At 44.9% G+C, this 115,343-nt stretch carries 109 protein-coding genes, 1 tRNA gene and 2 pseudogenes (1 of these 112 running past the window's edge); 37 read left to right on the forward strand and 75 right to left on the reverse strand.

Features of this window, described 5'->3' with window-relative positions; all coding sequences use genetic code 11:
* Nucleotides 1-328 precede the first annotated feature (328 nt).
* Nucleotides 329-562: a hypothetical protein gene (locus AC07NA_RS06840; RefSeq protein WP_494896780.1), complete on the reverse strand. Its 234-nt coding sequence runs from the start codon at nucleotides 560-562 to the stop codon at nucleotides 329-331.
* A gap of 384 nt (nucleotides 563-946) precedes the next feature.
* Here AC07NA_RS06840 and AC07NA_RS06845 point away from each other — a divergent pair, with 384 nt between their 5' ends.
* Both AC07NA_RS06845 and AC07NA_RS06850 read left to right on the forward strand, forming a co-directional pair.
* Nucleotides 947-1,246 carry a hypothetical protein gene (locus tag AC07NA_RS06845; RefSeq protein WP_345209997.1) on the forward strand — a complete coding sequence of 100 codons (300 nt, stop codon included), beginning with the start codon at nucleotides 947-949 and terminating at the stop codon, nucleotides 1,244-1,246.
* Nucleotides 1,247-1,255: 9 nt separating this feature from the next.
* A complete protein-coding gene (locus AC07NA_RS06850) occupies nucleotides 1,256-1,675 on the forward strand; it encodes a hypothetical protein (protein WP_494896782.1) in 420 nt (139 codons plus the stop codon).
* Between the two features lie 10 nt (nucleotides 1,676-1,685).
* Here AC07NA_RS06850 and AC07NA_RS06855 read toward each other — a convergent pair whose 3' ends face one another.
* The 3 genes from AC07NA_RS06855 to AC07NA_RS06865 all read right to left on the reverse strand — a co-directional run bounded on the left by AC07NA_RS06855 (nucleotide 1,686) and on the right by AC07NA_RS06865 (nucleotide 2,988).
* On the reverse strand, nucleotides 1,686-1,982 hold the full coding sequence (locus AC07NA_RS06855) for a hypothetical protein (RefSeq protein WP_345209995.1): 297 nt from the start codon (nucleotides 1,980-1,982) through the stop codon (nucleotides 1,686-1,688).
* A 111-nt stretch (nucleotides 1,983-2,093) separates the two neighbouring features.
* Nucleotides 2,094-2,384: a putative quinol monooxygenase gene (locus AC07NA_RS06860; RefSeq protein ID WP_494896783.1), complete on the reverse strand. Its 291-nt coding sequence runs from the start codon at nucleotides 2,382-2,384 to the stop codon at nucleotides 2,094-2,096.
* Complete coding sequence (locus tag AC07NA_RS06865) at nucleotides 2,350-2,988, reverse strand: NAD(P)H-dependent oxidoreductase (protein WP_494896784.1); 639 nt, start codon at nucleotides 2,986-2,988, stop codon at nucleotides 2,350-2,352. Before AC07NA_RS06865 ends, AC07NA_RS06860 begins: the two co-directional genes overlap by 35 nt.
* A 101-nt stretch (nucleotides 2,989-3,089) precedes the next feature.
* Here AC07NA_RS06865 and AC07NA_RS06870 point away from each other — a divergent pair, with 101 nt between their 5' ends.
* Complete coding sequence (locus AC07NA_RS06870) at nucleotides 3,090-3,986, forward strand: LysR family transcriptional regulator (protein WP_494896786.1); 897 nt, start codon at nucleotides 3,090-3,092, stop codon at nucleotides 3,984-3,986.
* Here the strand turns inward: AC07NA_RS06870 and AC07NA_RS06875 are convergent.
* Nucleotides 3,983-4,543 carry a GNAT family N-acetyltransferase gene (locus tag AC07NA_RS06875; RefSeq protein WP_494896787.1) on the reverse strand — a complete coding sequence of 187 codons (561 nt, stop codon included), beginning with the start codon at nucleotides 4,541-4,543 and terminating at the stop codon, nucleotides 3,983-3,985. The genes AC07NA_RS06870 and AC07NA_RS06875 overlap by 4 nt on opposite strands.
* 208 nt (nucleotides 4,544-4,751) lie before the next feature.
* On the opposite strand from AC07NA_RS06875, the gene AC07NA_RS06880 reads away from it, so the two are divergent.
* On the forward strand, nucleotides 4,752-7,214 hold the full coding sequence (locus AC07NA_RS06880; protein WP_494896788.1) for a glutaminase family protein: 2,463 nt from the start codon (nucleotides 4,752-4,754) through the stop codon (nucleotides 7,212-7,214).
* Between the two features lie 55 nt (nucleotides 7,215-7,269).
* Here AC07NA_RS06880 and treF read toward each other — a convergent pair.
* The 4 genes and pseudogenes from treF to AC07NA_RS06900 form a co-directional block, all read right to left on the reverse strand.
* Nucleotides 7,270-8,874: pseudogene (gene treF, locus AC07NA_RS06885) on the reverse strand (alpha,alpha-trehalase TreF); the annotation flags it as partial.
* 408 nt (nucleotides 8,875-9,282) lie between these two features.
* The gene (locus tag AC07NA_RS06890; RefSeq protein WP_494896790.1) at nucleotides 9,283-9,939 is read right to left on the reverse strand and encodes a hypothetical protein; all 657 of its coding nucleotides are present in this window, start codon (nucleotides 9,937-9,939) and stop codon (nucleotides 9,283-9,285) included.
* 4 nt (nucleotides 9,940-9,943) lie between these two features.
* A complete protein-coding gene (locus AC07NA_RS06895; protein ID WP_494896792.1) occupies nucleotides 9,944-10,456 on the reverse strand; it encodes an RNA polymerase sigma factor in 513 nt (170 codons plus the stop codon).
* A gap of 231 nt (nucleotides 10,457-10,687) precedes the next feature.
* On the reverse strand, nucleotides 10,688-11,485 hold the full coding sequence (locus AC07NA_RS06900; protein WP_494896794.1) for a type 1 glutamine amidotransferase domain-containing protein: 798 nt from the start codon (nucleotides 11,483-11,485) through the stop codon (nucleotides 10,688-10,690).
* A 150-nt stretch (nucleotides 11,486-11,635) separates the two neighbouring features.
* Here AC07NA_RS06900 and AC07NA_RS06905 point away from each other — a divergent pair, with 150 nt between their 5' ends.
* Nucleotides 11,636-12,199, forward strand: coding sequence for a Crp/Fnr family transcriptional regulator (locus tag AC07NA_RS06905; RefSeq protein ID WP_494896796.1), 564 nt, complete (start codon nucleotides 11,636-11,638; stop codon nucleotides 12,197-12,199).
* Here the strand turns inward: AC07NA_RS06905 and AC07NA_RS06910 are convergent.
* Nucleotides 12,196-12,816, reverse strand: a complete 621-nt coding sequence (locus tag AC07NA_RS06910; RefSeq protein WP_494896798.1) for a hypothetical protein — start codon at nucleotides 12,814-12,816, stop codon at nucleotides 12,196-12,198. The genes AC07NA_RS06905 and AC07NA_RS06910 overlap by 4 nt on opposite strands.
* A 157-nt stretch (nucleotides 12,817-12,973) precedes the next feature.
* Here AC07NA_RS06910 and AC07NA_RS06915 point away from each other — a divergent pair, with 157 nt between their 5' ends.
* The gene (locus AC07NA_RS06915; protein ID WP_494896799.1) at nucleotides 12,974-14,131 is read left to right on the forward strand and encodes a DUF3095 domain-containing protein; all 1,158 of its coding nucleotides are present in this window, start codon (nucleotides 12,974-12,976) and stop codon (nucleotides 14,129-14,131) included.
* Nucleotides 14,132-14,139: 8 nt separating this feature from the next.
* Here AC07NA_RS06915 and AC07NA_RS06920 read toward each other — a convergent pair whose 3' ends face one another.
* The 3 genes from AC07NA_RS06920 to AC07NA_RS06930 form a co-directional block, all read right to left on the reverse strand.
* The gene (locus tag AC07NA_RS06920; RefSeq protein ID WP_494896800.1) at nucleotides 14,140-15,147 is read right to left on the reverse strand and encodes a tetratricopeptide repeat protein; all 1,008 of its coding nucleotides are present in this window, start codon (nucleotides 15,145-15,147) and stop codon (nucleotides 14,140-14,142) included.
* A 68-nt stretch (nucleotides 15,148-15,215) separates the two neighbouring features.
* On the reverse strand, nucleotides 15,216-15,566 hold the full coding sequence (locus AC07NA_RS06925; RefSeq protein WP_494896801.1) for a hypothetical protein: 351 nt from the start codon (nucleotides 15,564-15,566) through the stop codon (nucleotides 15,216-15,218).
* Between the two features lie 136 nt (nucleotides 15,567-15,702).
* A tRNA-Gly gene (locus tag AC07NA_RS06930) sits at nucleotides 15,703-15,775 on the reverse strand.
* A 596-nt stretch (nucleotides 15,776-16,371) separates the two neighbouring features.
* Here AC07NA_RS06930 and AC07NA_RS06935 point away from each other — a divergent pair.
* The 8 genes from AC07NA_RS06935 to AC07NA_RS06970 all read left to right on the forward strand — a co-directional run bounded on the left by AC07NA_RS06935 (nucleotide 16,372) and on the right by AC07NA_RS06970 (nucleotide 29,694).
* Nucleotides 16,372-17,172, forward strand: a complete 801-nt coding sequence (locus AC07NA_RS06935) for an SDR family oxidoreductase (RefSeq protein WP_494896802.1) — start codon at nucleotides 16,372-16,374, stop codon at nucleotides 17,170-17,172.
* Nucleotides 17,173-17,241: 69 nt separating this feature from the next.
* Nucleotides 17,242-18,156 carry a helix-turn-helix domain-containing protein gene (locus AC07NA_RS06940; protein ID WP_494896804.1) on the forward strand — a complete coding sequence of 305 codons (915 nt, stop codon included), beginning with the start codon at nucleotides 17,242-17,244 and terminating at the stop codon, nucleotides 18,154-18,156.
* Nucleotides 18,157-18,314: 158 nt separating this feature from the next.
* Nucleotides 18,315-20,387, forward strand: a complete 2,073-nt coding sequence (locus tag AC07NA_RS06945) for a six-hairpin glycosidase-like protein (protein ID WP_494896805.1) — start codon at nucleotides 18,315-18,317, stop codon at nucleotides 20,385-20,387.
* Nucleotides 20,388-20,534: 147 nt separating this feature from the next.
* Complete coding sequence (locus AC07NA_RS06950; RefSeq protein WP_494896806.1) at nucleotides 20,535-21,107, forward strand: RNA polymerase sigma factor; 573 nt, start codon at nucleotides 20,535-20,537, stop codon at nucleotides 21,105-21,107.
* 80 nt (nucleotides 21,108-21,187) lie between these two features.
* Complete coding sequence (locus tag AC07NA_RS06955) at nucleotides 21,188-22,270, forward strand: FecR family protein (protein WP_494896808.1); 1,083 nt, start codon at nucleotides 21,188-21,190, stop codon at nucleotides 22,268-22,270.
* 208 nt (nucleotides 22,271-22,478) lie between these two features.
* A complete protein-coding gene (locus AC07NA_RS06960; RefSeq protein ID WP_494896810.1) occupies nucleotides 22,479-25,745 on the forward strand; it encodes a SusC/RagA family TonB-linked outer membrane protein in 3,267 nt (1,088 codons plus the stop codon).
* 19 nt (nucleotides 25,746-25,764) lie between these two features.
* Complete coding sequence (locus tag AC07NA_RS06965) at nucleotides 25,765-27,459, forward strand: RagB/SusD family nutrient uptake outer membrane protein (protein WP_494896812.1); 1,695 nt, start codon at nucleotides 25,765-25,767, stop codon at nucleotides 27,457-27,459.
* A 105-nt stretch (nucleotides 27,460-27,564) separates the two neighbouring features.
* Nucleotides 27,565-29,694, forward strand: a complete 2,130-nt coding sequence (locus AC07NA_RS06970) for a GH92 family glycosyl hydrolase (RefSeq protein WP_494896814.1) — start codon at nucleotides 27,565-27,567, stop codon at nucleotides 29,692-29,694.
* A 213-nt stretch (nucleotides 29,695-29,907) separates the two neighbouring features.
* Here the strand turns inward: AC07NA_RS06970 and AC07NA_RS06975 are convergent, their stop codons facing one another.
* From AC07NA_RS06975 to AC07NA_RS07010, 8 genes are all read right to left on the reverse strand, one after another.
* Nucleotides 29,908-30,837: a rhodanese-like domain-containing protein gene (locus AC07NA_RS06975; protein WP_494896816.1), complete on the reverse strand. Its 930-nt coding sequence runs from the start codon at nucleotides 30,835-30,837 to the stop codon at nucleotides 29,908-29,910.
* A 254-nt stretch (nucleotides 30,838-31,091) separates the two neighbouring features.
* Entirely contained in the window at nucleotides 31,092-33,188 is a 2,097-nt protein-coding gene (locus AC07NA_RS06980; protein ID WP_494896818.1) for an LruC domain-containing protein, read from the reverse strand.
* Nucleotides 33,189-33,506: 318 nt separating this feature from the next.
* On the reverse strand, nucleotides 33,507-34,913 hold the full coding sequence (locus AC07NA_RS06985; RefSeq protein WP_494896820.1) for a calcineurin-like phosphoesterase C-terminal domain-containing protein: 1,407 nt from the start codon (nucleotides 34,911-34,913) through the stop codon (nucleotides 33,507-33,509).
* Between the two features lie 105 nt (nucleotides 34,914-35,018).
* The gene (locus tag AC07NA_RS06990; protein ID WP_494896822.1) at nucleotides 35,019-36,518 is read right to left on the reverse strand and encodes a DUF5689 domain-containing protein; all 1,500 of its coding nucleotides are present in this window, start codon (nucleotides 36,516-36,518) and stop codon (nucleotides 35,019-35,021) included.
* Nucleotides 36,519-36,553: 35 nt separating this feature from the next.
* Nucleotides 36,554-38,047 carry a SusD/RagB family nutrient-binding outer membrane lipoprotein gene (locus tag AC07NA_RS06995; RefSeq protein WP_494896824.1) on the reverse strand — a complete coding sequence of 498 codons (1,494 nt, stop codon included), beginning with the start codon at nucleotides 38,045-38,047 and terminating at the stop codon, nucleotides 36,554-36,556.
* Between the two features lie 13 nt (nucleotides 38,048-38,060).
* A complete protein-coding gene (locus AC07NA_RS07000) occupies nucleotides 38,061-41,504 on the reverse strand; it encodes a SusC/RagA family TonB-linked outer membrane protein (protein ID WP_494896826.1) in 3,444 nt (1,147 codons plus the stop codon).
* A gap of 110 nt (nucleotides 41,505-41,614) precedes the next feature.
* Nucleotides 41,615-42,637 (reverse strand): FecR family protein, encoded by a 1,023-nt coding sequence (locus AC07NA_RS07005; RefSeq protein WP_494896828.1) that lies wholly within the window; start codon nucleotides 42,635-42,637, stop codon nucleotides 41,615-41,617.
* Nucleotides 42,638-42,717: 80 nt separating this feature from the next.
* Complete coding sequence (locus AC07NA_RS07010; RefSeq protein ID WP_494896830.1) at nucleotides 42,718-43,287, reverse strand: RNA polymerase sigma factor; 570 nt, start codon at nucleotides 43,285-43,287, stop codon at nucleotides 42,718-42,720.
* A 114-nt stretch (nucleotides 43,288-43,401) separates the two neighbouring features.
* Between AC07NA_RS07010 and AC07NA_RS07015 the strand changes: the two genes are divergently transcribed.
* A complete protein-coding gene (locus AC07NA_RS07015) occupies nucleotides 43,402-43,806 on the forward strand; it encodes a DUF6805 domain-containing protein (protein ID WP_494896832.1) in 405 nt (134 codons plus the stop codon).
* Nucleotides 43,807-43,818: 12 nt separating this feature from the next.
* Here AC07NA_RS07015 and AC07NA_RS07020 read toward each other — a convergent pair whose 3' ends face one another.
* Nucleotides 43,819-44,721 (reverse strand): AraC family transcriptional regulator, encoded by a 903-nt coding sequence (locus AC07NA_RS07020; protein WP_494896834.1) that lies wholly within the window; start codon nucleotides 44,719-44,721, stop codon nucleotides 43,819-43,821.
* Between the two features lie 133 nt (nucleotides 44,722-44,854).
* Here AC07NA_RS07020 and AC07NA_RS07025 point away from each other — a divergent pair, with 133 nt between their 5' ends.
* The 8 genes from AC07NA_RS07025 (at nucleotide 44,855) to AC07NA_RS07060 (ending at nucleotide 54,304) form a co-directional block, all read left to right on the forward strand.
* The gene (locus AC07NA_RS07025) at nucleotides 44,855-47,884 is read left to right on the forward strand and encodes a PVC-type heme-binding CxxCH protein (protein ID WP_494896836.1); all 3,030 of its coding nucleotides are present in this window, start codon (nucleotides 44,855-44,857) and stop codon (nucleotides 47,882-47,884) included.
* A gap of 20 nt (nucleotides 47,885-47,904) precedes the next feature.
* A complete protein-coding gene (locus AC07NA_RS07030; RefSeq protein WP_494896838.1) occupies nucleotides 47,905-48,762 on the forward strand; it encodes a sugar phosphate isomerase/epimerase family protein in 858 nt (285 codons plus the stop codon).
* Between the two features lie 15 nt (nucleotides 48,763-48,777).
* Nucleotides 48,778-49,896, forward strand: coding sequence for a Gfo/Idh/MocA family protein (locus tag AC07NA_RS07035; RefSeq protein ID WP_494896840.1), 1,119 nt, complete (start codon nucleotides 48,778-48,780; stop codon nucleotides 49,894-49,896).
* Between the two features lie 375 nt (nucleotides 49,897-50,271).
* Nucleotides 50,272-51,594, forward strand: a complete 1,323-nt coding sequence (locus AC07NA_RS07040; protein ID WP_494896842.1) for a cytochrome ubiquinol oxidase subunit I — start codon at nucleotides 50,272-50,274, stop codon at nucleotides 51,592-51,594.
* A gap of 9 nt (nucleotides 51,595-51,603) precedes the next feature.
* A complete protein-coding gene (locus tag AC07NA_RS07045; RefSeq protein WP_345209915.1) occupies nucleotides 51,604-52,626 on the forward strand; it encodes a cytochrome d ubiquinol oxidase subunit II in 1,023 nt (340 codons plus the stop codon).
* A 662-nt stretch (nucleotides 52,627-53,288) separates the two neighbouring features.
* Nucleotides 53,289-53,486: a hypothetical protein gene (locus AC07NA_RS07050; RefSeq protein WP_494896844.1), complete on the forward strand. Its 198-nt coding sequence runs from the start codon at nucleotides 53,289-53,291 to the stop codon at nucleotides 53,484-53,486.
* Nucleotides 53,487-53,564: 78 nt separating this feature from the next.
* Complete coding sequence (locus AC07NA_RS07055) at nucleotides 53,565-54,017, forward strand: hypothetical protein (RefSeq protein ID WP_494896846.1); 453 nt, start codon at nucleotides 53,565-53,567, stop codon at nucleotides 54,015-54,017.
* A 50-nt stretch (nucleotides 54,018-54,067) separates the two neighbouring features.
* Complete coding sequence (locus AC07NA_RS07060) at nucleotides 54,068-54,304, forward strand: hypothetical protein (protein WP_494896848.1); 237 nt, start codon at nucleotides 54,068-54,070, stop codon at nucleotides 54,302-54,304.
* 341 nt (nucleotides 54,305-54,645) lie between these two features.
* On the opposite strand, the gene AC07NA_RS07065 is transcribed toward AC07NA_RS07060, so the two are convergent.
* The 37 genes from AC07NA_RS07065 to AC07NA_RS07245 all read right to left on the reverse strand — a co-directional run bounded on the left by AC07NA_RS07065 (nucleotide 54,646) and on the right by AC07NA_RS07245 (nucleotide 89,366).
* Entirely contained in the window at nucleotides 54,646-55,887 is a 1,242-nt protein-coding gene (locus AC07NA_RS07065; RefSeq protein WP_494896850.1) for a hypothetical protein, read from the reverse strand.
* Nucleotides 55,888-55,975: 88 nt separating this feature from the next.
* Nucleotides 55,976-56,452: a DUF4625 domain-containing protein gene (locus AC07NA_RS07070; RefSeq protein WP_494896852.1), complete on the reverse strand. Its 477-nt coding sequence runs from the start codon at nucleotides 56,450-56,452 to the stop codon at nucleotides 55,976-55,978.
* A gap of 18 nt (nucleotides 56,453-56,470) precedes the next feature.
* Nucleotides 56,471-57,400: a DUF4625 domain-containing protein gene (locus tag AC07NA_RS07075; RefSeq protein ID WP_494896854.1), complete on the reverse strand. Its 930-nt coding sequence runs from the start codon at nucleotides 57,398-57,400 to the stop codon at nucleotides 56,471-56,473.
* 13 nt (nucleotides 57,401-57,413) lie between these two features.
* Nucleotides 57,414-59,867: a TonB-dependent receptor gene (locus tag AC07NA_RS07080; protein ID WP_494896856.1), complete on the reverse strand. Its 2,454-nt coding sequence runs from the start codon at nucleotides 59,865-59,867 to the stop codon at nucleotides 57,414-57,416.
* Between the two features lie 217 nt (nucleotides 59,868-60,084).
* The gene (locus tag AC07NA_RS07085; protein WP_494896858.1) at nucleotides 60,085-60,432 is read right to left on the reverse strand and encodes a hypothetical protein; all 348 of its coding nucleotides are present in this window, start codon (nucleotides 60,430-60,432) and stop codon (nucleotides 60,085-60,087) included.
* 748 nt (nucleotides 60,433-61,180) lie between these two features.
* A complete protein-coding gene (locus tag AC07NA_RS07090) occupies nucleotides 61,181-61,456 on the reverse strand; it encodes a helix-turn-helix domain-containing protein (protein WP_494896860.1) in 276 nt (91 codons plus the stop codon).
* Nucleotides 61,457-61,545: 89 nt separating this feature from the next.
* Nucleotides 61,546-61,773, reverse strand: coding sequence for a hypothetical protein (locus AC07NA_RS07095; protein WP_494896861.1), 228 nt, complete (start codon nucleotides 61,771-61,773; stop codon nucleotides 61,546-61,548).
* Nucleotides 61,774-61,855: 82 nt separating this feature from the next.
* Nucleotides 61,856-62,455, reverse strand: coding sequence for a hypothetical protein (locus AC07NA_RS07100; RefSeq protein ID WP_494896862.1), 600 nt, complete (start codon nucleotides 62,453-62,455; stop codon nucleotides 61,856-61,858).
* Nucleotides 62,455-63,234: a DUF4099 domain-containing protein gene (locus AC07NA_RS07105; RefSeq protein ID WP_494896863.1), complete on the reverse strand. Its 780-nt coding sequence runs from the start codon at nucleotides 63,232-63,234 to the stop codon at nucleotides 62,455-62,457. The genes AC07NA_RS07100 and AC07NA_RS07105 overlap by 1 nt, the downstream gene beginning before the upstream one ends.
* 1 nt (nucleotide 63,235) lies before the next feature.
* Nucleotides 63,236-64,399: an ArdC family protein gene (locus AC07NA_RS07110; RefSeq protein ID WP_494896864.1), complete on the reverse strand. Its 1,164-nt coding sequence runs from the start codon at nucleotides 64,397-64,399 to the stop codon at nucleotides 63,236-63,238.
* Nucleotides 64,392-64,817: a M23 family metallopeptidase gene (locus AC07NA_RS07115; protein WP_494896866.1), complete on the reverse strand. Its 426-nt coding sequence runs from the start codon at nucleotides 64,815-64,817 to the stop codon at nucleotides 64,392-64,394. Before AC07NA_RS07115 ends, AC07NA_RS07110 begins: the two co-directional genes overlap by 8 nt.
* A complete protein-coding gene (locus AC07NA_RS07120) occupies nucleotides 64,814-65,221 on the reverse strand; it encodes a hypothetical protein (protein ID WP_494896867.1) in 408 nt (135 codons plus the stop codon). The genes AC07NA_RS07115 and AC07NA_RS07120 overlap by 4 nt, the downstream gene beginning before the upstream one ends.
* A 19-nt stretch (nucleotides 65,222-65,240) precedes the next feature.
* Nucleotides 65,241-65,648 carry a hypothetical protein gene (locus tag AC07NA_RS07125; RefSeq protein ID WP_494896868.1) on the reverse strand — a complete coding sequence of 136 codons (408 nt, stop codon included), beginning with the start codon at nucleotides 65,646-65,648 and terminating at the stop codon, nucleotides 65,241-65,243.
* A 64-nt stretch (nucleotides 65,649-65,712) separates the two neighbouring features.
* Nucleotides 65,713-66,126 (reverse strand): hypothetical protein, encoded by a 414-nt coding sequence (locus AC07NA_RS07130; protein ID WP_494896870.1) that lies wholly within the window; start codon nucleotides 66,124-66,126, stop codon nucleotides 65,713-65,715.
* A complete protein-coding gene (locus AC07NA_RS07135; protein ID WP_494896872.1) occupies nucleotides 66,123-68,132 on the reverse strand; it encodes a type IV secretion system DNA-binding domain-containing protein in 2,010 nt (669 codons plus the stop codon). Before AC07NA_RS07135 ends, AC07NA_RS07130 begins: the two co-directional genes overlap by 4 nt.
* A 53-nt stretch (nucleotides 68,133-68,185) precedes the next feature.
* A complete protein-coding gene (locus tag AC07NA_RS07140) occupies nucleotides 68,186-73,645 on the reverse strand; it encodes a helicase-like domain-containing protein (protein WP_494896874.1) in 5,460 nt (1,819 codons plus the stop codon).
* Nucleotide 73,646: 1 nt separating this feature from the next.
* Entirely contained in the window at nucleotides 73,647-73,862 is a 216-nt protein-coding gene (locus AC07NA_RS07145; RefSeq protein ID WP_494896876.1) for a hypothetical protein, read from the reverse strand.
* 15 nt (nucleotides 73,863-73,877) lie between these two features.
* Nucleotides 73,878-74,678 carry a DUF4138 domain-containing protein gene (locus AC07NA_RS07150; protein ID WP_494896878.1) on the reverse strand — a complete coding sequence of 267 codons (801 nt, stop codon included), beginning with the start codon at nucleotides 74,676-74,678 and terminating at the stop codon, nucleotides 73,878-73,880.
* Between the two features lie 44 nt (nucleotides 74,679-74,722).
* On the reverse strand, nucleotides 74,723-75,871 hold the full coding sequence (gene traM / locus AC07NA_RS07155; RefSeq protein WP_494896880.1) for a conjugative transposon protein TraM: 1,149 nt from the start codon (nucleotides 75,869-75,871) through the stop codon (nucleotides 74,723-74,725).
* A gap of 12 nt (nucleotides 75,872-75,883) precedes the next feature.
* Nucleotides 75,884-76,294: a hypothetical protein gene (locus AC07NA_RS07160; RefSeq protein WP_494896881.1), complete on the reverse strand. Its 411-nt coding sequence runs from the start codon at nucleotides 76,292-76,294 to the stop codon at nucleotides 75,884-75,886.
* Entirely contained in the window at nucleotides 76,272-76,886 is a 615-nt protein-coding gene (gene traK / locus AC07NA_RS07165) for a conjugative transposon protein TraK (RefSeq protein ID WP_494896883.1), read from the reverse strand. Before traK ends, AC07NA_RS07160 begins: the two co-directional genes overlap by 23 nt.
* Nucleotides 76,887-76,953: 67 nt before the next feature.
* A complete protein-coding gene (locus AC07NA_RS07170; RefSeq protein WP_494896885.1) occupies nucleotides 76,954-78,111 on the reverse strand; it encodes a TraJ family protein in 1,158 nt (385 codons plus the stop codon).
* Nucleotides 78,108-78,887 (reverse strand): hypothetical protein, encoded by a 780-nt coding sequence (locus AC07NA_RS07175; protein ID WP_494896887.1) that lies wholly within the window; start codon nucleotides 78,885-78,887, stop codon nucleotides 78,108-78,110. The genes AC07NA_RS07170 and AC07NA_RS07175 overlap by 4 nt, the downstream gene beginning before the upstream one ends.
* On the reverse strand, nucleotides 78,884-79,546 hold the full coding sequence (locus AC07NA_RS07180; protein WP_494896889.1) for a hypothetical protein: 663 nt from the start codon (nucleotides 79,544-79,546) through the stop codon (nucleotides 78,884-78,886). Before AC07NA_RS07180 ends, AC07NA_RS07175 begins: the two co-directional genes overlap by 4 nt.
* Nucleotides 79,543-80,205, reverse strand: a complete 663-nt coding sequence (locus AC07NA_RS07185; protein ID WP_494896891.1) for a hypothetical protein — start codon at nucleotides 80,203-80,205, stop codon at nucleotides 79,543-79,545. Before AC07NA_RS07185 ends, AC07NA_RS07180 begins: the two co-directional genes overlap by 4 nt.
* Before the next feature lie 33 nt (nucleotides 80,206-80,238).
* The gene (locus tag AC07NA_RS07190; RefSeq protein WP_494896893.1) at nucleotides 80,239-80,916 is read right to left on the reverse strand and encodes a hypothetical protein; all 678 of its coding nucleotides are present in this window, start codon (nucleotides 80,914-80,916) and stop codon (nucleotides 80,239-80,241) included.
* Nucleotides 80,897-83,620 (reverse strand): TraG family conjugative transposon ATPase, encoded by a 2,724-nt coding sequence (locus AC07NA_RS07195; RefSeq protein WP_494896894.1) that lies wholly within the window; start codon nucleotides 83,618-83,620, stop codon nucleotides 80,897-80,899. Before AC07NA_RS07195 ends, AC07NA_RS07190 begins: the two co-directional genes overlap by 20 nt.
* Nucleotides 83,598-83,885: a plasmid transfer protein gene (locus AC07NA_RS07200; protein WP_494896895.1), complete on the reverse strand. Its 288-nt coding sequence runs from the start codon at nucleotides 83,883-83,885 to the stop codon at nucleotides 83,598-83,600. Before AC07NA_RS07200 ends, AC07NA_RS07195 begins: the two co-directional genes overlap by 23 nt.
* Nucleotides 83,885-84,190 (reverse strand): DUF4134 domain-containing protein, encoded by a 306-nt coding sequence (locus AC07NA_RS07205; protein ID WP_345214018.1) that lies wholly within the window; start codon nucleotides 84,188-84,190, stop codon nucleotides 83,885-83,887. Before AC07NA_RS07205 ends, AC07NA_RS07200 begins: the two co-directional genes overlap by 1 nt.
* 208 nt (nucleotides 84,191-84,398) lie before the next feature.
* On the reverse strand, nucleotides 84,399-84,692 hold the full coding sequence (locus tag AC07NA_RS07210) for a DUF4134 family protein (protein ID WP_494896896.1): 294 nt from the start codon (nucleotides 84,690-84,692) through the stop codon (nucleotides 84,399-84,401).
* Nucleotides 84,692-84,976 carry a hypothetical protein gene (locus tag AC07NA_RS07215; protein WP_494896898.1) on the reverse strand — a complete coding sequence of 95 codons (285 nt, stop codon included), beginning with the start codon at nucleotides 84,974-84,976 and terminating at the stop codon, nucleotides 84,692-84,694. Before AC07NA_RS07215 ends, AC07NA_RS07210 begins: the two co-directional genes overlap by 1 nt.
* The gene (locus AC07NA_RS07220) at nucleotides 84,973-85,323 is read right to left on the reverse strand and encodes a hypothetical protein (protein ID WP_494896899.1); all 351 of its coding nucleotides are present in this window, start codon (nucleotides 85,321-85,323) and stop codon (nucleotides 84,973-84,975) included. Before AC07NA_RS07220 ends, AC07NA_RS07215 begins: the two co-directional genes overlap by 4 nt.
* Nucleotides 85,311-85,943, reverse strand: a complete 633-nt coding sequence (locus AC07NA_RS07225; protein WP_494896900.1) for a ParA family protein — start codon at nucleotides 85,941-85,943, stop codon at nucleotides 85,311-85,313. Before AC07NA_RS07225 ends, AC07NA_RS07220 begins: the two co-directional genes overlap by 13 nt.
* Before the next feature lie 13 nt (nucleotides 85,944-85,956).
* On the reverse strand, nucleotides 85,957-86,931 hold the full coding sequence (locus AC07NA_RS07230) for a relaxase/mobilization nuclease domain-containing protein (protein WP_494896902.1): 975 nt from the start codon (nucleotides 86,929-86,931) through the stop codon (nucleotides 85,957-85,959).
* 393 nt (nucleotides 86,932-87,324) lie between these two features.
* The gene (locus tag AC07NA_RS07235; RefSeq protein ID WP_494896904.1) at nucleotides 87,325-87,819 is read right to left on the reverse strand and encodes a hypothetical protein; all 495 of its coding nucleotides are present in this window, start codon (nucleotides 87,817-87,819) and stop codon (nucleotides 87,325-87,327) included.
* Nucleotides 87,820-87,858: 39 nt separating this feature from the next.
* Nucleotides 87,859-88,269 (reverse strand): plasmid mobilization protein, encoded by a 411-nt coding sequence (locus tag AC07NA_RS07240; protein WP_494896905.1) that lies wholly within the window; start codon nucleotides 88,267-88,269, stop codon nucleotides 87,859-87,861.
* Nucleotides 88,270-88,442: 173 nt separating this feature from the next.
* Nucleotides 88,443-89,366: a DUF8464 domain-containing protein gene (locus tag AC07NA_RS07245; protein WP_494896906.1), complete on the reverse strand. Its 924-nt coding sequence runs from the start codon at nucleotides 89,364-89,366 to the stop codon at nucleotides 88,443-88,445.
* A gap of 647 nt (nucleotides 89,367-90,013) precedes the next feature.
* On the opposite strand from AC07NA_RS07245, the gene AC07NA_RS07250 reads away from it, so the two are divergent.
* Nucleotides 90,014-91,132, forward strand: a complete 1,119-nt coding sequence (locus AC07NA_RS07250; RefSeq protein ID WP_494896908.1) for a DUF4934 domain-containing protein — start codon at nucleotides 90,014-90,016, stop codon at nucleotides 91,130-91,132.
* A 77-nt stretch (nucleotides 91,133-91,209) separates the two neighbouring features.
* Here AC07NA_RS07250 and AC07NA_RS07255 read toward each other — a convergent pair whose 3' ends face one another.
* The 4 genes from AC07NA_RS07255 to AC07NA_RS07270 form a co-directional block, all read right to left on the reverse strand.
* A complete protein-coding gene (locus AC07NA_RS07255; protein WP_494896909.1) occupies nucleotides 91,210-92,166 on the reverse strand; it encodes a peptidase associated/transthyretin-like domain-containing protein in 957 nt (318 codons plus the stop codon).
* A gap of 24 nt (nucleotides 92,167-92,190) precedes the next feature.
* A complete protein-coding gene (locus AC07NA_RS07260) occupies nucleotides 92,191-93,120 on the reverse strand; it encodes a carboxypeptidase-like regulatory domain-containing protein (RefSeq protein ID WP_494896911.1) in 930 nt (309 codons plus the stop codon).
* A 335-nt stretch (nucleotides 93,121-93,455) separates the two neighbouring features.
* A complete protein-coding gene (locus AC07NA_RS07265; RefSeq protein WP_494896912.1) occupies nucleotides 93,456-94,055 on the reverse strand; it encodes a peptidase associated/transthyretin-like domain-containing protein in 600 nt (199 codons plus the stop codon).
* Between the two features lie 16 nt (nucleotides 94,056-94,071).
* A complete protein-coding gene (locus tag AC07NA_RS07270) occupies nucleotides 94,072-95,016 on the reverse strand; it encodes a carboxypeptidase-like regulatory domain-containing protein (RefSeq protein ID WP_494896914.1) in 945 nt (314 codons plus the stop codon).
* Between the two features lie 127 nt (nucleotides 95,017-95,143).
* On the opposite strand from AC07NA_RS07270, the gene AC07NA_RS07275 reads away from it, so the two are divergent.
* Both AC07NA_RS07275 and AC07NA_RS07280 read left to right on the forward strand, forming a co-directional pair.
* Nucleotides 95,144-95,428, forward strand: a complete 285-nt coding sequence (locus tag AC07NA_RS07275) for a hypothetical protein (protein WP_494896916.1) — start codon at nucleotides 95,144-95,146, stop codon at nucleotides 95,426-95,428.
* Nucleotides 95,386-96,063, forward strand: a pseudogene (locus tag AC07NA_RS07280) (6-bladed beta-propeller); the annotation flags it as partial. The gene AC07NA_RS07275 and the pseudogene AC07NA_RS07280, both read left to right, overlap by 43 nt.
* 229 nt (nucleotides 96,064-96,292) lie before the next feature.
* On the opposite strand, the gene AC07NA_RS07285 reads toward AC07NA_RS07280, so the two are convergent.
* The 7 genes from AC07NA_RS07285 to AC07NA_RS07315 form a co-directional block, all read right to left on the reverse strand.
* Entirely contained in the window at nucleotides 96,293-97,195 is a 903-nt protein-coding gene (locus tag AC07NA_RS07285; RefSeq protein WP_494896918.1) for a hypothetical protein, read from the reverse strand.
* A 284-nt stretch (nucleotides 97,196-97,479) separates the two neighbouring features.
* Nucleotides 97,480-97,833, reverse strand: a complete 354-nt coding sequence (locus AC07NA_RS07290; protein ID WP_494896920.1) for a hypothetical protein — start codon at nucleotides 97,831-97,833, stop codon at nucleotides 97,480-97,482.
* Nucleotide 97,834: 1 nt separating this feature from the next.
* Nucleotides 97,835-98,605 carry a non-homologous end joining protein Ku gene (gene ku, locus AC07NA_RS07295; protein WP_494896922.1) on the reverse strand — a complete coding sequence of 257 codons (771 nt, stop codon included), beginning with the start codon at nucleotides 98,603-98,605 and terminating at the stop codon, nucleotides 97,835-97,837.
* Nucleotides 98,602-98,874, reverse strand: coding sequence for a hypothetical protein (locus tag AC07NA_RS07300; RefSeq protein WP_494896924.1), 273 nt, complete (start codon nucleotides 98,872-98,874; stop codon nucleotides 98,602-98,604). Before AC07NA_RS07300 ends, ku begins: the two co-directional genes overlap by 4 nt.
* A 333-nt stretch (nucleotides 98,875-99,207) precedes the next feature.
* A complete protein-coding gene (locus tag AC07NA_RS07305; protein WP_494896926.1) occupies nucleotides 99,208-99,447 on the reverse strand; it encodes a hypothetical protein in 240 nt (79 codons plus the stop codon).
* Between the two features lie 4 nt (nucleotides 99,448-99,451).
* Nucleotides 99,452-100,549: a S1/P1 nuclease gene (locus tag AC07NA_RS07310; RefSeq protein ID WP_494896928.1), complete on the reverse strand. Its 1,098-nt coding sequence runs from the start codon at nucleotides 100,547-100,549 to the stop codon at nucleotides 99,452-99,454.
* Nucleotides 100,550-100,836: 287 nt separating this feature from the next.
* The gene (locus tag AC07NA_RS07315; protein WP_494896930.1) at nucleotides 100,837-101,220 is read right to left on the reverse strand and encodes a hypothetical protein; all 384 of its coding nucleotides are present in this window, start codon (nucleotides 101,218-101,220) and stop codon (nucleotides 100,837-100,839) included.
* A gap of 88 nt (nucleotides 101,221-101,308) precedes the next feature.
* Here AC07NA_RS07315 and AC07NA_RS07320 point away from each other — a divergent pair, with 88 nt between their 5' ends.
* From AC07NA_RS07320 to AC07NA_RS07330, 3 genes are all read left to right on the forward strand, one after another.
* Nucleotides 101,309-101,500, forward strand: a complete 192-nt coding sequence (locus AC07NA_RS07320; RefSeq protein ID WP_345211776.1) for a hypothetical protein — start codon at nucleotides 101,309-101,311, stop codon at nucleotides 101,498-101,500.
* A gap of 265 nt (nucleotides 101,501-101,765) precedes the next feature.
* Nucleotides 101,766-101,954: a DUF2188 domain-containing protein gene (locus AC07NA_RS07325; protein WP_494896932.1), complete on the forward strand. Its 189-nt coding sequence runs from the start codon at nucleotides 101,766-101,768 to the stop codon at nucleotides 101,952-101,954.
* Nucleotides 101,947-102,366 (forward strand): DUF1810 domain-containing protein, encoded by a 420-nt coding sequence (locus tag AC07NA_RS07330; RefSeq protein WP_345211777.1) that lies wholly within the window; start codon nucleotides 101,947-101,949, stop codon nucleotides 102,364-102,366. The genes AC07NA_RS07325 and AC07NA_RS07330 overlap by 8 nt, the downstream gene beginning before the upstream one ends.
* A 16-nt stretch (nucleotides 102,367-102,382) precedes the next feature.
* Here AC07NA_RS07330 and AC07NA_RS07335 read toward each other — a convergent pair whose 3' ends face one another.
* Together AC07NA_RS07335 and AC07NA_RS07340 are read right to left on the reverse strand one after the other, a co-directional pair.
* Entirely contained in the window at nucleotides 102,383-103,195 is an 813-nt protein-coding gene (locus AC07NA_RS07335; protein ID WP_494896934.1) for an SOS response-associated peptidase, read from the reverse strand.
* A gap of 5 nt (nucleotides 103,196-103,200) precedes the next feature.
* A complete protein-coding gene (locus AC07NA_RS07340) occupies nucleotides 103,201-103,689 on the reverse strand; it encodes a hypothetical protein (RefSeq protein WP_494896936.1) in 489 nt (162 codons plus the stop codon).
* A 250-nt stretch (nucleotides 103,690-103,939) separates the two neighbouring features.
* Between AC07NA_RS07340 and dinB the strand changes: the two genes are divergently transcribed.
* The 7 genes from dinB to AC07NA_RS07375 all read left to right on the forward strand — a co-directional run bounded on the left by dinB (nucleotide 103,940) and on the right by AC07NA_RS07375 (nucleotide 110,626).
* Nucleotides 103,940-105,100, forward strand: coding sequence for a DNA polymerase IV (dinB, locus tag AC07NA_RS07345; protein ID WP_494896938.1), 1,161 nt, complete (start codon nucleotides 103,940-103,942; stop codon nucleotides 105,098-105,100).
* Nucleotides 105,101-105,102: 2 nt separating this feature from the next.
* Nucleotides 105,103-108,045: a DNA polymerase III subunit alpha gene (locus tag AC07NA_RS07350; RefSeq protein ID WP_494896940.1), complete on the forward strand. Its 2,943-nt coding sequence runs from the start codon at nucleotides 105,103-105,105 to the stop codon at nucleotides 108,043-108,045.
* Between the two features lie 32 nt (nucleotides 108,046-108,077).
* A complete protein-coding gene (locus AC07NA_RS07355; RefSeq protein WP_494896942.1) occupies nucleotides 108,078-108,341 on the forward strand; it encodes a hypothetical protein in 264 nt (87 codons plus the stop codon).
* A 127-nt stretch (nucleotides 108,342-108,468) separates the two neighbouring features.
* Nucleotides 108,469-108,909: a response regulator gene (locus tag AC07NA_RS07360; RefSeq protein ID WP_345211783.1), complete on the forward strand. Its 441-nt coding sequence runs from the start codon at nucleotides 108,469-108,471 to the stop codon at nucleotides 108,907-108,909.
* 9 nt (nucleotides 108,910-108,918) lie between these two features.
* Entirely contained in the window at nucleotides 108,919-109,281 is a 363-nt protein-coding gene (locus AC07NA_RS07365) for a response regulator (RefSeq protein ID WP_345211784.1), read from the forward strand.
* A gap of 714 nt (nucleotides 109,282-109,995) precedes the next feature.
* On the forward strand, nucleotides 109,996-110,103 hold the full coding sequence (locus AC07NA_RS07370) for a DUF2256 domain-containing protein (protein ID WP_494896945.1): 108 nt from the start codon (nucleotides 109,996-109,998) through the stop codon (nucleotides 110,101-110,103).
* Between the two features lie 16 nt (nucleotides 110,104-110,119).
* Entirely contained in the window at nucleotides 110,120-110,626 is a 507-nt protein-coding gene (locus AC07NA_RS07375; protein WP_494896947.1) for a 2'-5' RNA ligase family protein, read from the forward strand.
* Between the two features lie 664 nt (nucleotides 110,627-111,290).
* Here the strand turns inward: AC07NA_RS07375 and AC07NA_RS07380 are convergent.
* Both AC07NA_RS07380 and AC07NA_RS07385 read right to left on the reverse strand, forming a co-directional pair.
* Nucleotides 111,291-112,064 carry a DNA-formamidopyrimidine glycosylase family protein gene (locus tag AC07NA_RS07380; RefSeq protein WP_494896949.1) on the reverse strand — a complete coding sequence of 258 codons (774 nt, stop codon included), beginning with the start codon at nucleotides 112,062-112,064 and terminating at the stop codon, nucleotides 111,291-111,293.
* Nucleotides 112,065-112,072: 8 nt separating this feature from the next.
* Nucleotides 112,073-112,228, reverse strand: coding sequence for a hypothetical protein (locus tag AC07NA_RS07385; RefSeq protein WP_494896951.1), 156 nt, complete (start codon nucleotides 112,226-112,228; stop codon nucleotides 112,073-112,075).
* A gap of 158 nt (nucleotides 112,229-112,386) precedes the next feature.
* Here AC07NA_RS07385 and AC07NA_RS07390 point away from each other — a divergent pair, with 158 nt between their 5' ends.
* Entirely contained in the window at nucleotides 112,387-113,283 is an 897-nt protein-coding gene (locus AC07NA_RS07390; protein ID WP_494896953.1) for a DUF72 domain-containing protein, read from the forward strand.
* Between the two features lie 866 nt (nucleotides 113,284-114,149).
* Here the strand turns inward: AC07NA_RS07390 and AC07NA_RS07395 are convergent.
* Nucleotides 114,150-115,343: the 3' portion of a DUF3732 domain-containing protein gene (locus AC07NA_RS07395; RefSeq protein WP_494896955.1), read on the reverse strand. It continues 792 nt past the right edge of the window; the window shows 1,194 of its 1,986 coding nt (coding positions 793-1,986); its start codon lies off the right edge, out of view; it ends in the stop codon at nucleotides 114,150-114,152.

Raw genomic sequence — 115,343 nt, forward strand, 5'->3', positions numbered from 1 at the left:
AGAAAAAGATCCGCGCCGGCAGATCTTTTCATGGGTTATATAGGGGTACAATATATCTTATGCAAACAAATAAGGGAAAGGTGTGGTAACGCATGTTATACGATAGTCATTCCCAAAATGTTACGATATAAATTGCCTATACAAGACGATCGATCTGCAAATTTCGCCACAATTATTCCCATTCATCAAGCTTATCAAGTGAGGCGTTTTGTGGTACAATTACATAAATGAGTACTAATAAGCAGCAGAACAGTACGGCGCGGGTGATTGTGTAAACTAAGATTTCCATAACGGGTGATTGTTTTTGAGGTTGATTGGGTGTTGTTAATTATCGGTAAATGATATAAAGTATTTCTATTGCATATAAGTAAGCCAGCATCAGCTTGCCTTTTATAAAGTCGGTTTGGCCTTTGGTAATAACCGGTAACCCATTGCTATTAATAGTTGATATGCTGTTGCCTGTGTTAAGTTGTGGCCTCACATTCACTATGTTACCTGTTATTATATTTAGCCAATTGCCTGTGCTATGCTTATTTGTTTTGGTTGAGATGATTGCTTTCATGATAGTTTGTTTTTACTGTTGATATGATTATGTCATCCCATAGACATAACACGTGCCAATTGATTAAATGGTTGTCTGTCAGTAAATTAAAACATTGATCGTTTTTGCAAGTATCTTTATTTCGTAGTTCTACGAAATAAATGGACGATATATCGAAACTGCTGATTATCAGCATTTACGTTATTTTTAGCTTTTAAAGTCGATTTTAACGTGTTAATAATTAGCGTGTTATGTAATTTTGTTGTATTTCGTGCAGGTTTCCGTGATCTAACGAAATACCGTTAGTGCTATAAAATGTTAATTGTGTTAACTGTTTGATATATAAATAGTTGTGATTTTGGCTTGTTGTTTGGTATGTGTGTGCTAATCAAGCACTTCACAATTATGAAAACAAAACGCGACTACATCATTAAGCTTAACAGCATTTTAACCCGGCGGGTTATCGATCTGCACGACAAAGGTTACATACACGATTTTTTACCCTTACGCGGGCAAAGCTTTTTGTGCATTCAAAACAAGGAGAAATTTGGGATGGACGAACTGAACATCATCGTTATAGATCAGGCTTACGACCAGTTTACCCGCACCTTTAAATATATACATACCATTGAAACCCCCGATGGTTCAAAAGGGCTACTGCTTGCCGACTTTATTTATACCACATCTAAAAACATGATAAACTAATACCTACCGATGGCACAATTTTACAATACCAATTTATATACAGTTAAAGGCGGGCTTTATCCGGGTTTGTGTGTTAAAGAGCGTTTACGCCGCAGGCTCACCGAATTGTTTAACCGTAACTACATTACCCAATATATTGACATGGCAGCGCAGGATTCCCTGCCTGATGCCTGCGAAATGCAGCTGACCACCAATATTTTGCCCGATGAAGACAATGGCAGCGTTGACTTTGCGCGGCTTAAACTGGCGCTCGAAATATGGAAGGGCATGAATACCGAAGACAGGTGCTCTATATTGCAGCAATTTCAAACCCTGTTTGCCAACCGCGTAAGCGAAGCAGCGGCAAGGGGCAGTATCATGACCTTTTGCAAGGTGTTCATCTGCGAATTGTCGTTTGTTTTGTTGGAGGGTGATGCAGCCCTGAATTAGTGGATTGCTATTACGCTATTACGTTGAATAATATCAAAATAGCCGTAATAAACAGCACGCACATGCCGGCCAGGAACAGGTAATCGGCAATGGCCTCGAGCCTGCCGCCGGGCTTAAGGCTGCCCCTGATGGAAAGGAATGACAGGATACAGCTCAACATGAAAAAGATGAGGGCGAAGGTTACCGTTTCGTCAATAAAGGTGCGTTGGTCAACCTTTAAAAATTTTAGTGAAGTAAGCACCACAAAGCATAATCCAAGTAAGTTTGATGACGCGTTGAGTATGTGCGACGATTTATCATTAGCCATGCCAATAGTTTGGTTTGTGTTAAGCAATTTTAACCATATAAGTTAACCAATGCAAGCTAATAACAAAGCCCGGTACTTTTGTGTAACCGGGCTTTGTTATTTTATAGTTAGTTAAGCTGCTCTGTCGGTTTTATAAACGGTTACGTTACCATCAACAATATCGGCAATTTGCTGCTTAAAGGTTTGCAAATGCGGCTGGCTGTTATGAAGATCAAGACCCGGCTGATCGGCCCATGTTTCGTGGAAAATGAATTGTGTTTCATCTTCGGTAGATTGATACAGCTCATATTGCAGGCAGGCGGCTTCTTGTGTTGAGGCGGCTACCAATTGCTGTAAATAACCTTTCATTTGGGTTGTGGTACCCGGTTTACACTTCACTAACGCTGTTAAGTAAATGCTCATTATGTATGTTGTTTGGAGTAAATATAGTATTTAAATGTGCCTTGTAACGATCCAGTTCGGCAGGTACGTTGCTGGCCTTCATCACATCGTGAAAATGGATGCTTTGCAGTGGCTGCATGCCGGTAAAAGCATTCATGCGGTGAAAACCGAACAGTATGCCATCATCAACATTGGTTTCTTTAAAAAACTCGCCCGGCAGGGTAAAGGCTTCTTTAGGCGCGTTCCACGATGAGGTTACCATGTATTTTTTGCCATGCAGTAAACCACCTGTACCGTAATTAATAGCCGGGTTGGCTGATGAACGGCCATCGCTGCGGTAAATGCCATTTTGATGGCCTTCGGTAAATACCACGTCGATATATTTCTTAAAATCGTGCGGCACCTGGAACCACCAGATGGGGGTATGGTAAATGATCACATCGGCCCATTTATAATTTTCAACTTCTTGTTTCGGGTCGTAATCGTCGTTCACGTCTGTTGCACGCACTTCAAATTCCGGCCTGTCGGCAAAAAAACTGGTGGTGATATCAAGTAAGGTTTTATTGAATTTACCACCTGAATGCCCGAACACCTGGCCGCCGTTTATTACAAATATTTTTTTCATTATATGTTTCTCTTTTATTGTGCAGCAAAATTACTTCGCTTTAATTCATTATTAAAATAATATAAATTATACATTTGTATCATAATTATAATAATAAGAAAATGGTAAATTTTGAATGGTTCCGTACGTTTAAGGCGATATATGAAACAGGCTCGCTAACCGGCGCTGCCGAAAGCTTGTTTATATCGCAGCCGGGGGTAAGCTTGCATTTAAGTTCACTGGAGGCTTATGTGGGCTATAAACTTTTCGACAGGGCTTCGCGCAAAATGGTATCAACCGAGCGGGGTAAAATATTGTATAATTACGTGCAGGAAGCTGTTTGCCGCCTCGAAGATGCCGAGAAGCATTTCCATAAAAGCACCGAGAAGGATGTACCTACTATTAGTATAGGCATGTGCTTTGAAACTTTTCAGTTCACCCTCGAATCCTATTTGCCTACACTGCCCTTCAACGTAATTATCAAATTTGGCGAATACCCCGAAATGCTTGCCGATCTGGATAATGGTATCCTCGATCTGATTATTACACCGCAAAAAGGCGATTATAAAAATTTACTATACAAGCCGTTTTTTAAAGAGAAAATAGTAGTTGTTACCGGTTCACAAACACCTACATCCGGGTTTAATAAGCTACACCAGCAGCAGGATATGGCCGGAATGCAAGCCTGGCTGAAGGAACAACGCTGGTATGGTACCGCCGGTGATATGGAACACCTGCGCAATTTTTGGTTCTCCAACTTTGGTAAACGGCCCGATTTTAAACCAAATTTCATTGTGCCAAATATGTGCTCTATCATCAGGTGCTTAAGCGCCGGTAAAGGAGTGGCCGTAGTGCCCGATTTCTTGTCCAAACGAGAACTTGATGCCGGGGCTATTAAAATATTATGGGAAGGCGATAAAAAGATAGAGAACATGCTGTACTTCGCCACTCGCAAAAAATCTATCTATACCGAACAAACCGATCTTATTGAGAATATATTCCTGAAAGAAATAGCCTAAACAGGCTGATGCTCCTGTCGATACTGCATGTGTTTATACATGCCGCCTAACAGTGGCTTTTGGCCAACTACCTTAAAGCCGATGCCACTGTATAATTTTTCGGCTAAGTGATTGTCGTTACTTACCAGTAAACCAATGGGCTGGTTTTGATTTTGGTGTACCAATTCGGCTATTAGTTGTTTGCCTATGCCTTTTCCCTGTTGGTTTGGGTCTACACTCAGGCAGTCTATATAAAATTCACCGGCTTCGGTTTCATTTTCGGGTTGGGTTGAAAAGCCGTAAACCGAACGGATATGCTCCAGGAAAGGCGCGCGTAATACTTCCAGATCGGCACCATTATAACCATTGATGATGCCGTGTACACCTGCCGCATCTCCGTAAACTAATGTATTCTCATAGCTATATTGATTGCCCGCTATCCCGGCGAAATGTTCAAACACGGGGATAGCCTCGTTTGGGTCATTGGCATTGATAAACTTAGCAGCCAGCTCGCCCATGGCCTGTACAATTAAGCGTGCTATGTGCGGCGCGTCGGTAGGTGTTGCCTGTCGTATCATATCGGTTAAAGGTATAGATAAAGGTTTTGTTTTGTAGGTTGAATTGGCTTTACATCTTCCGGCACCATCTATAATAATTGAAAATAATAAATGCTTTTAGCATTAAATTGCGTTTATTTAATGGATTATTCTGTGCAGTGTAAAACAATAGTGCATTGATGCCATAATTCGACAATACAATTAACCAAAATTTAAAATTTTCACATTCATGAGAAAAAACCTGCTATTCGGGATTGCATTATTCCTAACAAGTTTTCATTATGCCTCGGGTCAGGACCGCAAGGCACCGGCCTATCCTTTAATTACGCACAACCCGTATTTCAGTATCTGGTCAACCGCCAACAAGCTTACCGATGCTACTACTACCCACTGGACAGGCTCAAACCAATCGCTTATCGGTTTAATTAATGTTGACGGCACCATTTACCGCTTTTTAGGTAAGGAGCCCGAATATTACAAAACTATTTTGCCTGCATCCGACGAAAAATCGTACGAGGTTACTTATACCGAAACCAAACCCGAGGGCGACTGGAAAGCAGCGCAATACCCTGCCACAGGCTGGAAAAAAGGCGCATCGCCAATTGGGGATACCGAAGGGCTGGATAAGATCTTATGGAAAACAAAAGATATCTGGTTCCGCAGAACGTTTACTCTCGCCAAAACCGAAGACATCAATAAATTGCTTTTAAAGCTATCTCATGATGATGATGTGGAGGTGTTTTTAAACGGCGAAGCACTCTACTCAAAAGTAGGTGTAACTAACGATTACGGCCTGATCCCGATTGATAAAGCTAAGCTTAAAGCAGGCCAAAACGTATTGGCTATGCACGTAGCAAATACAGGCGGCGGCGCACGTGCCGATATTGGTCTGGTTGATAAAGAAAAGCCAAGTGCCGATAAGCCGATATCGGTGGCCGATCAAACCAATGTAAGCATCAACGCTACGCAAACCATTTACAGCTTTAAAGCAGGCAAGGTTGATCTGGATGTAACTTTTACTTCGCCATTGCTGATGAATGACCTGTCTTTATTGTCAAGGCCGGTTTCATACATCGCCTATAAAGTAAAGGCTAACGATGGCAAAACGCACAATGTTAAGGTATACTTAAGCGCGTCAACTGATATCGCGGTTAATAAATCATCGCAGGAGGTTACCGCTAAAAAATATGCTACCGCCAATCTTTCTATCCTAAAAGCAGGCAGCGTTGAGCAGCCCATTTTGAAAAAGAAAGGCGACGATATGCGGATAGACTGGGGTTATGTTTATGTAGCCGCGCCAAAATCGGCAGGCGCTACCCAGTTCATCACATCTGAAAAAGAAGCTATCGGCGCTTTCCGTAAAGGTAGTGTGGTATCAACTGCATCACAAGGTAAAAAGTTGGCGTTAAACACTGTTGTGCCTTTTACAAAGGTAGGGGCGGCACCGGTATCTAAATTTATTGAGTTAGGGTACGATGATATTTATTCTATCCAATACTTCAAAACCAATTTAAGGCCATGGTGGAATTTATCGGGCAAAGAAACCATTGAGAGCCAGCTTACCAAGGCTGCTACAGGTTATGCTTCGGTATTGCAAAAATGCGCGACGTTTAACAAAAGCATGTATGCCCAAGCTTTAAAATCGGGCGGTAAAGATTATGCCGAATTGTGCGTATTGGCTTACCGTCAAAGTATAGCAGCACACCAACTGGTTAAAAGTCCGCAAGGCGAAATCCTTTGGTTATCAAAAGAGAACTTTAGCGGTGGTTTCATCAATACGGTTGACGTTACCTATCCATCTGCCCCGCTGTACCTCGTTTACAATCCCGAATTGTTGCAAGGGATGCTTAATGGTATCTTCTACTTTAGCGAAAGCGGTAAGTTTGATAAGAACTTCGCGGCGCACGATTTAGGTACCTATCCGCATGCCAACGGCCAAACTTACGGCGAAGGTATGCCGGTTGAAGAATCGGGTAATATGATCATCCTGGTGGCGGCTATTGCCAAAGCGCAGGGCAATCCTGAGTATGCCCGCAAACACTGGAAAACCCTGAGCACCTGGGTAAATTACCTTACCGAAGAAGGCTTTGACCCGGCTAACCAGTTATGTACCGACGATTTTGCCGGTCACCTGGCTCGTAATGCAAACTTATCGGTTAAAGCTATTGTTGGTATTGGCTGCTACGCGCAACTGGCCGATGCCCTTGGCGAAAAACAAACCGCTGCCAAATACCGCGAAATTGCTAAAGGCATGGTTGGTAAATGGATGCAACTGGCAGGCGATGGTGACCACTATACCCTTACTTTCGAAAATAAAGGCACCTGGAGCCAAAAGTATAACCTGGTTTGGGATAAAGTTTTAGGCTTAAACCTGTTCCCGCAATCGGTATATGATACAGAAACCAAATACTACCTGAGCAAGCAAAACGAATACGGTTTGCCTTTAGATAGCCGCAAAACATACACCAAATCTGACTGGATATTGTGGACCGCTACCTTTGCACCAACTCAAAAAGAGTTTGAAGCATTGATTCAGCCTGTATACAAATACGCCTTAGAAACCAGCACCCGCGTACCACTGAGCGACTGGCACGAAACTACTAACGGTAAACAAACAGGCTTTCAGGCCCGTAGCGTTATCGGCGGTTATTTTATGAAGATGCTGTACGATAAGCAAACAGCTAAAAAGTAATTTAACGATTTAAAGAAAAGCGCCGCTGGTAATTATATTGGCGGCGCTTTCTGTTTTATGGCTTTTGTTTGAGTATGCTGATGAGCACCCCGTTCGTCCAGCCGAAGCCATCTTGTGTAGGGTATTCGCCGCCTCCAGCTATCAGCGTGGTATCAATTACATTGTATTTTTCCAGCAGTTTACCGGTTTGCTTAAACACCCTAATGTTGGTACGGCTCCAGCGAGATGCTATTTCATTAGATAAAGCCTGCTGCTGATAATTCTTCAATCCCTCAATGGCTACCCACTGCAAAGGCGCCCAACCATTTGGCGCATCCCATTGCTGATGAGTGAATGCGAGGGTGGTAACCAAGCCGCCGGGTTTCAAAAATCTTTTCTGCAACACCTTAGCCATCAATCCCGACTGCTCCTGCGATGCTATCTTGAAAAATAGCGGATAAACACCGGCCAGTGTTAATTGAGTGCTTTGCTTGGCTTGTTTCCAGTTATAATCGCGGTACCAGCCGGTTTTGGCATCCCAGCAATATTTAATAATGGCCTGTTTGCGTTTTTCGGCTTTCGCTGTAAGATCGCCGCAGGCTTTCTCATTGTTATCGAGCTGCGCGGCATAGGCCAGTAAAAGTTCGAGGTTATAAAGCAGGCAATTGAGATCTACAGGTACAATATCTGTAGTGCTGATGGTTTTAAGCGTTTCTCCATCGGCAAACCAGCGGCTGCTAAAATCCCATCCCGATTCGGCACCTGAACGTAACTGGCGGTAAACTTCGGGCTTTGCCCTGCCGCTTGCCGCAGCTGTGGCAATATCCTCGGTATAGGCTTCTTCACGAGGCCAGTCGCCGCTATCGTAAAAGCGGTTGAGTACCGCTCCGCCCGGTAAATGCACTACGTGTGCCGATACCATTACGTTGGTTTTTTTATCATCCATCCAAAAACGGTACTCTTTTTCAAGCGCGTCTTTATTGGCGGTTAAAACAGAATCGGCTTTATTAGGCTTGCTTTGCATCAGCAACTGCACCATCAGCGAAAAATAGGGTGGCTGCGAACGCGTAAGATAGTAAGTGCGGTTACCATTAGGAATGAAACCATAATTGCGAATGAGCCAGGCAAAATTGTTCACCATATCTTCGATCATGCTCACCCTGCCGCTTTGCTTAAGCCCCAGCATGGTAAAGTACGAATCCCAGTAATATACTTCCCTGAAACGCCCACCGGGTACTATGTACGGGTTTGGCAAACTAATCAGCGAGCTTGAAGCGTCATATTTGTCGGTCTTCCGGGCAAGTACATCCCACAGCTGTTCAATATGCGCTTCAACACTTTCTTTTCCGCTTTTGTATTTGTTTGCAGCGGTTGCGGGCAAACCGAAATTATGCGCCACAAAAGCCTTTAATTTAAAGCCGGGTTTATCTTTTTGGGCTCTGTAATCTTTAATTATATCGGCAGGGCTCCGTTTAGGTGTGTAATCGGTAAAAGTTTTACTATCCGGAAATATCCCCGACGATTGTACCGCCTCAAACAGTTCCGGAAAAAGCTCCCGTGGCGAACTTTTTTTAAGTGTTTCTTTGGTATTAGTAGTGCCCGTGCCGCCTTGTTTGCAGGCACTAAATAATATAACAAACGCGATGATCAATAACCTGTACTTCATAAACAATGTATTGGTTGTTGAAGTAACAGGTGTTTAGGGTAATGGTTTTTAGGAGGTTTTTTTACTTCCCTCCTCGGGGAGGGGTGCGTCGGGAACCGTGGTGGCAGGGAGGGGTTTTCTCCAGTATTACATAAACGGCTATGAAACCCCTCCCTCCACCCTCCCAAGGGAGGGAATCGCACATGCCCCGCTTTTCCCTCGCAATACTTACGCCCCAAGCCTATTGTACAGTGACAAAACGGAGCAGAAGTTAAAATGGTTTTAGGAAGGTTTTTCACTTCCCTCCTTGGGGAGGGGTGCGTTGGGAAGTGTAGTGGCAGGGAGGGGTTTTCTCCAGTATTGCATAAACGGCTATGAAACCCCTCCCTCCACCCTCACCAGGGGAGGGAATCGCACATTGCCCCCGTTTTTTCTTCGCAATAATTACACCCCCTGCTCATGGTCGGTTTTATAGTCCTTTATTTCATCTAAAAAATCAATAGCCTTACTTAACTCCGTACCGCCAAAACTTTTTATCATGTTTTTTACCCAGGTACGGCGGGCCTTGCGGTAATTGAGCAGGCGATAGGCGGCTACAGATAGTATTACAAATAAGGATACCACTATCAACTGGATCAGCCAAAAGGTGGTGCCTGCATGGGCAACCAATGTGTCGTTATACCAAAAGGTGCAATAAAATGGCGTTTGTAATATGAGTATTCGCCCCACATCAATACCTGATAGTTGTATAGCGGCCAGCTTTTCCTGTGCCTGGGTAATGTTACCATTGAGGTCGATATTATTTAGCTGACCTGCATGCTGCGCGTATTTTATCACCGCGTACAGGTTAAAGAAAATGATAAAGCTTGCCGAAATAACGAAGTATATATTCCCGAGGTGATCAAACACGGCGAGGCCTAAAATTACCAGCCAAAGTGTACCCAGTACTACCCCCAATATCAATTGGCGGTGGAACGCGTTGATCTTGCTTTCGGCCTTTTGGGTTTGCATATCCTTAATTATTTTATGATTGAGTTGCAGCGATCTTTCCAGTTTGGCATCATACGCGTGCCAAAGTTGTTTTATGTCCAGTTCTTCCATTGTGTTAAGCTTTAATTTTTGAAAATTTTTGTTTTAGTTGTTCTTTGATCCGGTTTATTTTGGTGCGGATGTTGGTTTCAGACAAACCCAGTATCTCTGCTATTTCCTTTCCGCTTTTTTCTTCGAGGTAAAGCAGCATCAACGCGCGGTCGAGTTCCTTTAATTCGCTGATGAACTGCTGTAAAAGATTGAGTTGAACGTTGGTTTGGTCGTCGTCATTACCGACATCGCTAAAAGCAATAATGTTATCGGGTAGCGGCTGTATGTGCTCGTTCTTCTTTTTCTCTTTCCGGTACGAGTCTATAGCCACATTGAGCGCCACACGATACATCCAGGTAGATATTTTGCTGCGGGCATCATAACTTTCAAAACTCCGCCATAGCTGCAGGATGATCTCCTGTATCAGATCTTTTTTATCGTCGTCGTCCTTTTTAAAGGAGTTGGCAATCTTGTAGATCAATCCCTTATGCTGTTCAATTACCGATAAAAAGAGTTCGTCCCGGTTAAGCGTATCCATTGTTGTACATGCGTTTATCAATTTATACACAATTATTCGTACGGATAACTAAAATGTCACAAAGGAATTTAATTCAAAAGTTAAAATTCAAAATTAAAAAGGAGAATCAGGAGTTAAGAATCAGGATTAAAGAGCGGGAAATATTTTTTGAATTTTGACTTTTAATTTTTGAATTAAAAAAAGCCCTCCCGAAAAATCGGAAAGGGCCAATCATCCTCTAAACAAAAATTATTATTTGGCTACGTTCAGTAGTTCAAGTATTTTATCGGCAACCAATTCTGCCGAGGCCGGGTTTTGACCGGTGATGAGCAAGCCATCGGTAGTTATAAACGGTTTCCAGTCGTCACCTTTTTGGTAAACAGCGCCGCTTTGTTTCAGCATATCTTCTAACGAAAACGGAATCACATCGGTAGTACCGCCCGCCACCTCTTCGCTATTGGTAAAGCCCGCCACCTTTTTGCCTTTAACTAAGAAGTCGCCGTTTTTAGCTTTTACATTTTTTAACGCTGCCGGGGCATGGCAAACAAGTGCTACGGGCTTACCGGTGTTGTAAAAAGTTTCTATCAGGTCGATGGATGTTTTATTCTCCGGCAGATCCCACATCGGACCATGGCCTCCCGGATAAAAGATGGCATCGTAATCCTTAGCATTAACCTCATTTAAAGTTGTTGTATGCATAAGTTTGTCCTGCGCGGTAGCATCAGCTAAAAACTTTTTAACAGAAAGTGTGCTGTATTCAGGCTGAACACTCTTTGGATCAATAGGTGCCTGATCGCCTTTTGGCGAAGCAATGGTTACTTCAACCCCGGCGGCAGTAAGCATGTAATATGGTGTGGCCAGTTCTTCCAGCCAAATGCCGGTTTTTTTACCGGGGGCTACATCGCTGAATGAGGTAACCACTATCAATACTTTTTTTGATTTTAATGTGTTCATTTCGGTTTTAGTTAGGGTGGTATTGGCTTTAGCGCTATTGCTTACAACAACAAACGATAGTACCAATGTCAATAAAATATTTGCTTTAGTTTTCATTTCTTTTTTATTCAAAATTGGCACTAATTGCAGGCTTAATACAAGGATGTAGATCAACAAATTTGTGTGAGGTACATCACATCAGTCGGGCGTTAATGCTGTTTATCGTCAATAAAAGTATTTACTTTGTACCTTGTAATTAAACCGGCTATGAGCATTGTATTAAGGCAGCATTTAGAAGAAATAATATCGTTAACCGATGCCGAGTTTGATCATGTGCTTTCCTTCTTCACTTACAAACGTTATAAAAAGCACCAGTTTGTGGTGCAGGCCGGTAATATGGTTAATAATGATCATTTTGTGATAAGCGGCTTGCTAAAATCGTCGTTCCTGAACGAGCAGGGCAAGGAGCACATCATTCAGTTTGCCATGGAAAACTGGTGGACATCAGACTACAAAGCCCTGAGTAAGCAAACACCGGCCACTTTTAATATCGACTGTATAGAAGACGCGGAACTACTGGCCATCTCCGCCGAAAGCAAACAACAGCTCTGTGTCGAATCGCATAAAATAGAGCACTTTTTGAGAGTGAAAAATAACGCCGGGTACGTTAGTTTGCAGCAGCGTATATTATCCTTGCTAAACAATGACGCTCATGCCCGTTATAAAGAATTTTTAGAACAATATCCATCGTTAGTCCAACGTATCCCCAAGGCGTTAATAGCATCGTATTTAGGTGTGACGCGCGAAACTTTGAGCCGCTTGAGCCTTTAAGGTTTATAGGGCAGTATAGTTGAACTGACAGTAACATCAGGCGTGCCCGAAATAATAATTAATATGCCGCCGTTACGGGTTGAAGAATGATCGATATATAGCTGCTGCTCACTGCCAATGCCGAACTGTGTTTTCTCCGAGCTTAGTCCCCAGTAAATGATGGGGATGCCTTGCCATTTAAGCCGGTGCTTTAACCTGAAATAACCATTTTTTAATTTGCCTTTCACCAGCCGTGTTTTAAGTAAATGATTGCCATTGTATAAAGATGCTTTGACAGTTTTAGGGTCTGCCATTTCCAGCGTAAAATGTGTCGCCTGCTTTACTTCTGTCGAATCAATATCGGGCTCTTTCAAAAAGTAATTCCAAATTACATTGTTTGATGGGAGATTTAGGGCATTTTCCTGACGCGTTACTACAGGATAGCTGCCCAATAACCGAGGGGCTTTCAAGTCAACCAGTCCATCCCGATGAGGGGCTTTTAAACTCGAACAGGCTGTCAACAGCGTAGCAAACGTAATCAGCAATACCAACCCGTGATTTTTATACCGATGCTGCCAATGATAGAGATGTGATAATGTCAGCTTATTGCTAAGCTGTGGTTTTTTAGGTGATAACATAGGTTGCTATTTACCATTAAAAACTGATAGATCACTTATCTATTTAGCGATAGTAAATCACGAACTGAATCAACATTAAAGCAAGCGTTAATTATTATTCAGTAAAACCATATTGCTATAAAAACAGTATTTTGGTGCAAAGCGTTTATACCACTATATGCCAACCCATACCGATCAGTTTTATGCCGCCTTACCGGTTAGTAAATTGCCGCTTACCGAGCTATTGGTTACGGCTGATTTATTTCACCAGGTACCTGCCGACTGGCGCATTATCATTACTGATATTAAAAGTTCAACCCTTGCCGTGCAGGATGGGTTGCACCAAAACGTGAACATGGTGGCAACCGGCAGCATTGTTACTGTGCTTAACCTTGCTTACAAGGCTGGTATGGCTGTTCCGTTCTTTTTTGGGGGCGATGGTGCCACATTTATATTACCGCCCGAACTGGTTGACAAGGCCATGCCTGCGCTGTTGCAATATAAACAGCAAACCATGGATAACTTTAGCTTGAACCTGCGTATTGGCACTGTGCGGGTCGCCGATGTATACGAGGCCGGTTATTCGCTTCAGATATGCAAGTTTTGCCTGGCCGATAGCTTTCCGATCCCCATTGTATTGGGCGATGGATTGAATTATGCCGAAAGTATAATTAAAGGCGAAGGTTACATGCTTGGGTTGGATAGTGATCTTACCGAAGAGCCCGACCTTACCGGCATGCAATGCCGCTGGGATAAAATACCTCCGCCCGAAAATAAAGATGAAGTGGTTACCCTCTTGGTTATTGCCCGCAACAGCGCGGCGCAGTCTACCGTGTTTTGCGAGGTGATGCGGCAGATAGATGATATTTACGGCAGCGCCAAAAAGCGACAGCCTATATCAGTAGGTAAGCTCAAATTTAAATCGACCTTTAACAGGCTGGGGAGCGAAATGCGGGCACGGCTGGGTAAAATAAAATTCTTCGAACTGGTTAAAACATGGGCTATTAACCTGTATAGTTACGTATGGTTCCGTACCGAAAAGGGAAAGGACTACCTGAACCGACTGGTTGAAATGTCGGACACGCTGGTGATCGATGGTAAGATCAATACCGTAATATCGGGCACCAAAGAGCAACGTGCCGAGTTACAGGCCATACTCGACGGAATGGAAAAACAGGGCGATATTTATTATGGATTGCATGTAAGCGGCGCTTCTATCATGTCGTGCTACGTGCGCGATCTGGAGGACGGCCATATCCATTTTGTAGATGGTGCTGAGGGTGGCTATACCAAGGCTGCCACTGTTTTGAAAGCCAAGATCAAGGCTATACAATAATCGACTTTTTATAAATCCCCTTGCTCTTTAACCCAAGTATCAAGCGCAGTGATGGAGGCGGATTTCGTTTTAACAAAGGCCGCGGCACCTTTATCATTAGCCTGGCTGATGTAATTGGCAAACGCGGGCATATTGCCTGTTTGCGCCAGTTTGTAATAGCGGTTCATCAGTTTGGTATATAAGATGCTGCCCCCTGTTTGTTTTTTAGCCAAATTGCCTGCCGCTGTAAATATTGCCTTCAACTGCTCACTTAATAATGTGGCAGGCGTGGGGTATTTCTTATTATTTGCACCGGCTACAGCCGTGGTTATGGTCTGGTTAAGTTCGCGTGTATCGGCACTTACAGTGCCCGATGTTTGGCCTGCTTTTAACTCACCTCCCTTTAATATGCTTTGCAGGTTGGTATAAGCCTCATCGCTTTTTGCACCCGTAGGTTCGAGCCATAAAAAGTGGCACAGTGCCAGTAAGGCCGGCATCCTTTTGTTTTGATGAAAGGTAACCAAAGCGTATAAGCGTATGCTGGCTGCGTGATCGGGCTTTAGGCCGATGGCCGCGATAGCGCTTTGCTCAGCTTCAGTATACTGGCGATTACGGAAATAGGCCAACCCGAGGTTGTAATACGTGGAATGATCGGTTGAATCGGTTTTAATGGCCAGTTTATAGCTGTCAACAGATTTTTGCGCCTGCGATAATTTGTCGTAAATGCTGCCCATTAAACCGTAGGATGCCGCCATGATATTGGCCGATGCATTGCCCTCTACAACCTTTTGCAGGTAGGGCAGGGCGTCGCTGCCTTTTCCTGATGCATTCAGGCTAAAAGCCATCTGGTAATTAGCGTTGATATTGGCAGGTTCCAGCGCAAGTGCTGCCTTATATTTCTCGATAGCGCCTGTATAATTACGTGCATTATTAAGCTCAATACCTTCTTTTAACAGGGAATTTACATCCTGTGCCAAAGCGCCCCGTGAAAGGGCAAAAAATAAAATAGTTGATACGATCTTGAAAATAGATTTCATAAAATATGATGATGCACTAAGGTAATCACTACAGTTTAATACGCACTAACAAATTTGCTATACCCATATTAATGCTCACTCTTTTTAAATTGAACGCTTATAACCTTACCCTGCGTGTGGTAGTTTGCTTTTATTATTGCCGGGAGGTTTTCAAGAGACTCCTGCAAGCCATCTGCAATAAAATATTCTGAAGGTAAAGACGCTTGTGTAAACTTTAGTTTGCCGCCCTCATCCGGCACGGCGTTTTCAGGTAAAAAGACAATAGCCTTCTGCATTTTCCCCTTGCTGATCGTGATTTTCGAGGCTGCCAAATAACCATCCGCTAAGATGAATTTTACCGTTTTGCCTTTTAGAGTTGCTCTGTAAGCAACGGCATCATAAGCTTTTTGAGCCTTTACCGATGCCGGTATAATCAGCAACAAAAAAATAGACAGCTGAAAGAGTAACTTCATTTTCTATTAACGCTCTTGGTTTGAAAATGTTCGGCCGCACGGAAGGGGGGATGGAATGGCTACAAAACAAAAAAACCCTTCTCCGTAGAGAAAGGGATTTAAGAGCGAAAGACGAGATTCGAACTCGCGACCCCGACCTTGGCAAGGTCGTGCTCTACCAACTGAGCTACTTTCGCTTGGTGAAAACAGATCCTATAATTTAGCAAACTTTTTGCTCTGTACTTAGAGCGGGAATTGAAGTTTTTGCTGTAATGGCTTGATGTTCAATTCTTTATTCCTGATTAAAAATCAGATGCACTTATTTTAGTGCTATTTGCTATCCTTATTTAGGAGCGTTTTTTTAACGATGCAAAGATAGGATTATCTTTTTGTTTTGCAATTGTTAAGTTAGATTAATTAGGCAAAATCAATTGTTTTTGGAGGTTATTTCCCCAAAGTAACTGATTGCCAAGGAAATTAATTTGCACCTGTAATGAGATTTTTTTGAACTTTTTCAGAAAGATTTAAGCGCTCTGCTAATTGAGATACTATTTTTAATACAAATGGGATTCTTGAATACATAAAACCATCGCAATTTCTTCGAAATGTTGTCAAGCACATTTACCATGTTTTTGTCGAAAATAAACATTCTGACAATCCGAAGTTCGATTTGCCTCCCAACTGGTTTATCATTGATCCTACTTATCATTTTGGCTACAAGTTGCTCCGCTTTCGGCACATGGGAGCGGCAACGTTCGCGCAAATTTGCATTTCATAATATCACAAAAAGGAAATGACAAAAACAATTTTTATTACCGGCGCCTCATCAGGTATTGGTAAAGCTACTGCTAAACTATTTGCAGATAAAGGATGGAAGGTAATTGCCACTATGCGCAAGCCGGAGAATGAACAGGAACTCAACCTGCTGGAAAATGTGACTTTACTGCCGTTGGATGTAACTAACCTGGCGCAGATCAGGGAAACTACTCAGAAGGCGCTTGAACTGGGTGATATAGATGTGGTGTTTAACAATGCGGGTTACGTGTTACTTGGCCCTTTGGAAGCTAATACGGATGAACAGATAGTGGCGCAGATGGAAACCAACTTCCTGGGAGTGATCCGCGTTACGCAGGCATTTATTCCTTATTTCCGCGAGAAAAAGTCCGGGCTGTTCATCACCAATGGCTCTTCTGCGGGCTTAATGGGTTTCCCGGTTAGTTCAATGTATGATGCCAGTAAATGGGCAATAGAGGGCTGGAGCGAGAGCTTATCCTACGAATTGAATGAGCAGGGGATAGGCATTAAAACCATAGAACCCGGTATGGTAGCTACTGATATTGGCAGCCGTGCGGTATTTGTAGGGCACCCGGCATACGAAACCCTCATGAACAAGTTTACAAAAATAATGACAGGGGCAGAGTATATTTCAACTCCGGAGCAAATTGCCGAAGTGGTTTACGAGGCGGCTACCGATGGCAAAAATACCCTGCGCTATGTTTGCGGCGACGATGCCAAAAACCTTTACGCGCAACGTTTGGCAGAAGGCGATGAGGCATTCCGTGTAAGGATAAAACAAATGTTTGATGCCTTGTAGGCAACCAAATTTTACATTGCCGGTAAATATCTTTAACCATATTTACCGGCAGTTATTTACGTGAGTATTATGGAATTGAAAAATAAAGTAAGGGTGTTTAACACGATCAGCGAGCTGCAACGTGTATTTGGCCTGCCGCAACCTTTACATCCGCTGATCAGCCTGCTCGACTTTTCTAAAGTAGAAGTTACTGCCGAAATGCTGGCCGATCCCTTTGTGATGAATTTTTATTGCATTACTTATAACGAGGTTTCGGGCTGCCGGATGAAATACGGGCAAACCATTTACGATTTTAAGGAGGGCGGTATGTTCTTTACCGCGCCGGGCCAACCGTTAAAACCTGTAGAATCGGCCGCCGCGGGTCCGGGCTTTACACTTCTTATTCATCCTGATTTTCTGCGCCACTACCCGCTGGATGCTAAAATTAAAACTTACGGCTTTTTTGCCTACTCGGTGAACGAAACCCTGCACCTTTCGGGAAAGGAAAGGGCCGTTATCAGCGCTATTGGTAAAAACATCGGCGACGAACTGGAAACAGCCATTGATGATATTACCCAGGATGTGCTGATCTCTCAGATCGAGTTACTGTTGAATTATAGCCAGCGATTTTATAAGCGTCAGTTTATCACCCGGAAACCCATCAACAATATTTTACTGGAAAGGCTCGATACGCTGCTGGATAATTACTTTAGGGATAAAACCGCGCTCATGAAAGGTTTGCCATCGGTACAATACCTCGCCGGCGAATTGAACATTTCACCCAAATATCTCGGCGATATGCTGAGGGCGCTAACCGGGCATAATACACAGCAGCATATCCATCTTAAAATTATCGAGAAAGCCAAAGAGATCCTCACCATCAGCAATCTCACTGTTGGCGAGATCGCTTTTCAGCTGGGCTTTGAACATCCGCAATCGTTCAGCAAGTTGTTCAAGTCTAAAACCAACCTTTCGCCACTGGAGTTCCGGGCAAGCTATAATTAGGTATGGTGATATAATCATGTTGTATCAACATGGCAAGTATAAAGCCGGTACCTTGGAAAGGCAACCTGCTGTTCTATCGAATATTGCTCTGCTATAAGGGTGAATAGATTTTGGATAGATTTACTAATTTAGGGCACCTCTTATATGATCTGCCAAAAATGACACTATTCCATTTTAACTTTAACCTGATTAAATCTTCGCCAATCAAAATTTCAGCATGCCTGGTAATTGGTGTATTGCTTTGTTTTGTTAACCCGGCGAAAAGCCAGGATCTTGGCCAGCAAAATGAAATTTTTTGGCACACCAATGCCGGTAACGGAATAACCTGGAACATCTTAAATGAGAAGCGATTACCCCATGACGATAATATGGAGATGTCGGGTTTGTTGGTATCGGGAATTGTGAAATATAAAGTCGATCAGGCTAAACAAGTACAAATTATAAGAGATGTGATCTTTCCGCAGCTGCGGAAATACAGCAAATCCAATGAGTCGATGTACAGGGCTTATTTGCGGTCCGAATACAGCGACGATATATTGCCGGTGATCACCCTTGCAAAAAAGAAATTGGAAACCGGTGTATTAGATTCGGTATGTATTAATGGTAAAATAGCGTTTTATTTTAAAGCAAGGGATGGGATTAGGGTAGTAAGATCTTTCTTCCCGTCTATGGATAAGCGGTGTTTTGTAGAGAAATGGACGCTGATCAATACCGGTTCAGACTCACAAACGCTGGACATTGGCGCTACAGAACTGAACCAGGATGAAGCAGGCTGGCATGGCCGTTATTACAGAAAGGTAACTACCGATGCACAGCGCGAGGTAAACATTGCGCCCGGCAAAAAATACGAATTCGGCATTTACTTCACAGCTACGCTAAACGATGAGCCGGAGCCGGCAAGGTCTTTCACCGACATAGAGCATAACCGGAATTTATTTTTGGACAGTGTTTCCAATAACCTCGTTTTAAAATCACCGGATGATGTAATAAATACCTTGTTTTATTTTTCAAAGATCAGGGCGGCAGAGAGTATTTTCAAGTCGCGGCTTGGCTTGGTACATTCACCGGGCGGTGGTAATTACTACGTAGGCATCTGGGCTAATGATCAGGCTGAGTATAGCGGCCCGTTTTTTCCTTATCTCGGTTATCAGAAAGGTACACAGGCAGCCATGAATGCCTACCGGATATTCCAACAAAATATTCCTAAAGACGGTGGTAAAATATGGGCCTCATTTGAATTAGATGTAACCTTCCCCTTTGGAGCAAATGACCGTGGCGACGCGGCGATGATTGCTTATGGGGCAACCCATTATTTACTGGCGCAGGGTGACAGGGCAAAAGCTGAGGAAATATGGCCTCTTATTAACTGGTGTTTGGAGTATACTAAAAAACGGGTTACTCCCGATGGAATTGTAGCCTCAGAAAGTGATGAACTGGAGGGGCGGTTTCCAACAGGCTCGGCTAACCTGTCAACATCATCACTGTATTACGGTGCCTTAGTTCAGGCCGGGCGGTTAGCCAAAGCAATGGGTAAGCCGGCTTCTTTAATTGCCGATTACGAAGCTCGTGCAAAAAAACTATCTCAAGCTATCGAAAAATACTTCGGGGCAAAAATGGATGGGCTCGATACCTACAAATATTATAAGGAAAATACTACGTTAAGAAGCTGGATATGCCTCCCTTTGGTAGTGGGTTTAAATGAGCGAAAAAATGGCACCCTGGATGCCTTGTTTAATAAATTATGGTCGGCAAATGGTGTGCTTACCGAATTAAACCCCAATGAAAGTGACGCGAAGGTGTTTTGGGACCGGGGAACGCTTTACGCGTTTAGAGGTGCTTTTAAGGCGGGTGCGGCTGACAGAGCTTTGGAAAGGCTTGCCTCGTATTCAACTACCCGTTTAACCGGCTTCCGTGTACCTTATGTGGTGGAAGCATGGCCCGAGAACGGGATGGCTCATCTCTCTGCCGAAAGCGCCTTGTATTGCCGCGTGTTTACGGAAGGATTGTTAGGTATTGAACCTACAAGTTTCAATACTTTTCTTTTGCGCCCCAATTTGCCAGCGAAGTGGACTCATTTGGAATTAAATAACATCCGCGCCTTTAATGCTAACGTAAGCATAAGCTTACAGCGTCAGAAAGATAAACTTAGATTGAGGGTTCTTCAGGATGGAAAAAGTATTGTTGACCAATTAATTAAGAACGATACCCAGATAGCGGTAAAGATTAGATAGGTATAGACCATTCGGGCGGTAATTTAGTAGGGCATTGTTTCGTTGAAATTTTGGTTTATAAAAGTTTTGCAACAAAAAAATTACAAAAAGTTTCAGATTACATTTTAATTTTTTAGATTGCTAAACCAATTTAATAACCAACAATCCATGACTTCCAAGGATTATCAGTTGAACGATCTGTTGCGTAATGTTGCCGTTTTTAAAAACGAGCAGGATTACCGGAGGTTATTTAATGCGCTTTTTCCGTGCCTTAAGGGATTTGCATTTACCTTGCTGAAATCGGAAGATCTGGCCGAAGAAGTAGCGAGCGATGTGATGATCACCATTTGGCGTAAAAAGGAGTTGTTAACCGAGGTACAAAATATAAAGGTATACGCCTTTGTTATCGCCAAAAACCTGTCTCTAAATGTATTAAAACAGCAGGCCCGCCATAAATTGATCAGTCTGGATGATATTGACGTTAACTTAGCGATGTTTGAGCGCTCGCCCGAACAAATTTTGATGTATACCGAGCTTAAAGAAAAAATAAAGGAGGTAACCGAAGGCTTGCCTGCCAAGTGCAAGCTGGTTTTTAAACTGGTGCGCGAGGATGGCTTTTCGTATAAGGAGGCCGGCGAGATCCTGAATATCTCTGTAAAAACGGTAGACGCGCATTTGGTAGCCGCTGTACGCAAAATAACGGCCGCTTTAAAACAGGAATTTAACCTGTCAAAATATTAATCAAATTTATTTTCAGGCGGAATAGGGAATAGGGCGATATTTTTTGTCCTTGTTGTAGTTACCCAATTATAACAGCCTGTATGTACGAAGAACGAATCACTTTATTACTCACCCGTAAAATTGCCGGCGAAGCCACTGCCGACGAATTAAGGGAATTAAATGATCTTCTTCATAAGCATCATGACGCTGTTTACTACGAAGAATTTTTAAAGGAACTATGGCATCCATCGGCCGATACTGCACAACAAGCCGATAAAACTAACTCGCAATACGAAAAGCATGTTGCCCGCTTTAAAGACGAATTAGACTTTACCCCGCCCGAAAATGATGGTTTACTATCTCCGCCGGATAGGGGCAGCTTAAGGCTCAAATTAGTGTTGCTTATTTTGCCGCTTTTGTTAGTAATAGGTTTAATGCTGCAAAAGGTTTACCGGGCACCATCAAATAAAGCCTTTACAACCATTATGGCAGGCAAAGGCATGCGCAAGCAATTTCAGCTGCCCGACGGTACTAAGGTTTGGCTGAATTCCGAAAGCCAGTTATCGTACGAAGGGGATATGCTGAATAAAGAAACCCGTACCGTTAAACTTGTCGGCGAAGCCTTTTTTGATGTTACCCATAATAAACAGCATCCCTTTATTGTAAATACCGACAAAATATCTATTAAGGTATTAGGTACGGCGTTTAACGTGGAAGCTTACCCTAATGCCGAAAAATCAACAACAACGCTTATTCGTGGTTCTATCGAACTTTCGGTAAACAATGTAAACTACTCCAAAATAAAATTAAAGCCTTCAGAGAAATTTGACCTTATTGAACAGAAGGTTCCGGCCAAGCAAGCCGCGGCCGATCCTGATCCTGTGCGTAACCTCACCATCAGACTGGGCAATATTACGCCCTTACAGGTAGGCGATGAACAATATACCACCGAAACATCGTGGAAAGAGAACAGGCTGATCATCCAGGATGAAACTTTTGAAGAACTGGTGCCAAGGCTTGAAAAATGGTATGGTATTCAAATTAAGGTAAGCGATAGCAAAGTGCTTGCCTACAGGTTTACCGGTGTATTTACCAATGAAAAGCTTGGCGAAGCCTTAAAAGCAATGCAAACAATCAAACAGTTTAACTTTAAAATAGATAACAATGACGTAACCATTTACTGAAAAAAGAAAAGACAGGAATGCTTCCAACATCCCTGCCTTTCATCTTCATGAGCAGTATAACTGCTAAATCCAATTTTTAACCGTAAAATCCAAAATTATGAAAAAAACGGAACTATTAAAAAAAGTTCTATTTGCTGTCCTATGCCCCAATAAATTCGTCTTAATGTTGAAGTGGACCCTATTCTTAACCTTTGCAATTTGCATTAAGGTGTCAGCAAACAGTTACTCTCAAAAACTGAAAATCAGTGTAGATTTAAAGAACGCGTCGCTTAAAGAGGTGTTTTCTGTATTGGAGAAAAAGGGGAGTATCCGCATTTTATACAGTGAACAGGATATTCCTAAAAAGCAGATCACGCTAAAAGCCGATAGCATAGCGGTAATTGAGGTGCTTGAAAAAGCGATAGCAAATTCAAACCTTAAAATTAACGTTCAGGAAAACGGCCTTATAACCGTTGCTCCTTTACTTGTTGCCGCTCCCATAGTGGTAAAAGGGGTAATATCCGACTCGCAGGGCCCGCTGCCCGGGGTGAGTATCACCGTAAAAGGAACCAAGGAGGCAACAGTGAGTGATATTAACGGTAAGTTTTCTATCACTGTAGAAAGCAATGCCGTGCTGGTGTTCACCAGTGTAGGGTATGATACGCAGGAAATACCGGTAGATGGAAAAACCGCGCTAACCGTAACCCTGCTGTCATCCAACAAAAACCTGAACGAAGTAGTGGTGATTGGTTATGGTACAGCCAGAAAGGTATCGTTAACCGGTGCTGTAGATCGTGTATCGGGCTCGCAGGCTGTTGATGGCCGCCCTGTTACAGGTGCTATACAGGCGCTTCAGGGCGAATCACCTAACTTAACCATTCAGCAAAAAGGCTGGAATCCCGGCGGCGGCTCGTTCAATATCAATATACGTGGTACGGGTACTACCGGTAACAACGATCCGCTGATTGTAATAGACGGTATCATAGGCGGTGATATCAATACCCTCAACCCAAGCGATATTGATAATATATCTGTACTGAAAGATGCCGGTTCGGCAGCCATATATGGTTCACGTTCGGCCAATGGCGTTATATTGGTTACCACTAAAAAAGGTAAGCTGGGCACTAAACCTACCGTTACTTATAATGGTATTTATGGTACGCAGGTACCTCATTTTACCTTTCACCCGGTAAGCGCTTATGATAATGCACTTGATAAGAACTTATCACTGGCTAACTCTGGCAAGCCGGCTCAGTATTCAGATGATCAGCTTGCCGCGATAAAAGCCAAAGGCGACGGTGACTGGCGACTGGAAACCATTATGCACAACGCGCCGCAAAATAACCAGAATGTGAGTATCAGCGGTGGTTCGCCAACCAGTACCTACTTAATGTCGTTCGGTTATTTTGATCAGCGCAGTTATTTTGAAAAAAGCGAGCTGAACGGCACCTATGGTTTGCGCCGCTTTAACTTCCGCCTGAATCAAACGGCAACACTGGGTAAATTCAGTACCGGGTGGAACCTTACCTACGCCAAAATACAATTTAACGAACCGTTTAATGATGTAGTTGGCGATGTGATACGTGCGCCTTTAACTGATAGCTTTCAGGATGCGCAGGGGCGTTATGTTACAGGTTTCGTAACATCAAACCCGCTTGCGTTGCTGCGCCAGGGTGGGTACAGGTATACTAATAATGATGAAATAAACGGAGCCTTTAACGTGGGTTATTCCATAACGCCTGATTTAAAGATCCGCGCGGTATTTGGTGGTACGGTAAAGGCCGGTTCGCAATTGCAGCGCCAGGTAGATCTGAAGTATTTCCCTACCGGCGAATCAAACTCAAGCAGGCAAACAGCCAATTACAATGCTAAATCCCTTGCTACCAATACCAACCTCATAGCCGAGTATACTAAAACCATAGGTAACCATTATATCAACGTTTTGGCTGGTGTGGCTAATGAGTCTTTTACATCTGAAGGTAATGGTGTGCGCAAATCACTGACCGATTCACTTTTAGGCGTGCCTACAAGCGGTACCATCATCGATCCGGGTAACCCGAACGATGGTTCGTACAACTCGTTAAGCAATACCAACGAAAGCAGCCTTAACTCGTATTTTGGCCGTGTTTCCTACTCGTTCTCCAATAAATATTTTATCGACGGAACGTTCAGGGCCGATGCTTCATCAAACTTCCCGAAAAATAAACGCTGGGGATATTTTCCATCAATTGGAGGTTCGTGGCGCTTAACCGAGGAAAACTTTATGCGCCATTTTAAAGATAAGGTTGGCGATATCCGTATACGTGCAAACTATGGTATACTGGGCAGCCAAAACGTTAACCCATACCAGTTTGTATCTTCATATAATACCAATGCCAACGTTTATACCTTTAACAATGTAGCAACAGCCGGTTCCACTCAAAATTTGGCCAACCGAGATCTTACATGGGAGAAAGCCGCGACCTTTGATATTGGTGCTGATGGTATTTTCTTTAACGGAAAGCTAACTGTTGGGCTCGATTACTTTAACAAGGTAACACGCGATATATTGGCATCAAGGCAGGATGTGCCTACCATTTTTGGTTCGGGCTTCCCGTCTTACAATGTTTCAAAGGTGCAAAACCGCGGTTGGGAGGCTAAAATTACCTATTCAACCCGTGGCGCTTATTCGCAAAACATTACGTTTAGTATTGCCGATGCGAAAAGCAAGTTGCTGGCTTTCAGTTTTGGCCAAACCGAAAACGTGTTTCAACGTGAAGAGTTTGAGTTTGTGCGCAGGGTAGGCTACCCGATCACTGTTTACCAGGGTTACAAAACCAATGGCTTATACCAAACACAGGCCGAGGTTGACAGCTACCCGAGGTTTGCAAATTACACAACAGGCCTTGGCCCCGGCGACTGGAAATTTGTTGACAAGAACGGTGACGGTAAAATTGACGCGCAGGATAAATTTGTGCTTGGCGACCCGTTCCCCCGATACAACTTTGGCTTTAATTACAACGCGAACTATAAAGGATTTGACATTACCATATTTATACAAGGTGTGCTTAAGCGTGATGCCTTTATACGTGGCGAGCTGATTGAACCATATCACTTCAGCAATTACGGCGGAACGATATATGACAGTTCAAGCGATTTCTGGACACCGCAGAACACCGATGCCAAATATCCGCGCCTGGCCGAAAACGGAACGGTTTCAAACAATAATAACTACCGTACCGGTTCAGATATGTACCTGTTTAATGCCGCTTATGGCAGGCTTAAAAATTTGCAGATAGGCTATAGCTTCCCTAAAAAGTGGCTGTCAAAAGCAGGTTTACAACGGGCACGCGTATATTTCACAGCGCAAAACATAATTACTGTTTCACCATTAAAGTTTACCGATCCGGAAGGGACCGAATTTGGCAACAACCTGGATAATACCGTGGGTGCCAATAGCCCAAGGGGATATCCTGTGCCGGTTTTTTACGGTATGGGCTTAGACTTAACTTTTTAACAATTAATTATCAATCATTATGCGTTTAAGATATTTAAATAAAACAACCATCATCATATTAGTTACAGCCGCGTTGTTTGGCTGTAAAAAATTAGACGTGAGCAGGAAAGATGTGTACACCGATGATAACTTTTGGCAGGTAAATGCCAATGCTTTTAATGCCCTGTCTACCTGCTACAGTCAGCAGATCAGCGGTGGCTTTGGAGGCTCAAGCAGCGCCTCGCAGGCGTATTTTTATAATGAAGCGCTTTCAGATAACGCGTTTTGCCCGCTGGATGTGAACGTAGGTACGCCTACACAAATATCAAGCGGCAGCGATGCCAACTTTAACCCCGGCATTAACCGCGTTAAGTATGAGTGGGCAAGCTATTATACCAATATCAGGTCGTGTAACTTGTTTTTAGAGAATGTAGACAAGAACACTACCCTTGGTGCCGCGCTGATAACCCGCATGAAAGCCGAGGCCCGTTACCTGCGTGCCCACGCATATTTCAGGCTGACCAACTTTTTTGGAGACGTACCTTTGATTACCAAAGTGCAAACACCCGAAGAAGCAAAAGTAACGCCCAAAACACCAAAGGCTGAGGTAGTAACCTTTATACTTACTGAACTGGACGCAGCCGCTGCCGATCTGCCAAAAAAGGAAGATTTTGCTGCCGCGGATAAAGGCCGTATCACCAAAGGGGCTGCCAAGGCTATGAAGGCAAGGGTATTATTATACAATGCCCGCTGGGCCGAGTGCTCGGCAGTTTGCGAGGATTTAATGAACAACCAATCGGTGAACGGTAATTATTCGTTACAAGCCTCTTTTCCTGATATATTTTCGGCAACTAATAAATATAATTCGGAGATCATATCAGATCTTGGTTACCAGCCGAAAGATCGCAGGTGGACAGACTGGGCCGATTTTGGACCATTTTATACCGGGCCAAACGCTACCGCTGCTACAAATAATAACCTGGTGCCAACGCAAGACCTGGTAGAGAGCTTTCTTACTTTAGACGGCAAGAACATATTTGAAGCCGGTTCGGGGTATGATGTTGATAATGCCCCGTATGCCAACAGAGATCCGCGTTTGGGTTATACCGTTGTGTATGATAAATATGTTTGGGTAAACAACCTGGGCAACTCACAGATCATTTATATTAAACCGGGCACAGCGCCCGATGCTTCTAATAAAAAGAATGAAGCAGGCCCTACAGCTACCACTTCGGGTTATTACTGGCGCAAATATTTTGACCCTACAGCCGATAACGGCACCTTCAACTACGGCGAAAACATCATTATACAAAGATGGGCCGAAGTATTATTGATGGAGGCTGAAGCGAAAGCCATGCAGGGCCAAATGGATGCGACCGTTTGGAATAATACCATTAAAAAATTGCGTGAGCGCGCAGGGTTTACCAAAAGTGTTGCCTTAAATTATCCGGGTAATACCACCATGACTATGATTGACCAGGTGAGAAACGAAAGAAGGAGCGAGCTGGCATTCGAATCATTACGTTACGACGATATTAAACGTTGGAAAATTGCCGAAACCGTGCTTAACCACCCGCCGGGTAACGAGGTACGCGGCGCTAAGTTCGCTGCCGGTAATACCGCGTTTTTGAAACTTGTAGTGCGCACTTTTAATCCTGCCAAGCATTACTTGTGGCCTATACCAACAGAGAGTTTACAAACCGACCCAAATCTTACCCAAAACCCCGGCTGGTAATAAAGCGTAACCGTTGAAGGTTACTTATTATCCGCTTGAAGATAAAGTGAGCTAAACAGCTCACTTTATCTTACTTTATCAAATCATCTTCTGAAATTACCTACTATGAAAAAAGGCGCAATATTTACTGTTTTGTTTTTATTGGCATTAACTGTGCATGCACAAAAGCCGTTGGTTGATTATGTAAATCCGCTATTGGGCACGGCCACGTTATGGGATGCTAAGGATGCAGGGTTTACACCTACACGCCGGGTTTGGGGAGCCGAAGTTTTTCCGGGTTCGTCAGTACCGAACGCTATGGTGCAATTGAGCCCGATAACTAAATTTCACAGCGGCTCGGGCTATCAGTATGAAGATACCGTTATCTATGGGTTTATCCATACCAGCAAAGGGCACTGGAACTTATGTAATGTGCCCTTAATGCCTGCCAATGGCGCGTTCACTGCCGATGATTATAAATCGGCCTATAGCCACAAAAATGAATCGGCCCACCCCGGTTATTACCAGGTTTATCTTGAACGTTATCATATTAATGCCGAGTTAACCTCAACACTGCGTTGTGCCTTTCATAAGTATACATTTAAACAGAACAAGGGTAAAAAGCTTATCGCCGATTTGGCAATGGCCAACGAGCGTGTAAGGGCATGGGATATTAAACAGGAAGGGGCAAATGTGTTTACAGGTTTTCAGCAAGGTGGCGAGAAGATCTATTTTTATGCTGTTGCCAATCATCAGATAAAAAATATCGACTCGCTTAAGCAGGAGACGAAAGTTGTACCGGTGCTTAGTTTTGTTGATGCCGACAAGCCGCTCGAACTTCAAATTGGCTTCTCCTACGTAAGTGTAAAAAATGCGAAGGCTAATCTCGAAAAAGAGATGTTGGGTAAAAACTTTGCCCAGGTGCGTAAAGAAGCGACCGCGACATGGACTGATCTGCTCAGTAAGATCACTATAAGCGGCGGTACCGAAAGACAAAAAGGTATATTTTACTCGTGCCTGTACCGCTCGTTTTTATGGCCCGCCTTACGTAGCGATGCCAACTGCGATTTTACCGACATGAGCGGCAAGGTGGTTAACAAAGGTTTTAATTATTATACCGAGCCATCTTTATGGGATGATTACCGTAATAAATTAGTCCTTTTAGGTTTGCTTTCACCAAAAGTGACCAATGACGTAATAAAATCGCTGATTGATAAGGGCGAGAAAAAAGGTTTTATGCCCACCTTTTTCCATGGTGATCACGCGTCGGCTTTTATTGCCGGGTCGTATTTAAGGGGCTTGAAAGACTATGACGTAAAAAGCGCCTATAATTTATTGTTAAGAAACGCCACTGTAGAAGGAGGAACCAGGCCCTTTATCACCGAATTTAATACCAAAGGCTACATCGCCGAGCTTGATGTGCCCAACCCGGTTACCAACACCGTAACTAAGGCCGCGGTGACCAAAACTTTAGAATATGCTTATGATGATTACGCGGTAGCCCTTTTGGCCAAAGCGCTGAACGATACGGCCAATTATACAATGCTGATGAGCAAAACCGGCAATTATAAAAACGTGTTCGACCCATTAACAGGTTTTATGCGTGGCCGTTTGGCAAATGGTGATTGGGTAAAGAACTTTAAACCCGATTATCCTTATTTTGAATACATGTACCGGGAAGCGAACGCCTGGCAATCATCGTTCTTCGCTCCGCATGACCCCAATGGTTTGATAAGCCTTTACCCCAATAAAGTTGCCTTTGAACAAAAGCTCGATTCATTGTTCTCGGTACCATGGAAAGGTTACGAAGCCGAAAATATATCAGGCTTTATTGGCCAGTACTGCCACGGTAACCAGCCCGACCATAGCTTTCCGTTCATGTATTATTTTGTGAATAAACAGCAGAAATCGCAGGTGGTGCTGGATAGCATTATGAACCATTTTTACGATATGGGTAAAGAAAAGCTGGCCTATGCCGGTATGGATGACGCGGGTGAAATGTCGTCGTGGTATGTTTTTAATGCCATGGGTTTTTATCCTTTCTCACCCGCCGACCCAAAATACATTGTTTCGGTACCCCTTTTTAACCGGATAGATATTAAGCTGCCGTCAACCAATACCACCTTTTCTATAATTAAAAAAGGAACAGGGAACAACATCAGCAGCGTTACGAGCAGCGGTAAAAGTATAAAGGACTACTTTGTTGCCGATGAAGATCTGAAAAAAGGGAAACAGTTAATAATAGAAACTAATTAGTGGTTTTTGATATCGAATATTAATGGTAAATGTGGGTTTTACTGGCTGGCAACCGGGATGCCGGTCTGCAAAAAATTGTCAAGGTGCCAATTTTCTGATAAATGATAAAGGAACATGAAGTGAAATTCAGAACGCTCACCTGTTCCTTTTTCACTTAACTGAACCTTCTTGTTTCCTGATTAGAAATTTACGGACGATTAGTTGTTACTATTACTAAGGGAAAGTTACCTCTCCGCCGGATTTTGCCCATTCGTCAAGACCACCGAGTAGCGGCCTGATACGTTTAAACCCTATCTTTCGCAGTTTCTCAGCATATCTTGCAGCGGTAATCTCATTTGGACAGGAGCAGTAAATGACCACCTCGTTATGGTGGGCATAACGGTCGGCTATGTCATTCAGGTTGCTTTCATCAACAATAACCGAACCCGGAATAAATCCGTTTTTGGTACGCTGATCTACAGGGCGCGCGTCAAGTATCACCGTGCCGGATGTTCGTTCTATCAGCTCGATCAGGTCACTTACGGTTACGCGATCGGTTTCAAATTGCCTGATGAGACGGTAACGCTGGAACCATTTTGAGAGTAGGTATAAACCGAATAATACAACCAGAAACAGGCCACCAATGTTGCCATAATGAGACAGTGCCGTTATTACGCTGCCAATCTCATGGCGGAAAAATGTGCCAAGGGAAACCGCAGCCCCAAGGTAAATGAGTGCTGCAATGGAAGAGAATAATCCAAATAAAGTAAGCGACATTGCGTAAACACCTGCAACTACAGGAGCCAAAGTAGACAGGCCGGGAATGAATTTTACAACCGTAAGGGCAGGGGCGCCATAACGGTCAAAAATATCACCGGTACTTCGAACACATGAATCCGGTGATATGGAAATTCTGCATAGTTTTCCGAGGATGCTGGTTCCGTATCTCTTACCCGCGGCATAAAGCACAAAGTCTCCTATTAAAGTTCCCAATGATCCCGTCAGTATCAATACGGCGATATTCACAGCGGTAGGCGGTGTAACAGCGGCTGTAACTATCAGCACTGCAAATGCAGGAAGCGGCAGGCCAACGCTCTGCAACAGCGTGATCAGGAAAACCACCCATAACCCATGTGCCTGTACTAATTCAACTAACGTGTTCATATTTCATCAGCTAATATAAAGCTAATCATTTTAACACCGGTGTCGGTTTTTGCAGCCAAAGTTTATTTTGACCTGACATTTGTGCTGTTGGCAACATAGTGCCCAATAATTGCATCTTCTGCCATACGTTACCCGATGCGGCAAGCCAGACCAAGAAATTCAGCAATTGTATATCTGCCGAATTTTTGCGGATTTGGAACTCACCTTAAACAAAAATAAGCTGTCCTTTTAACGACAGCTTATTTTTTTGCATGCTATTTCAAATATAAATTAGCGTTATTACGATAGCCGGGTATGGAATTGCTGTACCAATCAGAATAACTTAAACCACCTGTACCGGCCCAGTCCAGAAAATGCGTATAGGCATCGCTTATTTTAACGCCTTCAACCGGGTAGGTAAACTGGCTTGAAAAATTTATTGCCCAGGGCCAGTTTTCTTTTGATACATAGTATTTACCGGCAGTTGGTACTGAGGAATCATCAGCTGCGCCAAACAGTTTTAGATTAGCCTTATCCGTTGGTGGAAAGCCTGGTAAATGCACTTCATGATCGCGCCTTCCGTTACTGAACAGGAAAGGGTTAATTTTGTCAGGAGCTACCAAAGCATAGTCGGGTGCTATGTAAAAATAAGTAGATATTCTCCTGCTATCATTATTGGGTGTTTTGTATTTGTCAGTTTTTGTATTGATAAAATAGGATTTATCCGGGTTGGTAATGATGTCATCCGTATTATCAAACGGAATAACTACCGCTTTACTTTGGCCCGATTCAACCCCGGTGCCTGTTACTTGATAATATTTGCTATTATTTTTAAATCCGGCAACTTCTCCAACATTTTCTGCCGGAACGTTAAATTGTATGCCAAACCCATTTTTAAACGAGGCACCTACAGCAACAATTGAATAAATACAATCTATCATACTTGCACGGTTTTTTGAGCTCATTGTGTAATGATACCTGTAATTTAAAACCAGGTCGTTCATATCATAATCACCTTTTTCGGGCCAGTTATCCTCAAATGCCAGTGTACACCAGGTGTTTGCTGAAGGATAGTCCATTGTATAAGCCCATTCAGGATTATAAGGATATTCGTCTATTGAATCAGGAACGCCGTCGCCATCATAATCATTACCTCTGTCAATTTCAGGCATACCGGTAGTAGCTATGCCGGCTGCCGGGTTTGATCTGGCATAGAAAACCAGGTCATTAAAATCATTATCACCGGTTTGCCTGCTTACATCCTCAAAGCCAACCATGGTAAGATTATGTATACCATCATATAAAACAACGCTGTGCCTTTTCTTATTGTCATCAGTTTCCGGATTTAAACTCGTTTCCGAGTAATATTTTGTAACCTCGGTATTTATCCCGCTACCCGTCCACGAGTTACTTAACAAAATAAATCCGATGGATGTACCGGCATCAAAAGTTCCTATTTTAACTCTGTCGCCCGGCTTTAACCCACCGCCGCCGCCAAGTGAGGATGCATTGGGGAATATTAAGGTGGCGTTTTTAATATCCAGCTCGCTTTTTGGTGCCTTGCCGGTTTCGTAAGTATAAAAGGCAAGGCTGTTATAATTAGCCGCCCCGTCAGATACAAAGGTGATCCATATATCTGATTTCGTAGTGATCCGTAGCGTAGAAGGCGCGCTGTTTGATAGATATTTCGGGTGATTTTCTGGCACAGTTTTTCCTTCAGGCACCGATGCGTTTACAAAAGTTAGTAATGATGGGTCAATTTCATCTGGCGTAGGTTCAAGATATTTTGGAACACCATAATATAAGGGGTTTGAAGTAGTATTTAACACCGCGTCAGCAGTTGATGAATACGGAGATGGGTAAGTGAATATAGTACCGGTTGATGCCATATTTAAAACCGAGCGACCACTTGTCGTGCCATTTGCAACAGCGTCAGGTACAATATCGCCACCAAACACGGTAGGGCCGCCCAAAAGGGCTGTTACGCTATTGCTGTTAATATTGGCATGGGCATAACGCAATAAACCCACGTATGCCGGATCAATTATTATTTTATTAACTGAACTGGCAACGCTTATCCTGGCTGAGAGTTTACCTTCAACATCTGTTACTCCTTTAAATATAGCCGCGTTTGCCGCTGTATTTGAAGGGTTGTAAACGCTCACTATAATACCTTTTAATGGGGCGCCGTTTGTAGCTTTGAGTGTTAAATTAAAACTTACCTCACGCGAAGTAGCAAAATTAAATCCTTCAGGCGCGATTTTGTTAGATGATATTTCGGGAGTGCTATTGCCGGGATCAGTTATGTTTTTCTTACAGGCAACCAATACAGTAAGGCCGACCAGGAATAGGCCACAAGTAATTTTTTTCATCAGATGTGATAGCGATTTATGTTCGCCCCATCACAACAAAACCAATGCCCTTTTTTAAAAAGGCTTTTTCAGGCTTTGTATAGGCAATTAAAAAGATAGGGTATTTTATGAAAGTGGAATAATATCTCACAAACGGGAATTTATTCCACAAAAAAGCATCTCGTTGCTGAATCGGATCACAAAGCTTGATTCCTGGTTTATCTGTAATATTGAGAGGGTATGTAAGTGAATTTGTTACCATATAACATAAATGCCCGGACATTCTTTGCCGGGCATTTATGTTAATAAAGTAAGTACAATACTATTTAAGTGTGTATGCTATATCTCCTTTTCGTTCGTATACCTATTTCCGAACCTGTCAGTAGCTACCACCTTTACTTTTTTTACCGATGGCCCGAAATGGGCTACAAATAAATGATCTGTTTCATTTGGTTCAACAAAGTGACGTGGTTCGGGTAGGGTATCTCCCTTGTACAGGGTTACCGCTAATGGATCGAAACCTGTTTCCCTTGATAAAGTGCCCATCGCTTTGCCATCTAAAAAGTATTCTACCTTCCATGCCGGGTCGTAATTCCATACGTTGGCGATGAGACGTGTCTGGTCGGTTAGTTTTTCTGTATTGATACTGATCTGATTCTCTTTTGGCAAACCGGTTGATTTATAATACCATTTCAAATCGGTTCCATTTACCTCGTATACGGCATACCCGCGCGGCGTACCGTCAATGCAGATAGGCCCTGTCCACCAGGCACCGCAAACCGTACCGTGGTTATGCTCAAAAATGCCATTGGTAATGTTATTTGCATGGTAATGTGTATGGCCCGACATGATGTGCACATTCTTGAAGCCTGCTAATACCGCGTAAAAATCCTTGTTGTTTTTAACCTGGTTATATACCGGGATATGCAGGTTAATAATGAGTAACTGGTCTTTGGTTACATATTCAAGATCCTTTTTCAGCCAGGCCAGCTGATCTTCGGTGATATAACCATCGTACTCGCGCTCGGTGCCCAGGTAGCGCACGTCATCAAGTACCACGTAGTGTGCCTTTCCCCTGTTAAATGAGTAATAGGTAGGGCCATATACTTTTTTAAAGGTAACGTCCGAAGTTTCATCGCCGCCCATGCGGTAGTCCATATCATGATTGCCTATAGCTTGGAAGAAGGGGATCCCCATTTTAGCTACGGCAGCATTATAATCTGGGAAAAGATTGTGCGCGTCCCATACGATATCGCCTACGCAAATACCGTGTACAATGGCATCTTTCCCTAATGATCTGATGGTTTCAATAGTATCAGGTACAGATGTTTCCATCATCTGCTTTACATCTTTCTTATTCTTCACCTGCGGATCAGCCCAGATAATAAAATGGTGCTTAGCATCATTCCCTTTCAATGCCTGTAACTTAAAACCGAATTGAGCGTTGCTGCCCAGGTCCTGGTAATGGCGGGCAATATTATAGTCGGTTTTAAACTCGTAACCGGCAGGCGTGCTCATAAATATGCTTTTCGCGTTAGCATTAGGTGTTATGCGATAATCGCCGTTGGCATCGGTAACTACTACCGAAAACCCATCGGATATAACAACACCTTTTATGCCCTTTTTGCCATCGGTAACCCTGCCTTTTACGCCCTCTTCTGCAAATGCGAAGGCCTTGCTGTTAAGCGCTATAAAAGCGCCGCCTGTAAGCAAACCGGCGTTTTGTAAAAATGATCTTCTATTCATCCTCTCGTTTGTTTTTCAATATCCTGTTCTTCTCCTTACGGAAATAACAGAATAGTAATCAGTATAAAAATAGTATGGCCGGCAGTTTTAACCGGCCATAGTTTATTAGTTATTCAATCTGGTAAAGCTTAAGCCTGTTTCAATGCTACTCAATAGCGACTTATCTGTTAACGGCACACTGGTAACCGTACGGCCGGCCACCCATCTGCCGGTAGCGGCATCGTACACACCGCCCAGCTGCACAAAATTACCATCGGCAGGTAAAGGCAGTTTAGAGGTATTGGTACCGCCGCCATAAAAGCCCTGCGTTAAGCGTGTAACCGGGTTAATGGTGCTATAGTAATCGGTATTATTGATGCGGTAGCCTATCTCCGGCGGACCTGGCGAATAAACAATACCGTTACCGCCATACATAATTACATCTAAAGGCACGGTTGACGCGTTAACGGTTGTACCTGCAAATACGGCTATACCGGCAACGTTACCGCTGTTGGCCAATAAGTTTGTGGTTAAATTACCAAAATCGGCACCGGGCTCATTGCTGTACATTTTGCTCACTATCCAATTGGCGTTGCTGATGTCGGTTGAGCCTGCGCCATAAATGTTTTTGTTAGCGCCAACGTAAAAGAATTGGCCTTTGGTAACCTTGCCTGCTGTAATATTGAACTTGTAGGTACGTGCCAGTCCTTCGGCCCAGCCGTTTGCCGGTGCCGGGTTGGTACCCGCGTTATTACAAGTTACAATTGAAAAGTTAGTTGCCGCGAAATCAACATCGGCTGTAGCCATCAACTGTATGTACTCGTAATTGGCATCAGAACCGGCCGGATTGGTAAGATACCCCGTAATAATTACCGGCGATGGCTTAATCAGCGGCAGTGGGAAAGCGTCGTCAAGCACACGTGGCCATATCTGCACTTTGCTTGCACCGCCTGTATTTGAAATAAAGGGAATACCTGTAAAGTTGGCGCTTGCAGGCAGCTCTGCCGATGCAAAGACAGCCGTCGCTTCGGTATGTAAAGTAAGGTCGCCAAAGCCATCGTTAATAAGTTTATCACCCGCATAAGTTTCGCCAGCGGTTGGTTCCGGAACAGTGATGGCTTTACTGATGGTAACCAGTGTGCTCTCGTAATTATCAGGGAATGCCAGCAATGTATTGGCAGGTACGGCCTGCACCCTTATGGTTTTACCTGTATCAACCTTTGTAACCGCGGCCGCGGTTATGCCGGTTAGGCGCATGCTTCCGTTCACGCGGGTTAAAGTAGCACCGTCAACCTGTATAATAACCGAATCGCCGGGATTGTATGCCGACGCGCTTTCGCCCAGGGCAATAGCAATACCACGGATGGCGTTACGGCGGTTGTTTTGCACCACCAGTAAGCCCGCAGGCACGTTACCTCCTGCCGGGTTAGCTATAACAACGCCCACTATCTCTTTTGCGCCGCCCATATTGCCGGGGGTTAAAACCACATCGCCGCCTTTGTAAATATCTTTAAGGTCGACAATGGCTATAATGGGGCTCAGCGTGCCCGACGCGTATTCATCTTTTTTACAAGCCGAAAAAAAGATGACTGTAACTAACAGCAGATATAAATATTTTATTTTCATTTTAATGAATATCTAAATTTTGTGATCAGCCTTGTTTATGGTTTTTGCCACCATACATTGGTGCTTATTTCATCCGCGCCTTGTTGTGCTACCGCTTTTTTGTAGTTATCGGCATTGGCAGATTGTACATAAACCGGGTAGGTTAAACGTGCCGGCATTACACCGCCATTGGTTAAGCCGTTGCCTTTTGGCAATACCGGGTGCCCTGTACGGCGATACTCAAACCATTGCTGAAAATCTGTCCAAAACATGGAATAGTACTTCTGTACGTGTATCATTTCCATTTTTTCATCCAAAGGGGCGTTGTTATCCCATACAATATCGGCACCGGCCAAATAGGTATCTATCGGTGTACTGTACAATGGTATCCAAAAGGTGATACCGCTTTGCACACCATTTTTGTAATAGGTTTCGGCAGGCGTGGCGGTAAGCCAGCCTTTAGCGGCCGCCTCTGCCAAAATGAACTGCAACTCCGAATAATTCATGATGTTACCCATCAACGGCTCGCTCATTAAGGTGGTTGCTGATGTGGTTGACAGGAAGTATGATTTCTTTTCGGGAGCCTGGCCCGGCGCGTAACCGCTTGGTATGCCCGCGAAACCGCCCTGGTAAGTACCAATAGACCAGCGATTGGTGGTCAAACGCGGATCGGCCCATTGGCTCAGGTTATTGATAAAGAACTCCGCTATGCCCGGCTGTCTCCAATCCTGCTCGCGCACACCGCCAATAAACGGCGACGAAAGCGGCGCCACACCCGTCCAGCGTAGTACCGCGGCATCAGTATTATTGGCCATTATTGGGTAGTCAGCTGGATTGGTTTCTATAATCTCCTTTATTTTGGCGATGCAAGCTGCTGATAGTTCTGCCTTGCCCGAAACACGCATTAATAAACGCAGGTACAATGAGTTACCAAATTTGCGCCATTTCAAAGCGTCGCCCCTAAATATAGGGTCGCTGCCGCCGGGTACATTTGCCGACGCGTTCAACAGCGTATCCGCAGCCTCCAGCTTGCTGAAAATATCGGTGTAAATATCCTGCTGCTTATCAAACGGCGGCGTAAAGTTTTTATCCCTGCCCTGGTTCGATTGAAAATAAGGCACATCGCCATAAGTATCGGTAAGCATCGAATAGATCCACGACTGGCATATCAGCGAGATACCCATGTACGTTTTGTTGTAATTAAGCGGCTGACTGGCTACGGTATAGATATCCTTAAAATTGGTTAACTGCGTATACCAGGCATTCCACGTATAATCGGCCCAGCTGCGTTTTACATCATACCTGAACACCTTGCCTTCCGAATCGCCCGGATCTACAGTTACCTGCATCAGCTCGTTATTGAATGTACGGCTGCGCAGCATATTGGTACTTACCGTATTCACCAGGGCCGGCGCCAGCAATTGCTGCGGCAAAGCGTACGGGGTTCCGTTAGGATCGGTATTTGTTTCGATAAAATCTTTTTTACACGATACCATGACGGTGCTTAACAGCGAGATCATGGCAAGTATTACATATATCTTCTTTTTCATTTTTGCAGAATTATTAAAGGCCGATCACTAAGTTGAAACCAAATGTGCGGGTAGATGGAAATTGCGCCACTTCAAAGCCCTGCACAATATCAGTACCTGCCAGCGTACCAAACTCAGGATCAAATGCCGGCCATTTCGACCAGATGAACAGATCGCGCCCGTATACACCGATGGTAGCACGTTGTATACCCAGTTTTTTGGTAAAGCCCGAATTAATGGTATAATCAAACCTCGCTTCGCGGAACTTGATGAAGTTGGTAGAGAAGGTATTGCCCTCAGCATTATCAATACCATAGTGCGAGCGGTAGTACCCGTCAATATCTGATGCTATTACATCATTAGGGCGATAGGTACCATCAGCATTTCGAATCACACCATCGCCAATTATACCGTTATACCTGCCCGGTAAGGTGATTTTGGTTTTACCCTGTTCGGCCAGTTTATAGTTTGATAGCGAATAGGATACAGCGCCAAACTGGGCATCAAATAATACACTTAAATGGAACTGTTTGTACCTGAAATCGTGGCCCATGCTGGTTTTAAATTTAGGCATGGTGTTACCCAGATAAACCAGGTCATCGGCAAGTTTGGCAAAACCTGTGGCGGCATCGTAAACGATCTGTCCGTCAGGCGAACGCTGATAGCCCCGGCCATACATATCGCCCATGCTGCCGCCAACTCTCGCTACAATTTGGCCGCCCCCTGTTGGGCCGGTGCGCAACACTACCGAGCTATCGGCCAGTTCTTTAATGGTGTTGCGGTTGGCCGCGAAAGTACCGTTGATCGTCCACTCAAAACCGCGTGGATTACGTACGGGCGAGCCGTTTACCGCTACCTCAATACCTTTATTGTTTACACGCCCTACGTTGATAACCGCCTGGCTATAACCCGACGATTGATCTACCGTACGGTTAATGATCTGATTTTTGGTATTACCTGTGTAAAGCGCCACATCAAAACCTAAGCGGTTTTTAAAGAAACGCATCTCGGTACCAACCTCCAGCGTGATGGTGCGCAAAGGTTTCAGATCGGGGTTTGACAGGATACGCGGGTTTTGCAAGCCACCTGAATAGGTGCTGCCTGCCGTAACATAGTTAAACGTGGTTTGGTATGGGGTTGTAGTACCGCTACCCACACCGGCAAATGATACCCTGAATTTTGAATAATCAATAGCCTCCGGCATTTTAAATGCTTCGGATGCCAGGAAACTCAAACTGGCCGATGGGTAAAAGAAACCTACCTGGTCTGTACGGGTGGCGGTTGCCAGTGTACTCACCCAGTCGTTACGGGCGGTAAGATCGAGGTATAAATAATCTTTAAAGCTGGTTGAGAGTAAGCCGTAAAAGCTGTTAAGTGAGTATTTTGATTTATACGGCGCGGTAACCAGCGGACCGGCATTATTAGCCATGGTGTAAACACCTGGATATAATAACGAGTCGGCACGTACCTCATCACGGTTGTAATTATTGCGCAGCATGCTACCACCTGCGGTTGCGGTAATGTTGAAGTCTTTATTGATCTTTTTATCGTACTTCAACAAGAAATCGGCACCTTTTTCTTCTGAATAGATATTTTGTGTACGGAACGATCCTTTAGGGTATTTTGTACCTGCATCGAACGGGCGTTCCTGCGCGCGCTGCTCGTAACCCATATCCAATGTTGCGCGAACTTGCAGGCTCAGCTCTTTAGTTATGGCATAATTGGCCTGTATGTTACCGGTTACCGAGTTACGGTTTGAGCGGTTAATAAACTCGTTAGATACCGCGTAAGGGTTTTCAGGGAAACTGCTGAAAGGGAAAAATATCTGACGGTCTTTTTGACCAATTCTCCAGTAATCTTTCAGCCAGTTAAGATCGGCATTGGGCTGCCAAAATATGAACCAGTACATTAACGATTGGTTACCGTAACCTGCGCCGGGTAAGTTATCGCTGTTTTTATTATTGTAGTTTACCTTTGAACTGATGGTAAGCTTATCGTTTATTTTTGAGTTTACCGATAAGGCAACGCTGTTACGGGTATAGCCGGTGTTAGGCGTTATCCAGTGATTAGTAACGTTGGTTGCCGAAAAGCGCGCGCTTGTTTTATCGGTACCACCATCAACGCTTATGGAGTTGGTATAGGTTTGCCCGGTTTCGAAAAAGTCGCGGATCTGGTTTTTATAAGGTACCCATGGCGTACGTACAGTGCTTTGTTTTTGCGTAAGCGGATCAAGCTGATAAAACATTTGCCCGTCGAACTTCGGTCCGTAGGCAGAACTGGTCGCGCTGGTGCTTGCACCATCAGGGCCTGCGCCATAGGAGTAATATCTGGAACCGGCGGTACCCTGGCCGTATTCATATTGCAGATCGGGCCAGCGGTTAACTTCCTCAAAAGACATGTTTGAGTTTAGGGTGATGCCAATGCCGTTCCGTTTTGTGCCCGATTTTGTAGTGATGATAATGGCACCATTAGCTCCGCGCTGACCGTATAATGCCGACGCGCCGGGGCCTTTCAGCACTGTTACGTTCTCAATATCCTCGGGATTTATATCATTCAGGTTGCTGCCATAATCGGCAGGCATGTTATCACTGCTGGTACCATAGGCAGATTCGCCTGAGTTTGATGTACGCCTGCCGCTGCCCTGGTTAATCACCACGCCATCCACTACTATCAGCGCTTCGTTGTCGCCGGTAAGGTTATTCTCGCCCCTTAAGATGATCTTGTTTGAACCGGCGGGGCCGCTATTCGAGCGGATCAGGTTTAAACCTGCCACCTTACCCGATAAAGCGTCTGTCCAGTTGCCTGATAATGCGCTGGTTAGCTGCTCGCCTTTTACCACAGTGGCAGCATATCCCAATGATTTTTGTTCGCGCTTTATACCCAAAGCAGTTACCACAACCTCTTTAAGGCTGCTTGATGACGGACTTAAAGCGATATTTACCGTAGTTACCGAATTAGCGTTAACCGTTACTTCCTGCTGTGTATTGGCGTATGATATAAAGCCCACTTCAAGCGTGTAAGTTCCTGCATCAACCGACATGGAAAATGTACCGTCGGCATTACTGGCTACTGTTACCCCGGCAGATACTATTTTTACCGTAGCGCCGGGCAGTAATTCACCTGTATCATCGGTTATTTTACCGGTAATGCGGCCTTTTCCCTTGGCACGGGGCACAATAACAATATCGTTACCCGACTGATTGAAGGTGAAATTTGTCCCTTTTAAAAGCAAATTCAGGGTTTCGGCCAGGGTACGGTCTGCCTTGCTGATGGTTACTTTGCGGCTGTCATCCAATACGGAGTTGTTGTAACTTATTGATACTCCGCCTAATTTTTCTATTTGCTGAAAGGCGCTCTTAAGCGTAATGCCTTCTGCCCCGAATGGGATCTTTTTGTTTACTGTTTGCGCTCTGGCTCCTGTATTGCCAAATGGCAATATTAAAAAAAACAGTATGGTTAACAACCATAACTTTTTCATAAGTTTACTTAATTTATTCTTATTAATCGTGAGTATAAATGTTTCATCTCAGGCCCCGGAGTTGTTACCAGCAACGCCGGAGCCCTTGTTTTATATTAAGCAGGTAAATGCTATTTCATAATACGGCCTCCTTTTTGATCGTTGTTTGATATAAATAAATGATTCCCTTTTTGCGTGTACGCAAGCCCCGATAGCAAGCTCAATGTTTCCATCACTTCGGTTAAAGGCTTGTTTTTAAATTTCGCGGTCAACTTTATTTTGCCCATATCAGGGTCGGTAAATTCTATTTTAATACCGTATTGATGCTCTACTGCCGTGGCTATTTCGCTGAAGCGGGTATTGTAAAATATAAGTTCGTTACGTGTCCAGGCGCTTGCGGCTCCGTCATCCTGGGTACTGCTGGTGTATAAGCCTGTTTTGATATCAATTTGTACCTGTTCGTTTTTAACGAGGTATTTTACCAGCTGCTGTTTTCCGTGTAAATTGGCCATAACGCCAACCTTGCCGCTCTCCACCATTATGGTAACTTTTTTATCGCGCGGGTAAGCGTTAACATTGAACGACGTACCTAATACCACTGTACTTATAGTACCGCTTTTTACAATAAAGGGGCGTTTAACCTGGTGCACCACATTAAAAAAAGCTTCACCTTTCAGGTCTATCCCGCGTTCGCTACCGCTAAAGTTTTTAATGTATTTGAGCGTACTGCCGCCACCCAGGTAAACTATTGAACCATCGGGCAGTTGGATCTTTTTTTGTTTACCCTCTGTGGTAGTAACTATGGTATAATCGCTTTCGGAAATCTTAAAAAATTGTGTGTAACCCAGCCAACCCAATCCGCAGAATATAAGGCATGCAGCCGCGTAAGCCAGCCACTGTAATTTGCGGGGTGCTTTCTTTTCGGGTTCATTATTACTTTGGCCAATGTGTTGCTCAATAGCGGCCCAGCTTGCCGTCATCATTTCGGGCTGCTTAAAATAAGCCTTTGATGCTTCGAGAATTTCTATCGTTTCGGTAAACTGCGCCAGGTTTTCGGCGCTAAGGTCTATCCATTCGCGCAATTGCGTTAAGCCCTCATTGCTGATGGTCTTTTCAAAATATTCAATAATTAAGCTATAGTATTTATCTTCCATTACATCTGCCTCTGTACCTAAAGACAGATTTTGCGTAAAGGATACGTAACGAAGTTTGTTACCTTTATATTAAGAAATAATTAACTACCAATACTGAAATTAGGGTGATCTTTTAAGATATCGCGAAGCCTTTTAATAGATTGGTAAAGGGTAGTTTCAACCGTACGAACGGATATGCCCATAATGCGGGCTATTTCGTATTTATCCAGGTTATCAACGCGGCTCATTAACAATACCTGTCTTTGGCTGTTGGGCAGCGTATCAATTACGGCGAGGATGCTATTGTATGATTCGCGGCCCGAAAGAATATTATAAGGCGTATCACGATCCTGGAGGATATGGTTTTTCAGTTCAATATCTTCGATAGATTGTACCGGGTCTTTCTTTTTTTGGATATGATTGAGCGAAAGGTTTTTTGCCGACACGAACAGATAGTGTTTAAGGTGCAGTATGGCTACATCGTGCTTATTATCCCAAAGTTTAATAAATAAACCGGATACGATCTCTTCGGCAACAAAATGATCTTTAGTATATACCGTACAAAACTGGCATAAAGCTTTATAGTAGCGGTTAAAAATAGTTTTAAGCGCTACGGTATCATTTTGCTTTAAAAGGCCCAGCAGGGCTTCATCTGTAAGTGACAGGTACATGCCAGTTTTTAGTTTGGCACCAAAAGTAGCTTTGCAATGTTAGCATAATGTTAACGAAGCTATTTAAACAAAATGTGTTGAATTAATAGGAATGCTTTTCACCCTTCCAGCCTGTTGTTTCGAGAAATTGCTTCCACCGAAGACCAGGTATCGCCGGGAGAACAGCAACCGGAGAACGATCATAAACTTTTCGAAAGCATGTCTGAAATGGGCAGTTTTGGAAATTTGCACTGGCGCAGATCGGCAGGGTATTTCGGTTATACGCTCAGAAATTCTCCACAGGTGAAAACACTGGCCATTACTTTTTACGCTAAAGATAAGGGTAAAGACTTTGACGTATTTGCCAACGATCAGCTTTTAGGGCGGATAACACCATCCGGAAATGATCAGGAACAATTTAGTGTAGTTGAATATGATCTGCCCGAACAGTTAAAGAACCTGAAGGAATTGACGATTAAGTTTGTCCCTTTACCGGGTAACACTACAGCAGCAATTCATGATGTACGTTTGCTGCGTTGATTTGAACAGGATTCATAAGGCGGCATGTAATTCCCTTACGAACCCGCTATTTATTTCCCTGTATTTTTTGCGGTAATCAAACGGTGTTTCGCCTTTTAACACTTTAAACTGTTTATTAAAGTTGGATAGTGTAGGGTAGCCTATTTCAAAAGCGATTTGACTGATGGGGATATTTTCATCAACCAAAAGTTTGCAGGCGTGGTCAATTCTTACGTCTTTCACAAAATCTGAAAACGATTTGTTAACGCGCGATTTAAAGAACCTGCTGAATGAGGTAGGGGTCATGCTTACAAGGTCGGCGGCAGATGCAAGGGTGATATTGCTTTTAAAATTATGCATTACAAATTCGTATATGCTGTTCATCCGGGTGCTTGTTTTATCGTTTGGCGTGGCCGAAAGAGGCGTTTGGGTGAGCAGTATGCAATCGGGCGAGTCGGCCATCAGGTTTAATATGTTCAATAATTGGATAATACTGTTGAGGCCCTTCATTTGTAAAAGGGCCTTTAGCATTTCCTTTAGTTTCGCGTTTGTTGCCCCGGTAACCTCAATGCCCATTAACGATCTGTCGAATAAGCTTTTTAATTTTTCAAATTCTTCATTTCCAATGGAATCGGCCAAAAAATGCTCATTCATATAAAGCACTATTCCGCTGGTTTGCAATGCTGTTTTCGTGTCAAAATACTCCTTATCGCTGCGCCAAAGGTGTGGTAAATTGGGTCCGGTAAATACAATGTCACCTTCGTTAAATGATTTTATATTATCGCCTATAAAGCGTGTGCCGCGCCCTTCCACCACATAAAACAACTGATATTCAGGGTGCGAGTGTATATGCGGATCGAAATAATGCGATTGCAGGTGTTGTATAACAAAAGATTTGCTTTTAGGTATAGGGCTTTTCTTTACTATGCTTCTCATATATCAAAAATAGGATAGCACAATCATCTTGCATACAACAAAATGATATAATATAGTCTTTTTTGGGCAAAAATCAGCAATGAAGCTTCATTAATAATTTGGATAATTGTTCTGCCAATAATTATAAACATTTATGAAATCAATCAACCGGCTCATTTCGGGAGTCATCTTAATAGTTGTGTGCAGTTGTTCAAGCAAAATTCATAAAAGTACAGCGCAAATATCAGATGCAGCGCCTCGCCGTGCCGAGGTACTATTTCTCGGGCACGCGTCGAAACACCACGATTCATATAAATACGCGCCAATGCTGGCTTCGGCGGTTTTTAAAAGTGGGATCAATATAACCTACACCGATGAGCTTACCGATCTGAACACCGAAAACCTGGCAAAGTACGACGCGTTGGTGATCTACGCTAATTACGACACCATTGGTAAAGCCGAAGAAAGCGCTCTCCGGGCATTTGTTGAAGGTGGGAAAGGCCTGGTGCCATTGCATTGCGCTTCATTTTGTTTCCGTAATTCAAACTGGTATGTACAGGCAGTAGGGGGGCAATTTAAAACGCATACAACCGGCAAATTCCCGGCTGTAATAGTAAATAGCAAGCACCCGGTGATGAAAGATGTACCCGCTTTTGAAACCTGGGATGAAACTTATGTTCACGATAAAATAAACCCCGATAAAACGGTACTTACCGAAAGGGTGGATGGTGATCATCATGAACCATATACCTGGGTACGTAAACAAGGCATTGGGCGCGTGTTTTACACAGCTTACGGGCACAATGATAGCACCTGGACTAATAAGGGATTTTTAACGCTGGTGAAAAACGGACTACTGTGGGCTTTGGGCGATAAGGTTAACAAACAGGTAAACGCGTTACAGGTTCCGCAGGGCACCTACACAGCGGCCGACATTCCTAATTATGAAAAAAGAGATCCGGCACCAAAGTTTCAGGCACCTTTTTCGCCTGCCGAATCGCAAAAGCTGATTCAGGTACCGGTTGACTTTAAGGTTGAGCTTTTCGCGGCCGAACCCGATATAATTAATCCTATTGCAATGGCATGGGACGAGAAAGGGCGTTTATGGGTGATTGAAACCATTGATTACCCTAACGAAGTACGAACAGATAACGGTACCGGGCAAGATCGTATAAAAATATGTGAAGATACTGATGGCGATGGAAAGGCCGATAAGTTCACCATTTTTGCCGATAAGCTGAATATACCTACCAGTATTGTATTTGCTAATGGCGGCATAATTGTAGCGCAGGCGCCTAATTTCATCTTTCTTAAAGATACCGATGGTGATGATAAGGCTGATGTGCGGGAAAGTATCATAACGGGCTGGGGCAAAAGCGATACCCATGCCGGGCCATCAAACTTAAAATACGGTTTCGATAATAAGATATGGGGGGTACTTGGTTATGCAGGTTTCGATGGCGCTATTGGCGGCAAGCAAATGAAGTTTGGACAAGGGGTTTATAATTTTACGCCCGATGGTAAACAGCTTGAATTTTTAGGACGAACCAGCAATAACACCTGGGGACTGGGTTTTTCAGAAGAGAATGATGTATTTATCTCCACTGCCAATAATACACATAGTGCCTTTTTAGGCTTGCCCGCGCGTTATGTTAGTGAAGATGCAGGCCAGAAAAGGGATTTTCAATCGGTTAAAAAGCTCGACGGGCATTATGATATGCACGTTGTATTTCCTAACCTTCGCCAGGTTGATGTTTTTGGCGGCTTTACCGCGGCGGCAGGCCATAACCTCTACACGGCACGCAATTACCCCAAAAATTACTGGAACCGAATAGCCTTTGTTTGCGAACCAACAGGGCGTGTAGTGCACCAGGCCATATTGAAACAAAATGGAGCCGGTTTTACCGAAACAGATGGCTGGAACCTTTTGGCCAGTGCCGATGAATGGGTTGGCCCCGTACAAGCCGAAGTGGGGCCCGATGGCGCCGTTTGGGTAGCCGATTGGTACGATTTTATTATTCAGCACAACCCAACACCGCGTGGCTTTGAGAACGGGAAGGGGAATGCTTATATCAACCCGCTGCGTGATCATGATAAAGGACGTATTTACCGCATCGTATATAAAAACGGCAAAAGCTACACCCCAATAAAATTATCCAAAAATGATATTCCGGGTTTAATAGCAGCGCTTGAAAGCGATAACATGTTTTGGCGGATGACGGCGCAGCGGCTACTTGTTGAAGGAAAGAATGCTGCTGCTATACCCGCGCTTATCAATATCATAAACAGTAAAAAGCAGGATGAAGTGGGCCTGTCTGGTGCTGCCGTTCACGCTTTGTGGGTGTTGAAAGGATTTGGCGCTATAGATGGCAGCAATCCGCAGGTTATGCAAGCGGTTTTCGGGGCTTTACAGCACCCGGCCGCCGCTGTACGAAAGGCGGCTGTACAGGTTTTGCCATTATCAGATGCCGCTTTGAAAGAAATTATTAAGGCGAATATTTTAAATGATACCGATGCCCGTGTGCGTGTAGCTGCCATATTGGTACTGGCCGATCATTCGGCCGATAATAATATCGGTACCATAATATATGATGAAGCTAATAATGAGAATAATAGTAAGGACGAATGGATAAGCAAAGCCTTGCAGGCAGCGGCAATAAAACATAAAGTAGGTTATTTAGCGGCATACTCCGGGAAAAGTGCTCAGGCCGGTGGTACACTTAATAAAAGCATACACGACGCTCTCGAACAAACAGGAAAATTCAACACTGGTGCAATTACCGAAAAATCAAAATCAGGACTACCGCCGGTTACTATCAATTTAAAGGTAGTGGAGCATGTGATGCAATTTGATAAAAAACTGCTTACCGTAAAAGCCGGGCAGAAGATTATCCTCAATTTTGAAAACCCCGACTTTATGCAACATAACTGGGTGCTGATAAAACCCGGTACCACCAATATAGTTGGCAATGCTGCCGACGAGCTGGCCCGTGACCCTAAGGGGGCCGATAAGAACTATGTACCCGAAATACCGGAGGTACTTAAATCATCGGCATTGCTTAATCCACAGCAAAAGGTAACCATAGAATTCATCGCGCCCGAACAACCCGGCTCATACCCTTACCTGTGTACCTTTCCGGGCCACTGGCGTATTATGAACGGATTATTAAAAGTGATTAAATAAAAAGCCCATAATAAAAACACATGGATTTAAAGGTAACATTTGGTGTTAGCACGTGGTTGTGGGCATCGCCATTTTGTAATGATACCATCGCGTTGTTTAGTAAAATAAAAGCGATGGGGTACGATGTGGTAGAAATACCGGTAGAAGATCCGGCGCTTATTGACACCGCGTTAATAAAAAAAGCTTTAAAAGAAAACGACTTAAAGGCGGTAATCTGCGGCGCGTTCGGTCCGGAACGTGATCTTACCCATGATGATACGGCATATCATCAAAAGGCTTTTAACTATATAGAAGCCTGTTTAGAGATCTGTAATCAGCTTGATGTGCCTTTTTTTGCAGGGCCAATGTATTCGGCGGTTGGCAAGGCGCGTTTAGCATCGCCCGAGCAGCGTAAAATAGAGTGGGGCAGGGCTGTTGAAAATCTCACCGTGGTTTGTAATATGGCCGAAACCAGGGGTTTAAAACTGGGTATTGAACCTCTGAACCGTTTTGAATCGGACATGATCAATACTGCTGCCGATGCGTTGAGGCTTATCGGTGATATCAGTCACCCTGCCGCCAACATCGCTTTAGACGGTTTTCACATGAGTATTGAGGAGCCAGATGTGGAGGCCGCCATTATTGCGGCGGGCGATAAACTAATCCATCTCCAGGTATCCGAAAACTATCGTGGCACCCCCGGTACAGGGCAAACTAATTGGGCCGCTTACAAAGCCGGGTTACAACAAATAGGCTATAAGGGTATTATTTCGATAGAAAGTTTCACCCCCGAAGTAAAGGAATTAGCAGGTGCGGTGTGTATATGGAAACCATTGGCTGCCAGTCAGGATGAGTTTGCCAATAATGGTCTGCGATTTTTAAAAGAGGTTTTCAAATAATAATCAAATACAAACATGAGCGAGAAAAAGATCAACGTAGCAATTGTAGGCCTGGGTTTTGGCGCCGAGTTCATCCCGATATACCAGAAACACCCTAATGCCAATATGTATGCCATTTGCCAGCGAAACGAAGATAAGCTGAACGAAATAGGAGAGGCTTTCGGTATAAATAAACGCTACACCAGCTATGCGGAATTATTGAAAGATCCGGAAGTACACGCGGTACATATCAACACCCCTATACAAAGTCACGCTGAACAGGCGATTGCCGCTTTGCGTGCCGGAAAGCACGTAGCTTGTACCGTACCCATGGCAACCACTGTTGACGAATGCCGCCAAATTATAGAAGCGGTGCACGAAACAGGCCTCACATATATGATGATGGAAACCGTAGTGTATAGCCGGGAGTTTCTCTTTATAAAGGAGCTTTATGAAAAGGGCGAATTAGGAAAGATCCAGTTCCTCCGCGGTTCGCACCAGCAGGAAATGGCTGGCTGGCCGGGCTACTGGGAAGGCTTGCCGCCTATGTATTATGCCACGCACTGCGTAAGCCCCGTATTGGCATTGCCAAAAGCAGAGGCTGAATACGTATCATGTTTTGGTTCGGGACGAATTAGTGAAGAATTGATCCCCAAATATGGTTCGCCGTTCGCTATAGAAAGCTGCCACATAAAATTGAAAGATTCGGATTTGTCGGCAGAAGTTACACGTTCGTTATTTAACACCGCAAGGCAATATCGCGAGAGCTTTGATGTGTATGGCTCAAAAAAAACATTCGAGTGGACACTGGTTGAGCATGAAGAAAGCGTGATACATACCGGGGAAACACCTGAAAGAGTGAAGATACCCGATTATGCCCATTTACTGCCTAAAGAGATCCAGGGCTTTACTACACAAGGTGTTTATGGCGAAGATGGAGAAACACACTTGTCGTTTATCCAAGGCTCGGGCCATGGCGGCTCACACCCGCATCTCGTTAATGAATTTGTAAGCGCGCTGCTGCAAGGCAGGCAGCCATATCCAAATGCAGCGCAATCGGCAAACATCACCTGTGTGGGTATTTTAGCACACGACTCGGCCATGAATGGCGGCGAAAAACGCTATCTACCCGATTTTACTTTTAATAAAGACTGATTGGTAGGTGAACTTTTTTTCATGGAAAAGATAAAAGACAAACAAGTTTTTGATCATTTGTTTTGAGATTGATTAATTGAAATACACTGTTAAATCATAATCAGTTATTTGATGATGGTACTGTTGCCAAAATCGAGATTATATCTAAAAAACGTTGAAAGATCAACACTATAAAATTTAGTTGGTATATGTATCTTTAATGCCCTTAAATTACGCTGATCAAATCACTTTTCTTCCATTCGTAGTTTTTAATCTACTAAGCGTACAGCTTGTTTTTAGTATATTATTGCTAACGGACTACCTTGTTGAAAAATAAGGTAAGTAGGGGTAAATTAGATGCAATGTTTTAACCAACTTTGTGCATAGTTTAATTAGATGGATGATTTTATAGCCGCCCGTTCACAAATGGCCCTTTCGCTGGGGTTTCATATTGTTTTTTCATGTATCGGCATGGTAATGCCATTTTTTATGGCCGTATCCCATTTGATATGGCTTAGAACCGGTAACCCGAACTATAAAAATATTACCAAAGCGTGGAGCAAAGGTGTTGCGATATTTTTCGCGACCGGTGCTGTTTCCGGAACAGTGCTGTCATTTGAACTTGGATTGTTATGGCCGGAATTTATGAAGCATGCCGGGCCGATATTTGGAATGCCCTTTTCTCTTGAAGGAACCGCGTTTTTTATAGAAGCGATAGCGTTGGGTTTTTACCTGTACGGCTGGGACAGATTTAACCGGTGGTTCCATTGGTTTACAGGCGTTATTGTTGGCGTTAGCGGTTTGCTTTCCGGCATCCTTGTGGTGTCGGCAAATGCCTGGATGAACAGCCCCAAAGGGTTTGATTACGTAAACGGAAAGTATATAAACATTGATCCTATAGCTGCCATGTTTAATGACGCCTGGTTTTCGCAGGCATTGCACATGTCGCTCGCTGCATTTGCTGCCACCGGTTTTGCTGTAGCCGGTGTACACGCATTAATGATCATCAGGAAGAATAATGTTGTTTTTCATCAAAAAGGATTTAAAATTGCTGCATTGTTTGCTTGTGTAGCCGCATTATTGCAACCGCTTAGCGGTGATATATCTGCAAAAGATGTTGCTAAAAGGCAGCCGGCTAAGCTGGCAGCCATGGAAGCGCATTTTGAAACGGAAAAAGGCGCTCCCTTTATATTGGGTGGTATTCCTGATGAAAAAGAAAAGAAAGTTAATTACGCGATAAAAATCCCCGGTGTTTTGAGTTTCCTGGCCCACGGCGATTTTAAAGCCGAAGTAAAAGGCTTGAACAGTATTCCGGAAAATGAACATCCGCCGATCGCGATAACGCATTTCGCATTCCAGATAATGATTGGCTTGGGTGTTTTAATGATGATTACCGCGGTGATTTACTTTTTTGCGCTTTGGAAGAAAAAGGAATGGCTGACAAAAGAGTGGCTGCTTAAGCTATTTGTTATCGTTACCCCCATGGGATTTTTGGCTGTTGAAGCCGGTTGGACAGTAACAGAGGTGGGGCGACAACCCTGGATCATTTACGGGGTGATGAGAACCGCCGACGCTGTTACACCAATGCCCGGCATAGCTTATTCATTTTATATTTTCACTTTAGTATATGTATCCCTGGCTGTGGTTGTAACGTTTATGCTTTACAGGCAAATTAAAATGGTTAATATACTTTATGATGTTAAGGAGGGCGTTCAATAATATAAAATTATGCTGTATATAGTTATTGGTTTTCTCTGGACATCTATACTTCTTTATCTCCTGTTGGGTGGCGCTGATTTCGGTGCCGGAATTATTGAACTTTTCACCGGTAAAAAAGACAGGCAACAAACCCGTAAAACGCTTTATAAGGCGATAGGGCCCATTTGGGAGGCAAATCATATGTGGCTCATCATCGCCATTGTTATCTTGTTTGTCGGGTTTCCGGTTATCTATTCAACCATGTCGATCTATCTTCATATCCCATTAACCATAATGCTGTTAGGTATAGTAGCCAGGGGCACCGCGTTCTCTTTCCGTAATTATGATGCCATTAAAGATGATATGCAAATGGTGTATAACCGGATATTTGCCATCTCCAGTTTTATAACGCCGCTGTTCCTGGGTATTGTAGCCGGGAGCGCTGTTTCCGGGCAAATTGATTTATCGTCACATGATTTCCTTAACGCGTACATTTTTAGCTGGTTTAGCTGGTTTAGTTTTTCAGTAGGGCTTTTTACGGTAGCTATCTGCGGATTTTTGGCGGCAGTTTACCTGATCGGGGAAACAAAAATAAAAGAAGAACAAAAGCAGTTTAGAAAAATGGCCGTATCGATGAACATTGCTGCGGTGATATGTGGTGGTTTGGTCTTCCTTTCTGCCAGGCTGAGTAATATTCCTGTCTACACCTGGATATTTGGTAACAGTATTGGAATAACCGCTGTTATAGCAGCTACTATTTCACTTATACTTTTATGGTATTTAATGATGCAAGGAAAAACCATCATTTTACGTTTCCTTGCCGGATTTCAAATAGCGATGATCCTGTTATCAGTAACCATAAATCATTACCCCAATATTGTGATTCTAAAAACCGGTCATCTTTCACTGGTTGAGCTTCGTGGTCATGACAAAACTATCGAAGCATTAGGTACGGCACTGCTGCTTGGAAGTGTGTTTATTTTGCCGGCGCTTTTTTACCTCATTTATAGCTTTCAAAAAAGAAAGGATAGTTCCTACAATCCTGATCACTGATCTTAACAGATCCATAGTAACATTCACAATCTTTTGTGATGATATATCCGCTTGTTTTAGCTTTCTACCCGTATCTTTTGATACAGAGGACAACTATATACCACCGGATAGGGGAATTATGTATGGCTGTTTCAGACAAGAAACCTTTTGACTCTAACTGGGATTATAGTAACCGGATGGAGCAAGGTTCTTCTACCGGAATTAAATCTTTAACTGCCTATTTTCTGACGAACGGACATCGGTAAATTCAAAACATTCTAAAGAAATTTCCGATAGGATTAAACGGATAAGAGTTTCGTATGCTGTTGACAAATTCAGCTTAATCCAATTTCGCCCATAATTTTTTCGTTAATAAAAAAGCGATTAGTTTCTTTCACCTAATCGCTTTTTTTCAAGTACTCAGAGCGGGAATCGAACCTTGCATCTAATGGCTTGATATTCAATTCTTTATATCTGTATGAAAGCCCGGTGCACCGAATTTGATGCTGCTTGAAATTCTTTCGTTAAGTGTTTCTTTATTAATGAGTTAAAGGTATAAATTTTATTAATTATATCAAACGAGAGTTTAGAAAATCTGCAGTGCCAATGATGCTGTTTATTTTCCGGGCTTTATAAACTTATAATATGACGCGTGGGCAATTACCTATTTGCTGGAGTTCAATATGCACCCTGTACTGCTGGCGCAAGTAGGCCGCCTTCCTAAAGCCATGAAGCTATATTACACCAAAGACAATGTTGACCACCAGAGCTGGGACTATGATTACACGATAACTGGTAAAAAGCTGACCAATATCCAGTTTTCCTATCGTTATTATCTTTACTACCCCTTCCTGTCAACAGTAGATGTAGCCTATCAATAGTAGATTGATCTTTTCCACAAGGCCAGATTTATCAACAAAAAGGCCATTTTAAGCATTCAGACGCTATTTTAGCCATCTATGTATACGAACTACACCGTTGAAGATTTTGTTACCCTGCGAAAAAAAGGAAAGCCCGCTGCGTTAAGTTCGCCAGCACAACAAGCCAATATTTACCTATGGCTTCGCACGCAGGGTTTCGGTCAAACGCTGGTCAATGGTAAGATGCTTTTCTTCCGGAAACTCAACGATGAACTGAGTCCTTCGAGCATGATCGCGATGCGGTATGCCTTTCTGCATTTCCTGGAGAACCATGATTTTGGCGCATGGCCCAATGGCATTACCCGGCATGACCTGATCGAATGGTTTTTCGCCACGCAGCCGCCAAGGCGCAGCCAGTTGTTCCAGGAATGTCTGTTCTGTGAGCTTTCGGCCACAGAGATCAGTAAGCTGCTGGAAACGGGCACGGCCGGTGATAGCGTGCGTTCGGATGTGCTAATACCGGTAACGCACCGTGTTCAGCCAGAATATTGATACATTTGGTTTTAATACACCAATAGCGGATGCCCATTCCCGTTCATACCATGACAGGTAATTCCTGTGACGGCATAGTCATCGTCCGGACAGTATTTACGGATACCTGGGTTTTTGATGAACTGCAGGACGCACTCCGGGATGACTACCACCTGTTTTTGTTCCAGGATGAACGCCGCACCGAAATGAAGATCGATTTTCAGGACTACTGGCTTGAAGCCGGATCGATCATCTGTATTCATCCGGACCAAGTGCATCACTTGGGCCACTTTTCGAAGGTATGGTGAATTTTTATTGATGGTAAAGGAAAAGTCCGCGTTTCACAAATATTGCCCTAGCAGCGGTGCTGTATAAGATGCAAAATTAGGCTGCCTGTATAATGAAGTTTAATAATAAAGTCATCGTTCAGTGGAGATAAACAAGCAGATGCCTCACATTCCACTAAGTGTGTGAAAGGACATCTGCTTGTTCTAATTGCTGGTTTTTATTAAAGGATATTCAGCGATGGAGCGTAGACATTGGCACCATCCAGTTTCGCGCCTACTTTAAAATCGTCTGCGCCGCCACCTACGGTGATCTCGTAAATATTAGCGTTGCCGCCTTAGCGGGCGCTTGTGCAGATACAAGGTTAGTCGTTATGACCTTCGCTGGTTTCGAAACCAAACAGGGCCAGCCTTACCGGTTTGGCGGTAACTTTATGCTTAATAACCTGGCTAAAATCGTTCAGTCTGATCTGATATAATTCACCGGCTGATGGTATAGCGATGTAGGCATATTTTGCAGTAGCTTCCAGTACGGGTTTGTAAGTGTCGGTAGCGGTTACCGTGTTAATAGCCGTTCCTTCTTTTTTCAACGCGCCGGTGCTGAGGTCGTAAATACGCAACTTCCCGTCCAGGGTTAATATGAGCAGGTTTTTACCGGCATAATCTACCTTGCATTGAAATGCATCGGTTCCGGCATATATCGTTGTTATTTTATTACCGGCAATATCAATGAGATAGGCACCTTTAGTAGCCACATAGCCAATAAACTTTTTAGCCGACTCTGCATAATAAATGCTTGCCAAACGGAAAGCGCCAAAGCCTTCCGGGTTGGGTATCAGCTTTTGTTCACCGGAGGCGCTAACCACCAATACGCCGCCCGCCGTAGCTGCCGATGAAGTGAACCCACCAAATACTGCCACGTCGCCATCGGTGGCATTGCCATGAATATTACCTATCTCCAGAGTAGAAGCGTGTACTACGGTGCCTCCCTTGTTAATGATTTGTACACGGGTAGGTGAAGCACCGCTTGAAGCCGCAACGGTTACCGCATAATTGCCATTTGCAAATTGAGCCATAGCGCCATGATGAGGCAGCAAGCCTGCATTAATGGTAGTAAACTTTGCACCCGCTGTAAGAAAGTTTGCCTCAAGGCCCGAGCTTAGGGTGCCGTCGCCGTCGTTGAAGATCAAAGATTCATTGTCTTTACTTTTAAAGTGGGTGGGCTTGGTGCCTGTGGCTGTAATAGCGGCCCATGCTGGTTGTCCGGCCACATCTACATGATCGCCGTGCGATGTTAAGCCACTGTCAAAAACCTCAGTAAGGTTTTGGCTTTGATAGATCACCGCCGCATAACGGCCCGAAGCTGTTCCGTAAAGATTGGCCAGCGGATACTTGGCATCAAACTGGGTCACTTTAGCCTCAAACGGATCTATAAGGCTCACTTTAGCGCTTGTTTCATCGCTGGTAAGTATCCTTACAAACTTAAATTCCTTATTGTCTTCGGGATTAACAGGCCCGGGTGTTTCAGTTTGGTCTTTTTTACAAGCGGCAAAAGCTACGCTAATGCCCAGTACCAAACTCAGTTTTTTCAGATAATTCTTTTTCATTGTCATTTGTTTTATTGTTAATTGTTCGCTGTGCGATGCCCGTCGGCACCATTATTTCGAAATAGTTCTTTATATGCAGTAATGCTTATTAATTGATCTTAATGCTGATGCCTTTAATGGTTTGCCAGCCTTCCTTATCGGTTACACGAATCAGGAAATGGTAATCGCCCGGATCAATGTCTGCGGGTACTGCAACCTCCTGTTGTACTTCGTAGTTCTTCAAACCTGCCGGTACCGGGTAACTTTTAATGAGCAGGAAAGGCTTCACGGGAGTTTTTACCGCGTCCATATTACAGCTGGCCACCTCGGTGCTGTGCGAGTGATGGTCGAAATTGTGGTGTACATCAATACTCACCGAACCCAGTTCGGCATTATCGCTCAGGCCGGCGCGAAAGGTGAAGCTCTCCCCACGTTTTACAGTGCCGCACTGTTTGGGGAAGGCCTGCCCGGTTGTTACATCTATTGTCGGGTATTCGGTATCGGGTTGCTTTTGTGCATCTTTTTTGCAGGCGCTTATTAAACAGGTAAGTGCCAGGCAAAAACGTATCAGTGGTTTATTCATCATATTTGTTGTTTTAAATGATTAATTGAATACTACCGGTATCTCTATGTATTGATAATAACCGATGTTATAAGTGGTGTTTTTGTATACCACCCCAAAGTAATAGGTGCCCGATTCCCAGGCTTTTACGCCGCTAATGGCTGCTTTTGGGGAGTTGTTATCAGCGGTAGCGCCAATAGTAAGATCGGGCCAGGTACGGATAGGGGTGTTGGTTGCCAAATCAACGGTAGCGTTGGAGAACGAACCGGACTCGGCCCAGCCTTTGTGTTCCAAAACGTCATACACGATCACCTTGCTGAAGTCAATATTCTCCATCGATTCCGGGCGGTGATTTAATTTTTTATTGATCAGCAACAGATACATCTTACCGTCGCCTTTCACATCGGTAATGGTTACCTGCGCGTTGATCAGGTCATCTTTCTTGAGTGTTGCGCCTTCGGTAATAAATTTTCCGTTGCGGTAAAAGCGTGCGCCGTTGGCAAAAATGTTGAATATATCGGCGTTCGGATTTACCGGAACATTAGAAGCGAGATAGATAGTGATCCCTTTTTTTATCTCCAGAACAGTACCGTTTTGATCGTGTACAATGATCAGGAAATCATATTTGCCCTCTACAGCATCATCAGGAATATTAAAATGTTTGTGTACGGTGGCGTTCTTGGCATCTTTATAACTGTCCCAGGTTAATTCGAACTGCCAGGGTTTGGCGTAGCTTTCGCCGCTTTTAGGCACAATTTTAATCTGCACCTTCTCAATTTTGGTAGCCGCCAATACCTCGGCATTCAGGTGGAAATCTTTACCGATCACACCTATCTCGTTATTGTTCAGGCCAACCTCAATATTGGTCACCGTTGTTTGCGCCGGTTCAGGCGTTTGTTCATTCTCCTTTTTACAGGCGGTAAAAGCTGCAGCGATGAATAGAAAGGCTGCGATGGTTTTTGTTGTTTTCATAAATGTTTATTAATTAAATACTGAATGGTAGTTTGATGGATAGCACTATATTCCGCCCGGCCTCGGGCAATTCAATCAAGCGGTAAAAACTGGTATGATTGAGGTAGCGGGTATTGAACACGTTCTGCGCCTGCAAGCTTATTATTACCGGTTGCTTGTATACATGCACCTTGGTACCGGCCTGTAAATTCACCACCCGGTAACCCGGTGTTTTCTTTTCGGGTGGTACAATGTTGTTTTGTGCGGCTGTTAAGCGGTAATCGATAGAGAAATAGGTGTTTGGTAATTTATTGCCCGTTTTAGGCGACCAGGTGATATTGAATAATGCTGATGCCGGAGGTGAGAAGGGCAGGGTATAACCTTCTTTTTGGCCCGATAGCTGACGGGCGTAAAGGTATTCGGTGAGTACCTCGGCACTGAGGTTGTTCCGTAACTGGTATTTGAGCTGCACCTCGCCGCCATAACGCATCACCCGGCTTTGGGCATAGCGGAATACCTGGTTACCGGCTCCATAAAAATAATCGTGATCGGCGGTAGGGTTGAGGTAGATATAGTTAGGGAAATAGTTATAGAAAGGGCTCACCTGTACCAACCATTTTCCGGTATTCCAGCCAAGGCTAAGATCAAACTGGTACGACTGTTCGGGAGACAGATCGGGGTCGCCACGTTCATAACTGAAATAGTGATAATTTACGCCGTTAGCCGCCAGCTCTTTGGCGATAGGCATACGGAAACTTTTGCCAACGTTGGCTTTTAAACTAAAACTGTTTCCTGCATCGTAATTAATCCCCGCCGACCAAACGAGGCTGTTAAAATTACGGCTCAGGTTATCCGCCCGCGATAGCTTCTCAGAAACGGTAACGCCTTCGGTGCCGGTTTGTGTCTCGAACCAATCACGATAGCCCCGAATATTGATATTGCTATGGTCATATCGCACAGCTCCATGCAGCAATACCCGGTCGTTCAACCGGTATTTATCGTATATAAACAAACCTGCCGAATGCTGTTTATACGCCGGTACCAAAAAACTCCATCCCGATATGGCATTGTCTTGCAATTCAGCATTCAGCCCGGTTGTGATGAGGTGTTTGCCCATCGCGATATGGTCACGCAGGTTAAGCGAAAAAACTTGCTTGGTAAACTCCCGCTCTAAATTTGATGGTATCCGCATCGTGTCCGGATAAACGGGTGGCATATAGCCATGATTAACATATTGGCTATACTCCTGCCTGAAGTTGTGCTGAAAACCCAATTCTGCTTCCAAGCGGTGCCCTTCAAACTGATATTCAGTACGGTTGATCACCTTAAAGTGATTCACCTGCTGGCTTGGTATTAGCACATCGCGTGAGGAGGCATCATGCTCTTCGGTATTCACCCGGCGAGGTTCCAGCCCATGGGCGTTGGCAAAAAAACCGCTTTTGCTAAATGTGTTGCTGATATAAAAAATGCTGCGAAAACGCTTATCCACATAGCCGGTATTCAGGTGAGCACCGGTTTCCATGCCCGCGGTGTTGCGCAGTCGGTTTTTGTGAAGACCCACAGCGTAATCGTAAACATATACCCTGTCGGTGGGTACGCGGAAGTCGCCGTAATTTTGATAGGTAAAGCGCGAATCAAAAAACCAGTGTTGCGCCCTGCCGAACAGATTTGCCGAGGTGCCGTACAGGTTATTATTGGTTTTTCCAATAAGATCAACCGCGCCTCCTATGGTATTAGGCGCGGGAACAGCTGCTGGTTTCACATCAATAACGCCACCTATGGCATCAGATCCATATATGAATGATGCCGCTCCTTTGATCAGTTCCACTTCACCGGCCGCGAACTGGTCGATCTCCAGACCATGGTCGGCACCCCATTGCTGCCCTTCATGCTTAACGCCCTTATCAACCACCACCACACGGTTGAAACCCAGCCCCCTGATGAGTGGCTTGGATTGGCCCGAACCAATGCCTATGGTTTTAATGCCGGGCAATCTTGATAAGGTAGCCATTAAACTCCCGCCGAGATTACGCTGTATAAAATCGCGACTAACTACTTCTACGGTAAGTGATTCACTCTCTTTACGATGCCGCACGCGATTATCTTGCACCGTAACCTCTTTCAGGTCGAAAGTTTTTTGGCGCATTACAAAGCGTATTTGTCCGCCATCGTCACTTAACTTAAGCGGAAGGGAAAGCGGGGCATAACCTATGTGCGAAGCAGTAAGTTGGTAAGTGCCCGGTTTAGTTACGTTAAAAGTTGCTTTGCCCAGTGAATCGGTAATGCCGGTTTTGCCAATGAGGTGTAACAGTACTTCGGCCCCCGTAAGAGGGCTGCCATTTTCCGTAACCACCTGTACCGTGATCGGGTATTGTTGTGCAGCGGCTTGTTGCGATGTTGCAACGAGTGTAAAAAACAGGAATGTAAAAGTCAATGGCTGCAAGCATACACGCAGCCGTTTTAACCGGTGTTGAAACCGGAAACGCATTGGAATAAACATGAGAATACATGCCCGTAGGGCGTTTTAACTGAATGTCAGTTCAGCGATAAAATAAATGGATTATCCCCGGCAAAGGCGGGGGCAAAGGGATGGCAGCGGATGGGAGTAAACTAAACTGAATACAGGTGTATCAATAAACTTGATAACACAGGTGCGCAATTAGGCACTTATTAAATATTTCAGGCAGTAAAAAAACGGTTTCCGCTTAGCAGGAAGCGGCAGGGGGGCCTTTATTGGTAAAGCCCTGTAGGGTAAATTTATAAATGCCGGCATAAGACCTGCTCAGCAAAGTTACCGGTTTAGTTACCGGCGCAATTATTACCGGGGCGTATGCCAGCTGCGCGTAATGCGCCTGTTTATGAATCACATAATCACAAACATCGCACTTCTCTGATGAGTAAACATATTCGGTATCGTCGTCGGCTGATTTTAGGGAAGCAAAATTATGTTTGTGAAGAACCTGTACAACAGTTGCCCAGGCAAAAACACATACCAGCGTCAACGAAAGTAACTTCGCTGCTTTTTTTGATGTTTTGCTGGTAAATATCCTCATAGGCGCAACAAAGGTGTGATTTTAAATTTAGGATGTCAAGTGTTATCTGAAAACCTGAGGGCCTTACTTCCCTCTAAAAAAGAGAGTAGCTTATTCAAAAAAGGGAAGGAAAGGTCATTTAATGAATGCTTAACTATATTTGACCGGGTGTTGATAACCCTATTTATCCTTGAAAAAACACCATGAGGGCTATCGGGCCATTTATTCATTTAATAGGCGGCGGCTACCTGTTCGCTTTTTACGCAAAAACGTTGATACTGATCTGGAACGTTTGAGTCGTTCGATCTCAGAAAATAACACAACGATCTTTCTGATCCAGGGCATTTCTGCTCGAACTTATCAATTGGCAAAGAATAACATTTATACTTAAACGGCCATGGGTGCATAGTTCATGGTCAACTATCGAATTGGTGTTTGCGACATCACTAATTTTCACTGCTGCCGCTAATTTTTCATTTGCTCTATCGATTTAAATGATCATTCCGTGAATGAAATTTTACTCCCCTTGTAGGAATCATAGGTGGGTTGATATATGATATACCCAAAATTTTCGAGTTCAGAGAGGTATTTATGATATGTAATGAAGGACTTAATCCGACTCAATTTCATTACATTTTTGCGTGTGATTTTAAATGGATTACTGCCGTCCTGCGAAACAAAACATTGAAAAAGGGCTATAAAAATGAGCAGATGGTAGGCGTTAATTCGAGGATCATTGGATAGTTTTTCGCATTGGTTTACCAATAACTTACAGTACTTCATGTTTTTTTTTATGCAATATTTTTTTTAGTTCATTGGCATTATAATAAATTGTTCCACCGATTTTTGTGAATGGCAATTGTCCGTTTATACGTAGTGTCTGCAGCGTAGCATAGGACACGTTCAGTAATTTTTTTACATCAGCTGTTTTCAGCCATTCCTGTTTTCCGAAGTTTTTGTCTGTATCAAGCAGGCTTTTAATATCATCGATGAGTTGCAGACGTAATGCCTGCAAGTCGTCTTTAGTGATTATATCGATATTCATAAGGGATTTTTTAGGCCGGAGAAATCCGGTGGGTAGGAGGGATTAAAGCCGTGCAATTAGCAGGCAATAGATAGCACTAAAAATGTTAATCAGAAACGAACATGACGGCTTCTTTCACGCATGTATTCTTCAAACATACGTTCGTGGTATCTTTTTTTAGCATCCCGTTTCAAGCGAACATTCCAGCGCCAAAAAAAGAACCCCCACACTCCGAAAGCGACGCCAAAAAGCGGAAAAGGATTTGGCGCACTGAGCGCACCAAATAAGGCTCCGGTGGAGAGGAAACAGGTGATAAAAAAGTGGATTAAAGTTTTCATGATTCAATAGTTAAATATACTAATTCTGTTAGTATTCTCCAAGTGCTGGCATACAAAATTTATACATTATTTCTGCACATTTCTAGCCCTGACAAGGCCAGGTGGCCTTTAACTGTTCGAGAAAATTAAACGCTGTGGCCGGTTTTCGGGTCCGGATCCGGGTCCTGATGCCCATGGTTCTTTCGGCAACGGCAAGGGATATGGATGTCATATCAAAGAAATACGCTGCGCCGCAATAAATTACCTTTATCTGGGTCCCGTCGTAACTCATCCGGATAGCCTTATTGCGAATGGCGCTCGCAACAAACAAGTCAAAAAGCCGTCCTAAAAGATCATTGCCGAAAACCAGGGTAAATTTTCTTTTTTTAAAGCGCAGACGGATCCATTCCAGCTGCCAGGTGTGGGGAAGATTACCAATAGCAATAAAAAAGAGATTATACGGCTTGCTGTACAGATAACTGTTGAGTGACAGGTAGGCTACTGCCTCCATCGCCGAGCAAGTGATGATCACCTCCGGGCTTTGGTGGTTACCGGCTGTCCAGATGTTTTTAGTGGTCGGCACGCGGTGAAAGGTTTCGCCGAAATGTTCATGGTCGTCGCCGAAGGAAAACAGCGTATCTTCGATATTAATCCAGGACCGGATGTCCATGGGGACACCCAGCCTGGTCAGCAGGTCCGCCATCAGCGTGTCGCCCCGCTTCGGGTATAGCCACGAGTCACCTGGTCGGGAATAAGGACATTACGTTGGGCTTCGGCATCTTTAACGGCATTGTGGTAGCCGGGGCTGAGTTGCTCCGCCATTTTGAGGTCACGTTTTTTATTGAACAATGCGTTCAGTCCTTCGTACATCAGGTAGGACATGCCGCCGTCGACCACAATAGAAGCAATGATGGCCAGTTTATTGGAGCGGATACCCTGTGGTTCGGCCGCCGCGTACTGGAATACCGTTTTATCTGGCAGTTCCACTTCTTTTCCTTTCCGGTAGTCCTCTTTCTGAGCGGGGGTCAGGAACTCGCCGTTAACCATATCCGGTGCCAGGATCTTATCGGTATCACTGATGATGAACTCATGTGTTTCCGCGTCATATTCGACCAGTAATTCCTTCGTGTTCCCTTTATCATCCCTTGTGATCTTTTGCAGGTACCCGGTGCTACCCTTGATGAGCTGGTCGGCTTCCTGTTCGTCGATGTAATCCGGCCGCTGCGGTTTACGGTAGATCGGGTGAATGCGCAGTTCGGTGCCGCCTGCCGGATTATGAAATAGCGAGAGCTTGGCATCCATTGATTTGATCTTGATGTTTTCCGCTTCCAGGTTCTGCAGCTGCATGAGCCCGGTCCTGCGTCCCGACAACAGGTTTTTCAGGTCGTCGATGTTCAGCAGCAATTTTTCGCCCGCTGCCAGGCCTATGGTCTCCAGTTCCTTGTACGGAAGATCCTTTTCTTTAAATGTGGTGAGCTGCATCTTATCTGCCTATGTTTCGTGATTCGGTTTCTTCCTGCCCCTGTGTGATGAGTTCCTGCGCAGCGGGGTTCTTTTTAGCTTCGACAAGGGAATTATACAGGCCGTCGGTTGGTTTCAGGTTGAACTTTGCACCTTCAGCATCCTCCATCTTGAAAGTTTTACCTTTCTGATCGATGACCTTGTATACATTATTGTTATAGGCGATTTCGTCGCCTTTTTCGAGGTTAACAACCGGGGCCGCTTCCTGCCTGATCTCCCGTTTCGGATCGAAGTCCAGGATAAAGTCATGTATTTTTTGTGCATCTGCTGCTGCGCGGAACAGTTCAAACGGCTCCTCTTTCAGGATTTTAACCCAGTTATGAACGTAAGCTGCATGCTGGCCAAAGTTATGCCCGATTTCCAGCTCACTCCCCAGCATAAGGGACGCTATCTCCGCGCGAAGTTCTTCACGGGCATATTGTTCCGAGCCGAACCGCCCTTCCATTGGCCTGTTCAGCCGGCTTTCGTGTCCGCTCCAGTGCCCCAGTTCGTGCAGGGCCACGGCATAGTATTTTGTTTCATTTTCGAACTGGTCCCGGGCTGGCAGCTGTATCTGGTCTTTTGTTTTACTGTAATAAGCTTCGTTGCCACCATGATTGATGACCGCCTGGCTTGCGGTCAGCAGGGCTTCAGCCCTTTCCAAAGGCGCCCACTGCTGCTCGCTTTGTGTTTCTTTCAAGTATTCGGCCAGCGGGGGAATACCTTTGATCTGTTTGGCGTTGAAGACGAAAGCGGTGGTCACCACCGGCTTTTCCAGTTCGGTTACTCGGGTCATGGTCTTTCCATCGGCATCTTTGATCTTGTTGCCGTCCACGTCGCGAATGGCCTGCATATCGGATGTTTTTACGAAGCTGATGATGCTGGCTTTTGCGCCCTTTTCAACGGAGTAACCTTCCTTATTGGCCTGACTCATCGTCATCCAACGTGGGTCGTCAAAATTTTGCATGGCCAGCCAAAGGGCGTTCATTCCCATATAGTTTTTCCCGGTGGTGGGGTTGAAGGGGACCGTAAATGCCGGACCGTCTTTGTCCGTCCAGGGTTTCTGGAATGGCGAGGTTCCTGCTTCGAGTTCGGCGATCAGCTTATTGGCGACCACCTCGTGTAATGGTTTGAAATTTTTACTCATGATATGTATGGATTAATTGATACAAGAAATTGACAGGGTCAACCGGTTGATGGTTGACCATTATGCCCAGGTGCAGATGTTCACCCGTGACTTTCCCGCTTTGGCCGGTGATGCCGATCGGGGTCCCCCGCGATATGCTGTCTCCCCGAAAGACCAAAGGGACGTTAAGATGGCCATAGGTAATGGTCACGGGGCCGTGGGCCGTTTTTATAAATATGCCAAGCTGCGGGTTGTAACATATAGCCGCTACCTGCCCGTCGAGGATGGAATACACGGTATCCCTTCTGGCCTTCAGGTCAATCCCCAGGTGACAGGCATACTTGCCCGTGAGCGGGTGAACGCGATAGCCGAAGCCGGAATTGAGGTGCAGGTTTTTGAGTGGCAGGCAGAACAACAGGCAGCAAATGAGCTGCCTCATCGCGCAACGGACCTTTCCTGGCTGGTTCCGATTACCGCAGAAACAGCCAGCAAGGCATTGTCACGGATATTCGGGTTGTTGGCGGCTATCTGCAATGCCTGTATGACATCGGCCGGTCTGCCCCGGTCCTGCAGCATGCCTACCTTATAGAGGTCCTTGAAATCCGCAACCTGGATATGCGTGTTGTTTTTCAGGTCGTTGAGCAGATCAGCCTTATTCTTGAGGATCAGCACGGCGTCCGATGCGTACCGGCTCTCCTGGCCGTTTTCAAAGCGGAGGTATACGTCATCTGACCGGTTGTCTGCGTAAGTGATGATGCCGACCTGCCCTTGCATGGCGGCAGGGTCGGTTCGAATTTCCGGGTGTACAAGCGCAAGCGTGCCTGCTAAGGTTGTATTTTCCATAAATTTATGTTGTTAATTGTTACCTGCCTATTCTTCGCTTTGGCGTGACATCCAGGACTTCATTCAGCCGAATGGTCGCCCAGCGATGGAGTTCAGGGTCATCCCGCAGGCGTTCAAAGGCTTCCCTGATCGATTGGGCGGATCCGTCTTGCTGTAAGCCGGCGATCATTTTCAGCTCCCGGGGTACGGGTGGCCATAAATAACCCTTCCTGTTTTCCGCCAGCTCATTTAATTCGGCAGGTGTTCTCAGCATAAATAATATTTGGGGGCTGAATGAAAGAAGGTCGCCGTCTTCCAACCTTACCCACACTTCGTTTTCAGCCAGATCGGTCGCCTCGATCAGCCCCACCTTGCCCACTGATTCGGAATACCAAAGGACCGGGCTAACCATGACCATTAAGCCTAAGGTGTCTTGTTCATTCATCATATTTTCAGGTTTTGTTCGGAATAGTACCGTGAGTTATGTTGGACTTTCTTAGTTGAAATGAAGATCAGCGGCCGCGTGCGCGTGACTGGTTCATGCCCAGGCTGTCTTCAAGGGATATCAGCCCGAGTTCCCTCACTACCGGCCGGTTTCTGGCCATTTCCAGGGCGGTTTTTACCTGCTCGGGAAAACCGTAGTTCTGGAAGAGCGTGATATTGAACAGGTCTTTTCGTTCAGCAAGTGTCAATGTGCCTTTATCATTTTCAAGCACCTGGTGGATATCTTCAGGTTTCTTGAGTACCAGCAGCGCATCGGCGCCGTACCTGCCTAATTTGCCATCGGGGAAGTCCACGAAAAAGTCGTTCCCCGAAATGTCGACGGAACGGATCGTGCCGGTCATACCGGTTTTTTCTGCCGGATCATCGTACAGTTCCGGGTGCACCATAACGGTGCGGCCCTCCATTTTTAAGTGTTCATTCATTTGTTATTTCCTTTCATGGTGCCCTTGGGCATTTCGGTCGGTTTAGCGGACGTGTATTGCCGGACGATCTCCTGGATCTCCATGTTGATGCGGTTGAAGTTGGACCGCAGTTTTTCGTCTTTTCTACCTTCGAAGTTGTAATAAACGGGGAGCGAGGTGTAGGCCATTTCCTCTTGTGTAATGGCTTTCATGTCGAGGTTTACCCGGCAATGCACTGCCGAGGTGGAAAACTCCCCGGTGTAGGTTTCCTGCGCGTCGGCGGCGATCACGCCGACCAGTTCACCCGCGTTCAGGGAGGCGATCTTCCCGGCAGGGATCAGCGGCTCCAGTTTTTCGTTGAGTGAGGTGGAGGTTTTGTTTCGGTCGATGGAAAGCCCCTCGCCGAGTTGCTTGGATTTGCCGAACAGGCGTTCCAGCCATTCGAGCGTTTCCTTGTTCCTGACGGAGCCGGAAAGCACATTGCCGATCACGGCGGTAATGGTCGCCGAGGTATCCTTGCCGTACTGCTGGCTGAACTGCGGTAATTCCTGCAGGCCCATAAGTACGGCTACCTTATTGCTGCGCGCGGTAGCGATCAGGTTTTCCACTTTATGGATAAACAGGGTGGGTACCTCGTCCACGATGAGTGCCGATGGTCGGTTCCCCTTAGAGTTGATCAGCCTGGTCAGGCGATTGATGATAATCGAATAGCAGGCAGAATTGATGTTCTGCGTATTGGGATCGTTCGCCAGCACCAGTATGGACGGGTTTTCCTTAGCGGAGATCTTCAGGTTGAAATCATCGCCCGAGAACACCCAAAAAGTTTCTTTGGTGGCCATGCGGCTGATAAAGATCTTCAGGGTACCGATCTGTCCTTCCAGCTGGTCAAACGCTTTCGCGTTGAAGGCTGTCATAAAGGGCGACAGGAGCGGCTTGAGTTCCGGTTCGGTCATCAGCGCGTTGAATATCTCCTCGTAGCTGCGGTTCAGCAGCGCCAGCACATGGGGCAGGCTGGAGAACTTTCCGTCGGCATAGCGGCTCATAAAATAGACGCAGGCCGCGAGGAAGTTGATGGCCGACTGGGTAAAGAACTGGTCGCTGCCCCCTGATTTATCCCCTTTTTTGAGCGCCTCGACCAATGCCTCTGCCGTTTCGGATGCATCGGCGAGGGTTCGGATGTATTCTGCTTTCCAGGGGTTGATGCGACGGCTGCGCTCGACATCGTTCAGGTTGATGACATGAAAGGCAAAGCCTTTCAACTTGCCTGCCTTTTTGGCCAGCAGGTAATGGTAATAGGCGATCTGCCCGAGGTCGGGGAACTTGAAGTCATACAGGCAAACCGCGAATTCCTTGGCGATCAGCTGCCGGATAAAGGGGGTAACAATGGAAAAACTTTTACCGGAGCCGGGTGTCCCGATCACCATGGTGCCCCTGAACACATTGCAGATATTGATCCAGCCTTTGCGCACCTTTTTATCGGCGTAGAACAGCATAGGGATATTCACCGAATAAGGTGTTTCTAGCTTTTTTACCGGCTGCATAAAGCTTTCGGCCTCGTGGTTCCACTTGTCTTTACCCAGGCCACTTTTAATGATCTTGGAGATATTGTCCATGGACAGGCTGATCATCAGCGCCCCGACGAGGGAGCAAACCATATAAAACAGGTCGAACCAGGTAGTGAAGGGAAAAACAGGCGGGGAGGCCCGTCCCCGGTAGAGCAGGCTCCCGAAAAAGAGGAACAGACCGATACACAGCGGGTAGACGATGTGTTTTTTCGGGTCGAGGTCTGTTTTCTTTTTTGCCAGCGTACCGATACTGACGAGGCAGATGAGGCCGAAGGTGGCGAGCTTACTGTAGATGAGCTGATTGTAGATGGGCAGTTGCGCCAGCCGCGACAGTGGTGAAACAAAAATGCCCCAGAAAGGGGCATCACGGTAGATAAAAATAGCAGCTTCCAGTAAAATCGATACATAGATCGCACATTGCAGGAAGCCATGCAGCTTTTGCTGTTCACGGGTTTCTTCCATAAAGTATAGAATAAGGGATGGTGGGAAATAGGGGATACCGGCTATGCGGTAATTCAGCGCTTCAGGGTGCGTAAGTTGTTGTTTTGGACAAAATCATCCTGCTCGGGGGCGGGGATCTCTTCCTGTTCCCGGTCCTGTTTTTCTCTTTCGGCGATCTTGGCACTGATCTCCTGCTCCAGCGTTTCCAGCTGGGATTTTAAGATGACCAGTTCGTCCTCCTGGTCGAAAACCCGTTTGGTGAGTTCCATGACCTCCGGGATCCGGGTACGGTAATCATCCAGTTCCCTGGTGTACCTTTCTTCCATCGCGCCTACGCGGTCGATGGAATTTAAGAAGTACCTGGCTGCGACCTTCGGGTTGTCGATGTTGGGGGCACCGCCATTCTGCATATACTTGATACCTGTTTCACGGCTTTGCGCATACAGCGAAGTAACCACGTCGATGTCTTTTGAAAACACACCGCCGCCGATCTGCACCTTTCGCCGGATGAAAAGGTCGAAGTCATACAGTTCACCCAGCCGCATCTCTGACGCGGCGTTATTGGGCGGTACCCAGTTTTTATACAGGTCAATCAGGTGCTGACCGATCACGAGCGGGTCAGCGGAAGGTATATCAGGTAATTTGAGCGCATTGATCTTTGTGCCTTCCGCATCGTATTTCAAGCCATTCCGGTAGGTGCTGACATCCTTTTGTACCATGGATAGTGTCGTTTCGGTACCGGCGCTGCGTTTTTCGAGATCCTCCAGCAGGTAGCGGTTCCTGGCAACTTCCTTGTAGTGGGCGGATTTATACCCCTCCAGTTCGGCGACCTTTTTCTCGATCCTCGTTTTTTCCAGCAGGGAGGTATCCCCGGAGAGGATGGCGATATACTCGGAGAAGTTCATCCCGCTTTGTTCGTCGATGGCGCCTTCGTCCAGGGTGCGTACCGCCAGTTCATTGTTCTTCATCTGGCTGATGAATACCTGTTTGTTTTTCAGGAGATTGAACTTGTAGTTATCCAGTGATTGCTCCACGGCGTAGATAAAGTTCAACACTTTGTTGCCATAAAATAGTTTGGCCAGCCAGTTACCCTGCCGGGCGCCGCGCCCGTCCCGCTGTTCCAGTTCCGATGGTTTCCAGGGAATGTCCAGGTGATGCAGGGCACGTATCCGTTCCTGGACGTTTAACCCTGTACCTGCTTTTTCCGTACTGCCGATGAGGATCCGGATCTCCTCTGCATTCATCTTTTTAAACAACTCCATGCGTTGTTTATCGGTGGCCCAGTCATGGATAAAGGCGATCTCGGCGGCGGGGATGCCAAAGTCTTCTGTGAGTTTGTCCTTCAGCGCGTCGTACACATTGAACTCACCGGGTTTTGGTGTACCGATATCGCTGAAGATGATCTGGGTTCCTTTGTGCGGGGTGCTTTCCCGGTAGATCTCCGCTACGTTTCGGGCGCAGGCGTTCACTTTGTTACCGGGGTTATCCCCGTATTTTTCCGGGTCGACCAGCCGCATATCCACCGCCATTTTTTTAGCGTAGTTGGTGGCGATGAGCATACGCCCTTTATCCTCGTCATTGGTCAGCGGCCGCCGCCCGAGCAGGGTCGCGTCACCGTTTTTGGCAAACTGCATCAGCCTGCGGATAAAATCCTGCTGATCAGGCGTCGGCTTCAGGTTGACCAGGATTTCCTCGATCTCCGGTTTATCCAGGTTGATGTGTTTCGCCGTTTTGTAATCGGTGATCTGGTTATAGAAAAGCGCGAGTTCAGGGACCTTGATAAAATGCCGGAAGCGTTCTTTCGCCTTGATCTGGTTGGTGATGGTGAACTCCAAGTCTACGGTTTTTCTTGCGTAAACCGCCGCCCAGGCATCGAAGTTCGCAATGCTTTGTCTTTCCATTTCCGCCGGGCGGAGGTATTTAAAGATCAGGTACATTTCCGTGAGGCTGTTGGAAATGGGTGTTCCGGACAGGAACGTGGCACAAAGGTCCTCGCCTCTGCGTTCCTGCAACGTCCTGATCGCGAAAAGCATGTTCAGCGCTTTCTGACTCCCGGCCATGTTTCCGAGCCCCGCAACGCGGTTATGCCGGGTCGTGACGGTCAGGTTCTTAAACTTATGCGATTCATCGATAAATAAGTGGTCGATGTTCAGTTGACTGAAGTTAATGCCAGTGTCCCTGCGCTGATCGATAGCCTCGATGACCGCCTTCAGTTTTGCATCGAGATTTTGCTTGCGGATCTCCAGCCCCTTTAATTTGGCGCGTGTCACTTCATCCCCCGAATGCTGGATGCTGAACAGGTCCATCTCGGTGTTGTCCAGTTCAGTTTCGAGGATCCGGCGCTGGATCTCCGGGGACTGCGGTATCCGCCCGAACTGGTCATGGGTGAGGATCACGCAGTCCCAGTTGTTATTCCTGATCTCATTAAATATCCGATTTCGCTTTGCCGGTTCAAAATCGTTCTGTCCCGGGGCCAGTATCCTCGCTTTGGGGTAGGCCAGCCGGAAGGTATTCGCGATCTGTTGAACATTGGCTTTTAAAGCCAGGATCATCGGCTTATGCACGATGCCGAGTCGTTTCATTTCCATGGCGGCCACGATCATGGTGAGCGTTTTGCCCAAACCGACCTCGTGATCGATCAGGCCGCCATTGTTCTGGATCAGGCGCCAGGCCGCGTTCCGCTGGGAGACATAAAGGTCCTCAATTTTTAAGGCCTTGAAATCGAGCCCGGGAAAGGTGAGGTGACTGCCGTCGTACTCCCGGAGACGGTAGCAATTGTAGGTATCGTTGTATCGCTTTTCGAGATATTGCTTGTCTTCGTTGGGCAGTTCCAGCAGCCACATAAGGTAGCGCGCACGGATCTGATCGATCTTACGGTGCGCGTTCTGTATCGCTTCGGTATCGGGCACCCGTGTTAGCTTGCCACCGATTTCCACCGGGTAGGTGAAGTGCGGCGTGGTGTTCAACAGCGCGTACTCCATCAACACCCGGCCTGTAACCTTGTGGCTTTCTCTTGGTATTACCGAATATTCTTCGTTGGTGACGGTGTTCCCCTGTTTGACATAGCTGACGTCATAGGTGTCGATGGAATTGAAATAACTAACCTTTGTATCCAGTTTGAACAGGTCGGTCGCGAAGCGCTGGTAGTAATCTACCGGCACCCAGCGTTCCCCGAGGTTAAAGTCAAGCAGTTCAAAGGGGATCTTCTCCGGTTGTACCCGCTGAATGGCCGCCAGGCTCCGGGCGATCTGCAGGTTCTCCGGTTCCTTTTTTGCCGCGGCTAAGGTGAGGTCTAATTTTTTCACCACGTTTCCCGATAAAAAATTATCGGTGGTTTCCCAGTCGCCGGATGCCGGGTTAAAGAGTATCTGTTTTTCCAGCTGCACGATGATCTCCTCTTCCGTTAAGCCGGTGACCGCGCCAATGGTTGGCAGGTCGACCCTGCCGAGGTCGTTCAGGCAGCGGCCAAGGGCCTCCGCGGGATCATCCGTTTTGAGCGATTCTTTTTGCTGAATTACAGGGCCGTAGAAAATGTCCGCGCGGACGAAGGCGTTTTCCTGGCGAGTTTCCAGGGATGATAAAATCCTGAAGCCAAATGCCGCATCATCGAACAGCCGGTTGGCATTGCTGCTTTTGTTCAGTTCACCATAAGCGCCGGTAAAAGTATCATATTGATCATTCAGGGCCTGTCGCATGACCGGGAAGGCAACCTGGTGTTCTTCTTCCGCGCTTACGAGATCGAGAAAGGCATCCCGCAGGGCGATATAGCGCCGGTAAAAAACAGGTTCCGGCTGCACGTCGAAGGGTTCGAATGCTGCTTCACCGTTTTTAGGTTCTGCGATCCTTCCCACCAGATCATTGTGAAAGACCAGCGTGTCCTTTACGTAGTAGTGTTTCAGCCCGGTAAATGGCTTCGGGCCGTCCGGCGCCAGTTTGAAAGCCGGTTCGAAGGTGCTGTCACCATCGTAACGGTAGTCGTAAGCGAAATGTTTAAGCCGCAGGGCCAGCCGGTCAAGTTCCTGGCCGAGCAAAACTCCGGTGAGCCACTTATTTGAAAAGGCGATCTCCGAAAGGTTGCTGTAGAGCTTATAGAGATAGCGGTTATTGGTCTTTGCCTGCGCCGTTATCATGACGATACTGTCATGCCCGGGTTTGGTGGTTGTGTGAATCGTGCTGATCACTTTGGCCGAATGTTCCCTGACGAGCAATTTGTCTGCATCGGTAAGGTAAGCCAGCGCTTTATTCCCTGTTTCGCCCCGTGCCGGGGCGTCGAACAAACCCAGTTGGCCGGCACCGGCACTTTGCTGACCTCCACGCTGATCCGGTACGGGAAGAAAGGTGAATTGCCGGAGCCTGGTTGCTTCATTATCAAAGGAAATGGCAGCCCATTTCTCCCGGTTGAGGTTGCTGAATCCGGCTGCCAGTTGTTCACGAAGCATGGGCATCAGCTCCTGCATGTCGCCGTTCTGCCAGGCCAGTCTTGCGGCCTTTCCACGGGCATTGGTGCCCTCGATGACCTCATCCGCGTATACGAGCTCATTTTTGTCGGCCAGCCAGGCATTCTGGTAGTATTTACCAAACGCGTTTTCACCCTCCACGGTTTCCAGCAGCATTTCTTCCGCGGGTGAGAGCGCCTCTTTCGTATCGTTCTTCTGTACGATGATGAGGTGCATGCCCACTTCGACATTAGCATTGTCCTTCATCAGGTTGGCCGGCATGACCGCCACGGTCAGCAGGTCGGCCGAGGTGAAAAGATATTTTCGCGCGTTACCGTTGGACGGGTTATTCAGAAAAGCATCCGTGACCAGGTAGGCAAGGATCCCGCCGTCCTTGAGTTTGTCAAGGCCCTTGGCAAAGAAATACGTATGCAGCTTGGCGGCGATCCCGCTTTTCAGGTATGCCGGGTCATAAACGGTCACATTGCCGAAAGGGATATTGCTGATCACTAGGTCCGATTGGCCCTTTTCGGCCGCAGCCGTTTCTTCAAGGGCCTTCACCTGGATCGTCGCCGGAACAGGAAAGGAGGAACTGATCGCGGAAAGGATCTTCCCGGTGATGATATCCTTTTCAACGGCGTTCACTTGCTCCAGCGTATCGAAGGCTTTAAAAGCTTCTTCCAGGAAAACACCGGCGCCCGCGCTGGTTTCGTAGATCCGGCGCGGCAGAATGTGGCTGTCACGCATGGCGCCGTATATCGCTTCAGGCAGGTAGGATGGGGTATAATAAGCTGTCTGCGTACTGCTCTTCAGGGCATCTACAGCCGTCTTATAGCCTTTCGCGGAAAGCTTGTCTTTCAGCAGCGCGTGCAGTTCCATGACCTGAGGGTGCAGTTTGAGATCTGCCTGCGAAGCATTAAGTTTTTGCCAGGTCCCGATATCGCCGGGCGGGAAAAGGACGACCTTCAGGCCACCGAAGCCGGCATAATTGCGCAAGGCAGAAAGCTCGTTATCCGTCAGGGATTGCCCCTTAAAGTCCAGGGCGATGCGAATGGCCGCGAGGTTGGCTGCCATTGTCGTTACAGGATTAAATGCCATGTTAAACCTCCTCCAGGTAGGCTGATATGGTTCCGATCACTTCGTATTTCAGGAACCTGTCGTCTTCGTCGAGGCCACGCATGAGCGGGGCGCAGACTTCAATGATATTGGTAAGCTCGTAGTGTAAGATGCCGTTGTTGCTGAACCGCAGATAGGCGGACAGGAATTCTTCCTCGAGTACCAGTTTGATATAATCGTAGGCTAAGGAATCAGTCATAAACGGTGGGATTATTTAGTGCTGCAGGGGCGGCAGTGTATCGGCATCAAGAATGTCACCGTAGGAAATATCCAGGCTGATCACGCGGCCCGAAACCTGCTTTTCGCTGAGGGTCACCTGCATGATCTTGTTGCCGGGGAAAGACATTTTTTTAAATACGAAGATGTTGCGGTACCGTTTCGAAAAGGCCGGAACCGGGAGGAGTACAAATACGGGCTTTACCTCGAAGGATTGCACATTGGTCGCTTTCGCGATCTTTTTATCGGCTATCGCGAAGCGAAGATCTTCGATGGCATATTTCAGCCGGCTGCTGTTCTCATAGGCCAGGTCCAAAAAGATATAGTCGCCGAGGGTGTATAGCTGGTTCAACCGTGCCGTCATGCCAAAGGCCCTGTTTTTCTGAACGGAACCCCGTACTTTCAAACTTAACAAGCCCAGTGATAATTTTTTCAGTTGGTTTTGGGACAGGCCTATTCCCGCGATGTCGAGCGGCCGGGTATCGGCAGGAAGGATCTCGATGCGCGCGGGACAATCCGCAGCGCCGGGAACGAGGTGATATTGCGCGAGAAAAGTTTCCCCGGCGATGGTGATGATTGCATCCGTGAAACTATTCACCGAGTCCCGCAGGTGAATACGGCACAGGTTGGGGAGCGGCAGATCGCCTTCCAGCGAGCCCGTGGAAATGTCCACGTATTGGATGGGTTCGGGGGAAACAAAATGCAGCGTCGCCTTTCCGGGAAGCTGGACGACCGGTAAAGATTGCGCGAACACGCGGCCGCTGAACAATGTCAGCAATAAAAAAATGAGATGTTTCATAAAAGATTTATATTAAGGGAATGGATAATACAGTTCAATGGCTATCACTTTGCACCTTGCAGCGCATCGGCATCGATGAGGTAGATATAGGAGTTGTATTTGAGTTTGGCCTTGTTTTTACGCAGCAGGGAGGCTATTGCCGATGACGTCGACTGGAAAACCTTGTCGACGGTGCTCATGATGAATTGGCTGTTCCCGGATGAGCCATTGATATTGATGCCCTGCATGGTATTGCCACCCAGGTCTTTGGTGAAATCACGGAAGGCGGATGAAGGAACGTACAAACCCGGTAGACCGTCAAGATCATATACCTGCAGATTTACCGGCAGGATCTTATCCTGCGAAAGGATCGTCGAGATATTGAGCGTTACTCGCTGTTCCGAGAACCCGCTGATCAGCGCGTACAGGTAGGTACCCTTTTTGATCACCTGGTCGCCGGCTTTGATGTCTTCCATGAGTTTCAGGCGAAGACGGGAACCGCCGTACCCGGTGATATTTTCATCGATCACCGCGCTGATGAATGCGCCGGTACTGACCGGCATGATGGTGTGGAACCCTGCTGCGCTGCCACCAGACCGCCTGACCTTAAGCGCAATTGCTTTAGCCGCAACAGCTGTTGCCGACGCCGCACGGCGGAGTTTTTCCTCCCGGTATTCCGGATCATTTTCCTTGCTGATGCTGTCCATGTAGGACACCTGTTGTTTAAATATCTCCATCGGGTCCGGCGCATTCGGCTCCGGAGGGGAAGCATTTACAACAGTAGCCGGGCGCCGCTGGTTATACAGGTCCGCAATGGCACGGTCGACTTCGGGTACCGACCTTGATCGCGTGTCATGGCGGTTTATGCTGCCGGCGAGTTTGCTGATCGAGTCCAGCATGCGCTGGTCTTTTTCCCTTTTGGAATAAGGGTCGTGGTATTCCGGGTTACTGCTGCTTTCTTTTGGAATGGCGCTGACCGCGCTGGTACCGGAGGCGTCTTTATAAGCATCCCGGAATGCGTCCAGCTTGGTGGCCATATTCTTTTTCCGGATATCCTCGGATACCTCGCCGACAGCCGGGTTAAGCCCTTTTTGTTCTTTGACCACCTGTTCCGGTTTAGAGAATTCGGTTTGCCAGAGGTAGAAAAAGAAACAGATAAAGGGCAGCAGCAGTACCGGCAAAACGTATTTCGGTTGTTTGATATCTATTTTCATATGGGTAAGATTTTAACGTTTAAGCAGTTGCTGCAGGCGTTGGAGGGTTTTGATCATCCTGGCGCTATCCTGCGCGGACAGTTGAGGCTTTCGGTTGAGGCTGTCCACGGTTTTTTTCAATGCCATGGTTTCCTCTATGCGTTCCGTTATCCCGATGATCTTTGAAAAACTGTCGTCAGCAGTAGCGGAAACTTGTTCCGGCCTAATCTTCGCTTTGTTAGCCGGGTGCAGGAACAGCGTAAAAGACAAGAGCAGCGAAACCGATAAGAGGCCAATCATTCCACCGAAAAAGGCTCTTGGGTAAGTGAGCAGCAGGCGCTTCAGCCAAATCGTTCCAATCAATAGAAAGGGTCCGAACTCTTTTTTTAGCTCGGATAACAGCGTATCCCTGGGATCGCGGTTAGAGCGTAGTTTTTTCCACATCCTGCAGGTCTTTATTTTCCAGGGTTTTCCACGCGGTGATCAGTACGCCGTGTGCATTATTATCGCTTCTCGGAATGTCCTTCAGGTAACCCTCCGTCACCAGGGACCGCCAGACGGTCGAGCTACGCCGGTCTATTTTTAATTTCCCATAGTAACGGAAATAATGTTTGGTCATGTCCAGGCCGATGGAATCGGTTTGCAGGGTAAGTACCGAACTGGAAGAGAGGATGGAATTAAAGAAGCCGTTTTCTTTCAGGTCGTTATACTGCTTCATGCCGGACTCGTCGACGAGGTACATGGCTTTTTTCATCTGGTATTCCATGTAGTTGTCATCCGGTGTAAGGGAAAAGAACAGCGCATGGAACAAGCTGATATGGGCCCTGTATTCGGCCGGCCTGTTCATCTGTACATCGGTTTGGCGGGCCAGTACCGGGATATTGTTATCCAGGATATAGATGCTTTTCTGCGCGCTGGCCACCAGTTGGTAAGTGTAATAGGCATTAAGTGCCACAATGACGACCGCGGCCAGCAGGCTGCCTGCCGAGAGGAATGTAGCGAGCCGAACTTTGGACTCTATGTTTTTAATGATCATGGCGGTTCATAAAAAAGGGCCGCTATGCGATGCAAACGGCCCTGGTAAATAAATTCAGATTGATTGTTTAAAGGACTGCGCCTGCGGCTTTCTTCGCGCCGCTGATTACCAAGGTGCTGCTGCGGCCAAAAGTTGAGGAGGCCGAGCTGATGCCGGAAGTAGAAATGATCCAGGTGGAAATACTGGGAACGGTGAACATGCAAATCGCCCCGATCACGAAAACAATAATGACCGTGCCAAACGACAGTACACCATTTCCCGCAAATATGGCCATCTTTTCGATGTTGGCGCCGGTTCCGTTATGCCCGACCAGTTCCTGGTATTTGCTGATCTCCGATTTCATGGCGTATTCCTGCATCAGGCCGCAGATATACATGATCAGGTAGGCGATCCCGGAATACAGGTTGACCGAGATGAACCGGGCGATCCACGTGCTGAAGCTGTCACGGAATGCCGGGAGGATACTGGCCGCTACGGCAAACGGCCCGAGTATGATCAGGATGGATGAATAGATGATCTGGAGCAGGAAGATAATATAGACCGCGATCCGCAAGATCCAGATACCCAGCAGTTCGAGTAGCTGGGTAAACAGCAGCTGCATGCCGACCGTCAGGCGTGCCTTCAGCTCCATTAAGGGTGCCACTACCGAGCTGATCCCTTCTTTGACGGTGCTGGATACTGAATCCCACGCTTCTTCGTACCAGGTGTCGCTTTCCTTTTCCGCGACCTCGGCCTGTGCCTGGTAGGTATAAAGCGAATTAGCGACGGCGACCATCAGGTCGGCCCGGTTGAGTCGCAGGTTGTTCACCAGTGTTTGCTGGCTTTCAAACATCTGCTCCGTTTGCATGGCGACCAGGTCCGTCGGAAAAGCGATGACCTTAACAAAGGTGCCCCACCATAAAATGACCATCGCCAAACCAAAGGGCCGCAACAGCGGCATGACCTCCATTTTTTTATCGCCGGACATCATTTCATAGGACTTGATGGCGAAAAAGACGATCATAAAGATCGCGGACAGTGCCTTCGCTTCCCCGATGAACAGGTCGAAATGGCTCCAGATGGAATCTTTCAGACCTTTCAGGAAATGCATGACCCCCGTTTCATAGACGCCGTCACCCTGCAAAAATTCCAGGGTTGTGGTGCTTTGCGGGGATGAAGCCGATTGAGATCGCGCGTGTAATGCCGAACCCAACACGCCAATAATGAGTAAGCTGAATTTTTTCATTGTACATGTTTTAAGACTTCGTTAGCGATCTGCACGTCCCTCTGCGGCGTCCAGTTGTTGACAGCCAACTGACCTGTTTGAACCTGTTGCTGCTGTGCGTTCATGCGGATGGTTTTCGCGGCGGTCGCGACTCTGATGGCCCAGATCCCGGCCAGCTTGCGGTATTCCATCAGCAGCCGGTGATAGGCCATGATCCTGGCCCCGCGGTCCATGTCGGCCGAATGCGCAGCCTCGACGCGCTCCCGCAGCATATCCAGTTCTTCAGTATACCAGTCGAACAGTCCTTCCGTGATCAGTTTGGCTTTTACCTGTGGCGATAATCCGGTAAGCACCGCGGCATGATCGGTATTCAGTACTGGGCGTAATTCACGGCCGTAGTACAGACGCCATAAGGGATCGAGCTCCGTCACCAGGCCACTGTAGTTGGCCACTTCCGAAAGCGCGGTATTGCGGGTGGTGTCCGACTGTAATTTATAACTGTCGTCAATAGCATTGAGTGTGCCGGCCAGCGCCAGTCTTTGCGTTTGAGGCCCGGTCGCGCTCAGGGGGCGCAGGTCTTTTTTGTAGTAATTGGGATGGAAAAGACCCCAGGTGAGCCAGTAATTCGGGTTTAGGCTTAAGAAGCCCGGTTTGGGGGTGAACTTTTTCTTGTCCCATTGCAGGAACACCATCCGTTCCTGCTGGTAGCGGATGCTTTCGTCCCGGTAGGAGGCCTGGGCCATGCAGTTCCTAAACAGGACCAGCAGGCATACGGATAAAGGAGCTAATATTTTCATGGTTTTAAAAATTTGGCGTTGATAATGATCTGTTCGGCCAACCGGCGATCCTGGCTGATGAATCCGGCCACCGGATTTAGCGAGGCGAGCACCCCGCGCTGTTTTGCCCAGTACATGGCTTTCCAGGCACCGTATGCCAGGCCGTTCATGATCTGTAATTGTTGGGTGACCCTGCGTAAGAGCTGGTCACGGCTGTTATAGTCGGCCAGCACGTTGTTCCCTTCCTTCAAAATATAACCGGAAACATCCCTGACCAGTGCAATCGCCCGGGTCCGCAATTCAGCCGAAATATTTCCCGCAAACAGCAAAAGAGCAGGATCACCCCGCGCCATGGTGATAGCCTGGTTGACATAGCCGGTCATATCAGCAACCAGGAGCGACATATTCCGCACCGCAATACCGTTTTTCAAAGCGGAGTTCACATTGGACAGGCTTTCGTAAATGATGGTTTGCGCCAGAACAACCGCCGCGACATTGGTATTCAGGTTATCGATATCGTTATTGATATTTGACAGGTATTGTTCCTGGGTGTTTTCTGCAGCGCTTCGTACGGCGGCGTTCTGGCTGACCGCGGTAAAGTGCCGGGAATCATAAACCACTTTTTGCGCGCGCCCAAAACTCAACAGGAACAGCATCGGTAACACGATCAGGTTTTTCATTTCAGGTAATTGGCGTTTTGAATAATTTCTTTGGCGATGGACAGGTCGGCATCGATGAAATGCTGGAAGGGATTGGCAGCTTTCAGCATGGCGGCGAGATTCGCATATTGAAACAACCCCAGCATATTATTGGACAGGTCCTGTAAGTGGCTGAGTTCAAGTAACACGAAATCAAACAATATTTTGCGATCGGAAGCCCGCATCTGGTTGATATCACCAAGGGACAGGCTCACCCCCGCGATATAGGTGAGCAGGCTGTAAGCCTTTTCTGCAAAGACCAGTTCGGAATCAAACCCGATAGCCAATAATGCCGGGTTACGTTGGACGTTCACCAGGATCTGGCCCTGGTTACTGATGATCCTGTTGACCATGGGCGTGGCGGAGATGCCGATATCAGCAGCATTGATCAGCAGGCCGAGGGTATTGTAGCGCTGCTGCAGTTCCCGGTAGCGGTTCTTGAGTTTCTCCAGCAAGGTCAGGTTGGCTCGTTCGTTGGCGGTAACGACAGCCTGTTTGTCACGGGCCTTGACCTGGAGTATGTTCTCGGATTTCGACTGGTCAACCAGCTGGTGAATGCCCGGAATGTTCAATACTTTTTTCTGGGCGAAGCCATCATCTCCCATGAACAACATGGAGATACCGATCAGTAACTTTTTCATATAAGCGGTTTTGAGTGTAAAGGAATAGTTGAATTATTGGTGGGTGAGGTACTTGGCATTACTGATCACCTCGCCGGCAATGCGGACGTCCTGGCTCTGCCATTCGGCCCATGGATTCAGCGAGCGGAATATGCCATTCATTTTGGCCCAGTACATGGAGCGGTTCATGCCGTAAGCGATGCCGCGCAGAATACGCATTTCGGTAGCGATGTGGTTGAGCAGCTTGCCGCGTTCCCCCGCATCCATCATATTGCTTTGGCCACCGGTCAGCACAAAAGCGCTGACCTCGGTGGCCAGTTTAGTCGCGCGGAGTTGAAACTCCCTGGCGCCCTTTTCAGCAAATAATATCAGTATGGGGTTGGTCCGGGCAAGCGTAACGGCGGATTGCACATCCTTCACGATATCGATCCCGCAGTCGGCAATGTCTTTGATGTTGCTGAGGTTATTGATCACGGCCGCCACCTGGGTAAGTCCGTTATAGATGCGGTTTTGAAGATTGTTGACTACGGTAAGCTGTCCGGTTACCGCCAGCTGTCCCTTTTGGATCAGGTCGAGACGGTTATTGGTGGTGTTCAGCTGCCCGTTAATGGTGGAGGAGTTAATGGCGATCGCGCCGGAAACGGCAGGGTCGATCACCAGGAGTTGGGCGAATGCGGGACTGGCGATCAGCCATAAGCCCAGCAGCAAAAAACTATTCATTAAATTTTTCATGATCGGATTGATTTACAGAGGTGATAAATGCGGACAGGCTCTGACCGCTGGCATGGAAATCAAGGACAAAGGCATCGAGGCCCTGCCGGTAATTGCCAAAACGTTTGATGTATTTTTCTACGGCGGATTTTTCGGGCTTTTCCGTGGTGTAGGTCAGGTATTGGTGCAGCGAAACTTCCACGCCGTACACTTCGCCGGTGGCGCCGCGCCGGATATAGACCTCCTTGAATCTTCCCCGGCCATCCTGGTTTTCCAGTTGATTAATGGTAAAGATCTTCCGGCGTTCGGTTTCGTTGATGGCCAGCAGCGCGGCGATCTCGTCATAATTGTCCCTGAATTTGGTCTGGTCCAGCAGGCAGATCATATCGGAGTTGTTAATGATACTGTCCTTAACGATAGGGTTACCGATGATGTCGCCGAGCTCCTGGGTAACCACAATAGCCTCACCCCAGAATTTACGCACCGTCTTATACAGGTAAAGCAGGTAGCCCGCCATCAGCGGGCTCGCGATCGCCTTCCAGGCTTCCTCGACCACCAAGGCCTTACGCCTGGCGGAGCGGAAACGCATTTTCTGGATGAAAACATCCATAATGATCAGCGTCACGATGGGGAAAAGCACCCGGTGCTCCTTGATGGAATCAATTTCAAAGACAATAAAACGTTCCGTGAACAAGGATTGGTCGGCCGCCTCGTTCAATATCGCCGCATATTCGCCGCCGCGATAGAACTTCTTCAGGACATAGCGGAATTCATCCAGGTCAAAAGATATGCCCTCGTCCCGTTTGATCTCGGGGAGTTTCCATAAAGCGAATTCATAGAAGCTGTTAAAATCAAGCTGCTTTATGAGCTTTGACTGGAAAGCTTCCCCGGCGGTGTTCTTGCGGATTTTAATATCCAGCGCATATAACCTTAAAAAAAACGCCCGGAATTTATATTCGCGGGCGACGGAATCGTCCAACCCCCGCATCAACCAATGGTCAATTTCAGCCAGTTCGGCGTCAGTAAGCACGTCTGAAAACTCCGCCGGATCTGCCGGGGAGTCTTCCTCGGGTAAGCATATTTCTTTAAGCTTTTCAGCAACCGCTGTACGAATCGTCTCTCTTTCTGTTTTGGATAATCCGGGAAATTCCGGCGGATTAAAAAAATGCTGGTAAAAGGCACTGATTACCTGGCTGATCACATCCCGTTCCACCTGGGTGGAAATGCCTTCCGAGCCTTTCCAAAGCAGCATGATCAGGGTAGCCAGAAAATCCTTTTTCTCGATATTATATTCGGATTCATCGATCTGGAAGGGATTCATCGTGATCGGTTGCTGATCGGTATAGGTGATATACTTTCCCTGGTAATAGGCGCACAGACCGGAATAGGAGTGACCGGTATCCACAATGACCAGGTCCATTTCATACAGCATATACTGCTCGATCAGCGCGTTCATGAAAAAGCTCTTGCCGCTGCCGCTTGGCCCGAGCACGAACTTGTTGCGATTATTGATCCGCCCGGTACGCATGGGCAGGTCAGCCGGGTCCATGCCAACGGGTATGCCCTGCCTGTCGGTGAACCGGAGCAGAAAGTCCGAGGGCTCATCCTGCTGCAACGATTCCTTGAAGAAAAAGCAGATGGCCGCATCGCAGGTGGTCAGGAACCAGTCGTATTCCTTCAGTTCAACACCATTTCCCGGAAGCGCGCTGCGGAACAGTTCCAGCTGGTTGTAAGCATTTTTACTGGGGATGATCCCCATCCCGAATAAGGCGCTTTCAATGTAGTTGGTGGCTTTTGGCAGCAATTCATGCCGCCCGGCGATCAGGATATTATAATGGGCATTCACCAGCAGCTGGCTTTCCCTGGCCACATCGTTAAGCAGCAGGTCGATATCCTCTACACATAGCTGGTTGGCCGGGTCGGGGATACCCGCATGTCTTTTTTTCTTTTGTTCCAGTTTGCGGAGCACAGCGGTCTGGTCCGGAATATCGATCAGCTGGTTGAACAGGATGACCTCACAGCCCGGAACTTTAAACAGGAAGGACAGGAGGTCTACCGGGAAACCCCGAATACTTTCCTTGCCATTTATTTCGAGATGCGTGGATACTTCTGTGGGAAGATCGATGCTGTCGATATTTACCAGGGTAATGCTGCGCAGCGAACTGTCGCCCATCCTGATCTCCGATTCCGAAGGGGCAAGGTTGTTCAGGCTGACGTTCGGTGAACGAAAATCCATACTGAGGATCCGGAGGGTCAGATGATTGATCTGCGCTTCATCGAGGACCTTACCGAAAGGCAGGAGGTCGCAAACCTTTTCCGCAACACGGGTCAATGCCATGATCGCGCCGCTATCGTATTGATAAAATGCCCCCTTTTTATTGCGGCGGGTAATGACCAGGTAGGTTTCGACACGAAGGCAATCCCTTCCCCTGAAGTGATCATTATACTGTTGCTGGAGATATTCGGCGGCTTCCGGCGGCTGGTAATCAGCGTGGCTGATGATATCCTGTTTTTGCAACAGGTAACCATCGCCGAGCAGTTTGACAATATTATTAAATAATTGGTGGAACTCCTCGTATCCGGCAGGGTAGGCTGAATAACGGATGACCGGGTTATTCATCCGGATAATGACCGATACTTCGCCGGACAGGCCGATCAGCAGGTCATAACCGCCGTGTCTGTCTATTCCCGCATAGGGTATGTCAAATAGGTTTTTTACGGCCATAATGATTGAGTAGGTAGATTTTGGAGGAGCGGCTTTTGGTATAGAGTCCGCCTTTTTGTTTGGTCGCGGTGAACAGAAGTCCCCCGGCGATACAGCCGGCCAGTACGATGGCGCCGAGCCACATATTGATCAAAGTCATGGTTAAAGCGCCGAGAATGAGGCCGGCCAGTAGTGAGGCGATGCCCCAGTAGATGAATTTTCCCTTGAAGCCTTTGAACACAAGGGGCTTTTGGAGCCCCTTGTATACAGCATACTTACGCGCCATCAGAGTCCGAAGAAGGCTTTGACCACCAGCGCGGATACGACCAGGAACACGCAGGAACCGCCCCAGCCCATCAACTCTTTGTTGATGTCCTGATCACCAGAGTTCCATTTCGAATACACGCGTATCGCACCCACGATGCCTACGATACCACCGATGACAAGGGTAATGTTGGTGACCGGCCCGATGTACGTCTTAAGTGAAGCAGTCGCTGTGTTTAAGCCGGTTACGCCGTTCTGGGCAAATGCAGGAACGGAAAGGGCCAGCAACATCGCTGCCGCCCAGATTTTTTTTGTTTTGTGAAACATTAAAAAGGAGAAAAAATGATTGGCGGAGATCTTTTATAGCCCGCGGAGCGCAGGGCCGGCCAACCAAAAAAAGGCGTTCAGATCACGAACAACGCCCGGAGGTTGACCTCATTTTTTCTTGATGCAGAATAAACTGCTTGCAGGAGTTAAGTATAAAATGACGGGAATCTTTTATAGCTGCGGAGAGCAGCCTTAGTAAAACAGGCGTTCAGATTCCGAACAACGCCCTGAGAAATACACCGGATAGTACCATGAACAGGGCCGCGTAAAACCAGTTGGCCGCTTCCCGGTCAAAATGGTGTTTACCCGCCTGCATATTATGGTAGATCCTGACCGCGCCGGTAATCCCGAGTATGGTCGCGAGCACCATCGCGCAATCAAAGGCAGGGAAGAAAGCATTGCCGATCTGGCGTTCGGCCTGCTGCATCTCGGCAATCCCCGGTTGCGCCAATACGGAAGATGCCGAGAGCAAGAAGGAAACAAATAATAAAGTCCTGCGCATCAGAAGCTGACGGCACGGGTAAATTCTATCGCTTCTTCCCTTGCCAGCGAGAAGGTCTGCCTGATGCTGACGCCCCCGGAAGCGATGACCGCGGAGGCAATATCCCCTGATGACGGCGCGTCGGGAATTGTCTGCGCTTTATCCTCATCCACCATAAAGGTCAGCTCCTCATCACCGGAGCCAGCGGGAGGTTTGCGGAGCCGGTGGTAGTCCCAGCCAATGATGACGGCATAATAGAAGCCATAAAGTAGTAGTAGCCAGAGGCTGAATTTGATCCATATCATAAGTCTGTGTTTTGAATGTATTGTTTGATAATTGTTTTGATTTCGGGTTGGGTAGCCAATAAATGGTATACGGCGAAGGCCACGGTCTTGCTGACATCGACCCCGGTGGCCATCTTAAACTTGTTCAGGATATCCACGGTCTTGCTGTCAAACCGCGCATGCACCATGCTTTTATTGCCGGCGGTGTCGTAGGCATGAATGTCATTCAGTATAGTAGGCGAGGTAGCAGGTTTACCGGAACTTTTCTTTTCGGCACCTTTGAGGGATTTGTTTTTTTTGAGTTGTTGGGCAGCGGGCTTGGCCAGCTGTTCCCTGAGCTGGTCTGCCAGCGATTTCATTTGTTCCATAAGCGGGGTGCAAAAATTTCTTCAAATACCGGCGCGACGACCGGGTGTAAGGTGAGCGGTGTCATAAAGGTGGTGATGCGCTGGAAGTCCACCCTGTCGGGGATAACCGGCGTAATGCTGCCAAACTTCCGCAGCTGTTCATTGACATCGGCCATGATCTCGAATTTCGCATTGGCCTTGATCCGGTTGGGGACGAAAACGATAGCGATGTTTGGGTTGATCTTTTTGACGACCACGGTAAAAAGTATGGTGGATTCAAAGGTGAACTCCTCGTAGGCGAAAGGGCAAATGACAAGATCTGCCGACTGGAATACCGGTATAAGGCCGTCATCGTCCAGCTTACCCGGAAGGTCGATCAGTACGACCATATTTTCGTCCCTGTTATTCTTCAGGACATTTTTTAACAAGGGGTACATATCCAGTGTCGCGGGAACTACCTCGTAGTTCTCTTTGTTCTCCAGGATCTTAGCCTTATCGTATTTCTGCATGATGGACTGCTGGTAATCCATATCGACAATAGTAGCGGGCCATTCCCTGGCCATGGTTAGATAGTTGGCAGCCAGCACTGCGAGCGTACTTTTGCCGACGCCCCCTTTTTGGTTTCCGATAATGGTGATCATATATATAGGTGAATTAACGTGTGTTAGTGCCCGCTTTCCTTTTTCGTTGACGGTTTCGGCCATAAACGGATTCGTCGTCGACATCGTCAGCGATCCATACCGGGCCGATATAGTCGGCGTGATCCGTTTCTTTTTCATCAGCGATCAAACCTGCAGCCATAGTTTTTACAGGTACCGTGTTCTCCACAGGAACGACATTGTTTTCAAGGAGATATTTAAGGCTCAATATCTCACTGCCTTTAAACACCTGGAGGGTCTCGTGATCCACGATAGAATAGCCGTAAGGTTTTTTGCCTTCTGCCGCGTGCAGGATAATGTCGATCCGGTGATCTGAACGCATTTTTTCTTTAAAGTCCGGATGGGATTTGTGAAGCAAAAACAAGGTTTTCAATTCAGCGATCCGCCCGGTATCCGGTTTCCTGCCTGCGATCTTCTCCATCAGCTTATCCTGATCGGGGTAATCTTTTCCGGGATAGCCCAGGCTTTCAATAACCAGGTAGAATTGAGCGATGGTACTGAAACGGTATTGTAATGCGGTTGTATATCCCAATACTTTATCCAGCGCCCGTAAGCTGCGGACATGCTCAAAGTCCCGATTGATCTGCCGACCCTGCCGGTCGATTCGACTGGAGACGAGATGCACATGGTTGTTCTCCGTATCCTTGTGAAAGACCACGAGGTAAGGTTGAGTATGATATCCCATTTCCTTCAACCAGGCTTCTGCTATGGCGGTCAGCTCATGTTTATCGTATTGCCTGCCTGTAGCCGAGATCGCGGCGTGTAACTGCGTATTGCTGACACGCTGGTTCTGTGAAGCGACCATTTTCAAGTAGTTGATGATGTCCTGTGGTTTCGTTTTATGCAGTGCCTGCAGGGCGCCAAAGTTGGCGAACTTCATCAGTTCCCCTTTATTGCGGTCAATCTTCGTGGTGTTATAGCTGACACCTGCAAAATTCCTTGAAGGCTTCTCCAAAATCTTGATGATCATTTCCTGAAAAGTAGCTGGAAAACCGCGGTACTCTGTATCAGCATCGTCGGCTAACAATATAAGACGATAGCGGTCAATCCGTATAGTTACCTAAGCCTATATCCGCTTAGCACTGTATGTATGAAGCTAAATCAACGTGTATCGGCAAATCACCGTTTTTAAATAACAGCGAATCTTACTATCCCAGGAATCAGGTACGAATACAGCAATGCATCCGCATAGTCATGCAACTTGATATCACAAAACCTGTATAAAATTTATCTGGATAACGGTGGAACTGCGTATCGAGAGATCTGTGTTACCGCTGCTGCAACGATCTTTGGAGGCCTGCAACTTTATAACTGTTAAACTTTATAGCTATAAAAACATGTACCTTCATTAGCAGTTACTCCGTTATCGAATTGCAGTTGTATATCGTTCTATGGTTCCGATGGTATCGTGAATGGCCCCGCCATGACTAAACAACGCGATTCTTTCAGGTAAGAATCCCCGTCCGCTTCCCATAACGACGGAATGGTAGCCAAATGTGATGACTATTCCCCCAGGCAGCAGACATCTTTTCACCTCATCTTTCAGTTGCCTGAAAGGACTGCAGATATAACCGTTATATAACTCCATGCTTTTTCGATAAGCATACGGCGGGTCAAGCAGAATGGTTTGGAACGGCTCTCCGCGCCAGCTTCTTAAAAAATTCACTGCATCGTCGTGGTAGTCGGCAGGCATCCCGGGATTAATATCATTCCGCACCTCCTTTACTGATAATATGGTTTTGCCTGCAAAGAGATTCAAAACATGTCCTTCGCAATTCTTTTCAACCCAATTTCTGATGGGTTTTACGGAAAAGGTGTATCGGTGCAGCGGGCAACGTACATGTTCGAAAATGATCATGAATTAGGTTGTTTTTAATGCAAATTCAGCTATTGCCGGTTATCGCCCCAGTTCCTTGATGATCTTTCGAAGTGCGGTTTCCAGCATATGCTGAATGGCGATATATTCTTCAAAAAGTATATTGAACTTTTCAATGACACGCGGGTCGAGTGCGTTCTGCAGTTTAAGGGTATTGGCATGCCTGGCTAGCTGGTTGATATTATTACCGATCCGGCCCATGTCCGCACCAATATCGTCCATGCGTGACATTAACTCCCGGGCATTGACAACCACTTTTCCTGCATCCGATAATACCCGTAAACGTATTAAATCCGTTCTGGATAAATCCAGTGTCTTCTCCAGTTCAATAATCTGCTGATATTCATCATCTGTAAACCGGATATTAATAAAATTACTTCTTTTATCACCTGGCAATTTAGGCCTGCCCATCGACTTTTTCAGTTTAACCATAGAAAAACGAGTTGCGAGTTTTTCCCAATCCCCCGAAGGGCAAGAGACTTTTTGTGACACAAAAAGACATCTTGCCGTAAGGAAATCAAATAGATTTCCGGATAACAAAATGTGATGGAGGCGAAAAAAATGGCTGTTAATTTTTGACTGTAAGGTATTAACCAAAAATGGTCTTATCTTTTAAATGGAACTCTTGTTCCTGAGAAATAATTCGCAGCTAATTTTGAAGAGGTCATATGGGCTTTCACCATGTCGTTGTAGTCCTTGTATCCGGTATATAAAGAGGAGCGGTCTGTAGCGTATGGTAGTGATAAACAAAAAGCTTTAGTCACCCCAAAACCCGCGCTGTCCCTGTCAAAATAAAGATCGATGGAAGAAAATTTCTTTGCCCGCTCCACGGCTTCGGTTAACATAGTAATACTATTCAGAACGATCACACTATTATCATGTTCCGGATATTCTTTTTTCCAACTGAGAAAATCCAGGAAGCCTTCAAAAACAGCGACGCTTTTCTCATTGCCCGGTATAAAACTAATGGCCTTATTCCCAAGGCATCCTTTAAAATACTTGTTACGAACTTCCCATCCATTAAAATCGTTCGGCCAGCCGGCAGCAAAGAAAAGTTTACGTTCGCCGGCTTTATTTTCAACATAATAATGCACTTCACTGAGGTATGCTTTAGCCTCGTCTATTATGCCCCGGGATTGGAGATAACCGGTTATTGCAGGATGTGTACCGATATCTTTAATTTCCTGAATAATATAATGGGGGGGCCTGACAGATTTTCGCGGACGCAAGATTCTGGGTTCGGAAGCTTGTATAACAAGTACCTCTTGGATATTTTTAACAACTTCCGCGAAACTTAGGTTTTTCCAGTAGGCCAGGCCAAAATCGATAATATTTCCACCCTTACGTGTTCCGTGGTCAAACCAAACGCCAAGATCATCATTGACACTTAATGAAGGCGTTGTATCGTTATCACGAAGCATGCTGATGTACATCCTTTCACGTCCATGTCTAGGAACGGGATGATAGCCCAGTTTGGCTAACAGCTCGACGATCGAGGCCTGTTCTTTTAGTTCTTTGGCAGTTAACATATAATCTGATGTCGTAATTATTAATAAAATAAATAGATTGATAAAATAGAGATTGTCGGAGTAGTACAGTGGTACCGGCAGCGGGTAACGAACCCGTAAAGACATTCCTGCCGGTATATAGCTATTCGGGACTACCCGCGTCGGTTTCTACAAACCGGACTTTCGTCTGCCAATGCGCTTTCGGTTGTTGATACCATCTCACCTTCGCAAAATTTCCTGTGGATCAGGATAATGTTTTGTCCCTGTATGTCAATGATCGTATGTAACAGTCTTGCTGTTTTCATCAGGACATTGCCCTGATGACGGATCAAAATTCAGGACAATAAAAAAGGATTTTTCAGGAGTGTTTCGGTACTACCGAAAGATTTATTTGGAGCAAGGAAAACAAAGATTGGAGGAAATAAGACATCGTTGGGAGTCCACACATCAATATAAAGCGGAGTAGAAAAGGTAAGTGGGGATGCAGGTGTCTTTATTTCGGCTTTCGGTACTGCCGAAAAAATAAAAGGAGACGGTGAGATCGAAAAAATAAGCAAATTTTAATACGAACTTTGTACGTTAACTTATTAAATTTGGGTAACCAATTCCTTATCTATCCTATGTCAACCTGTATTAACAACTCAAAGTTCTTATTTTTTAGTTTTCTGATGCTTTTATCATTAAAAGCGAATCAGGGTTGTACACAGGCGATATCTTATCAGCTTGATACAAGCAATATTACTGAAATTAGAATTGACCCGAGAGCCGCAAAAGGGGAGGAGTACGCAGCAAGTGAAGTATTTTCATCTGTAAGGTACATTCCCTTAGAGTCAACCAGCAAAAGCGCCTTTGGCAAAGTTGATCAGTTAGAGATTACTGATGAATATTTTATTATACTCGATGCAGCTGTTTCTGTCGTTAATTCCCGAAGTAAATCGGGTATATTTTTATTTTCAAAAGATGGTAAATTTCATAGCAAGCTGGAGGGGTTCCGAACCATATATTTTGCTGTTAACAAGGAAAAAAAGGAAATTTTAGTAATCAATTTTGATGATGGTAAATGGATGTATTTTGATTATGAGGGGAAATTCCTGCGTAATGAACTACCTTATATCAACTTTACGGATTTTACCTTTTTTAAAGATAATACAACAGCTTTTTACAGGGGCTATTCATTTGTACAGGATAAATTTGAGCCAACACTTAATACACCCGCGTTAAAATACAGCAATGTTTTATTTGCTAAAAATCAACAAAGTTTTGCAAGCCATTATCTGCCGTACGATACTTTGGCTTTTAATTACAACGACGCAGGTGGATTAGCCAAATACTTCAGAACTAGTGGTGACGATACCTACTTAACAAAGCCTTATGACTATAGAGTTTATCATTTGCAAGGTGCTGCTTTAGCTGTAAATTATCAGTTTGTGTTCCCAGCTGACCAATCGCTACCGGTTGATTTCCTTGATAATAAAATTTATTTGAATAAACGTCGTATTTACTCAGAAGAGCATAAACCTCTTATTAATCTTATAGGTGACTTTTACAAAGCGGGTAATCACCTCAGCTTTAAATTATATTCTAACTTATCCATGGATGTTTTTATTTACAATGTAAAAAGTGAGCAACTCATAAATTTTAGTGGAACAATAGCTGATAAACTAACCCATAACTGGCCTTTGGGATTAAATATACAAGGTAGTGATGGAATTGCATCCTTTTTTAGTTCCATACGTGCTGTGGATATCTTAGGCGATAGATTAAGTACGGATGGGCTTACGCCTTAGCTAGCAGCTTTTGTTAAAAAAATGACAAACGAAGCAATCCACTATTAGTTGAGCTTAAATTAAAACCTTAACCTCTTTTAATACTGGACTTCGGCCGATATCGCGAAATCGGTAAAATTAGGTTGAAAATAAGTGTATGGCGCCCATTGATCTTGGAAATTGAGCGCCCATGTGTTTAATTCACTGCTTTTTGTTCCTGACATACCGATTAACGGATGGTATTTTATATGCCCTTTATAGTTTTGGACTTTTTCCTTGTCAAAATCTGAAGTCCTGCCAGGATGGTTAAAAGGATAGGTTTCCAATTCATTAATATCTATCCTGAGCCATTCTATGGCGATAAAAAACTGCTTGCCGGGTATAGCAATATTATTTTCGGACAGATCGACTTCGATAATTTCATCTGACCTGTTTTCTACAATTATTTGTTGCGATGATAATTCATTCCCTGGCGCGCCTGATCGTGCATTAATATCATAAACATGGATCAAAAATTTTGTTCGGGGATCGTATCCACGATCGACCTTTGAAAGATCCCGCAATCTTAAGATCTTAACATTTAATAGTATTGCATTAGCAGCCGAAACATTGAACTTTTGCGCTACCTGTAGATAATTAAACGTGTAATTATATTTGTTTAACCCAACATAATAGTGGACAGCTTTTTTATCAAACTTGTTCAAAACAAGTTTGGTATTACCGTGCTTTTCAACAGGCCCAACAGGAAGAGATGTTTGCTGTTCTTTTAGCTCGATAATAGAACCATTTTTGTAAGTTGACACTGGTATTTTTAACGTTTCATAATAAAATCGCTTTATTACCAATGTGTCCAAAGATGGGTCCTCTGGCATATTAATATCAAAGATGCCGTCTATTTCGGCATTGGTAGCCAAATTCGCTTTTAACAATATAATTGACGCATATGGCACTGAACGCTTGGTCCGTGAATTGATGATTCCTCCCCTCAGGTTATTTACCTGTGCAGATACGCTAAAGCTTAAAATACAAATGCCAATACCTAATACTTTCTTCATGGTTGTAGTCTTTCTAATTCCGCATTAATAAATTATCTGCGCTGAGATAGCTGCCTCACCAACTGGTCGGGATATATCAGAATGGTAAAAATTTAGCCACTTACCGTTCATTTCCATTACCCAGGTATATGGTTGTTTTATATTACGCTCAAATGGCACATGGTATAAAAGTGGCTGGTAGTTTGTAATATATAATGCCCTCGACTTGATGAAATTTAAGTTTATATCATACTTTGAATGCACTAAATGTGTATAGCATTCGTTAATAGGTATATAAAGCCACTCCACGGCGATAAAGAATGATTTGTTTGGTACAATTATACTGTACTTTGCTAGGTTAACATCTATATAAGTATTATTGTTATCTTCTATCTCTATCAACTCATGTGTTAAATCTTCTGATGGAGCACCAGTTCCGGGATCAATTCCATATATGTGAAGCCTAAACCTGGTATAAGTATTCCTGTTTGCTGCATCCACTACCCTTCCGATTCTAACCTTTTCAAGCATTCCGTTTTCCTTTCTACAATCGAACCGTTTGGCCACTTGTTTGTAATAGGAGAACCTTGTTTCGGTAAGTCCAAAATCGGAAAAAGAGAAAACATGCATATTTTCTCTTTCAACCCGTTTTTTCTTTTTTGAAATACTTATTTCGTTCAGATAAATAGCGTCTTCCGTAATTTCCTTATGATAGTTTTTTATTGAAATTTTTACAGGTAAATAACCGATTCCGGTAAATTGTAAGGTATCGTTAATTTGAGTGTGTATTGATATGAGTTTAAAACTGCCTGTTTCGTCTGCACTTGTGGCAATGCCTTCTTTAATTAACTTAACCGTTATATATGGAATGAGCGCTCTGGTTTGCTTATTGATGATTGTGCCCTCAAAAGTTTGCTGGGCAAAAGAGCTGATGGAAAAAATAAGTAGAAAAAAATTTAGGCAAATGTTTTTCATGATTGTTTAGGTTAATATTCCACCTCAGCAGAAATGGCGAAATCAGTGAGATAGGGCACAAAGTACGTATACAACTGCCATTCGTGTTTAAAATTCATAGCCCAGGTGTTAATAAATTCTCCCTTTTTGTTAGACATACCAATAATTGGCTTAAACATTTTATTTTTGAAAGAACCCCTATCTCGTGGTACATATATTTCATTTTGAATATCTGCGCGATTAAAAGGTATCCTGAGCCATTCAATGGACACAAAAAAGTTTTTGCCTGAAATGTGGATGTCTGGAATATTAACCTTTACATTTATTCTCGCGTATGATTTAACTAGTATTCCTTCTTATGTTAATTCTGCGCCTGGTCCTTCAGTTGATTTATCCATACCATAAACATGGACACGAAACATGCAACTATCATGCAATGGCTGGTAGAGACTAATATATAATTGGACAGTTATTTTTTTTAATTTACTATTTACTGCCGGCGCAGTAAATTTTTGAGCAAGTTGTATATAGTTAAACGGTTCAAGCCATCGCTCTATACCGGTAAAGTACCGAAGTCGCTCATTACTCAAATTATTAAGTTCTGCTTGGTAGTTAGTTTTTATTTGGCTTTTCGGCCTTTTCTCAGGAGTGTTTTTTTGAAGAGAGATTACCCAATTATTAACAAACTGGTTGATAGGTACTTTTGCAGGATGGTAGCCATCGCAGGATACCCAAAGCGTATCAGATAAATCCACCTTGGGTGATTGTAAGGAGAACACCCCATCAATAGTAGTATTACAAGCGACTTCGGCCTTCATTAAAATTATCGTTGCTAAATGCAACGGTTTATGCGTGACCTTATCGTATACTTCGCCCTGTAATAGTTGATCCTGGGCTAACAAGATAATTGGGGTGTGGAATGTTAAGAACAGTACGAACAATAAATACTTTTTCATTATCGATAATTTAGGATCAATATTCTATCTCAGCGGAGATGGCAATGTTCCAAAAAAAAGTTTTCCCTTTTGCACCAAGAAATTCCCAAGGTAAGCGAGGAGCAACTTTATACCATGTATGAATTTTTTGCCCCGATTTATCGGAACGAATATTGTGAATGATGGGATGGTATAGTACCTCATAATCCATATAGGTAAACCCATGGAATTCATGACCTAAGCCTCCACTTATGCTTTCATTTGCGGATATATACAGCCATTCCACGCCCACGAAAAAATCTTTTCCGGGGATAACAATATTGTATGGAGTAAGATCGATTTCTATCTCTCCATTGTCTTTATCATAAACTTCAATTAGCTGATGTACAATATCTTCACCCGGGCCACCGGTAACAGAATCTATGTCAAAAACATGTATCCTAAATCTTGCTTCTGTATTTGTGTAAGTATCATAATCTCCTATACGTCGATTTACTTTTACTGTTTTTAAAAGGCTGAAAATTTCGGGTGAACTTAATTTAATAGCGGCTTGAGCCATCATTGCGAAAGGTTGTTCAGGTAGGGTAACTTGGCTTGTTTTGAACGGATTAAGTTCTTTTCTTTTTAACTTTCTTTTAGCAGAAGATATCCTAACTTCATCTAAAAAAACAGCATCTTCTATTAGTTCAATTTTAGTGTTGTTGATGAACCCTTGTATCGGAACTTTTACGGCTTTATAGCCAACTCCGCTAAGTAATAAAGTGTCATTAGCCCTGCCATTTGTTGATACCAGCTCAAAATCTCCTTTGTCATCGGCAGCTGTAGCTATTTTCTCTTTAGTTAACTTAATAGTTATATATGGAATGGGCGCTTTAGTTTGCCTGTTGATGACGGTCCCTTTATACGTTTGCTGCGCACGGGAATGTTTTATAGTAATTAAATGTAAAAGACAAACGAACAAGCATTTGTGGAAGAATTTCATGATATGGGTTTATGGTTGGTTTAATAACTAACGTCTGACAAAAAAACAAAATAATTTTGTTTCTTTAAAGTTATAAAGTAATTTAGTGCACGGCAATGCAAATTGCTTAACCTCCTAAACCTCTATCATGAAAAAAGCGATCTTAACTGGTCTATATCTTTTTGCTATTTCTGCATTTGTTTCATGCAATACAAATAAAACTAATAAGATTTTAGAATACACGAATGTGGATTCAAGCAAAATGATCACTATTAAAATAGATCCTACAAATGACAGAGATAAAATAAATACAATACATAAAGCATCATCCATTTTTGATTCCGTAAAGTATTCCCTCTTGAAACTAATAAGAACAGTATTTTTAGCGACATATCCCAACTTGAGGTCACAGCAAAAAGGTTTATCATTTTAGATCGCTCAACTAAATCAATTTTGATTTTTAATAGGATGGGAAAATTCATATCCCGATTTTCTATTAGTGCTTCATTTTTCGCCGTTAACTATCAAAAAAAAGAAATTTTGGTGCCGGATTTTCATAGCAAGCCTGCTATATATATATATATATATATATACGATTTGGATGGTAATCTTCAAGCCGAGGAAGCGCCTTTGTTGTATTTTAGAAATTTCGTCAGCTTAGATAGCAATTTGTTAGCTTATTATCCTTCATTTGAAAACATAATTATAAATAGCCAATTAAAAAAGAGCTATAATTTGCCTACTCCAGCCAATCTATTGATTATAAATAATTATAAACTCAAGTCATCATATCTTTCTTTTGATACCGCTAAAATCAATTTCGTTGATACCTACAATACCCAAAAAACATTCTACAAACATAAAGACGAATACTATTTTGTGCAACCATACGATTATCACATTTATAGGTTAAATAAAAACTCCCTCTTTAAGAGTTTTAAATTTATTTTCCCTGTAGACAACAGTATTCCTACTGACTTTAGAACAAATTTGAAGTATAGAAATCTACATATGTCTTACCTACAGCAGAATAGAGATAGGATATTTATTATCTCAGATTTTTACAGGTTAAAATCGAATATTTTTTTCAAAATATACTCGAATGGCGAATTGTTTTCCAATATCTATCATTTTAATATAGAATGCCAAAGACTTACCCCTTTTTCCACAATAGGATTTGATAGTGCCGTAAATTATATGCCAATAGGAATGTCTCTACAAGCAGTGGAAACTAATAGTGTTTTTACTTCGGCTTCAGCGAGCTTTCTTACTGAATTTTTTTGGAAAACTAAGGGACTTATCGGTAAAAGACGAGCTCATCATCATCGTCATTGTTATAACTCAGGTGCTGCGGAATCCAATCGGCCATGTTTTCAGGTAATTCATAGATTCCTTCTAATAACAGGTTGTTTCGTACCGGCATCTTGTGGGGGTTGCCGATCATAATCCACTCTTCTTTCGGTGGCAAGGTCAATTGCTTAACCCTGAAATCTGGTGACATCGGTTTGCTTTTCCATTGGTTCCGGTAAGGGTAGAGATCGGCCGCGTTAAGATAAATAAGATAAGCAGGCTTACGCCATTTAAAAGCGATTACCAGGTCTGTAAGTAGCCAGGCATTGTTTTTTTTAGTAAACACGCGTTCATCCTTTAAATCCAGATTCTCAAAAGCAATAACATCTGGCTGCAATTCAAAATACTTATTAACAATAAACTCACTCTGTAGCATCTGACTGACGCCCCCGTCTAAAGAGATCAATCCAACATCCTTCAAGCGGGTAGTTAGTCTTGTTGGTGGCTGTAAGGCCATCGCATTGTTATAATATACCTTTTGTGTGATTTCCGCCGTGCGTAATGAAGGATGAAAATATTTAATGGGTACTTTTGGAATGATCATAAAATCTTCTGCATAGAAATTATCCTGGTGAATAAGTTCTATACCCGCGTGGAGAGCCAGATCTCGTATTTTTTTCTTTACGGGATGCTTAAGTAAAAGATAACCTTTAGACACCTTGTTCCCCATAAGCCAAGTGGAAAACTGTTGGATATATTGTCGATCAACTTCTTTAGTTTCTCCGACCGACTCAAACAAGTAATGAACCGCCAAACCTTCAATACTTCCCCTTACAGAAAAACGTGCATTTTCCTGCAAAACCTTCACGTGCATGTCTGGAAATAAAGAAATTAAACGATCCTCTATCATTTATACAAATATGTAAAAAGACGGCTAATTTGCAAATAGTTACATCCAGTGTACCATAATCACCCACAAATTTAAACACCGCGATTTTTGATGCCAGACAGAAAGGTGGAATTTTTATGTACGGCATAAATAACCACTTAAGGAGCTGTTTAGAAACACATTTTTTTAGTTGTATAAGCATATGAAGAGCTTAATGATCTTTATTTCAGCGGCTGACCTCTCTGCGATTTCAGCCTCTACTGTAAACGGCCAGAACCAATTCCTCTGATAACAGGGCAAATTAGTTAAAGTTGGGTGGGTATATCCGGATCCTGATAGGTCTCGATAAAGACAGCAAGGTAAGCCTGCTCGACAAGGCTAAGTTCCCTGCCTTCAAAATGCTGAACACTGCCATTTTTAAACAAAAGTTTTCCCAGGTAATCCGGGTTCATATCGTCAGGTAGTTCGTTGGAGGGAGTATCGAATTCGACTGGCGCTGTAATGAACGGGGTGTCATCGCCAAAATTATCTTGATAGATTTTATATCCACCGGCAGAGATTAACCCTTTGGGGCCTTGTATTTCCAGGATCGGTTCGATAACGACATAACGGTCGCTGCCGTCTGCCTGCGGAATAGTGATATGGACAGGGCTCATCATATTAAGCACCCTTTTTAACTTTCAGACTACTCATCAGCTGATCATATAGGTCATCTCCTTTAGCAGCTTTTGGTTTTAATTTTTTGATCGTCGGTCGTTTGCCTTTGGCCTTTTGTTCAATGATCTTTAATAATTCATCATGGTATTCGTCTTTGTATTTAGAGAGGTCAATTGGCTCTGTGTACTGGTCAATAAGTGCCAGGCCCATATCGAGTTCTTTTTTACTTACCTCCAGTTTTTCATCCAGCCCTAACTCCTCCTGTTCGCGTATTTGCTGGGAGAAACGGATACGTGTTACTACGAGGGCGTTTTCCACCGGGTGTACGACACATAAACTTTCGGTGCTTCTCAGGACAAAGCGTGCGAGACCTGCTTTGCCTGATTTCTTGAGTGCGGAAAGTAACAAGGCATATGCTTTGTTCTTTTTGGTAGCAGGAGCGGTATAATACGATGTTTCATAGTACATGGGGTTGACAGAAGCAATATCAACGAAACTTTCGATTTCGATCACCTTGCTTTTTTCAGGAGCCGCAGCTTCAAAGTCTGCATCTTCGATGATCACATAATCATCGTTATACTTGTAGCCTTTAACGATCTTATCATAGGGAACTTCCTTTTTGGTGTTTTCATTGACCCGCTGGAATTTAATGTGGGCGTGATCACGGCTATCCAGCATGTCCAGGTCGAGCCTGCTTTCCTGCACGGCAGAGAATAATTTAACGGGGATGCTCACCAGGCCGAAACCGATCGAGCCTGTCCAGATACTTCTCATAACTTTAGTTTTCTGATATTGTCATTTACACCATGCGGGTGATGCGCTTCGATCTTGTCGGCCAGTAAATGCAGTATCTCTTCATCTACTCTGCCTGGATTCTGGCAGATATGCAGAAAATCCTGATCATCCGGGGTAAAGCTTGCTACATAAGTGCCGTTCTCATAAACGCGGAATTTGCATTTACCGTCTTGGTGGTGCGCGTATTCCCCCACCTCAAAATGATGCGCTTTTTTACCTACGGTGATGATGATCGGGTAATTGTCCATACCCTTATAACTATTTGAAAACCTTATTGTTTCTGTTGATATAGCACTAAAAGCAAAACGAACGGTTTTCTATTACAGGAATGATCATCGGCTTTGAACAGCAATGTCCCGTTCCTGAAAACGACGATCATTTTGACATCAAAAGCAAAGTGAGGTTATTCATAGGGGCGCGCAAGATAATCACTGGCGGTAGTTATCGGGGCCATTTATTACCAAGAAAGACCATGATCCGTGCCTCCAATTTTTGCGAAAATAAAATTCCATGATCTAGCCAAACGATTGGGAAATCTGCAGATTGAAAAAGCAGACAGCACATCAGATCAATAATATGCGCTAATTGCTTAGCGACCTGAGTTTCTCAGCCACAGCCTGCAATAATCCGACATTCAGGGATACAGTTGTGGCGTTGATTGACAGTGCGCGGTAACCGCCTTCTTCATCGGGTTCAAAAACAAACGTAGCCTCATCAATCAGCACAGCAATCCGGTGGGTATAACCCCACCGTTCAAATCGCGCCTTAAATTCATGTTCAGTTCCCTGGTAAGTTACCGGAATGATAAACGGCTCATTCATCAGATTAAAATTTGATCTTTAACGGGTCAATGATGACGATCTGCGGTTTTCCTTTATAATTGGTTACCTCGCCTTCTACCGTGATACTCTTGTTCTCCAATTGGGTGCCCAGTTCTTTAGCTTTGCCTTTTAATACAACCGTCAGTAACTGGTTAGGATAAGCCGCGCCTAGATTGACCAATACCATGCTGCCGATATCTTTACTGCTATAGACCTTTCCCTCGGTGCGTATTGTTTTCCCTATAGCATTTTTAATTTCTTCCAGTTTTACCAGGCTTGCTACACCTGCACTGACCGGTGGCGGCGGTACGAGAGTTACGTTGGTGATTTTTAACTGTTCGTCATTGAATAGTTTATTGAGTTCACCTGCCAGACGTATAGCCGCCTGGTCCATGCGTTTACGGACGATGATGATGGATCGCTGGTAATAAGCTTCATCAATCTGCTGGCCAGCTTTCGTTTGCGCGTATAATTCGCTGCTCAACTGGTAACTCTCCCATAGCCATTCCATCGGGCTGTCTGACTGCCATTGTTGGATTTGCGCAGGTGTGGCCAGATCGTAGGCCTTGATCATCGCTGTTTCACTTAAACCCTCATGGTCAATCAGCCGGCTATCCCATAGGGCATGCAGGTTAGTTCCCTTGTTATCAAAGCGGACCTGTATGGTGTTACCACCTTTATCTTCCTTGCGGCTAATATGCATGGGCTGGTGCGCATCTCCGACCAAATGGATCAGGTATTTCAACGCTTCGTTTTTTTGTTCCGGATTTACCGTTTTATCTTTCAGTGTCGCTTCTGTTTTAAGGAGAGCGGTGTATGTATTGTCGTCGCTTTGCTGGACGGCCTGTACAAAACCCTCGTGGGTTAGCCCTAAAGGCAGATTGAGAAAATGCCATGGAGCTGTTGCTTTGTTTTTGTTTTCGTCAGCCCAGGTGGCCACGTCAGCCATGCTTTCGCCTTTCAAATAAGCGGAAACTACATAGGCAGTATTACTAGTCAGGTGCTTTTGTGCAATGGTCGCTATGACACGATGCGCTTTAAAACCCCAGGAAATCAGAACCACTGACAGCAATATCAGGCAAATACTAAAGAATTTCTTCATGCTGCGAATATAATTGGAGGTGTTGTATAAATAAAAAACTGTTGATAATTATCAAACGACCTGGGAGAAGGTCTGCTTCAGACAGGTTCCATGACCCTTTGGACTTGATCATCAGAAGTCGACTTTTTTCCGGTAAATTGCTTTTTGAATTCCAGGGATAAACCGTGTTTGAAGTGGTACAGCATGTTTTTGCTACGATTGTTATCGTCCCGTTCGTAGTCAGCAATATGCTGCTATGTTCGTTTCAATAACTCAGCCTGGTCTTCCAATAAATGTTCCGGCAATCTTTACTTTGTCCCACTTTCATGAATCGTGTCAGGCTTTCTGCTATTTACTGCTTGTTCATGGTTGCCATATAACCGGAGCGCTTCCTGGGGGAAAAATGCGGAATCAGGAGGTACCTCCTTCACGTAGAGTTGCGTTTTAATAAAATCGCTGAAAAAGAAATCGACTGCCTCCTTAAGAGTTTCAAGCGATATGCCGGGCAAAACGCGGAACATAAATATCTTTTCAGGAATAAATCCGCCATTGATCCGGTATTGTGTTGCCATACAATAAGCAGTCTGCTCCGGCATCAATGCTTTCACTTTTTCACGTACTTCCACGTTAATGCCGGTATCCGGATTCCTGATTACGGTGCCTTCTGTCGTTATTGTAACCTCGTATCCCATCGTTTAATCGTTTTGTGTTTACAAATTTATACTAAAAAAATTAGCATTATAAAATGTATTTGATAATTTTGACTCTCGTTTAAAATGAATGAAAACATCGGCGGATATTAAATTGACTGAAGAAATACTTTTGGAAGCTATGAGGCTTTTGGACGATGTAAGCCCAAAGATGGGTATGTTCGAACGTCAGCATTTAGCAGGGTTAAAGCGAAAGTTTGAACAGCATGCCCTGATCAACGAAAACCTGCGGTTAAAGTTAAATGAGATAGATACGGCGTAGGTGGATATGAAAAGTGTTGTTGAGGATAAAAAGCAAGTGACAAAAAAGCGGTGATGGATGGTCTGGAACCTATACTGACGTTTCAAGTGCCAATAAGGATGTGACGGCGCTTATCATGTTCGATCCCGGCAACACCAAACAACAGGCGTCCGGGAAGCGACGTGGTGGCGAAACACCGTATGTGTTTGAAGCTCAATCCGCGTCTATTCAAACCGTACTTAAATCAAAACCGGCTTTCGTGTGTTAAAGGTAAAAAGGAGGAATTATGCCCTGGCACAACGGAGATTATCCGCCATCTTATAAAAACCAACCACAAAAAATAAGGGATAAGGCGACAGCGATCGCCAACGAGGTTTTGAAGACAACCGGCAACGAAGGAGAAGCGATTGCGACAGGGTTGAAACAGGCGCGGGCGCATTTTGCCAAAGAACAGAAAAAGACAAAAGATGGATAACTATCCTGACCTGAAACGTTTTTTAGACGCGCAATTCCGTGATTATGCGACGGCATTTACGGAAATCAAAAGCGGCCGCAAAAAAAGCCATTGGATGTGGTATATTTTCCCCCAAATAGACGGGCTTGGTTTCAGCAGCATGGCGAAACATTATGCGATTAAAGACCTGCCTGAAGCCAAAGCTTATCTCGCACACCCTATTCTCGGGCCGAGATTGGTGGCCATCAGCAAAGCTTTATTAGCACTCAGAGGCGATAATGCCGGGGACATAATGGGATCGCCTGATGACTTGAAGCTGCGATCTTCGATGACATTATTTGCCCTGGTACCCGGGGCCGATCCTGTCTTTTTAGCCGTCTTAGAGAAATACTATCTTGGTGAAAAAGATCATGCCACCGTGCAATTGATTTGAATCTTCTAAAGGACCTTTAGGAAAAGAGGGAGGGCTGTTCGTTACCATTTGCTTTTGATTCGCTTCCAAAAACAGGGAGCTTATCTCCCCAGTCATAGCGGGCATTTTTGAGATGGCCATCAGGATGCGGTTTTCCGCCCCGTATCGAAAACACGGGATGGTATTCCAGGTCTTCGTCCGGTATACAGTAATGAAATATCTCGTCCATATCACCCTCCTTCAAATCTGCCTGCAACCAGGCCTTTTCCATTTCCTGCGTAAGAAATAAAGGCATGCGATGCTTATTATCACCATCATTGTGGATCCATGCCATCACATTATTCGCGCTTCTGGTGATCATTGTAAAAGAGGGGACTGAGAATATCTCGCCGGTGTAGTGGTCAACTTCCTGGCTAACCTGGTAAAGCGCGGGCACATAAAAACCGGCTCTGCCTTTTTCGCTAACGTGGTACGGTATCTTATTTTTAAATCCCGTTGCCTTCTGGTGTTCGTAAATGCCTGTGGTGGGAATGAGGCAACGGTTATTCCGCATGTTGTACCAATAAGATTTTTTATCACCAAGGATACGTTCAGATTGCGCATTGACCATATTGCGCCTGCGGATCTGGCGCATTTTCGGATCTTGTTCGTAAACAGGAATAACTCCCCACCCCATATTTACCAGGTGAAGATCATTCCGGTTAACGACGATGGGATATTGCGGTAATATTTCACAAGTGACGTGTATCAGCTCATCCGGATGCCGGGCCACATCAGGGGCGACCTTAATCCCTTTAAAGTCATCGGTCACTATTTTGATCTCGGAATGAAAACTGATATCCCTGCACATAAATCTTATTTTATCATGTTATAAAAAAGCGCGGTATGGCTTTGCTCACCGGAGGTGATCTGTGCCTTCAGGCGGCCGTACTCCACAAATATACGCACATCATAATGTTCTTCCTTTTTCATGCGGATGGATTGAATATACGCATAAACAGGTTTCTTATAAGCATCCTGCAATCTTTTCTCATGTCTTGCGTCGATCGTGCCATTAAAGAACATCGATAAGCCGGATTCGGTTTTTAATAGTTTAACGATCGCTTGATACTGTGCCGGATCGAGCAGGTTCTGCGCTTTGCCTTCTTTTTCCCCTAACTCCGCTTCGTGTAAACGGGCCTCGTTACGTTCGGCGTACGCCGACAGTAAAAAAGTTTTCTGCGCGGGTTGCCCCGGCCATTGAAAGCGCTGAATGACCACAAAAGGCTTGCTCATCCCAATCAGTTTCTTTATCGTGTCCTCCTTAATTCTCAGGAATGGGTTGTAAAACAGGGTCTCCATCATTTTTACAGCGTTTTTTAATGATCACCTCCGGCCTTACAACTGAAGATGCATGGTTATCGGTTAATGATCAGTGTATTAGGGCGCTTGACCTTACCGGAAAAAATATTTTCAAACATAAACAAAATACTAATATTTTTAGTATTAGTTTTGTTGTCCGCTTTGCAAAGGACGTATTTTAATCCAAATAGGTCCTCCAAATAAAGCGTAATACAGGAAAAAAATGAATCGCAAATTAACATAACCGGTAAGCATGATGAGCACAGACCGCCAGATCATACACATGGACCAGGACGCATTTTTTGTGTCTGTAGAGGTCCGTAAAAACCCGCAATTAACGGGAAAGCCGGTCATTATCGGCAGCCTGTCGGACCGTGGGGTAGTGGCGTCATGCAGTTATGAAGCCCGGAAATTTGGTGTGCACTCGGCGATGCCGGCAAGGATGGCGCGCATGTTATGTCCGCATGGTATCTGGATCAGGGGAAATATGGATGAATACTCGAAGGCCTCCCATGAGATCACCGAAATCCTCAAGGAAAATGTACCCTTGATAGAAAAAGCCAGCATCGATGAGCACTACATCGATATGACGGGCATGGACAGGCATTTCGGCACTTTGTTGTATGCCAAGGAACTGCGTGCCAAGGTGATGAAAGAAACCGCTTTGCCGATCTCTTTCGGGCTTTCCGTCAATAAGACCGTTTCCAAGATGGCTACCAACGAGTGTAAGCCGAACGGTGAGCTGAACATAGACAAAGCGGTGGTACAACCATTCCTGAACCCGCTTTCGATCCGTAAAATTCCCGGGTTAGGGGAGAAGACCTTTATCAAGCTGAGCGATATGGGTGTCAAGCGAATCTATGAACTCGCGCAGGTACACCCGGAATACATGAACAGCATTCTGGGAAAAAACGGCATTTGGCTGTTACAGAAGGCAAAAGGAATTGATGAATCGCCGATCATTCCTTACCAGGAGCAGAAATCTATCGGAACACAAAGTACTTTTAAAAGTGACAGTATTGACCTGGTATCGATCAATTATTTATTGACCTCGATGGTCATGGAGCTGGCTTTTGAATTACGGCAAAAGAAAAAGCAGGCAGCCTGCGTAACCGTAACCGTACGCTATTCCACGAGGGAGGATGTGACGAAACAGGCCATGATTCCCTATACCGCTTTAGATGGTCCGCTGATCAGGAAGGTCAAAGAATTATTCAAGCAAGCCTATCAAAAGCGTTTGCTTATCCGCCTGGTCGGCGTGCGCTTGTCCAACCTCGTGGGTGGTTTCGAACAGATCGACCTGTATTCGGAATCGGAAGAGCAGTACAGCCTTTGCCAGGCGATGGATAAGATCCGCCGGCGCTTTGGCCCGGATGCGATCAAACTGGCGTCAGGTATTAATTTAAACTTATAGTTATGTACCTGAATGTCCACTCGCAATATAGCTTGCGCTACGGCACCATGTCCATCCCGGCATTGGTAGCGGAAGCCATGGCACGGGGCATCACGCAAATGGTGCTGACCGATATCAATAATTCCACCGGCATCATGGAGTTTATGCGGGAGTGTGACGAAAAAGGGGTTAAGCCCATCGCGGGTATGGAATTCAGAAGGGAGAAGCGCCTGCTCTATATCGGTATTGCAAAAAACAGGGAAGGTATGAAGGAGCTGAACGACTTCCTGAGCGAGCATAACCTGGAACAAAAGGCGCTGCCGGACATCGCTCCGGAATTTAGTGATGCCTACATCGTTTATCCTTACGGACATGCGGTTCCATTGAAAAAAAACGAATACCTGGGAATCTGTTTCAACGAGCTTAACCGGTTATACGGCAACGATTTAAAGGAAATCAAAGAGAAGTTGCTGGCCTTGCAGCCGGTGTTCGTGGCGGATAAGATCGAGTACCGCCTGCATGAGTACTTAAGGGGGATCGATCTGAATGTTGTACTGACGGAGGTTACTGAAGCGGATAAATGTTCGCCGACCGATATGTTCTTATCGCCCGGGCAGCTGGAAGCTAAGTTTTCCAGGTATGCATTCATACTGGATAATACGCGGAACCTGATGAATACATGCGTCATGGATTACCCGAAAGGCCGGATCAATCTGAACCGAAGAACCTTTACCGGGAACAAGAAAAATGACCGGGAACTGTTAGAAAAACTGGCTTTAAGCGGTATGGAATACCGTTACGGCAAGGCCAATAAAGAAGCCTTGCGTAAAGTCAAGCATGAACTAAAAGTGATCTATGAGCTGGACTTTTGCGCTTACTTCCTGATCACCTGGGATATCATCCGTTATTCCGGTTCACAAGGATATTATCATGTGGGCCGTGGCTCCGGTGCCAATAGTATCGTCGCTTATTGCCTTAAAATCACCGATGTCGACCCGATCGAATTGAACCTTTATTTCGAACGGTTTTTAAACGCGCAGCGTACCTCGCCGCCTGATTTTGATATCGACTATTCCTGGGACGAGCGGGAAGACGTGCAGGATTATATCTTTAAGCGTTACGGCAGCCAGCACACCGCGCTGCTTGGCACGATGTCGACCTTCAAAGACCGAAGTATTATCCGCGAGATCGGCAAAGTGATGGGACTTCCGAAGTCAGAGATCGACGGTTTTACCGACCCGACCCAGGCTGCAGTCAACCAGAACAATGATACGTTCAGGAAGATCGTAGCCATTCATGAACGGATGGCCAACATGCCCAACCAGCGCTCCATCCATGCCGGCGGGGTATTGATCACGGAGGAACCCATCACCTACTATACCGCGCTTGACCTGCCGCCTAAAGGTATGGCGACCGTCCAGTGGGATATGTACGAAGCAGAGAAGATCGGCTTTGACAAGTATGATATCCTGAGCCAGCGCGGGATCGGGCACATTAAAATGGCGGTTAAATTAGTGGAGGAAAACCAGCAGCGAAAGATCGACATTCACCAGGTGAAAACCTTCATGCGAGACCCTGCGGTCAATGCCAACCTGAGGATAGGCAACACCAAAGGCTGTTTTTACATCGAGTCGCCGGCCATGATCCAACTGAACCGGAAGTTAGGTTGTGACAACTACCTGGTGCTCGTTGCCGCCAGTTCCATTATCCGTCCCGGCGTTGCCAGTTCCGGGATGATGGGGGAGTATATCAAGAATCACCATCACCCTGATAAGGTTCAGTACCTGCATCCCGTGATGGAGGAGCAGCTGAAGGAAACCTACGGGGTCATGGTTTACCAGGAAGACGTGATCAAGATCTGTATCCACTTCGCGGGTATGGATGGCACAGATGCCGACATTTTGAGGCGGGGGATGAGCGGCAAATACCGTTCTAAAAAGGAATTTGACAGGCTGGTCGAGCGTTTTCATGAAGGCGCGATCAAATTAGGGCGCCCCCCGGCAGTAGTTGCTGAAGTATGGCGGCAGGTTTCCTCTTTTGCCGGTTACAGTTTTTCAAAAGCACATTCCGCAAGTTTTGCGGTGGAGAGTTATCAAAGCCTTTTCCTGAAAACCTATTACCCACGTGAATTCATGGTAGCGGTATTGAACAATTATGGCGGTTTTTATGACAGGGCCTTGTATGTACAGGAACTACAAAGATCAGGGGGACTTGTACACCTGCCCTGCGTCAATAACAGCGAAAGCCTGGTGAACATCAGCGGGGTAGACGTCTACCTGGGCTTTGCCGGTATCCACGGTTTGACAGATATTTTTATAGCGCTGATCCCGGAAGAACGCAGGCGGAACGGTACCTATCAAAACCTGGAAGATTTTATCAAAAGAACGGGCATCGGGCTGGAACAGGCCATCACGCTGATCCGGGTAGGGGCGCTGCGGTTTACCGGAAAAAGCAAAAAGGAACTGCTCTGGGCTATTCATTTACTGCTGGGGGCGAAAGGAAAGCCATCCAATACCGCTGAACTATTTTGCCTGGAAGCCAAAAATTATTCCTTGCCTGTACTCGTCAACACCCGGCTTGAAAACGCGTATCATGAGCTGGAACTGCTGGGCTTTCCTTTGAGCATGACGATGTTTGAACTTTTGCAGACCGATTATCGGGGCGAAATATTGGCTAACGACTTGATCAACCATGTCGGGCAAAGGGTAAAAATGGTCGGTCTCTACGTCTGTGAAAAAACGGTGCATACCAAAACGAATAAAAGAATGTGGTTCGGCAACTTCCTGGACGTGGAGGGCAATACGTTCGATACGGTGCATTTTCCCTACAGCACGCCGTCTTACCCTTTCCGTGGCGCGGGATGTTACCTGATCCTGGGTAAAGTAGTACAGGAATTCGGCTTCGCCAGCCTGGAAGTGCTCAAGTTTGCCAAGCTGCCTATTTTACCCAATCCCGTTATATCCTAATGAACATATAGTACAACTTAAGATCGTAAAAAATGGACAGAATCAAACTACAATGCCTGGTGTCAGGGGAGGACACCAGCCTCCAATTTGATAAAAAATCAATGCCCGGAGAGGCCGGACCCTGTTACATGATCACCGCCAACGGATCTTTCAAAGGCTACATTTCGCGCCGGGAAAACGGCAGTTATCAATCATTAGGGACAGCCTATTACACGAATGAAGATTTAGAATTTATCTGTGCGCACTTAGTCGAAAGTCTCGCCGGAAGGTTGGGGCGTAATCCATCAAAAATTTAAGTAACAACAATGATATAACGATTTATCACTTTCTATTTGACGATAATTGACAAAGTACCTATATTTAAATTTTTTAATTAGAACTAAAATTTAACAGGCAAAGCCACGGCTAGCTTGTGTATATGGAATGATTTCAACAGTTGATAAAGCTACCCGTGTTTATGTCATAGATGATGAGCCACTGGACAATATTATATTTAAGATGTTGCTTAAAAGAGTCAACAGTAAGATCCAGGTTGATGCTATTAATGACGGTCGAAACGCGATCAATAAGTTGATCCAGATGTGTAAGACCAAGCCGGAAGGTCTGCCAGACTACATTTTTTTGGACCTCAACATGCCCGGCATGAACGGCTGGGACTTTTTAGCTGAATTCAAACGTTTCGGTATCAACCAATATAAAAAGATCCACATCAATATCCTGTCTTCCTCTGTTTACTGGGAAGACATCAATAAGTCGTTGTCAAATCCTTTGGTAGAACACTTTTTCAACAAGCCAATTAATCTCGAGAACATGAAATCCATTTTCAGAGCAGATGGCTTCGCAGGTAATCTTTCTATTGTATAGTCTTCAGGTATGTCTGCTAAAAAAAAGATTTTAATTATTGAAGATGACAGCGATATACTGGACATCGTTTCTGCCGTATTAAATATCGCTAATTTCGATGTTACCGGATCAAACGGGACGAACGATATATTTGAACTAACTAAACTTCACCAACCCGATTTAATACTGACTGACTATATGCTGCCAGGGCTGACAGGCGGGCAGATTTGTAAGCTTATTAAAAGCAATGAGGAAACAGCCAACATCCCGGTTGTGTTAATGTCAGCCTACCACAAACAAGCGATAGCCATCGGGCACTTCAATTATGATGCTTTTGTGAAGAAGCCGTTCAATATCGATCACTTGGTGAGCGTCGTAAGTAAACTTTTATAGGACAGCTTATTTACGAATCCATTTGATTTCGACTCCCTGATTTGCCTGTTAATAATAGGCTTCATGCTGTATGTATTACGCGTCACTGACTTGCAATTAAGCTTTGCAGTACCTGAATCCTGCATTTTTGAAAAGGGCTACCACAGGCGAAACCGGGCATCAGACGGAAATGTATGGCTTAATCAGTTTGCTTAATTAAGCTCATTTCGATGTACACTCCTTCAGATGTTAACAGGTAAACAGATCTTTTCGCAATAAATCTAAAACCACGTTGTTACTTTGCCCGTTAAAAAAAGAAAGTATCGTTTACCCATTTTAACAGAAGGCCATGGTTGTCACCCCTGCAATCGAAGATGAAAATAATATAACATGTCCTAAGTGTAAGATCACTGGAGTTCGTAGAATCCCCAGATCTCGCTTCGTCAAGATGTTGCTTTCTGATAGTATCAAGCATTACAAATGCTATAAGTGTTTCCATTCCTTTTACAAAAAAAATAATTGATGTCATGGTGCTTTAATGTATCCATAGTCTTACGTACTAAGGTTTGCTGGTATAGTAAGGTGGATTTAATTGCTCAGATGAAAACTTTTTCAAGTATGGATTATTATTTGGGCATACTTTCGTTAAGGAAAGTAACCGTCAAGTTCTCGATTCTTTATCGCACCATCATTTTTATTTAATATGCAGACAGACCATTTGCGATCAATGAATATATGGTAAGCAATAGGGTACATTTGAAAGGGGGCAAAGCGACATTTGCCGCAAAAGTCTGTTCCGACTGCGGGCCGCCTTTCGTTTGGCGAAAAAAATGGGAAAAGTAAAGTATTGTTCAGATAAATGCAGAAGCCGGAAACAGCACCTTTGATTTTAACTTTGCGATTGTGCGCAAGTGATGCCGGATTCTTTAATACGCAGCGCAAACTTTATTTCCCGGCAGAAAGAAACCACCTGGAAGCACACCTGATGCTTTTTCATCAACTGCCGGCTGAACCGGCTACTTATCATTACCTATCAGACCTGCGGCATCCCGGGTTTTTTCTGGAAGTAGTAGGTTTGATGAACCTGGGCGCCGGCGTTGCGTACCGCATGGATAGCCCTGAACTTTTGGCCCTGCACCGTTCCATCAAAGCACACTTTGACCCCAGCCTGATCCCACAGGACCGGCAGGGATTCCGCCCGCATGTTACCATTATGAATAAATCAACACCAGAAAAAGCCAGGGAATTATTAGCTAAACTTACACCAGGCTTTCGGCCTTTTGCTGTTGAAGTCACCGGGCTGGATCTTTGGACCTATTTGGGCGGACCCTGGCAGCACGCTGCTTACTTCAGCTTTACAGAATGATGGTTGGCGGTTGTGCTAGATCAGGAGCGGGAAAAGGAGGACAAGAAACCGTGGGCCGGTAAGGCTAGCATGGTGCCTGCCTTGAAAGTAATCCGCTTGCGGGTATTGCAGGTAACCTAAATTAGAAGCGCATTACCGGAATTGAAAAATAGAACGGAACTATTTTCGTTATTGGGTGAACAAAAGTAACAACACGATGTTACTTCTGTAGTTAATAAGTGCCTGGTATCCAAGCGCAACTACAATAATGGAGATGCTCTCGTGGTAAGGGGCATTTTTTTTTATCTAACGCTATAAAACTTTCAGGAATATTCAACGTATAAAAATTAACTATTGTGGGCGTGGGGTTCACTTGTGTTATAAGTTAGGCACTAAGATGGTTTGAGATATAACCATCTTTTTTATTTTAGAACTAAACGGTTGCTTATATTTGTACGGATTTACCGCCGGCTAATTCAATTAATTAATTTCAAGGTCACTTTGTGTAGGGGTATACAAGGTGACTTTTTGTTTTCACAGTAATTAAGATCAGGCATACCCGTTCGCCACTCTTAAAAGCAATCTTAGCACAATTCAGCAGTGAAATTGGGTTTTGCATTTTTCACTATTTGACTTCATAAAAATTCTTTTGTTTTATTTGTCTATAAGGATTAAAATTATCCAGCTATTTAAACAGCTGCTGGGCTTCCGTGTAGTAGGTCTGTCGTTTATTGATTTCCGCTTTAAGAATTTCTTCTCCCGCGAGCGTCTTTGATTGTTTTGGGCGATGCACCTGGAGAAAATCACGTTCTTTTTCCGTAATCGTATCCGGAAAGTTTTTTAATATATGCTGTTCTGCATTTGTCAGTACTGTTTTGATCGCTTTGGTGAGCACCTCGATCTTTCCCCCGGGGATTTTGTTAGCTTCCGAAAACGGCGAGATTTTAGCTTCATATAAGATTTCATCTACATAAGCATTCCCGATGCCCCTGACGGTCTTGCCATCCGTCAAAACGGTTTTGATGGGACGCGAAATCTTTAACAAAGCGGTATTTAAATAACCGGAGGAAAGGTCCAACGCATCCGGAATGGTGGCAGGTTCAGGATCGAGTGTCAGGATCACTGCTTTTTGCCAGTCCGTGATGGCTAACCCAGTTCCGTCGTCAAACACCAGTTCCGCGATGGTGAAGCGATTTTCATTTTTATCCTCATACCAATGCATGGCACCATACAACATCAGGTGAAGTCCTAAACGATGACCGTTTTTAAACAGGAAGTGCAATTCCTTTCCGGTTCTTTCGATACCCATCAAGGTTTGTCCTTCCAGGGTATTTTTGAACTCCGCTTCAGGGGTTTTTAGTCGTCGCGTGATGATTACGTGCATGGTAGACAGTGTCTTACCGACAAGGCGCCTGGCAAGGTTTTTCCTGAATATATTCAGATCTGGTATTTCGGGCATATTATTTCTTATTTATATTCACTTTCTATACGAGCGCCTATCTCCTCAATAATATTCTCCGGTAGCGGGACGCCTGATGCCTGTATCCACGTCCATTCGTCGGTATGTGCTACAGCAGCCATCCACCGGTCGTCAAAATATACGTCGTAGGAATCAGTTTCCATAACCACTTTACAATTAACGGAATTTTCTGCATACACCATGGTAAAGCTAAAGCAAGGATGTTGAATTTCCATAGGCAAATATATCCCTTAAACGAATAACAGGCGTTTTACAAAAAAATAATGCATCACTTGACCAAATTACTCCTTATTTTGTTTTCATGGAATTTGGGCGCGTTAATGATTCGTTAGATAATATTGATTTTAGATTACCTCCGGATATGGATTCAACTCTTCAGCTATTGAGAGCCAATAAAACTGAAGGTGAATTGCGCGTATATATAGGCGCGCCAAAATGGGGGGAGAAAACCTGGAAAGGAATTATTTATCCCAAAAAAACGCCGGACAACCAGTTGCTCGGGCACTATAGCCAGCAATTCAATACAGTGGAGTTTGGTCCTACATTTTATAATATTTATACAGCAGATGAAATAAAGCGATGGACTACACAGGTAGCGGATTCCCCGGCCTTTAAATTTTGTCCTAAATTCCCGCAAATAATCACCCACATGCGCAGGCTGGCTAATGCGGAAACACAAACCGCACAGTTCTACCAAAGTCTGAGCGGTTTCGGCGATCACCTGGGGCCGCTCATCTTGCAATTAGGGGATAACTTTCCGCCAAAAAGTTTTCCTCAGCTTAAGGCTTATCTTGAATCTTTAGATCCTGCAATAAGCGTGAGTGTAGAGGTTAGGCATAAGCAATGGTTTGCCGAAGCTGAGCATCGCGAACAGTTTTTTCATTTGCTATCCAAGTTGAATATCGGAACCGTCATTTCCGACACATCGGGTAGGAGGGACGCCGTACACATGGAGTTGACGACCACTGATGCAGTCATTCGTTTTGTAGGTAATAACCTGGCGGAAAGTGACTATAAGCGGATGGATGACTGGGTAGAGCGAATAAAACATTGGGCTGAGCTGGGATTGAAAACCGTGTGGTTTTTCATGCATCAAAATAACGAAAGGTATGTTCCGCAAGCATGCGTTTATTTCATCAATCAGCTTAATGCAAAGCTTTCTACAAGAATAATAGCACCTGAAATAATTGGCGATTAGCTAAAAAAGTTTTTTCGAAACATTCGAACATTCTGCAGGATAAGGGACATATTTGAAGCGGCTCCTAAGTCAATCGACCTTTTCTACACAGCCTTTAATTGACATAAAGCATCACGTGCTCGACAATTCGAACAACCTTCTGGAGCGATTGAAAATTTTGACAGCTTTGAAAATGAGTATTTGAGGCAACATTATTTTATTGGACTGTCTTACAAAGACAGTTTGAAAGGCTGTAAATTACTTAGAGCTAATTCGATCTTATTTAAAATTAATTGATGATTTAGTTCAAAGATGGACGGGACCGTATCGGCTTAGTATTTTAACCTTATATTCAACGAGTTGTATTTCGCGTAATCATCTGTTAACCGAATAATTTGCTTTAAATTAATCGCATTTATGATATTACTAATATAAACAGTATTTATCATATTTGGAAATTGATTTGCCTCTATTTTTCTGTCAGTGAAACTTTTTAGAAGTCGAAATATGCTTGACAAACGGTTCGAATCCCGGAGGGATTCGAACATTGTTCGATTATAGCTTTTTTAGGCCGTTTTTGACGTGCTTTTTAAAACACTGCCACTAAACTGCCACAAGGCAATTTTCCCGTATTTTTAAAGGCTTCCTGCAAGGAAGCTAAATTGATTAAGAACGAAATATAGCCGATTGATTATCAATACAAATATAAGCATTTAATATGTCCATGGTAAATTATTATTTCCAAATCTTGAACTTCATATAGATAAATTTATTAGGCAAGATAATTCTACACTTACTTTTATGGTTTATCCTTTTAACCAAATTGCGTGCGTATAATATGCATTTCAATTTAAAATCAAAATTGTACTTAAAATAAATGGATGTGCCTATATATCAAGGTACCATTCTTCAGGAATTAATTTATTTCCCTCGCGCCAAACCTCAACTTCATAAACACCATCTATATCACCATAAATTGTATCGTCAGCGTGGTCTAATATAATACTTTGCCATAAGCCGTTATTGCTTTTAATCGAATTTGCAATAGTGGCAAACATTCCTTTCACAGCTTCTACATCTTCGTCAAGAAATTGCTGATTTTCTGCGGGGGCCTCATTTCTCTTCAGTTTGGGAAAATATACTTGACTTGGCTGGTCAAAGATGACAAAACTGGGTACTGCGCACGATTTTTGGCTTAAAAAATATTCTTGCAATGAACACATTAATGCAATATGAAAAGAAACCCAGTTTGAGGCGCTACCTACCTGACTTAGATAATGCCAGTGATTGTCGTTGCTCAACACTGATATATTTAAATCTTTGGTGTCAAAACGAGGGGCTACTTCCCGGTATTTATTTTCGACATCCAACGTTTTTAAATGGTTGAGCATTCCTTGGGAAATACGTGTAGTTGCCACGTCCATCTTGGCAGCTAAATTTTTTTGATTGACAATGCCCAGAAGATATTGATATTCTTTTTCTAATAATGCAATCTCAGTTTGTAATTCGCCACCATCAACTAATTTTTCAAAAGTTTCCATCGAGGCGCGCATGTGCCCTAAGAATAGATACATGTTTTTTCTTCGCTGGAATTCTTCTCTTGCCTCACTGTTCGTTTGCATAATAATGTCAAACCGTCGCTGGAAATCTTTCTTTTTTTCGAACAGTGCTTCCAACTCTGCATTTAAACGTTGTTCCTCTCTGGAAAAAGATGTAGGAATATTGGCGAGGGTTTTTGATTCTTGTTCAACAACAGCAAAAATGCTCGATATCTTGCGCAACTCTTCCGCGCTATTTGGATGTTCTCCGTTTCCACAAGCAGGGCATGCAACACTTTCCGCCGAAACATCTTCAAGCCACTTCGCAATTTGTAAACGATCTACCCGCTTTCTTGTGGAACTCTGATAATCTGTTAGACCAGAACTCAATTTTTTTATATCTGCCAGCCTTTTTTTTATTGCACCTATTGCTGTACTAATATCATTTTCTTCAGATTCCAGATTCGCTATATCTTTGTTCGCTGTTTCAATATCCTTAAAATCGGTCTGAGAGTATTCAGGTATAAAGTGAAGGATATTTTT

It is taken from the genome of Mucilaginibacter sp. GW821-FHT07G05 (genome assembly GCF_059418565.1).

Bases quoted from the DNA above. Each gene is read 5' to 3' on its own strand.
- AC07NA_RS06955 (WP_494896808.1), top strand. From the start codon at position 21,188: ATGTACGAAGAACGAATCACTTTATTACTCACCCGTAAAATTGCCGGC.
- AC07NA_RS07075 (WP_494896854.1), bottom strand. From the start codon at position 57,400: ATGAAAACAACAAAAACCATCGCAGCCTTTCTATTCATCGCTGCAGCT.
- AC07NA_RS07330 (WP_345211777.1), top strand. From the start codon at position 101,947: ATGGATAACTATCCTGACCTGAAACGTTTTTTAGACGCGCAATTCCGT.
- AC07NA_RS07380 (WP_494896949.1), bottom strand. From the start codon at position 112,064: ATGCCCGAAATACCAGATCTGAATATATTCAGGAAAAACCTTGCCAGG.
- AC07NA_RS06920 (WP_494896800.1), bottom strand. From the start codon at position 15,147: ATGAAATCTATTTTCAAGATCGTATCAACTATTTTATTTTTTGCCCTT.
- AC07NA_RS07305 (WP_494896926.1), bottom strand. From the start codon at position 99,447: ATGAATGAGCCGTTTATCATTCCGGTAACTTACCAGGGAACTGAACAT.
- AC07NA_RS07065 (WP_494896850.1), bottom strand. From the start codon at position 55,887: ATGAAAAAGAATTATCTGAAAAAACTGAGTTTGGTACTGGGCATTAGC.
- AC07NA_RS07020 (WP_494896834.1), bottom strand. From the start codon at position 44,721: ATGAGAAGCATAGTAAAGAAAAGCCCTATACCTAAAAGCAAATCTTTT.
- AC07NA_RS07225 (WP_494896900.1), bottom strand. From the start codon at position 85,943: ATGATCACCATTATCGGAAACCAAAAAGGGGGCGTCGGCAAAAGTACG.
- AC07NA_RS06865 (WP_494896784.1), bottom strand. From the start codon at position 2,988: ATGAAAAAAATATTTGTAATAAACGGCGGCCAGGTGTTCGGGCATTCA.
- AC07NA_RS07255 (WP_494896909.1), bottom strand. From the start codon at position 92,166: ATGAAGAAAGTATTAGGTATTGGCATTTGTATTTTAAGCTTTAGCGTA.
- AC07NA_RS07070 (WP_494896852.1), bottom strand. From the start codon at position 56,452: ATGATGAATAAACCACTGATACGTTTTTGCCTGGCACTTACCTGTTTA.
- dinB (WP_494896938.1), top strand. From the start codon at position 103,940: ATGATGAGCACAGACCGCCAGATCATACACATGGACCAGGACGCATTT.
- AC07NA_RS07285 (WP_494896918.1), bottom strand. From the start codon at position 97,195: ATGATAGAGGATCGTTTAATTTCTTTATTTCCAGACATGCACGTGAAG.
- AC07NA_RS06975 (WP_494896816.1), bottom strand. From the start codon at position 30,837: ATGAACACGTTAGTTGAATTAGTACAGGCACATGGGTTATGGGTGGTT.
- AC07NA_RS06990 (WP_494896822.1), bottom strand. From the start codon at position 36,518: ATGAAAATAAAATATTTATATCTGCTGTTAGTTACAGTCATCTTTTTT.
- AC07NA_RS07125 (WP_494896868.1), bottom strand. From the start codon at position 65,648: ATGATGAATGAACAAGACACCTTAGGCTTAATGGTCATGGTTAGCCCG.
- AC07NA_RS07210 (WP_494896896.1), bottom strand. From the start codon at position 84,692: ATGCGCAGGACTTTATTATTTGTTTCCTTCTTGCTCTCGGCATCTTCC.
- AC07NA_RS07120 (WP_494896867.1), bottom strand. From the start codon at position 65,221: ATGGAAAATACAACCTTAGCAGGCACGCTTGCGCTTGTACACCCGGAA.
- AC07NA_RS07205 (WP_345214018.1), bottom strand. From the start codon at position 84,190: ATGTTTCACAAAACAAAAAAAATCTGGGCGGCAGCGATGTTGCTGGCC.
- AC07NA_RS07045 (WP_345209915.1), top strand. From the start codon at position 51,604: ATGCTGTATATAGTTATTGGTTTTCTCTGGACATCTATACTTCTTTAT.
- AC07NA_RS07150 (WP_494896878.1), bottom strand. From the start codon at position 74,678: ATGAAACATCTCATTTTTTTATTGCTGACATTGTTCAGCGGCCGCGTG.
- AC07NA_RS06965 (WP_494896812.1), top strand. From the start codon at position 25,765: ATGCGTTTAAGATATTTAAATAAAACAACCATCATCATATTAGTTACA.
- AC07NA_RS07085 (WP_494896858.1), bottom strand. From the start codon at position 60,432: ATGAGGATATTTACCAGCAAAACATCAAAAAAAGCAGCGAAGTTACTT.
- AC07NA_RS06850 (WP_494896782.1), top strand. From the start codon at position 1,256: ATGGCACAATTTTACAATACCAATTTATATACAGTTAAAGGCGGGCTT.
- AC07NA_RS06940 (WP_494896804.1), top strand. From the start codon at position 17,242: ATGGAATTGAAAAATAAAGTAAGGGTGTTTAACACGATCAGCGAGCTG.
- AC07NA_RS07365 (WP_345211784.1), top strand. From the start codon at position 108,919: ATGTCTGCTAAAAAAAAGATTTTAATTATTGAAGATGACAGCGATATA.
- AC07NA_RS07215 (WP_494896898.1), bottom strand. From the start codon at position 84,976: ATGATATGGATCAAATTCAGCCTCTGGCTACTACTACTTTATGGCTTC.
- AC07NA_RS07115 (WP_494896866.1), bottom strand. From the start codon at position 64,817: ATGAGGCAGCTCATTTGCTGCCTGTTGTTCTGCCTGCCACTCAAAAAC.
- AC07NA_RS07145 (WP_494896876.1), bottom strand. From the start codon at position 73,862: ATGACTGATTCCTTAGCCTACGATTATATCAAACTGGTACTCGAGGAA.
- AC07NA_RS07090 (WP_494896860.1), bottom strand. From the start codon at position 61,456: ATGAATATCGATATAATCACTAAAGACGACTTGCAGGCATTACGTCTG.
- AC07NA_RS07230 (WP_494896902.1), bottom strand. From the start codon at position 86,931: ATGATCATCAAGATTTTGGAGAAGCCTTCAAGGAATTTTGCAGGTGTC.
- AC07NA_RS07300 (WP_494896924.1), bottom strand. From the start codon at position 98,874: ATGGACAATTACCCGATCATCATCACCGTAGGTAAAAAAGCGCATCAT.
- AC07NA_RS07385 (WP_494896951.1), bottom strand. From the start codon at position 112,228: ATGGAAACTGATTCCTACGACGTATATTTTGACGACCGGTGGATGGCT.
- AC07NA_RS07095 (WP_494896861.1), bottom strand. From the start codon at position 61,773: ATGAAAACTTTAATCCACTTTTTTATCACCTGTTTCCTCTCCACCGGA.
- AC07NA_RS07360 (WP_345211783.1), top strand. From the start codon at position 108,469: ATGATTTCAACAGTTGATAAAGCTACCCGTGTTTATGTCATAGATGAT.
- AC07NA_RS06910 (WP_494896798.1), bottom strand. From the start codon at position 12,816: ATGTTATCACCTAAAAAACCACAGCTTAGCAATAAGCTGACATTATCA.
- AC07NA_RS06895 (WP_494896792.1), bottom strand. From the start codon at position 10,456: ATGGATACGCTTAACCGGGACGAACTCTTTTTATCGGTAATTGAACAG.
- AC07NA_RS07000 (WP_494896826.1), bottom strand. From the start codon at position 41,504: ATGAAAAAGTTATGGTTGTTAACCATACTGTTTTTTTTAATATTGCCA.
- AC07NA_RS07350 (WP_494896940.1), top strand. From the start codon at position 105,103: ATGTACCTGAATGTCCACTCGCAATATAGCTTGCGCTACGGCACCATG.
- AC07NA_RS06845 (WP_345209997.1), top strand. From the start codon at position 947: ATGAAAACAAAACGCGACTACATCATTAAGCTTAACAGCATTTTAACC.
- AC07NA_RS07320 (WP_345211776.1), top strand. From the start codon at position 101,309: ATGAAAACATCGGCGGATATTAAATTGACTGAAGAAATACTTTTGGAA.
- AC07NA_RS06970 (WP_494896814.1), top strand. From the start codon at position 27,565: ATGAAAAAAGGCGCAATATTTACTGTTTTGTTTTTATTGGCATTAACT.
- AC07NA_RS07180 (WP_494896889.1), bottom strand. From the start codon at position 79,546: ATGAAAAACCTGATCGTGTTACCGATGCTGTTCCTGTTGAGTTTTGGG.
- AC07NA_RS07325 (WP_494896932.1), top strand. From the start codon at position 101,766: ATGCCCTGGCACAACGGAGATTATCCGCCATCTTATAAAAACCAACCA.
- AC07NA_RS07025 (WP_494896836.1), top strand. From the start codon at position 44,855: ATGAAATCAATCAACCGGCTCATTTCGGGAGTCATCTTAATAGTTGTG.
- AC07NA_RS07100 (WP_494896862.1), bottom strand. From the start codon at position 62,455: ATGGCGGACCTGCTGACCAGGCTGGGTGTCCCCATGGACATCCGGTCC.
- AC07NA_RS07055 (WP_494896846.1), top strand. From the start codon at position 53,565: ATGTATACGAACTACACCGTTGAAGATTTTGTTACCCTGCGAAAAAAA.
- AC07NA_RS07170 (WP_494896885.1), bottom strand. From the start codon at position 78,111: ATGAAAAAATTCAGCTTACTCATTATTGGCGTGTTGGGTTCGGCATTA.
- AC07NA_RS07185 (WP_494896891.1), bottom strand. From the start codon at position 80,205: ATGAAAAAGTTACTGATCGGTATCTCCATGTTGTTCATGGGAGATGAT.
- AC07NA_RS06935 (WP_494896802.1), top strand. From the start codon at position 16,372: ATGACAAAAACAATTTTTATTACCGGCGCCTCATCAGGTATTGGTAAA.
- AC07NA_RS07240 (WP_494896905.1), bottom strand. From the start codon at position 88,269: ATGGTTAAACTGAAAAAGTCGATGGGCAGGCCTAAATTGCCAGGTGAT.
- AC07NA_RS07195 (WP_494896894.1), bottom strand. From the start codon at position 83,620: ATGGCCGTAAAAAACCTATTTGACATACCCTATGCGGGAATAGACAGA.
- AC07NA_RS07130 (WP_494896870.1), bottom strand. From the start codon at position 66,126: ATGAATGAACACTTAAAAATGGAGGGCCGCACCGTTATGGTGCACCCG.
- AC07NA_RS07040 (WP_494896842.1), top strand. From the start codon at position 50,272: ATGGATGATTTTATAGCCGCCCGTTCACAAATGGCCCTTTCGCTGGGG.
- AC07NA_RS07135 (WP_494896872.1), bottom strand. From the start codon at position 68,132: ATGGAAGAAACCCGTGAACAGCAAAAGCTGCATGGCTTCCTGCAATGT.
- AC07NA_RS07110 (WP_494896864.1), bottom strand. From the start codon at position 64,399: ATGAGTAAAAATTTCAAACCATTACACGAGGTGGTCGCCAATAAGCTG.
- AC07NA_RS06840 (WP_494896780.1), bottom strand. From the start codon at position 562: ATGAAAGCAATCATCTCAACCAAAACAAATAAGCATAGCACAGGCAAT.
- AC07NA_RS07335 (WP_494896934.1), bottom strand. From the start codon at position 103,195: ATGTGCAGGGATATCAGTTTTCATTCCGAGATCAAAATAGTGACCGAT.
- AC07NA_RS07245 (WP_494896906.1), bottom strand. From the start codon at position 89,366: ATGTTAACTGCCAAAGAACTAAAAGAACAGGCCTCGATCGTCGAGCTG.
- AC07NA_RS07340 (WP_494896936.1), bottom strand. From the start codon at position 103,689: ATGATGGAGACCCTGTTTTACAACCCATTCCTGAGAATTAAGGAGGAC.
- AC07NA_RS07175 (WP_494896887.1), bottom strand. From the start codon at position 78,887: ATGAAAATATTAGCTCCTTTATCCGTATGCCTGCTGGTCCTGTTTAGG.
- AC07NA_RS06860 (WP_494896783.1), bottom strand. From the start codon at position 2,384: ATGAGCATTTACTTAACAGCGTTAGTGAAGTGTAAACCGGGTACCACA.
- AC07NA_RS06945 (WP_494896805.1), top strand. From the start codon at position 18,315: ATGACACTATTCCATTTTAACTTTAACCTGATTAAATCTTCGCCAATC.
- AC07NA_RS06900 (WP_494896794.1), bottom strand. From the start codon at position 11,485: ATGAAAACTAAAGCAAATATTTTATTGACATTGGTACTATCGTTTGTT.
- AC07NA_RS06855 (WP_345209995.1), bottom strand. From the start codon at position 1,982: ATGGCTAATGATAAATCGTCGCACATACTCAACGCGTCATCAAACTTA.
- AC07NA_RS07370 (WP_494896945.1), top strand. From the start codon at position 109,996: ATGGTAAGCAATAGGGTACATTTGAAAGGGGGCAAAGCGACATTTGCC.
- AC07NA_RS07250 (WP_494896908.1), top strand. From the start codon at position 90,014: ATGCTTTTATCATTAAAAGCGAATCAGGGTTGTACACAGGCGATATCT.
- AC07NA_RS07010 (WP_494896830.1), bottom strand. From the start codon at position 43,287: ATGTACCTGTCACTTACAGATGAAGCCCTGCTGGGCCTTTTAAAGCAA.
- AC07NA_RS07315 (WP_494896930.1), bottom strand. From the start codon at position 101,220: ATGGGATACGAGGTTACAATAACGACAGAAGGCACCGTAATCAGGAAT.
- traK (WP_494896883.1), bottom strand. From the start codon at position 76,886: ATGATCATTAAAAACATAGAGTCCAAAGTTCGGCTCGCTACATTCCTC.
- traM (WP_494896880.1), bottom strand. From the start codon at position 75,871: ATGAAAATAGATATCAAACAACCGAAATACGTTTTGCCGGTACTGCTG.
- AC07NA_RS07105 (WP_494896863.1), bottom strand. From the start codon at position 63,234: ATGCAGCTCACCACATTTAAAGAAAAGGATCTTCCGTACAAGGAACTG.
- AC07NA_RS07265 (WP_494896912.1), bottom strand. From the start codon at position 94,055: ATGAAAAAGTATTTATTGTTCGTACTGTTCTTAACATTCCACACCCCA.
- AC07NA_RS07200 (WP_494896895.1), bottom strand. From the start codon at position 83,885: ATGGCGCGTAAGTATGCTGTATACAAGGGGCTCCAAAAGCCCCTTGTG.
- AC07NA_RS07030 (WP_494896838.1), top strand. From the start codon at position 47,905: ATGGATTTAAAGGTAACATTTGGTGTTAGCACGTGGTTGTGGGCATCG.
- AC07NA_RS06985 (WP_494896820.1), bottom strand. From the start codon at position 34,913: ATGAATAGAAGATCATTTTTACAAAACGCCGGTTTGCTTACAGGCGGC.
- AC07NA_RS07310 (WP_494896928.1), bottom strand. From the start codon at position 100,549: ATGAAGAAATTCTTTAGTATTTGCCTGATATTGCTGTCAGTGGTTCTG.
- AC07NA_RS07050 (WP_494896844.1), top strand. From the start codon at position 53,289: ATGCACCCTGTACTGCTGGCGCAAGTAGGCCGCCTTCCTAAAGCCATG.
- AC07NA_RS06980 (WP_494896818.1), bottom strand. From the start codon at position 33,188: ATGAAAAAAATTACTTGTGGCCTATTCCTGGTCGGCCTTACTGTATTG.
- AC07NA_RS07355 (WP_494896942.1), top strand. From the start codon at position 108,078: ATGGACAGAATCAAACTACAATGCCTGGTGTCAGGGGAGGACACCAGC.
- AC07NA_RS06880 (WP_494896788.1), top strand. From the start codon at position 4,752: ATGAGAAAAAACCTGCTATTCGGGATTGCATTATTCCTAACAAGTTTT.
- AC07NA_RS06870 (WP_494896786.1), top strand. From the start codon at position 3,090: ATGGTAAATTTTGAATGGTTCCGTACGTTTAAGGCGATATATGAAACA.
- AC07NA_RS06905 (WP_494896796.1), top strand. From the start codon at position 11,636: ATGAGCATTGTATTAAGGCAGCATTTAGAAGAAATAATATCGTTAACC.
- AC07NA_RS07290 (WP_494896920.1), bottom strand. From the start codon at position 97,833: ATGATGAGCCCTGTCCATATCACTATTCCGCAGGCAGACGGCAGCGAC.
- AC07NA_RS07260 (WP_494896911.1), bottom strand. From the start codon at position 93,120: ATGAAAAACATTTGCCTAAATTTTTTTCTACTTATTTTTTCCATCAGC.
- AC07NA_RS07160 (WP_494896881.1), bottom strand. From the start codon at position 76,294: ATGTGGAAAAAACTACGCTCTAACCGCGATCCCAGGGATACGCTGTTA.
- AC07NA_RS07060 (WP_494896848.1), top strand. From the start codon at position 54,068: ATGACAGGTAATTCCTGTGACGGCATAGTCATCGTCCGGACAGTATTT.
- AC07NA_RS07235 (WP_494896904.1), bottom strand. From the start codon at position 87,819: ATGATCATTTTCGAACATGTACGTTGCCCGCTGCACCGATACACCTTT.
- AC07NA_RS06915 (WP_494896799.1), top strand. From the start codon at position 12,974: ATGCCAACCCATACCGATCAGTTTTATGCCGCCTTACCGGTTAGTAAA.
- AC07NA_RS07390 (WP_494896953.1), top strand. From the start codon at position 112,387: ATGGAATTTGGGCGCGTTAATGATTCGTTAGATAATATTGATTTTAGA.
- AC07NA_RS07220 (WP_494896899.1), bottom strand. From the start codon at position 85,323: ATGGAACAAATGAAATCGCTGGCAGACCAGCTCAGGGAACAGCTGGCC.
- AC07NA_RS07375 (WP_494896947.1), top strand. From the start codon at position 110,120: ATGCAGAAGCCGGAAACAGCACCTTTGATTTTAACTTTGCGATTGTGC.
- AC07NA_RS07080 (WP_494896856.1), bottom strand. From the start codon at position 59,867: ATGCGTTTCCGGTTTCAACACCGGTTAAAACGGCTGCGTGTATGCTTG.
- AC07NA_RS07005 (WP_494896828.1), bottom strand. From the start codon at position 42,637: ATGGAAGATAAATACTATAGCTTAATTATTGAATATTTTGAAAAGACC.
- AC07NA_RS07035 (WP_494896840.1), top strand. From the start codon at position 48,778: ATGAGCGAGAAAAAGATCAACGTAGCAATTGTAGGCCTGGGTTTTGGC.
- AC07NA_RS06995 (WP_494896824.1), bottom strand. From the start codon at position 38,047: ATGAAAAAGAAGATATATGTAATACTTGCCATGATCTCGCTGTTAAGC.
- ku (WP_494896922.1), bottom strand. From the start codon at position 98,605: ATGAGAAGTATCTGGACAGGCTCGATCGGTTTCGGCCTGGTGAGCATC.
- AC07NA_RS06890 (WP_494896790.1), bottom strand. From the start codon at position 9,939: ATGGAAGAACTGGACATAAAACAACTTTGGCACGCGTATGATGCCAAA.
- AC07NA_RS06950 (WP_494896806.1), top strand. From the start codon at position 20,535: ATGACTTCCAAGGATTATCAGTTGAACGATCTGTTGCGTAATGTTGCC.
- AC07NA_RS07270 (WP_494896914.1), bottom strand. From the start codon at position 95,016: ATGAAATTCTTCCACAAATGCTTGTTCGTTTGTCTTTTACATTTAATT.
- AC07NA_RS07275 (WP_494896916.1), top strand. From the start codon at position 95,144: ATGAAAAAAGCGATCTTAACTGGTCTATATCTTTTTGCTATTTCTGCA.
- AC07NA_RS07140 (WP_494896874.1), bottom strand. From the start codon at position 73,645: ATGGCATTTAATCCTGTAACGACAATGGCAGCCAACCTCGCGGCCATT.
- AC07NA_RS06875 (WP_494896787.1), bottom strand. From the start codon at position 4,543: ATGATACGACAGGCAACACCTACCGACGCGCCGCACATAGCACGCTTA.
- AC07NA_RS07190 (WP_494896893.1), bottom strand. From the start codon at position 80,916: ATGAAAAATTTAATGAATAGTTTTTTGCTGCTGGGCTTATGGCTGATC.